This window comes from Streptomyces sp. NPDC004266 (assembly GCF_042874095.1).
GTDB lineage: Bacteria > Actinomycetota > Actinomycetes > Streptomycetales > Streptomycetaceae > Streptomyces.
Window position 1 is genome coordinate 114,569 of the sequence record NZ_JBIAMM010000001.1, and the last position, 115,343, is coordinate 229,911.

The 115,343-nt window shown below is 72.0% G+C and carries 96 protein-coding genes and 5 tRNA genes (2 of these 101 running past the window's edge); 77 read left to right on the plus strand and 24 right to left on the minus strand.

Annotated features, from left to right (window positions below; translation table 11 throughout):
* The 3 genes from ACFYUZ_RS00460 to alc form a co-directional block, all read left to right on the plus strand.
* Window positions 1-140, plus strand: the end of a protein-coding gene (locus ACFYUZ_RS00460) for a DMT family transporter (RefSeq protein WP_389304981.1). It extends 802 nt beyond the left edge of the window; the window shows 140 of its 942 coding nt (coding positions 803-942); the start codon falls outside the window, past its left edge; the stop codon is at window positions 138-140.
* A 66-nt stretch (window positions 141-206) separates the two neighbouring features.
* Window positions 207-1,127: a LysR family transcriptional regulator gene (locus tag ACFYUZ_RS00465; RefSeq protein WP_389304983.1), complete on the plus strand. Its 921-nt coding sequence runs from the start codon at window positions 207-209 to the stop codon at window positions 1,125-1,127.
* A gap of 116 nt (window positions 1,128-1,243) precedes the next feature.
* A complete protein-coding gene (alc, locus tag ACFYUZ_RS00470; protein WP_389304985.1) occupies window positions 1,244-2,368 on the plus strand; it encodes an allantoicase in 1,125 nt (374 codons plus the stop codon).
* Window positions 2,369-2,499: 131 nt separating this feature from the next.
* Here alc and pepN (ACFYUZ_RS00475) read toward each other — a convergent pair whose 3' ends face one another.
* The 5 genes from pepN (ACFYUZ_RS00475) to ACFYUZ_RS00495 all read right to left on the minus strand — a co-directional run bounded on the left by pepN (ACFYUZ_RS00475) (window position 2,500) and on the right by ACFYUZ_RS00495 (window position 11,652).
* Window positions 2,500-5,085, minus strand: a complete 2,586-nt coding sequence (pepN, locus tag ACFYUZ_RS00475; protein ID WP_389304987.1) for an aminopeptidase N — start codon at window positions 5,083-5,085, stop codon at window positions 2,500-2,502.
* A 52-nt stretch (window positions 5,086-5,137) separates the two neighbouring features.
* Window positions 5,138-6,322, minus strand: a complete 1,185-nt coding sequence (locus ACFYUZ_RS00480) for a TerD family protein (RefSeq protein WP_389304988.1) — start codon at window positions 6,320-6,322, stop codon at window positions 5,138-5,140.
* A gap of 85 nt (window positions 6,323-6,407) precedes the next feature.
* The gene (locus ACFYUZ_RS00485; RefSeq protein WP_389304990.1) at window positions 6,408-7,424 is read right to left on the minus strand and encodes an aspartate-semialdehyde dehydrogenase; all 1,017 of its coding nucleotides are present in this window, start codon (window positions 7,422-7,424) and stop codon (window positions 6,408-6,410) included.
* A 170-nt stretch (window positions 7,425-7,594) separates the two neighbouring features.
* Entirely contained in the window at window positions 7,595-10,915 is a 3,321-nt protein-coding gene (locus ACFYUZ_RS00490; protein WP_389304992.1) for a S8 family serine peptidase, read from the minus strand.
* A gap of 194 nt (window positions 10,916-11,109) precedes the next feature.
* Window positions 11,110-11,652 (minus strand): CGNR zinc finger domain-containing protein, encoded by a 543-nt coding sequence (locus tag ACFYUZ_RS00495; protein ID WP_389304993.1) that lies wholly within the window; start codon window positions 11,650-11,652, stop codon window positions 11,110-11,112.
* A 130-nt stretch (window positions 11,653-11,782) separates the two neighbouring features.
* On the opposite strand from ACFYUZ_RS00495, the gene ACFYUZ_RS00500 reads away from it, so the two are divergent.
* The 5 genes from ACFYUZ_RS00500 to ACFYUZ_RS00520 all read left to right on the plus strand — a co-directional run bounded on the left by ACFYUZ_RS00500 (window position 11,783) and on the right by ACFYUZ_RS00520 (window position 15,419).
* Window positions 11,783-12,238 carry a VOC family protein gene (locus tag ACFYUZ_RS00500; protein ID WP_389304995.1) on the plus strand — a complete coding sequence of 152 codons (456 nt, stop codon included), beginning with the start codon at window positions 11,783-11,785 and terminating at the stop codon, window positions 12,236-12,238.
* A gap of 42 nt (window positions 12,239-12,280) precedes the next feature.
* Complete coding sequence (locus tag ACFYUZ_RS00505) at window positions 12,281-13,135, plus strand: pyridoxamine 5'-phosphate oxidase family protein (RefSeq protein ID WP_389304997.1); 855 nt, start codon at window positions 12,281-12,283, stop codon at window positions 13,133-13,135.
* A 14-nt stretch (window positions 13,136-13,149) separates the two neighbouring features.
* On the plus strand, window positions 13,150-13,653 hold the full coding sequence (locus tag ACFYUZ_RS00510; RefSeq protein ID WP_389304998.1) for an HPP family protein: 504 nt from the start codon (window positions 13,150-13,152) through the stop codon (window positions 13,651-13,653).
* Between the two features lie 9 nt (window positions 13,654-13,662).
* Window positions 13,663-14,130, plus strand: a complete 468-nt coding sequence (locus ACFYUZ_RS00515; protein WP_389305000.1) for an NUDIX hydrolase — start codon at window positions 13,663-13,665, stop codon at window positions 14,128-14,130.
* Window positions 14,131-14,252: 122 nt separating this feature from the next.
* A complete protein-coding gene (locus ACFYUZ_RS00520; RefSeq protein WP_389305002.1) occupies window positions 14,253-15,419 on the plus strand; it encodes a serine hydrolase domain-containing protein in 1,167 nt (388 codons plus the stop codon).
* Between the two features lie 3 nt (window positions 15,420-15,422).
* Here ACFYUZ_RS00520 and ACFYUZ_RS00525 read toward each other — a convergent pair whose 3' ends face one another.
* Window positions 15,423-16,433: a hypothetical protein gene (locus tag ACFYUZ_RS00525; protein WP_389305004.1), complete on the minus strand. Its 1,011-nt coding sequence runs from the start codon at window positions 16,431-16,433 to the stop codon at window positions 15,423-15,425.
* Window positions 16,434-16,578: 145 nt separating this feature from the next.
* On the minus strand, window positions 16,579-19,128 hold the full coding sequence (pepN, locus tag ACFYUZ_RS00530) for an aminopeptidase N (RefSeq protein ID WP_389305005.1): 2,550 nt from the start codon (window positions 19,126-19,128) through the stop codon (window positions 16,579-16,581).
* Window positions 19,129-19,276: 148 nt separating this feature from the next.
* On the opposite strand from pepN (ACFYUZ_RS00530), the gene ACFYUZ_RS00535 reads away from it, so the two are divergent.
* Entirely contained in the window at window positions 19,277-19,912 is a 636-nt protein-coding gene (locus ACFYUZ_RS00535; RefSeq protein WP_389305007.1) for a DsbA family protein, read from the plus strand.
* A 105-nt stretch (window positions 19,913-20,017) separates the two neighbouring features.
* Here ACFYUZ_RS00535 and ACFYUZ_RS00540 read toward each other — a convergent pair whose 3' ends face one another.
* The 3 genes from ACFYUZ_RS00540 to ACFYUZ_RS00550 form a co-directional block, all read right to left on the minus strand.
* A complete protein-coding gene (locus tag ACFYUZ_RS00540; RefSeq protein ID WP_389305009.1) occupies window positions 20,018-20,662 on the minus strand; it encodes a superoxide dismutase in 645 nt (214 codons plus the stop codon).
* Between the two features lie 162 nt (window positions 20,663-20,824).
* Window positions 20,825-22,237 (minus strand): amino acid permease, encoded by a 1,413-nt coding sequence (locus ACFYUZ_RS00545; protein ID WP_389305010.1) that lies wholly within the window; start codon window positions 22,235-22,237, stop codon window positions 20,825-20,827.
* A 116-nt stretch (window positions 22,238-22,353) separates the two neighbouring features.
* Window positions 22,354-23,742 (minus strand): amino acid permease, encoded by a 1,389-nt coding sequence (locus tag ACFYUZ_RS00550; RefSeq protein WP_389305011.1) that lies wholly within the window; start codon window positions 23,740-23,742, stop codon window positions 22,354-22,356.
* 254 nt (window positions 23,743-23,996) lie between these two features.
* Here ACFYUZ_RS00550 and ACFYUZ_RS00555 point away from each other — a divergent pair, with 254 nt between their 5' ends.
* Complete coding sequence (locus ACFYUZ_RS00555) at window positions 23,997-24,590, plus strand: biotin transporter BioY (protein ID WP_389305013.1); 594 nt, start codon at window positions 23,997-23,999, stop codon at window positions 24,588-24,590.
* A gap of 81 nt (window positions 24,591-24,671) precedes the next feature.
* Here the strand turns inward: ACFYUZ_RS00555 and ACFYUZ_RS00560 are convergent, their stop codons facing one another.
* Window positions 24,672-26,123 (minus strand): amino acid permease, encoded by a 1,452-nt coding sequence (locus tag ACFYUZ_RS00560; protein WP_389305014.1) that lies wholly within the window; start codon window positions 26,121-26,123, stop codon window positions 24,672-24,674.
* 196 nt (window positions 26,124-26,319) lie between these two features.
* On the opposite strand from ACFYUZ_RS00560, the gene ACFYUZ_RS00565 reads away from it, so the two are divergent.
* A complete protein-coding gene (locus tag ACFYUZ_RS00565; RefSeq protein WP_389305015.1) occupies window positions 26,320-26,814 on the plus strand; it encodes a ribose-5-phosphate isomerase in 495 nt (164 codons plus the stop codon).
* Window positions 26,814-27,623, plus strand: a complete 810-nt coding sequence (locus ACFYUZ_RS00570) for an Fpg/Nei family DNA glycosylase (protein WP_389305017.1) — start codon at window positions 26,814-26,816, stop codon at window positions 27,621-27,623. The genes ACFYUZ_RS00565 and ACFYUZ_RS00570 overlap by 1 nt, the downstream gene beginning before the upstream one ends.
* A gap of 8 nt (window positions 27,624-27,631) precedes the next feature.
* Here ACFYUZ_RS00570 and ACFYUZ_RS00575 read toward each other — a convergent pair whose 3' ends face one another.
* Window positions 27,632-28,861 (minus strand): GNAT family N-acetyltransferase, encoded by a 1,230-nt coding sequence (locus tag ACFYUZ_RS00575; protein ID WP_389305019.1) that lies wholly within the window; start codon window positions 28,859-28,861, stop codon window positions 27,632-27,634.
* 106 nt (window positions 28,862-28,967) lie between these two features.
* Here ACFYUZ_RS00575 and ACFYUZ_RS00580 point away from each other — a divergent pair, with 106 nt between their 5' ends.
* Both ACFYUZ_RS00580 and ACFYUZ_RS00585 read left to right on the plus strand, forming a co-directional pair.
* Window positions 28,968-30,113 (plus strand): PP2C family protein-serine/threonine phosphatase, encoded by a 1,146-nt coding sequence (locus ACFYUZ_RS00580; RefSeq protein ID WP_389305021.1) that lies wholly within the window; start codon window positions 28,968-28,970, stop codon window positions 30,111-30,113.
* A 155-nt stretch (window positions 30,114-30,268) separates the two neighbouring features.
* Window positions 30,269-30,463, plus strand: a complete 195-nt coding sequence (locus tag ACFYUZ_RS00585; protein WP_015033610.1) for a hypothetical protein — start codon at window positions 30,269-30,271, stop codon at window positions 30,461-30,463.
* A 62-nt stretch (window positions 30,464-30,525) separates the two neighbouring features.
* Here the strand turns inward: ACFYUZ_RS00585 and ACFYUZ_RS00590 are convergent.
* Window positions 30,526-30,599 (minus strand) — tRNA-Gly (locus tag ACFYUZ_RS00590).
* 132 nt (window positions 30,600-30,731) lie between these two features.
* Here ACFYUZ_RS00590 and ACFYUZ_RS00595 point away from each other — a divergent pair.
* The 5 genes from ACFYUZ_RS00595 to clpX all read left to right on the plus strand — a co-directional run bounded on the left by ACFYUZ_RS00595 (window position 30,732) and on the right by clpX (window position 35,410).
* Window positions 30,732-30,808, plus strand: a tRNA-Pro gene (locus tag ACFYUZ_RS00595).
* Window positions 30,809-30,979: 171 nt separating this feature from the next.
* Window positions 30,980-32,365: a trigger factor gene (gene tig / locus ACFYUZ_RS00600; RefSeq protein ID WP_389305022.1), complete on the plus strand. Its 1,386-nt coding sequence runs from the start codon at window positions 30,980-30,982 to the stop codon at window positions 32,363-32,365.
* A gap of 241 nt (window positions 32,366-32,606) precedes the next feature.
* A complete protein-coding gene (locus tag ACFYUZ_RS00605) occupies window positions 32,607-33,224 on the plus strand; it encodes an ATP-dependent Clp protease proteolytic subunit (RefSeq protein ID WP_043221565.1) in 618 nt (205 codons plus the stop codon).
* Between the two features lie 65 nt (window positions 33,225-33,289).
* Complete coding sequence (locus ACFYUZ_RS00610) at window positions 33,290-33,952, plus strand: ATP-dependent Clp protease proteolytic subunit (RefSeq protein ID WP_352017587.1); 663 nt, start codon at window positions 33,290-33,292, stop codon at window positions 33,950-33,952.
* A 174-nt stretch (window positions 33,953-34,126) separates the two neighbouring features.
* Window positions 34,127-35,410, plus strand: a complete 1,284-nt coding sequence (gene clpX / locus ACFYUZ_RS00615; RefSeq protein ID WP_015033605.1) for an ATP-dependent Clp protease ATP-binding subunit ClpX — start codon at window positions 34,127-34,129, stop codon at window positions 35,408-35,410.
* Window positions 35,411-35,479: 69 nt separating this feature from the next.
* Here the strand turns inward: clpX and ACFYUZ_RS00620 are convergent, their stop codons facing one another.
* On the minus strand, window positions 35,480-36,424 hold the full coding sequence (locus tag ACFYUZ_RS00620; protein WP_389305023.1) for a hypothetical protein: 945 nt from the start codon (window positions 36,422-36,424) through the stop codon (window positions 35,480-35,482).
* A gap of 138 nt (window positions 36,425-36,562) precedes the next feature.
* On the opposite strand from ACFYUZ_RS00620, the gene ACFYUZ_RS00625 reads away from it, so the two are divergent.
* The 22 genes from ACFYUZ_RS00625 to galE all read left to right on the plus strand — a co-directional run bounded on the left by ACFYUZ_RS00625 (window position 36,563) and on the right by galE (window position 68,223).
* Window positions 36,563-39,184: a valine--tRNA ligase gene (locus ACFYUZ_RS00625; RefSeq protein ID WP_389305024.1), complete on the plus strand. Its 2,622-nt coding sequence runs from the start codon at window positions 36,563-36,565 to the stop codon at window positions 39,182-39,184.
* Between the two features lie 135 nt (window positions 39,185-39,319).
* The gene (locus ACFYUZ_RS00630) at window positions 39,320-40,459 is read left to right on the plus strand and encodes a sensor histidine kinase (RefSeq protein WP_389305026.1); all 1,140 of its coding nucleotides are present in this window, start codon (window positions 39,320-39,322) and stop codon (window positions 40,457-40,459) included.
* A gap of 127 nt (window positions 40,460-40,586) precedes the next feature.
* Complete coding sequence (locus ACFYUZ_RS00635) at window positions 40,587-42,086, plus strand: bifunctional folylpolyglutamate synthase/dihydrofolate synthase (protein ID WP_389305027.1); 1,500 nt, start codon at window positions 40,587-40,589, stop codon at window positions 42,084-42,086.
* A 5-nt stretch (window positions 42,087-42,091) separates the two neighbouring features.
* Complete coding sequence (locus tag ACFYUZ_RS00640; RefSeq protein ID WP_389305028.1) at window positions 42,092-42,448, plus strand: DUF4233 domain-containing protein; 357 nt, start codon at window positions 42,092-42,094, stop codon at window positions 42,446-42,448.
* 66 nt (window positions 42,449-42,514) lie between these two features.
* Window positions 42,515-42,928 carry a nucleoside-diphosphate kinase gene (gene ndk, locus ACFYUZ_RS00645; RefSeq protein ID WP_093876112.1) on the plus strand — a complete coding sequence of 138 codons (414 nt, stop codon included), beginning with the start codon at window positions 42,515-42,517 and terminating at the stop codon, window positions 42,926-42,928.
* A gap of 223 nt (window positions 42,929-43,151) precedes the next feature.
* Window positions 43,152-44,171 carry a rod shape-determining protein gene (locus ACFYUZ_RS00650; protein ID WP_017239313.1) on the plus strand — a complete coding sequence of 340 codons (1,020 nt, stop codon included), beginning with the start codon at window positions 43,152-43,154 and terminating at the stop codon, window positions 44,169-44,171.
* A gap of 62 nt (window positions 44,172-44,233) precedes the next feature.
* Window positions 44,234-45,223 (plus strand): rod shape-determining protein MreC, encoded by a 990-nt coding sequence (gene mreC / locus ACFYUZ_RS00655; protein WP_389305030.1) that lies wholly within the window; start codon window positions 44,234-44,236, stop codon window positions 45,221-45,223.
* On the plus strand, window positions 45,220-45,888 hold the full coding sequence (gene mreD / locus ACFYUZ_RS00660) for a rod shape-determining protein MreD (RefSeq protein WP_389305032.1): 669 nt from the start codon (window positions 45,220-45,222) through the stop codon (window positions 45,886-45,888). Before mreC ends, mreD begins: the two co-directional genes overlap by 4 nt.
* A 19-nt stretch (window positions 45,889-45,907) precedes the next feature.
* The gene (gene mrdA / locus ACFYUZ_RS00665) at window positions 45,908-48,166 is read left to right on the plus strand and encodes a penicillin-binding protein 2 (RefSeq protein WP_389305034.1); all 2,259 of its coding nucleotides are present in this window, start codon (window positions 45,908-45,910) and stop codon (window positions 48,164-48,166) included.
* 4 nt (window positions 48,167-48,170) lie between these two features.
* Entirely contained in the window at window positions 48,171-49,370 is a 1,200-nt protein-coding gene (gene rodA / locus ACFYUZ_RS00670) for a rod shape-determining protein RodA (RefSeq protein ID WP_389305036.1), read from the plus strand.
* A gap of 29 nt (window positions 49,371-49,399) precedes the next feature.
* The gene (locus ACFYUZ_RS00675; protein ID WP_389305038.1) at window positions 49,400-50,914 is read left to right on the plus strand and encodes a CHAD domain-containing protein; all 1,515 of its coding nucleotides are present in this window, start codon (window positions 49,400-49,402) and stop codon (window positions 50,912-50,914) included.
* A gap of 52 nt (window positions 50,915-50,966) precedes the next feature.
* Complete coding sequence (locus ACFYUZ_RS00680) at window positions 50,967-52,898, plus strand: TIGR03960 family B12-binding radical SAM protein (RefSeq protein WP_389305040.1); 1,932 nt, start codon at window positions 50,967-50,969, stop codon at window positions 52,896-52,898.
* A gap of 61 nt (window positions 52,899-52,959) precedes the next feature.
* Window positions 52,960-53,622, plus strand: coding sequence for a hypothetical protein (locus ACFYUZ_RS00685; RefSeq protein ID WP_389305041.1), 663 nt, complete (start codon window positions 52,960-52,962; stop codon window positions 53,620-53,622).
* A gap of 289 nt (window positions 53,623-53,911) precedes the next feature.
* Window positions 53,912-54,703 carry a TIGR03936 family radical SAM-associated protein gene (locus ACFYUZ_RS00690; RefSeq protein WP_389305043.1) on the plus strand — a complete coding sequence of 264 codons (792 nt, stop codon included), beginning with the start codon at window positions 53,912-53,914 and terminating at the stop codon, window positions 54,701-54,703.
* 234 nt (window positions 54,704-54,937) lie between these two features.
* Entirely contained in the window at window positions 54,938-58,768 is a 3,831-nt protein-coding gene (locus ACFYUZ_RS00695) for an Rne/Rng family ribonuclease (protein WP_389305045.1), read from the plus strand.
* A 245-nt stretch (window positions 58,769-59,013) separates the two neighbouring features.
* Window positions 59,014-59,334 (plus strand): 50S ribosomal protein L21, encoded by a 321-nt coding sequence (rplU, locus tag ACFYUZ_RS00700; protein WP_030211179.1) that lies wholly within the window; start codon window positions 59,014-59,016, stop codon window positions 59,332-59,334.
* Window positions 59,335-59,348: 14 nt separating this feature from the next.
* Window positions 59,349-59,603: a 50S ribosomal protein L27 gene (gene rpmA, locus ACFYUZ_RS00705; RefSeq protein ID WP_010041940.1), complete on the plus strand. Its 255-nt coding sequence runs from the start codon at window positions 59,349-59,351 to the stop codon at window positions 59,601-59,603.
* Between the two features lie 109 nt (window positions 59,604-59,712).
* Window positions 59,713-61,152, plus strand: coding sequence for a GTPase ObgE (gene obgE / locus ACFYUZ_RS00710; protein WP_389305046.1), 1,440 nt, complete (start codon window positions 59,713-59,715; stop codon window positions 61,150-61,152).
* Window positions 61,153-61,332: 180 nt separating this feature from the next.
* Entirely contained in the window at window positions 61,333-62,970 is a 1,638-nt protein-coding gene (locus ACFYUZ_RS00715; RefSeq protein ID WP_389305048.1) for a glycosyltransferase, read from the plus strand.
* A 211-nt stretch (window positions 62,971-63,181) separates the two neighbouring features.
* Entirely contained in the window at window positions 63,182-65,968 is a 2,787-nt protein-coding gene (locus ACFYUZ_RS00720) for a CDP-glycerol glycerophosphotransferase family protein (protein WP_389305050.1), read from the plus strand.
* On the plus strand, window positions 65,961-67,115 hold the full coding sequence (locus ACFYUZ_RS00725) for a glycosyltransferase (protein WP_389305052.1): 1,155 nt from the start codon (window positions 65,961-65,963) through the stop codon (window positions 67,113-67,115). Before ACFYUZ_RS00720 ends, ACFYUZ_RS00725 begins: the two co-directional genes overlap by 8 nt.
* A gap of 115 nt (window positions 67,116-67,230) precedes the next feature.
* Window positions 67,231-68,223 (plus strand): UDP-glucose 4-epimerase GalE, encoded by a 993-nt coding sequence (galE, locus tag ACFYUZ_RS00730; RefSeq protein ID WP_389305054.1) that lies wholly within the window; start codon window positions 67,231-67,233, stop codon window positions 68,221-68,223.
* Between the two features lie 113 nt (window positions 68,224-68,336).
* Here the strand turns inward: galE and ACFYUZ_RS00735 are convergent, their stop codons facing one another.
* Window positions 68,337-70,061, minus strand: a complete 1,725-nt coding sequence (locus ACFYUZ_RS00735; RefSeq protein ID WP_389305056.1) for a hypothetical protein — start codon at window positions 70,059-70,061, stop codon at window positions 68,337-68,339.
* Window positions 70,062-70,321: 260 nt separating this feature from the next.
* Here ACFYUZ_RS00735 and ACFYUZ_RS00740 point away from each other — a divergent pair, with 260 nt between their 5' ends.
* From ACFYUZ_RS00740 to ACFYUZ_RS00770, 7 genes are all read left to right on the plus strand, one after another.
* On the plus strand, window positions 70,322-71,317 hold the full coding sequence (locus ACFYUZ_RS00740) for a glycosyltransferase family 2 protein (RefSeq protein ID WP_389305057.1): 996 nt from the start codon (window positions 70,322-70,324) through the stop codon (window positions 71,315-71,317).
* Window positions 71,317-71,796, plus strand: a complete 480-nt coding sequence (locus ACFYUZ_RS00745; RefSeq protein WP_389305058.1) for a GtrA family protein — start codon at window positions 71,317-71,319, stop codon at window positions 71,794-71,796. The genes ACFYUZ_RS00740 and ACFYUZ_RS00745 overlap by 1 nt, the downstream gene beginning before the upstream one ends.
* A gap of 108 nt (window positions 71,797-71,904) precedes the next feature.
* Window positions 71,905-73,008 (plus strand): glutamate 5-kinase, encoded by a 1,104-nt coding sequence (gene proB, locus ACFYUZ_RS00750; RefSeq protein ID WP_389306235.1) that lies wholly within the window; start codon window positions 71,905-71,907, stop codon window positions 73,006-73,008.
* Between the two features lie 151 nt (window positions 73,009-73,159).
* Complete coding sequence (locus ACFYUZ_RS00755; protein WP_093876131.1) at window positions 73,160-73,651, plus strand: hypothetical protein; 492 nt, start codon at window positions 73,160-73,162, stop codon at window positions 73,649-73,651.
* A 118-nt stretch (window positions 73,652-73,769) separates the two neighbouring features.
* A complete protein-coding gene (locus ACFYUZ_RS00760) occupies window positions 73,770-75,053 on the plus strand; it encodes a glutamate-5-semialdehyde dehydrogenase (RefSeq protein WP_389305060.1) in 1,284 nt (427 codons plus the stop codon).
* 86 nt (window positions 75,054-75,139) lie between these two features.
* Window positions 75,140-75,706 carry a hypothetical protein gene (locus ACFYUZ_RS00765; RefSeq protein WP_389305062.1) on the plus strand — a complete coding sequence of 189 codons (567 nt, stop codon included), beginning with the start codon at window positions 75,140-75,142 and terminating at the stop codon, window positions 75,704-75,706.
* A 94-nt stretch (window positions 75,707-75,800) separates the two neighbouring features.
* Window positions 75,801-76,883, plus strand: coding sequence for a hypothetical protein (locus tag ACFYUZ_RS00770; RefSeq protein WP_389305063.1), 1,083 nt, complete (start codon window positions 75,801-75,803; stop codon window positions 76,881-76,883).
* Here ACFYUZ_RS00770 and ACFYUZ_RS00775 read toward each other — a convergent pair.
* Window positions 76,868-78,001 carry a M48 family metallopeptidase gene (locus ACFYUZ_RS00775; protein WP_389305065.1) on the minus strand — a complete coding sequence of 378 codons (1,134 nt, stop codon included), beginning with the start codon at window positions 77,999-78,001 and terminating at the stop codon, window positions 76,868-76,870. The genes ACFYUZ_RS00770 and ACFYUZ_RS00775 overlap by 16 nt on opposite strands.
* Window positions 78,002-78,129: 128 nt before the next feature.
* Between ACFYUZ_RS00775 and ACFYUZ_RS00780 the strand changes: the two genes are divergently transcribed.
* The 7 genes from ACFYUZ_RS00780 (at window position 78,130) to ACFYUZ_RS00810 (ending at window position 82,347) form a co-directional block, all read left to right on the plus strand.
* Window positions 78,130-78,330 carry a hypothetical protein gene (locus ACFYUZ_RS00780; RefSeq protein WP_389305067.1) on the plus strand — a complete coding sequence of 67 codons (201 nt, stop codon included), beginning with the start codon at window positions 78,130-78,132 and terminating at the stop codon, window positions 78,328-78,330.
* 83 nt (window positions 78,331-78,413) lie between these two features.
* Complete coding sequence (locus ACFYUZ_RS00785; RefSeq protein WP_389305069.1) at window positions 78,414-78,575, plus strand: hypothetical protein; 162 nt, start codon at window positions 78,414-78,416, stop codon at window positions 78,573-78,575.
* A 52-nt stretch (window positions 78,576-78,627) separates the two neighbouring features.
* The gene (gene nadD / locus ACFYUZ_RS00790) at window positions 78,628-79,248 is read left to right on the plus strand and encodes a nicotinate-nucleotide adenylyltransferase (RefSeq protein ID WP_123452238.1); all 621 of its coding nucleotides are present in this window, start codon (window positions 78,628-78,630) and stop codon (window positions 79,246-79,248) included.
* A gap of 19 nt (window positions 79,249-79,267) precedes the next feature.
* Window positions 79,268-80,974 carry an LCP family protein gene (locus ACFYUZ_RS00795; protein ID WP_389305070.1) on the plus strand — a complete coding sequence of 569 codons (1,707 nt, stop codon included), beginning with the start codon at window positions 79,268-79,270 and terminating at the stop codon, window positions 80,972-80,974.
* Window positions 80,975-81,056: 82 nt separating this feature from the next.
* Window positions 81,057-81,521: a ribosome silencing factor gene (gene rsfS, locus ACFYUZ_RS00800; RefSeq protein ID WP_030684910.1), complete on the plus strand. Its 465-nt coding sequence runs from the start codon at window positions 81,057-81,059 to the stop codon at window positions 81,519-81,521.
* Window positions 81,518-82,171 carry a histidine phosphatase family protein gene (locus ACFYUZ_RS00805; protein WP_389306237.1) on the plus strand — a complete coding sequence of 218 codons (654 nt, stop codon included), beginning with the start codon at window positions 81,518-81,520 and terminating at the stop codon, window positions 82,169-82,171. Before rsfS ends, ACFYUZ_RS00805 begins: the two co-directional genes overlap by 4 nt.
* 103 nt (window positions 82,172-82,274) lie before the next feature.
* Window positions 82,275-82,347, plus strand: a tRNA-Ala gene (locus ACFYUZ_RS00810).
* Between the two features lie 47 nt (window positions 82,348-82,394).
* Here the strand turns inward: ACFYUZ_RS00810 and ACFYUZ_RS00815 are convergent.
* Window positions 82,395-83,294, minus strand: a complete 900-nt coding sequence (locus tag ACFYUZ_RS00815) for a helix-turn-helix transcriptional regulator (protein WP_389305072.1) — start codon at window positions 83,292-83,294, stop codon at window positions 82,395-82,397.
* A gap of 101 nt (window positions 83,295-83,395) precedes the next feature.
* Here ACFYUZ_RS00815 and ACFYUZ_RS00820 point away from each other — a divergent pair, with 101 nt between their 5' ends.
* Together ACFYUZ_RS00820 and ACFYUZ_RS00825 are read left to right on the plus strand one after the other, a co-directional pair.
* Entirely contained in the window at window positions 83,396-84,829 is a 1,434-nt protein-coding gene (locus ACFYUZ_RS00820; RefSeq protein WP_389305074.1) for an MFS transporter, read from the plus strand.
* A 138-nt stretch (window positions 84,830-84,967) separates the two neighbouring features.
* Window positions 84,968-85,201, plus strand: coding sequence for a hypothetical protein (locus ACFYUZ_RS00825; protein WP_005317760.1), 234 nt, complete (start codon window positions 84,968-84,970; stop codon window positions 85,199-85,201).
* On the opposite strand, the gene ACFYUZ_RS00830 is transcribed toward ACFYUZ_RS00825, so the two are convergent.
* Window positions 85,180-86,400: a glycosyltransferase 87 family protein gene (locus ACFYUZ_RS00830; protein WP_389305076.1), complete on the minus strand. Its 1,221-nt coding sequence runs from the start codon at window positions 86,398-86,400 to the stop codon at window positions 85,180-85,182. The genes ACFYUZ_RS00825 and ACFYUZ_RS00830 overlap by 22 nt on opposite strands.
* Before the next feature lie 122 nt (window positions 86,401-86,522).
* Here ACFYUZ_RS00830 and ACFYUZ_RS00835 point away from each other — a divergent pair.
* The 11 genes from ACFYUZ_RS00835 (at window position 86,523) to ACFYUZ_RS00885 (ending at window position 99,297) form a co-directional block, all read left to right on the plus strand.
* Window positions 86,523-86,595: transfer RNA gene (locus tag ACFYUZ_RS00835), tRNA-Ala, on the plus strand.
* Window positions 86,596-86,666: 71 nt separating this feature from the next.
* Window positions 86,667-86,739, plus strand: a tRNA-Ala gene (locus tag ACFYUZ_RS00840).
* 295 nt (window positions 86,740-87,034) lie between these two features.
* Complete coding sequence (gene leuS, locus ACFYUZ_RS00845) at window positions 87,035-89,908, plus strand: leucine--tRNA ligase (protein WP_389305078.1); 2,874 nt, start codon at window positions 87,035-87,037, stop codon at window positions 89,906-89,908.
* 123 nt (window positions 89,909-90,031) lie between these two features.
* On the plus strand, window positions 90,032-90,781 hold the full coding sequence (locus ACFYUZ_RS00850) for a hypothetical protein (protein WP_389305079.1): 750 nt from the start codon (window positions 90,032-90,034) through the stop codon (window positions 90,779-90,781).
* 152 nt (window positions 90,782-90,933) lie between these two features.
* Complete coding sequence (locus tag ACFYUZ_RS00855; protein ID WP_389305081.1) at window positions 90,934-91,779, plus strand: DegV family protein; 846 nt, start codon at window positions 90,934-90,936, stop codon at window positions 91,777-91,779.
* 463 nt (window positions 91,780-92,242) lie between these two features.
* The gene (locus tag ACFYUZ_RS00860) at window positions 92,243-92,971 is read left to right on the plus strand and encodes a helix-hairpin-helix domain-containing protein (RefSeq protein WP_389305083.1); all 729 of its coding nucleotides are present in this window, start codon (window positions 92,243-92,245) and stop codon (window positions 92,969-92,971) included.
* Entirely contained in the window at window positions 92,968-95,499 is a 2,532-nt protein-coding gene (locus ACFYUZ_RS00865; RefSeq protein ID WP_389305085.1) for a ComEC/Rec2 family competence protein, read from the plus strand. The genes ACFYUZ_RS00860 and ACFYUZ_RS00865 overlap by 4 nt, the downstream gene beginning before the upstream one ends.
* A 63-nt stretch (window positions 95,500-95,562) precedes the next feature.
* Window positions 95,563-96,180 carry a winged helix-turn-helix domain-containing protein gene (locus tag ACFYUZ_RS00870; RefSeq protein ID WP_389305087.1) on the plus strand — a complete coding sequence of 206 codons (618 nt, stop codon included), beginning with the start codon at window positions 95,563-95,565 and terminating at the stop codon, window positions 96,178-96,180.
* A complete protein-coding gene (locus ACFYUZ_RS00875) occupies window positions 96,177-97,448 on the plus strand; it encodes an MFS transporter (RefSeq protein WP_389305089.1) in 1,272 nt (423 codons plus the stop codon). Before ACFYUZ_RS00870 ends, ACFYUZ_RS00875 begins: the two co-directional genes overlap by 4 nt.
* Before the next feature lie 45 nt (window positions 97,449-97,493).
* Window positions 97,494-98,303: an arylamine N-acetyltransferase gene (locus tag ACFYUZ_RS00880; protein ID WP_389305091.1), complete on the plus strand. Its 810-nt coding sequence runs from the start codon at window positions 97,494-97,496 to the stop codon at window positions 98,301-98,303.
* Window positions 98,304-98,412: 109 nt separating this feature from the next.
* A complete protein-coding gene (locus ACFYUZ_RS00885) occupies window positions 98,413-99,297 on the plus strand; it encodes a YceI family protein (protein WP_389305093.1) in 885 nt (294 codons plus the stop codon).
* Between the two features lie 18 nt (window positions 99,298-99,315).
* Here ACFYUZ_RS00885 and ACFYUZ_RS00890 read toward each other — a convergent pair whose 3' ends face one another.
* A complete protein-coding gene (locus ACFYUZ_RS00890; RefSeq protein WP_030684879.1) occupies window positions 99,316-99,558 on the minus strand; it encodes a hypothetical protein in 243 nt (80 codons plus the stop codon).
* Window positions 99,559-99,620: 62 nt separating this feature from the next.
* On the opposite strand from ACFYUZ_RS00890, the gene holA reads away from it, so the two are divergent.
* Window positions 99,621-100,610 carry a DNA polymerase III subunit delta gene (holA, locus tag ACFYUZ_RS00895; RefSeq protein ID WP_389305095.1) on the plus strand — a complete coding sequence of 330 codons (990 nt, stop codon included), beginning with the start codon at window positions 99,621-99,623 and terminating at the stop codon, window positions 100,608-100,610.
* 1,047 nt (window positions 100,611-101,657) lie between these two features.
* On the opposite strand, the gene rpsT is transcribed toward holA, so the two are convergent.
* Window positions 101,658-101,924, minus strand: coding sequence for a 30S ribosomal protein S20 (gene rpsT / locus ACFYUZ_RS00900; protein WP_225799819.1), 267 nt, complete (start codon window positions 101,922-101,924; stop codon window positions 101,658-101,660).
* A 185-nt stretch (window positions 101,925-102,109) separates the two neighbouring features.
* Here rpsT and lepA point away from each other — a divergent pair, with 185 nt between their 5' ends.
* From lepA to hemW, 3 genes are all read left to right on the plus strand, one after another.
* The gene (gene lepA, locus ACFYUZ_RS00905) at window positions 102,110-103,975 is read left to right on the plus strand and encodes a translation elongation factor 4 (protein WP_389305097.1); all 1,866 of its coding nucleotides are present in this window, start codon (window positions 102,110-102,112) and stop codon (window positions 103,973-103,975) included.
* A 221-nt stretch (window positions 103,976-104,196) separates the two neighbouring features.
* On the plus strand, window positions 104,197-106,074 hold the full coding sequence (locus tag ACFYUZ_RS00910) for an AMP-dependent synthetase/ligase (protein WP_389305098.1): 1,878 nt from the start codon (window positions 104,197-104,199) through the stop codon (window positions 106,072-106,074).
* A gap of 47 nt (window positions 106,075-106,121) precedes the next feature.
* The gene (hemW, locus tag ACFYUZ_RS00915; RefSeq protein WP_389305100.1) at window positions 106,122-107,354 is read left to right on the plus strand and encodes a radical SAM family heme chaperone HemW; all 1,233 of its coding nucleotides are present in this window, start codon (window positions 106,122-106,124) and stop codon (window positions 107,352-107,354) included.
* Between the two features lie 198 nt (window positions 107,355-107,552).
* Here hemW and ACFYUZ_RS00920 read toward each other — a convergent pair whose 3' ends face one another.
* From ACFYUZ_RS00920 to ACFYUZ_RS00930, 3 genes are all read right to left on the minus strand, one after another.
* A complete protein-coding gene (locus tag ACFYUZ_RS00920) occupies window positions 107,553-107,888 on the minus strand; it encodes a peptidoglycan-binding protein (protein ID WP_389305102.1) in 336 nt (111 codons plus the stop codon).
* A gap of 250 nt (window positions 107,889-108,138) precedes the next feature.
* A complete protein-coding gene (locus ACFYUZ_RS00925) occupies window positions 108,139-108,945 on the minus strand; it encodes a DUF3097 domain-containing protein (RefSeq protein ID WP_389305103.1) in 807 nt (268 codons plus the stop codon).
* A 79-nt stretch (window positions 108,946-109,024) separates the two neighbouring features.
* Window positions 109,025-109,753 (minus strand): MBL fold metallo-hydrolase, encoded by a 729-nt coding sequence (locus ACFYUZ_RS00930; RefSeq protein WP_389305105.1) that lies wholly within the window; start codon window positions 109,751-109,753, stop codon window positions 109,025-109,027.
* A 149-nt stretch (window positions 109,754-109,902) separates the two neighbouring features.
* On the opposite strand from ACFYUZ_RS00930, the gene hrcA reads away from it, so the two are divergent.
* From hrcA to ACFYUZ_RS00950, 4 genes are all read left to right on the plus strand, one after another.
* Window positions 109,903-110,922: a heat-inducible transcriptional repressor HrcA gene (gene hrcA, locus ACFYUZ_RS00935; RefSeq protein ID WP_389305107.1), complete on the plus strand. Its 1,020-nt coding sequence runs from the start codon at window positions 109,903-109,905 to the stop codon at window positions 110,920-110,922.
* Window positions 110,923-112,062 carry a molecular chaperone DnaJ gene (gene dnaJ, locus ACFYUZ_RS00940; RefSeq protein WP_189801871.1) on the plus strand — a complete coding sequence of 380 codons (1,140 nt, stop codon included), beginning with the start codon at window positions 110,923-110,925 and terminating at the stop codon, window positions 112,060-112,062.
* 279 nt (window positions 112,063-112,341) lie between these two features.
* Complete coding sequence (locus ACFYUZ_RS00945) at window positions 112,342-113,433, plus strand: nitronate monooxygenase (RefSeq protein WP_389305109.1); 1,092 nt, start codon at window positions 112,342-112,344, stop codon at window positions 113,431-113,433.
* Window positions 113,430-114,173, plus strand: a complete 744-nt coding sequence (locus tag ACFYUZ_RS00950; RefSeq protein WP_389305111.1) for a 16S rRNA (uracil(1498)-N(3))-methyltransferase — start codon at window positions 113,430-113,432, stop codon at window positions 114,171-114,173. Before ACFYUZ_RS00945 ends, ACFYUZ_RS00950 begins: the two co-directional genes overlap by 4 nt.
* On the opposite strand, the gene ACFYUZ_RS00955 is transcribed toward ACFYUZ_RS00950, so the two are convergent.
* Window positions 114,170-114,520 carry a hypothetical protein gene (locus tag ACFYUZ_RS00955; RefSeq protein ID WP_389305113.1) on the minus strand — a complete coding sequence of 117 codons (351 nt, stop codon included), beginning with the start codon at window positions 114,518-114,520 and terminating at the stop codon, window positions 114,170-114,172. The genes ACFYUZ_RS00950 and ACFYUZ_RS00955 overlap by 4 nt on opposite strands.
* A 68-nt stretch (window positions 114,521-114,588) precedes the next feature.
* On the opposite strand from ACFYUZ_RS00955, the gene ACFYUZ_RS00960 reads away from it, so the two are divergent.
* Window positions 114,589-115,343, plus strand: partial view of an ATP-binding protein gene (locus tag ACFYUZ_RS00960; RefSeq protein WP_389305115.1) — the 5' portion only. 541 nt of this gene lie beyond the right edge of the window; the window shows 755 of its 1,296 coding nt (coding positions 1-755); it begins with the start codon at window positions 114,589-114,591; the stop codon falls past the right edge of the window.

The window sequence follows — 115,343 nt, forward strand, 5'->3', positions numbered from 1 at the left end:
GCGCCGGGATCGTCTACTACCTCCAGCCGGTCTGCGTCGCCCTCCTCTCGTACGTCCTCCTCGGCGAACGGCTCGGCCTCCTCGGCGGCGCGAGCATGGTCCTCATCCTCGGCGGAGTGGCCCTGAGCTCCGCCCCCTAGGGCCTGTCTTTCGGATCAGGCCGGGCGGAGGCACCCGGGCGGACAGGGCCCGCTATGTTGCGCCCCATGACCGAGTGGGACATCAAGAAGCTCCAGATCCTCCGCACCCTCCGCGACCGCGGCACCGTCACCGCGACCGCGGAGGCGCTGCTCATGACCCCCTCGGCCGTCTCCCAGCAGCTCACCAACCTCGCCAAGCAGCTCGGCGTGCGGCTCCTGGAGGCCCAGGGCCGCCGGGTCCGCCTCACCGACGCCGCCCATCTGGTGCTGCGCCACGCGGAGGTGGTCTTCGCCCAGCTGGAGCGCGCCGACGCCGAACTCGACGGCTACCTGCGGGGCGAGGCCGGCCAGGTGCGGGTCGCGGCCTTCCCGACGTCCGTGCCCGCGCTCCTCGTCCCCGCCGTGCGCCAGCTGCGGGCCGCCCACCCCGGGCTCGACGTCCGGATCCGGGAGGCCGAGGCCGCGGAGGCGTACGAGCTGCTCACGGCCGGCGAGGTCGACCTCGCGCTCTCGCTCGCCGCGCACGCGCCCTCCGCGCGCGACCCCAAGTACAGCCGCTTCCCGCTGCTCGCCGACCCCCTCGACGTCGCGCTGCCCGCCGACCACCCGCTCGCCGACGCCCCCGGCCTGCGGCTCGCCGACCTCGCCGCCGAGCCCTGGATCTTCGGCGGCTCGGGACCCTGGTCCGAGATCACCACCGCCGCCTGCGAGGCCGCCGGCTTCGTGCCCGAGCAGGCCCACAGCGCCTCCGGCTGGACCGCGATCCTCGCCATGGTCGAGGCCGGGATGGGGATCGCGCTCGTGCCGCGGATGGCCTCCGCGGACCGCCGGAGCGGGACCGGGGTCGTCATGCGGGTCCTCTCCGCCGACCAGCCGCGCCGCCACGTGGTCGCGGCGGTGCGGAGCGGGGCGGAGGAGGGCCCGGCGGTGGCCCGGGTCCTCGCCGCGCTCCGACAGGCGGCGGCGGCCCGCGAGACCGTGCAGTAGAACCGCCCCCGCGACCGCCCAGCGGAGCCGCCCCTGCAATCGTTCAGCGAAACTGAAATACATCGTCGAAAACATTCGATGGACCGGAGGGCGGGCCGCGCGGGAGAGTCGAAGCCATGAGCAGCCTCGACGCGAACCAGGACCCGCACGCCAACGACGCCGCCCCCTACTCCGGCGGGGACCCCTACGCCGACTACCGCGCCGGTGACTTCCCCTTCACCGAGCTCGTCGACCTCGCCGACCGCCGCCTCGGCGCCGGCGTCGTCGCCGCCAACGACGAGTTCTTCGCCGAGCGGGAGAACCTCCTCGTCCGCGAGCGCGCCGTCTTCGACCCGGAGCACTTCGGCCACAAGGGCAAGATCATGGACGGCTGGGAGACCCGCCGCCGCCGTGGTGCCGACGCCGAGAACGTCTTCCCGGCCCCCGAGGACCACGACTGGGCGATCGTCCGTCTCGGCGCCCCCGGCGTCATCCGCGGGATCATCGTCGACACCGCCCACTTCCGCGGCAACTACCCGCAGAAGGTCAGCATCCAGGCCGCCGCCGTCGAGGGTTCGCCCAGCCCCGCCGAGCTGCTCGACGCGAAGTGGGAGGAGCTCGTCCCGCCCACCCCCGTCCGCGGCCACGCCGCCAACGGCTTCACCATCGACGCCGAGCGCCGCTTCACCCACGTACGGCTCTGCCAGCACCCCGACGGGGGCGTCGCCCGGCTCCGCGTCCACGGCGAGGTCGTGCCCGACCCCGAGTGGCTGGAGCTCCTCGGCACCCTCGACCTGATCGCCGTGCTCAACGGCGGCTCCTACGAGGACGCCTCGGACAGGTTCTACTCCTCGCCGACCCAGATCATCCTGCCCGGCACCTCCCGCAAGATGGACGACGGCTGGGAGAACCGCCGCCGCCGGGTCCGCGGCACCAACGACTGGGTCCGCTTCAAGCTCGTCGCCCAGGGCGCCGTCCGCGCCGTCGAGATCGACACCGCCTACCTCAAGGGCAACTCGGCCGGCTGGATCGCGCTCCAGGGCCGCAACGGCGAGCCGGGCGAGTGGTTCGAGATCATCCCGCGCACCCGCCTCCAGCCCGACACCCTGCACCGCTTCAAGCTGCCCGCGCAGGCCGTCGTCACCCACGTCCGCCTCGACGCCTTCCCCGACGGCGGCGTCGCCCGGATGCGGCTCCACGGGGCGCTCACGGAGCAGGGCGCGGCCGACCTGCGCGCCCGGTACGCGGCGCTCGGCGGCTGAGCGGCGAGCCCACACGCTTCCGCCCGGCGGCGCGGCCGCGCGCCGACGCCCGTCCGCCGGGCGGACTCCAAGCACGGCGAAGGGGCGCCTCCGTGGGGGAGGGCGCCCCTTCGTCGTTCGAACGGTGCGGACTACTTCGCGGCCGCCGCGTCGGCCGCCCGCGCCCTCAGCGCGCGCTCGACGCCCGCGCGGGACTCCGTCACCATGCGCCGCAGCGCCGGGACCGGGTCGTTCGCGGCGATCCACGCGTCCGTCGCGTCCAGCGTCTCCTGCGAGACCTGGAGCGTCGGGTAGAGGCCGACCACGATCTGCTGGATCATCTCGTGGCTGCGGGTCTCCGAGACGTGCTTGATCGACGCGAAGTACTTCTCCGCGTACGGGGCGAGCAGCTCGCGCTGGTCGGCCTGGACGAAGCCGCCGATGACGGCCTCCTGCACGGCGTTCGCCAGCTTCTCGGACTCGACGACCGAGGCCCAGGCCTCCGCCTTCGCCGCCTCCGTCGGACGGGCCGCGCGCGCGGTCGCCGCGTGCCGCTCGCCCGCCGCCGTGGGGTCGCGCTCCAGCTCGGCCGCGATCTCCGGCTCGTCGTAGACGCCGGTGGCCGCGAGGCGCTGCACGAACGCCCAGCGCAGCTCGGTGTCCACCGCCAGGCCCTCGATCGACTCGCGTCCCTCCAGGAGGGCCGCCAGCAGGTCCAGCTGCTGCGGGGTGCGGGCGGTCGCCGCGAAGGCGCGCGCCCACGCCAGCTGGTGGTCGCCGGCGGGCTCGGCCGCGCGCAGGTGCGTGAGCGTCGCGTCCGTCCAGAGGGCCAGGCCGGCCTCGCGCCACTCCGGCGCCGCGTACAGGTCGAGCGCGGCCTTCACCTGGCCGTGGAGCGACTGCACCACGCCGATGTCGGACTCCTTGGTGATGTTCGAGAGCACCAGGTCCAGGTAGTCGCGGGTGGCCAGCTCGCCGTCGCGGGTCATGTCCCAGATCGAGGCCCAGCAGAGGGCGCGCGGCAGGGACTCGGCGATGTCGCCGAGGTGCGCGGTGACGTTCGCCAGGGACTCCGCGTCGAAGCGGACCTTGGCGTACGACAGGTCGTCGTCGTTGAGGAGGACGACCGCCGGGCGGGCCTTGCCGACCAGCTGCTCCACGGCGGTCAGCTCGGCCGCCGCGATGTCCAGCTCCAGGCGGTCGGTGCGGACCAGCTTGCCGGACCCGTCCAGGTCGTAGAAGCCGATCGCGATGCGGTGCGGGCGGAGCACGGCCTCGCCCTTGGCACCGGCGGGCAGCGCGGGGGCCTCCTGGCGGACGGCGAAGGCGGTGATGGCGCCGTTCCCGTCGGTCTCGATCTCCGGGCGGAGGACGTTGATGCCGGCCGTCTCCAGCCACGCCTTCGACCAGGTCTTCAGGTCACGGCCGGAGGTCTCCTCCAGGGCGCCGAGGAGGTCGGACAGGCGGGTGTTGCCGAAGGCGTGCGCCTGGAAGTAGGCCTGCACGCCCTTGAAGAACTCGTCCTGGCCGACGTAGGCCACGAGCTGCTTCAGGACCGAGGCGCCCTTGGCGTACGTGATGCCGTCGAAGTTGACGAGCACGTCCTCCAGGTCGTTGATCTCGGCCATGATCGGGTGCGTCGACGGCAGCTGGTCCTGGCGGTAGGCCCAGGTCTTCTCCGCGTTGGCGAAGGTGGTCCAGGCGTGCGGCCAGCGGGTGCCCGGCACCGCGGCCTGGCAGGCGACCGAGGTGTAGGTGGCGAACGACTCGTTCAGCCACAGGTCGTTCCACCACTCCATGGTGACGAGGTCGCCGAACCACATGTGGGCGAGCTCGTGCAGGATGGTCTCGGCGCGCCGCTCGTACGCCGCGTCCGTCACCTTCGAGCGGAAGACGTACTGGTCGCGGATGGTGACCGCGCCGGCGTTCTCCATCGCGCCCGCGTTGAACTCCGGCACGAACAGCTGGTCGTACTTGGCGAAGGGGTAGTCGTACGCGAACTTCTCCTGGAACCAGTCGAAGCCCTGGCGGGTCACGTCGAAGATGTGGTCCGCGTCGAGGAACTCGGCCAGCGAGGGACGGCAGTAGATGCCCAGCGGGACGACCTGTCCGTCCTTCTCGTACGTCGAGTGCACCGAGTGGTACGGGCCGACGATCAGGGCCGTGATGTACGTGGAGATGCGCGGGGTCGGCTCGAAGCGCCATACGGTCGAATCGGGGCCCTCGGGCTTCGGCGTCGGCGAGTTCGAGATCACCGACCAGCCGCTCGGCGCCTTCACGGTGAACTGGAAGGTCGCCTTCAGGTCGGGCTGCTCGAACGAGGCGAAGACCCGCCGCGCGTCCGGCACCTCGAACTGGGTGTACAGATAGGCCTGGTCGTCGACCGGGTCGACGAAGCGGTGCAGGCCCTCACCGGTGTTGGTGTACGCGCAGTCGGCGACGACCTTCAGCTCGTTGCGGCCCAGGGCGAGGCGGTCGAGCGCGATCCGCGAGTCGCGGAAGACGGCGGCGACGTCGAGCGCGCGGCCGTTGAGCACGACCTCGTGGACGGCGGGGGCGACGAGGTCGATGAAGGTCTCGGCGCCGTCCTCGGCGGAATCGAAGCGGACGGTGGTGACGGACCGGTAGGTGCCGCCCTCCTGCGCACCGGTGAGGTCGAGTTCGACCTCGTACGCGTCCACGGTCAGCAGCGCCGCCCGCTGCTGAGCCTCTTCACGGGTCAGGTTGGTCCCAGGCACCCGGTCAACTCCTCGGTTTCGTGACGTTTGGGCCATCCTTCCACGCGCCGGCTCAGCGGCGCACGGAACATTTCCACGGCCCGTCACCGCTGATCCGCAGCAGCCCCGGCCCCGGCACCGGGGCGCTCACCCGGACCTCGCCGATCTCGTTCACCAGCAGGTCCTGCTCCTCGTCGTCGTAGAGCGGGTCCAGCGGCGGGGTGTGCTGGTGGACCGTGAAGTCGGACTCCCCGTGGTGCGCGAAGTCGAGCACCCCGGCCGGCCCCTCGTAGATCACCAGATCGTGTGCGAGGCCCTCCACCCGGCTGTCGAAACGGCGGGCGTGGGAGAGCGGCAGCACCCGCAGCGTCCACGGTGTGTCGGCCTCCACCCGCAGGGACAGCGGGCGGGCGCGCGGGACGAGGGCGACGGTACGCGCGCGTACGTCGTCCTCGTACGCCGTGAGCAGGTACTCCTCGGCCCGCCCGTACGCGTCGCAGGACTCGATCGTGGTGGACAGCGAGTGGTACGACTCGATCTCCAGGAGCACCCAGTGCCCCGCCGGGAGGCCCGGGTCGCAGTGCACGGTCTTCTTGCCGCGTCCCTGGTACACGGAGGGCCGGAACTCCCCGCCGTACGGATCGGCCACCGGCACGGGCGGGGCGGCGGGCGCCGGGGGAGGGGGCGGCGGGACGTAGCCGGGGCCCGGGATCGGCGGCGGCGGGTGCTCCACCACGATGCCGAAGTCCGTCGCGAGCCCGGCGAGCCCCGAGGCGTACCCCTGACCGACCGCGCGGAACCGCCAGCCGCCGTCCCGCCGGTAGAACTCGCCGAAGACGAAGGCGGTCTCCGTCGTCGCGTCCCCGATCGCGCAGTACGCCACGGGGTTCCCGGCCCCGTCGGTGACCCGCACGTCGAGGCCGGGCACCTCCCCGAAGGAGCCCCCGTCGGCGGAGGCGGCGATCACCAGGCGCCCCACGTCGGGCTCCACGCGCGCGAGGTCCAGCCACAGCCAGTCCGCGGCCGGGCTGCCGGGAGCGCCCGGGGCCGACTTCCCCAGGTGCCGGACGGCCCCCGAGGGGTGCTCGGCGTGGTTGTAGAAGACCAGATCGGCGTCGCCCCGCACCCGCTCCCCGGCGCCGAGGAGCAGCGCGGAGACGTCCACGTCGGGCACCCCGTGCCCGGTGCGCCAGCTGACCGCGACGTGAAGGGCCTGCGGGGGCACCGGGAGGTCGGCCCCCTTGGGTATCTGGGTCATGGGGGAACTCTGGCACGGGCGGGCACGCCGGAGGGGCGGCTCCCCGCAACGGGAAGCCGCCCCTCCGGTCGGGGGCCGACCGGTGTCAGCCCTTGAGCTCGGCCGCGACGAGCTCCGCGATCTGCACGGCGTTCAGCGCCGCGCCCTTGCGCAGGTTGTCGTTGGAGAGGAAGAGCGCCAGGCCGTTCTCGACGGTCTCGTCCACGCGGATGCGGCCCACGTAGGAGGCGTCCTTGCCGGCCGCCTGGAGCGGGGTGGGGATCTCGGAGAGCTCGACGCCCTCGGCGTCCTCGAGCAGCTCGTAGGCGCGCTCGACGCTGATCGGACGCTCGAAGCGCGCGTTCACCTGGAGGGAGTGACCGGAGAAGACCGGGACGCGGACACAGGTGCCCGAGACCTTGAGCTCCGGGATCTCCAGGATCTTGCGGGACTCGTTGCGGAGCTTCTGCTCCTCGTCGGTCTCGAAGGAGCCGTCGTCGACGATCGAGCCGGCGAGCGGGAGCACGTTGAAGGCGATCGGGCGCTTGTAGACGCCGGGTTCCGGGTACTCCACGGCCTCGCCGTCGTGGGTCAGCTCGGTGGCGCGCTCGGCGACGGCCTTGACCTGCCCGTCCAGCTCCGCGACACCGGCCACGCCCGAGCCGGAGACGGCCTGGTAGGTGGTGGCGACGAGCGCGGTGAGGCCGGCCTCCTGGTGGAGCGGCTTGAGGACCGGCATGGCGGCCATCGTGGTGCAGTTCGGGTTGGCGATGATGCCCTTGGGGCGGTCCTTGATCGCGTGCGGGTTGACCTCGGAGACCACCAGGGGCACCTCGGGGTCGCGGCGCCAGGCGGAGGAGTTGTCGATCACGACGGCGCCCTGCGAGGCGACCTTCTCGGCGAGGGCCTTGGAGGTGGCGCCGCCGGCGGAGAAGAGCACGATGTCCAGGCCGGTGTAGTCGGCGGTGGAGGCGTCCTCGACCGTGATGCCGTCGACGACCGTGCCGGCGGAGCGGGCGGACGCGAAGAGCCGCAGCTCGTCGACCGGGAAGTTCCGCTCGGCCAGGATCTTCCGCATGACTGTGCCGACCTGACCGGTGGCTCCGACGATTCCGACCTTCACGGGGACTCCTCCGTACGCGTGTGCAGGGTGCTGCCGGTCCATGATGCGTATGTCCCCGCCCGCCTTGTCCAATCCATTGTCCAAGGGGCGGGACGCGTCGTGGACGACGATCTTCCGGACGCGGAAGGGGCGGGCACCGGTTCCGGTGCCCGCCCCTCGCTCCGGCGCTGTTACGGGGTGACCGCGCCGATCAGGACGCTGCCGGTGCCCGCGACGGTGCCGCGCGCGTTGAGCAGCTGGACCTCGCCGAAGAACTGGCGTCCCTCGGGGGCCGCGCCGGCGACGACGACCTCGGCCGCCACCGGGGCGGTGGCGCCGTTGGCCAGGGTGACCGGCTTCGACTCGTCGACCTTCACGGTGCCGAGCGCGGACGAGTAGTACACGTCCTTGTAGTCGTACGTGGTGCCGCCCGCGGCCTGGACCGAGTAACCGTCGATGACGACGGTGTACGTGCCCGCGGCCGGCTTCAGGAGGGAGACGGACTCCTCCGAGTCGCCGTCCGCCGACTGGCCGACGGTCTTGCCGTTCAGCGTGACCGTGAGGTCGAGGTCGGCGGCCTTGTCGGACGTGTTGCCGATGGCGATGTCGAGCCGCTCCACGCCCTCACCGATGGTGACGGTCTTCGTGTGCTTCTCGTGGTGCTGGATGGTCGGCGTCTCGCTCTTCTGCGAGCCGAGCGAGCCGCCCTTGAGCGTGCCCGCGATGCCCGCGAAGCGGTTGGTGACCGTCCACTGGACCGCGGCCGGGGTGCCGATCTTCGCCTCGGCGACCGTCTGCACGGCCGGGTCGAAGTCGACGCCGAGGGCGGTGACGTTCAGTGTGTACGGGTTGTCCAGGTCCGGCGACGTGCGGCGGGACTCGACCTCGATCTCCCAGACGCCCGGCGTCGGGTCCTGGTAGGACCGCAGGTCCGGGCGGCAGGTGTTGGCCGGGTTGTAGTGCGGGTAGCACTGCGTGGTGGCGCTGTCCTCGATGCCCACGCCGACCGGGTGGATCGAGATGAACCGGGTCTGGCTCTTCTCCTTCAGACCGCCCAGCGCGACCTCCAGCGTCTTGGCGCCCTCGGGCACGGTGACGAAGTAGGACTTGCTGCTGTTGCGCTGCACCGAGCCGGTGGCGGAGAAGCCGTAGCCCGGGGCGACCAGGTCGTTCGCGACGACCGTGGTGGCGAGGATCTGCTTGTCGACGCCCTCGGTGAAGAAGTCGTCGGCCTCCAGGATGACGCTGTGCGCGCCCGCGGTGGTCGGGCGGGCCTGGAGCTTGACGGTGACCGGCTTGTTCAGCGGCAGCGCGACGAGGTCGTCGCCGAGGATGCGGAAGGTGCCGTCGTTGTACTTCAGGCTCAGCTCGTGCCAGACCGGCCGGTTCGGGCCGCTGGTACGGGTGATCGTGACGTCGTAGACCTTCTTCTGGCCGACCTTGAGGCCGCCCTCGCGGTCGTACACACCGGTGCCGGTGTGCGGGGCCGGGAAGATCACGGTGTCGACCGGGGCCTGGACCTTGTAGTCGTGGGCGGTGGCGCCGTCCTTGATCGACTCCCAGGCCTCGCCGATGTCGATGAGGCCCGAGCCCTGCTCGTGCGCGGCGACACCGGGGATGCGCTTCGCGGTGGAGGTCAGCGCGGTCCGCAGGGTGAGCGGGGAGAGCGCGATGCCCTTCTGCTTCGCGGCGGAGATCAGCAGCGCGCTCGCGCCCGCCGCCTGCGGCGAGGACATCGAGGTGCCGTTGAGCATGCCGTAGCCGGCGGGCAGGGTGTAGCCCGACTCGGCGACGCCGGCGCCCGGCTGCCAGGTCGGGATGGTGTTCACGGCCGAGCCGGGGGCGGTGATGGTCGGGGTGAAGCCGCCGTCCTCACGCGGGCCGCGCGAGGAGAAGGGGAACATGGCGTACTTCTTCTCGACGGCCGAGCCGTAGTTGGCGGCCCAGGTCGTCTGGGAGACGGCCGCGCCGACCGAGAGGACCTTGTCGGCCAGGCCGGGGTCGCCGATCGTGTTGATGCCGGGGCCCTCGTTGCCGGCCGAGATGACCAGCTGGACGCCGTACTGGTCGATCAGGCGGGTGTAGAGGCGCGAGCGGACGTTGTCGCCGTCGTTCTGCTGCGGCAGGCCGCCGATCGACATGTTGACGATGTCGACGCCGCGGTTGACGACGAGGTCCGTCATGCCCTCGGTGAGGGCGGTGTTGGTGCAGCCGCCGGACCAGGTGCACGCGCGCGAGGAGACGATCTTCGCGCCGGGCGCGGCGCCGTTCATCTTCCCGCCGAAGAGGCTGTGGGCGGCGGTGATGCCGGCGACGTGGGTGCCGTGCGAGGACTCGACGAGACCGATGTTGACGAAGTCGCGCTTCTGGCCGACCCAGGTCCCGCCCAGCGGGTCCATCGGGACGTCCTTGCGGATCTCGACGACGAACGGGGTGCGCTCGGCGACCTCGGTGGCCGGGTTGTCGGTACCGAAGTATCCGATCTGGTACCCGTCCTTGTACGGCTTCATCGGCGCGTTGTCCGTGAAGTCGTTGTTCTGGTCGGTGTCCACGCGGACGGTTCCGGCGGCCGGGTCGTACAGCATGCCGAAGACGTCGGTGGTGTCGCCGTCCCGGTTGATGTCGCCCTTCGGGTCGCCGCCCGCGGTGGCCGCCTCGGAGAAGCGGCTGAACTGGTAGGAGCCCGCCGGGGCCGTCCAGCTCTGCGTGGCGGCGGTGAAGACCGGGCCGGTGACCGGGGTGACCTGGGCGCGCCAGGTGGCGTCGCCCTCGGTCAGAGGGTCGGTGGCGGTCACCCAGTCGACGATCTTGCGCTCGCCGGTGGTGGTCGTCTGCAGGGCCGGGTGGCCGAGGTCGACGCCGGAGTCCAGGATGCCGATGGTCACGCCGCGGCCGTCGGCCCTGGGGTGCTCCTTGACGAAGTCGACCGCGCCCGTCTCGTACGAGGGGTTGTACGGGTTCTTCGCCGGGGTGTCCTTGCCCGGGGCGGGGTACGTCGTGGTGACGGTGGTGCCGGAGACGGCACCCGTCGCGGCACCCGCGTCCGGCGTCGGGTCGTCCAGCGCGATCTCGGCCTGGAGGTCGACGGACTGGACGGAGGACAGCTGGGTGGCGGCCTTGATGGCGGCCGCGGCCTTGGCGGTCGGCAGGGTCGCGCGGACGTAGCCGAGCGCGTCCTGCTGCTTGCCGACCGAGGCGCCGGAGACGGCGTCGAGCTGGGCGGCGACCTGCTCGGTGGCGCCGGGGACGGTGGCGACGAGGACGGTGACGTTCTTCTCGCCGCTCGCCTGGGCCTCGGTGAGCCGCTGGGCGTCGATGGCGCCGAGCTTGTCGGCGGGGTCCGAGGACTTGACCGGGGGAGTGGTGGCCGGGTCTTCGGCGGCGAGCACGGGCGCGGCGCCGGTCGCGACGAGCGCGGCGACGAGTCCGGCGGCGGCCGCGATGCGGGCCACGCGTCTGGGCCCGTGCGTCGAGCTTCCGGGTATGGAGCTCTGGGTTTCGGGGGTGGTCATTTACATCCCTGTTGGTGAAAGGAGGGCGTCCGGATTCCGATACCGGATGACCGCTCAGCCTTTCGCAAGAGACAGGGTTTTGGGGAGAGTTGCCCCGCGCCGGATTGCCGCCGCGGCACAAACCCGCCAGCGCCGTGGACGCGCCACGCGGGACGAACTCGCCCGTACGGGGGCGAGTCGCCTCGGCGCGGCGGTCAGCCCTCCTTGGTCCGGGCGTAGTGGCGGGAGGCCTTGGCGCGGTTGCCGCAGACCGCCATCGAGCACCAGCGGCGGGTGCCGTTCCGCGAGGTGTCGAAGAAGTGCAGGACGCAGGCCTCGTGGGCGCAGGCCCGGATCCGGTCGGGCGCCGTGCGCAGCAGGTCGAGGTAGTCGCGGGCGGCGGTCCAGCCGGGCCCCCAGGCGGGGTCCGCGAACTCCGCCTCCTCGCCGGGGCCCTCGGCGGTGAGCGTGGCCCGGATGCGGCCGTGGTCGAGGACGGCGTCGACCCGCGCGGTGGCGGCGGGGTCGCCCGGGCGGTCGACGAGCGCGGCGAGCGCGTCCCGGGCGGCGAGGGTGTGCCGCAGGGTGGTCGCGTCGGCGGCGAACCGCTCGGCCAGGCCGTTGGCCGCGAGCCAGACGGCGAGGCCCTCGGTCTCCGACAGCAGGTCCCGGCGGACGCCTTCCTCGTTCCAGCGGGTGTTGAGCAGGTCGAGGGAGACGGGCTCGCCGGTGAGCGGCCGGGGGTCGATGGCGGTCATGGCGGACACCCTCCTCGATGGGGCTAACCCCTCAAGGGTACGTGAGCGGTTGACTCTCTCCCTGTCTAACCCCTAAAGTCGAAGTGAGAGGTTAGCCCGAGGGGGCGGCCGCACCGGAGAGGGAACCCTCATGTCCACGATCGGCACACTCGCCACCCACCACGTCGGCCTCAACGTCACCGACCTCGGACGCTCGCTCGCCTTCTACGGCGACGTCCTCGGCTTCGAGCTCCTCGGCGAGGGCGAGGAGAAGGACAGCCGCTACGCCTTCCTCGGTCAGGACGGCCGCCTGGTCCTCACCCTCTGGCAGCAGGCCGACGGCGCCTACGACCCGGGCCGGCCCGGCCTCCACCACCTCGCCTTCGAGGCCGAGTCCATCGAGCACGTCCGCGCCGCCGAGGCCGCGCTCACCGCGCGCGGCGCCTCCTTCGCGTACGAGGGCGTCGTCGCCCACCGCGAGGGCGCGGCCTCCGGCGGCATCTTCTTCCACGACCCCGACGGCACCCGCCTGGAGATCTCGGTCCCGAAGGGGGCGGAGGGCGCCGAAGCCCCCAGCGAAACGGCCCCGACCTGCGGCTTCTTCTAGTCGCGCACCCAGCACCCCGACCCCCACCACCCGGAGGCCCCCGTGAACACCGCCTACCACCCCGGCTCCCTGGCCGTACAGGCGCGCGAGGGCGTCCAGGACCTCGCCGCACATGTGGGCCGCTCCATAGGGAACGGCATCCGCCCCGTCGCCGCCGCCTTCCTCGAAGCCCAGCCGATGCTGATGCTCGGCGCGGCGGACGCCGAGGGCCGCGTCTGGGCCCGCCTGCTCACCGGCGCGCCCGGCTTCGTCCGGGCCACCGGTCCCCACACGGTCTCCGTGGCCGCGGCGCTCCCCGAGGGCACGCCCGACGGAGCCCCCGTCGGCACCCTCGCCCTCGACCCCCGCACCCGCCGCCGCATGCGCCTCAACGGCACCGCGAGGACCAGCCCGCGCGGCTTCACGATCGAGGCCGAACAGGTCTTCTCCAACTGCCCGAAGTACCTCCAGAAGCGCGAGTGGTACGGCTCCGAGCCCGCCGGTCCCGAGGCGGGCGCCGCGCGGCACGGCGAGGAGCTCACCCCCGACCAGGCGCGCGGGATCAGGGCCGCCGACACCTTCTTCATCGCGACCGCCGCCCCGGACGGCCTCGACGTCAGCCACCGCGGCGGCAACCCCGGCTTCGTGCGGGTCGACTCGCCCCGGGAGCTCAGCTGGCGCGACTACCCGGGCAACGCGATGTTCCTGACCCTCGGCAACCTGGAGTCGGACGGCCGCGCGGGGCTGCTCTTCCTGGACTGGGAGACGGGGCGGACGCTCCGGCTCACCGGCCTCGCGCACACCGAGTACGGCCCCGAGGGCCGTGTGACCCGCTTCCGCGTCGACCGCACGGTCGAGCTCCCGGCCGGCAGCCCCCTGCGCTGGTCGCCCCCGGAGTACTCCCCGGCCAACCCGTAGATCCGGAGAACCCGTTGACGACCCTCACCCCCGCCCCGGCCCGCCCCGCCGCCCCGCCCCGCCCCCGCCCCGCGATCGTGCTCGCCTCCACGGCCGCCGCCGTCACCGCGCTCCTCCTCCTCGTCGCGGTCGGCACGGTCCTCCGCCAGCCCCTGCTCATCCCGCCCCTCGCCGCCAGCATGGCGCTCGTGGCGGGCGCCCCCGACCTGCCGCTCTCCCAGCCGCGCTCGGTCGTCGGCGGTCAGCTGCTCTCCGCCCTCACGGGCTTCGCGGTCCTCGCCCTGGCCGGGCCGGGCCCGTGGAGCGCCGCCGTCGCGGGCGGCCTCGCGCTCGGCGTGATGCAGCTCGCCCGCACCCCGCACTCGCCCGCCGCGGCCACGGCCGTGATCGTCGCCCTCCAGGCACCGGCCTTCTGGTCGTTTCTCGGCCTTCTCGCCCTCGCCTCCCTCCTCCTGGTCGCCGTCGGACTCGCGGCCGCCCGTGTCACGGGGCGGACGTATCCCGCGTACTGGCTCTAATCTCGGTCCATGCAGCAGGAGTTGAGGGTGGCGGCCTACGCCGTGTGCGTCCGGGGCGACGAGATCCTCCTCGCCCGCTGGGTCGCGAGGGACGGCGTCAAGCGGTGGACCCTGCCGGGCGGCGGCATGGACCACGGCGAGGATCCCGTCCGCACCGTCGTCCGCGAGGTCGAGGAGGAGACCGGCTACCTGACCGAGCCGACCGCGCTCCTCGGCATCGACTCCATCCGGCGCTCATGGCTCCGCCGGCTCGGCGGGCCCGGCGACTGGCAGGGACTGCGGATCATCTACGAGGCCCAGGTCACCGGAGGTGCCCTGCGCAACGAGACCGGCGGCTCCACCGACCTCGCCGCCTGGCACCCGCTCGGCTCCGTGCCCTCCCTCACCCGTGTCGAACTCGTCGACATCGGCCTCGACCTGTGGCGCGAGAGGCCCCCCGTCGGCCGCTCCCGCCTCACCGATCCGGCGAACGGCTGACCCCCCTCTCGCAACGGCCGAAAACGGCTCAACCACCAAGATCGCTCTCAACCCGTCCCCGGGCTCCCGAGGTCCCCTCCCGTGACCGATCACGTTCACGTCCGTACGCCAGGGGAGCCCGCATGTCAGCCGCACGCACCGCCCGCACCGTCCTCGCCACCACCCTCGTCGCGGGCCTCACGGCCACCGTCCTCGCCACCCCCGCCCTCGCGGCCACGGCGGCCCCCGCGAAGACGCGCCACGCGGCCACCCAGCAGGCCCTGGACGCGGCCGTCGCCGACGGCGTGCCCGGCGCCGTCGCCCAGGCCCGCGACGGACGCGACCACTGGACCGGCACCGCCGGTGAGCGCAAGGGCCACGACCGCTACCGGGTCGGCTCCATCACCAAGACGTTCACCGCCACCGTCCTCCTCCAGCTCCAGGCGGAGGGCCGCATCGACCTCGACGACCCGGTCGAGAAGTGGCTCCCCGGCGTCGTCCGGGGCAACGGCCACGACGGCCGGAAGATCACCGTCCGCCAGCTCCTCAACCACACCAGCGGCATCTACAGCTACACCGAGGACCCCGCCTTCCAGGAGAAGGTCTTCGGCCCCGGCTTCCTGCGGCACCGCTACGACACCTGGACCCCGCGACAGCTCGTCTCCGTCGCCATGGCCCACAGGCCCGACTTCGTCCCCGGCGCCTCCTGGAACTACTCCAACACCAACTTCGTCCTCGCCGGCATGGTGATCGAGAAGGTCACCGGCCGCCCGTACGGCAAGGCCGTCGAGAACCGGATCATCAAGCCGCTCAAGCTCCGCGCCACCACCGTCCCCGGGACCCGCTCGGCCATGCCGGAGCCCAGCAGCCCGGCGTACTCCAAGCTCTCCCGGGACGTGAACGCCCCCGTGCACGACGTCTCCGACCTCAACCCGAGCATCGCGGGCGCGGCGGGCGAGATGATCTCCGACTCCCGCGACCTGCAGACCTTCTACCGGGCCCTGCTCAAGGGCCGGCTCCTCACGAAGGACGGCCTGAAGGAGATGACCACCACGGTCCCGATCTCCCCCGAGTACCCGAACGTGGGCTACGGCCTCGGTCTGATGAAGGACAGGCTGAGCTGCGGGGTGGAGGTCTGGGGCCACGGCGGCGGCATCCACGGCTCGTCGTCCCTCGCCCAGGTGACCCGCGACGGCGAACACTCGCTCGCAGGCAACTTCAACGCCGACTGGGCGGGCGACAGCCAGAAGGTCATCGAGGCCGAGTTCTGCGGGACGACCGCCACGACCGGCACCGCCCCGAAGGAGTAGCGCTCACCGGGGCAGGACGACGACGTACGCCGCGGGCTGCCGGTCCGCCGCGGCCATCAGGGCCGTGCGGACCACGGTGGCCTGCTGGTCCATCGCCTCGCGCAGCTTGCGCGGGGTGAGGTGGACGACCGTGATGCCGAGCCGCTCCAGGTGCTCCCGCTTGCGGGTGTACTCGGTCCACAGCTCGTCGTCGTCCTGCCGCGGCGCCCGGGTGTCCAGCTCCACGGCGACCGCCTGGTCCGGCCAGTAGGCGTCCACCCCGCCCAGGTGCGGGCCGCCCGGCAGCCGCAGGTCCACGTTCCACAGCGGGTCCGGCAGCGCGAACTCGCGCACCATCTCGTAGAGCCGCTGCTCGGAGAGCGAGCGCCCCTCGGCGAGCAGCGAGTCCACCGCGTCCACCACGTGCGGCCGGGAGAGCAGCCGGGCCCGGCTCAACTCCCTTACCACCACGCCCGGTTCGCAGTGGCCGCCGCGGACGGCCTCGGTGAGCAGCCGGCGTACCGCCTCCGCGTCCGCGAGGCCCGAGACCGCGTCGGCGACGGCGCGGGCGACCGGGGCGACGGGGAGGCCCGTGAGCTCCACCGGCTCCGGCGACTCGGGGGCGCGCACCACCCGCACCCAGCCGGTCGAGCGCAGCCGCCGGGTGCGCGGGACCAGGACGTCGATCCGGTCCAGGGCGGTGAGCGGGGGAGCGGAGGAGAAGCGGTGCAGGGCCAGCGCGGCGAGTCCGGTGATCATCGCGTCGGGCCCCTGCGCCTGCGGGGGCACGGCCCCGGTCCTGCGGGCGTAGAGCAGCGCGGCCTTCAGCCGGTCCTCGCTGGTGGGCGGCCCGGGCTGGAGCAGGAAGACGCCGGGGAGCAGCTGCTGCCAGCCGCCGGGCCGACAGTGCGCGGCGACCTCGGCGGCGGGGATGCCCTGTGCCCTCAACTGGTCTGCGGACGCGAGGCGTTGCGCACCACCGGTGCGGGAGGAGAGGGGGAGGGGGCGGGGGGTGATGGGGGTGTTGTGGTTCATGCCGGGGGTCTTCCGCTTCCGAAGGCTCCCCTAACCCCTGTTACACGTTCGTCGACATTCCGGGACAACCTCGCCCTAAAGTACGCACGTTCGAGTGCCGATGGGGGCGGCACCCGCACGGGCGCCGCCCCCATCGCCGTACCGGCTAGACCGCCGCGCGGCCGTCACACGCCTGCGCCCGCAGCGCCCGCGCCAGGTCGTCCCGCGCCTCCAGGACGAGGCGGCGCAGCGCCGCCGGGGCCGACTCGTGCTCCGACAGCCACGCGTCCGTCGCGGCGAGCGTCGTCTCGTCGTCCTGGAGCCCCGGGAACAGGCCCCGGACCACGTCGATGCCGATCTGGATCGACCGCTCCTCCCACAGCCGCTCGATCGCCGCGAAGTACTTCTCCGCGTACGGCGCGATCAGTTCGCGCTGCGAGGGCTGGACGAAGCCCGCGATGGTCGCCTCGACCAGCGCGTTCGACAGGGCGTCCGACTCGACGACCTGCGCCCAGGCCTGCGCCTTGACCGCCGCCGAGGGCCGCGAGGCGAGCAGCCGCGTCTGGTGGCGCTTGCCCGTGGCCGTGTCGTCCCGGGCCAGCTCCTCGCCGATCCGGGCCTCGTCCGCGCGGCCGTGGACGGCCAGCGGGGAGAGCAGCGCCCAGCGCAGCTCCTGGTCGACGTCGAGGCCGTCGATCTTCGCCGTGCCGCCGAGCAGCCCCTCCAGGAGCTGGAAGTCGGCGTCGGCGGAGGCGGTCGCCGCGAAGAACCGCGCCCAGGTCAGCTGGTGCTCGCTGCCCGGCTCGGCCGCCCGCAGCTCGCGCAGCCCGCCCTCGGCGAGCAGCCGCCCGCCCTCCTCGCGCCACTCCGGCGCCGCGTAGAGGGTGACGGCCGACTTCGTCCAGCCGTGCACCATCTGCAGGACGCCGATGTCGGTCTCGCGGCCCGCGAAGGCGAGCGCGACGGAGACGAAGTCCCGGGCGGGCATGAGCCCGTCGCGGGTCAGGTTCCACAGCGCCGACCAGCACAGGGCGCGGGCCAGGGGGTCGGTGATGTCGCCGAGGTGCGCCCGGAGGGTCGCGAGCGAGCCCTCGTCGAAGCGGATCTTGCAGTAGGTCAGGTCGTCGTCGTTGACGAGCACCAGGTCGGGCCTCTCCTCGCCCGCGAGCTCGGCGACGACGGTCCGGTCGCCGGTGATGTCGGCCTCGGCCCGGGCGTACCGCACGAGCTCCCCGCCGGAGAGCCGGTAGAGGCCGACGGCGGCGCGGTGCGGACGCAGCTCGTCGCCCTCCTGGACGACGGCGAGCTCGGTGATCCGGCCCTCCGCGTCGTAGGTGACGGCCGGGGTCAGGCTGTTGACGCCGGAGGTCTGGAGCCAGGACTTCGCCCAGGCCCTCATGTCCCGCCCGGAGGTCTCCTCCAGGATCGACAGGAGGTCCGCCAGACGCGTGTTGCCGTAGGCGTGGCGCTTGAAGTAGCGGCGCGCGCCCTCCAGGAACGCGTCCCGCCCGGCGTACGCGACGAGCTGCTTGAGCACCGAGGCGCCCTTGGCGTACGTGATGCCGTCGAAGTTGAGCTTGGCGTCCTCCAGGTCACGGATGTCGGCCGTGATCGGGTGCGTGGACGGCAGCTGGTCGGCGCGGTACGCCCAGGACTTGCGGTTGTTGGCGAAGGTCACCCAGCTGTTGGTGAAGCGGGTCGCCTCGGCGTTCACGAAGGAGCCCATGAAGTCCGCGAAGGACTCCTTCAGCCACAGGTCGTCCCACCACACCATGGTGACCAGGTCGCCGAACCACATGTGCGCCATCTCGTGCAGGATGACGTTGGCCCGGCTCTCGTACGCGGCCTGGGTGACCTTGCCCCGGTAGATGTACTCCTCGCGGAAGGTCACCATGCCCGGGTTCTCCATCGCGCCGAGGTTGTACTCGGGAACGAAGGCCTGGTCGTACTTCCCGAAGGGGTACGGGTAGTCGAAGTTGTCGTGGAAGAAGTCGAAGCCCTGCTTGGTGATCAGGAAGACGTCGTCGGCGTCGAAGTGCTTCGCGAGCGACTTGCGGCACATCGCGCCGAGCGGGATCTCCAGGTCGCCGCGCGTGTAGCTGTCGGTCACGTAGTGGTAGGGGCCCGCCACGACGCACGTGATGTACGTGGAGATCGGCGCCGTCTCCGCGAACCGCCACACGCCCTCGGCGTCCTGCTCGCCCGCGCCGTTCGACCAGACCGTCCAGCCCTCCGGCGCGGTCACCGCGAAGCGGTACGGCGCCTTGAGGTCGGGCTGCTCGAAGTTGGCGTACACCCGGCGGGCGTCGGCCGGCTCGTACTGCGTGTAGAGGTAGACCTCGCCGTCCTCCGGGTCGACGAAGCGGTGCATGCCCTCGCCGGTGCGGCTGTAGGCGCACTGCGCGTCCACCACGAGCGTGTTCTCGTCGGCGAGGCCGTCGAGCGCGATCCGCGCGCCGTCGAAGACCACCGCCGGGTCGAGGGAGCGGCCGTTGAGCGTGACCGCGTTCACCGAGGGGGCGATCAGGTCGACGAACGTGCTCGTGCCCTCGCCGGTGCGGCGGAACCGGATCGTCGTCCGCGAGCGGAAGGTGCGCACCGCCTCGGCGGACTCGCCGACCGCCGACCGCAGGTCGAGGTCGACCTCGTACCCGTCGACGGACAGCAGCGCGGCCCGCTCGTGGGCCTCGTCGCGGGACAGATTCTCACCGGGCACGGTCACTCCTTCGTGGCGCGTTCGAAACAGCACCGATCCTCCCATGTGCCACTGTCGCCCGGGACCCGGGGAATGCCTCAGCGCGTCCGCGGGTTCCCTTCTTTCGGCGCACCACCTTCTTCTTTCCGAGGCCTCACCGAGGAGTGACATGTCCGAGAGCAGGACCACCGCCGACTTCTACTTCGACCCGCTGTGCCCGTGGGCCTGGATGACCTCCCGCTGGATGCTGGAGGTGGAGCAGGTCCGCCCGATCGACGTGCGCTGGAAGGTCATGAGCCTGGCCGTGCTCAACGAGAACCGGCTCGACGAGGTGCCCGCCGAGTACCGCGAGATGCTGGAGACCCAGGCCTGGGGCCCGGTCCGCGTGGTGATCGCCGCCCAGCAGCTGCACGGCGACGAGGTCGTCGGCAAGCTCTACACGGCGCTCGGCACCCGCTTCCACAACAACGAGGAGGGCCCGACCCGCGAGGCGATCGTCGGCGCCCTGAAGGACGTCGGCCTGCCCGAGGACCTGGCGGACTACGCCGACAAGGACACGTACGACACCGAGCTCCGCGCCTCCCACAAGGAGGGCATCGACAAGGTCGGCCAGGACGTCGGCACCCCCGTCATCTCGGTGCCGGGCCCCACGGGCGACGAGGTCGCCTTCTTCGGCCCCGTCGTCACCCCGACCCCGCGCGGCGAGGCGGCGGCCCGGCTGTGGGACGGCACGCTGCTCGTGGCGTCGACGCCGGGCTTCTACGAGATCAAGCGCACGCGGACGGCGGCGCCCAGCTTCGAGTAGTCCGCACGGCAGACGGCCCCCGCGATTCACGTCATCGCGGGGGCCGTCCTCTTTTCCGCCCGCCCGGTGAAGGTGGAGAAGACGATCACGAGCGGGAGCCGGGGGTCAGAAGGAGATCAGCGGCACCGAGGCCTTCGCCGACAGGTAGCGCCTGTTCACGTCCTGCCAGTTGACGACCTGCCACATGGCCTCGATGAAGTCGACCTTCTGGTTCTTGTACTGCAGGTAGAAGGCGTGCTCCCAGGCGTCGAAGACCAGGATCGGGACCGAGCCCTGGCCGACGTTGCCCTGGTGGTCGTAGACCTGCTCGACGATGAGCCGGCCGCTGATCGGCTCGTACGCGAGGACGCCCCAGCCGGAGCCCTGGGTGGTCGCGGAGGCCTTGGTCAGCTGGGCCTTGAACTTGGCGAAGGAGCCGAAGGACTCGGTGATCGCGTCCGCGAGCTCGCCCACGCCGTCGGCGGCGAGCGGCTCGCCGCCGCCCCCGTCCTTGGGGCTGTTCATGTTGTTCCAGTAGATGGAGTGGAGGATGTGCCCGGAGAGGTGGAACGCGAGGTTCTTCTCCAGGCCGTTGACCGCACCCCACTGGTCCTTGTCGCGCGCCTCTTCCAGCTGCTCCAGGGTGTCGTTCGCCCCCTTCACGTACGCGGCGTGGTGCTTGTCGTGGTGCAGCTCGATGATCTGCGGATTGATCACCGGCTCCAGCGCCGCGTAGTCGTACGGCAGCTCCGGAAGTGTGTAGATCGCCATGTGCCCGAGCCCTTCGACGGCTTATTGCAACCTCTATGCAAGTGCAGGCTATCAGCAGGTGTCGGAGAAGTTGATCAGCCCTTCGTCCTGGGTCCCGTGTCCGGAGACGGGAGAACCCCCGGACCGAGAGCGGTCCGGGGGTTCCGGGGAAGCGGGAGGAGCTCAGGAGGCGCGGCTCGACGCCGTCCTCTGCCGCACGAAGCCGATGACGGCGAGCGCCAGCGTCAGGCCGCCCGTCGAGTACAGCTGGACGCGGGTGCCCTCCTCGCGCGCCATCAGGACGAAGACCACCGCCATGCCGGCCAGCGCCACCCACGTCAGCACCGGGAAGGCCCACATCCGCACGACCAGCTTCTCGGGCGCCTCGCGCTCGGTGCGGCGGCGCAGCACCAGCTGGGAGGCGGCGATGAAGAACCAGACGACCAGGATGATCGCGCCGATGGTGTTGAGCAGCCAGATGAAGGCCTTGTCCGGCGACCAGTAGCTCAGCAGCACGCAGCCGAAGCCGACGACGCAGGAGACGAGCACGGCCGGGCGGGGCACCCCGCCGTACAGCCTGCCCAGCGCCTTCGGGCCCTGACCGCGCGCGACCAGCGAGCCGGCCATGCGGGAGGCGCCGTAGATGTTGGCGTTCATCGCCGAGAGCAGGGCGACGAGCACGACCACGTTCATGATCTGGCCGGCCGCCGGGATGCCCAGGTGGTCGAGGGCGGCGACGTACGGGCCCTTCTCGACGACCGCCTCGTCGTCCCAGGGGACGAGGGTGACGATGACCGCCATGGAGCCGATGTAGAAGAGCGCGATCCGCCACATCGCCGTACGGACGGCCTTGGCGACGCCCTGCACCGGGTGCTCCGACTCGGCCGCCGCGATGGTGACCGTCTCCAGTCCGCCGTACGCGAAGACGGAGGCCAGCAGACCCACGATCAGGCCCTCGGAGCCGTGCGGGAAGAAGCCGCCGTCGCCGCTGAGGTTCGCGGTGCCGGGGGCGTCCGTGCCGGGCAGGACGCCGACGATGGCGAGGACGCCGATGCCGAGGAAGAGGACGATGGCGCCGACCTTGAGCGCCGCGAACCAGAACTCGAACTCGCCGAAGTTCTTCACGGCCGCCAGGTTGGTGACGCAGAAGACCACCATGAAGAGCGCGACCCAGGCCCACTCGGGGCTGCCCGGGAACCAGCCCGTCATGATCTTCGCCGCGCCGATGCCCTCCAGGCCGACGGCGACGCAGAGCAGGAACCAGAAGGCCCAGCCCGAGGTGAAGCCCGCCCAGGAGCCGAAGGCGCGCTCGGCGTGGACGGAGAAGGAGCCGGAGGCCGGGTTCGCGGCCGACATCTCACCGAGCATCCGCATGACGAGCATGACGAGCACGCCCGAGATCGCGTAGGCGATGACGATCGAGGGCCCGGCGGCGGCGATGCCCGCGCCGGAGCCGACGAAGAGTCCGGCGCCGATGACCCCGCCGAGGGCGATCATCGAGAGATGGCGCTGCTTGAGGCCGTGCGAGAGGCCGTCGGCAGGTGCGGTCGCGCCGTCCTTGCGGTCGGCCGGCGCGGGCGCGGTGGTCCGAGACATGGGCGAACCCTGTTCAGTAGCTGAGACGGGGAGGAAGCCCACAGTGTGGGTGGGCGCGCCGCTCAGAGGGAACCGGAGTCCGCTATACGGGCACGACCTTCACACAAGGTGAAGATTCAGTTCCCGTTCGTGCGCGACTCCCGGACCCACGCCACCAGCAGGACGGCCCCGGTCGCCCCCGCCGACCACAGCACCTGCGGGCGCGCCCCGTCGTCGAACAGCATCAGGACGACCACCGCGCCCATCGCGGCGAGCGCCACCCACGTCAGCCACGGGAAGCCCCACATCCGCAGGCTCAGCGTCTCCGGCGCCTCCCGCTCGATCCGGCGCCGCAGCCGCAGCTCCGAGACCGCGATGAGCGCCCAGACGAAGAGCAGCACCGCGCCGACCGCGTTCAGCATGTAGAGGAACACGGAATCCGGCCACTTCAGATTGAGCAGCACGGAGACGAAACCGAAGGCCACCGACGCGAGCACCGCCCGGCGCGGCACCCCTCCGCCCCTCGCCCCGTCGCCCGAGACCTTGAGCAGCCCCTTGGGGGCCTCCCCGCGCTCCGCCAGCGAGAACACCATCCGGGACGAGCCGTACAGGTTCGCGTTGAGCGCCGAGAGCAGCGCCACGAACACCACCACGTTCATGATCTGACCCGCCGCCGGCACCCCGATCGCGTCCAGGACCGCCACGTACGGCGACTCGCCCGGCTTCATCGAGGTCCACGGCAGCAGCGTCACGATGACCAGCATCGAGCCCACGTAGAAGAGCAGGATCCGCCAGACCGCGCTGCGCACCGCCCGCGCCACGTTCCGCGCCGGGTCGTCGGACTCGGCCGCCGCGATGGTGACGACCTCCAGGCCGCCGAAGGCGAAGACGACCGCCAGGACCCCGGAGACCACCCCCGACCAGCCGTTCGGCAGGAACCCGCCCTGCCCGGTCAGGTTCGTGAGCCCCACCGGATCGGTGTCGGGCAGCCAGCCCACGATCGCGAGCACCCCGAGCACCAGGAAGAGGACGATGGCGCCGACCTTGAGCGCCGCGAACCAGAACTCGAACTCGCCGAAGTTCTTCACCGCCGCCAGGTTGGCCAGGGTGAAGACGACCATGAAGACCAGCACCCAGCCCCACTGCGGCACCCCCGGCACCCAGCCGTGCGCGATCCGCGCCGCGCCCGTCGCCTCCACGGCGAGGACGACGACCAGCAGGAACCAGTAGAGCCAGCCCACCGAGAAGCCCGCCCAGCGGCCGAGCGCCCGCTCCGCGTGCACCGAGAACGCGCCCGAGGCGGGCATCGCCGCCGACATCTCGCCGAGCATCCGCATGACCAGCATCGCGAGCGCGCCGGCGATCAGGTACGAGACCACGATGCCGGGCCCGGCGACGGCGATTCCGGCACCCGAGCCGACGAAGAGCCCGGCGCCGATCACGCCGCCGAGCCCCAGCATCGTCAGGTGACGCTGCTTCAGACCGTGGGAGAGGGGCTCCGGTTCGGGAGTGAGGGGGGCATGCATGTGGGGGCTCGTGCTCTCTGACGGTTTATGGAGACCCCACAGTCTCTCCAGTGGACATCCCTTGGCGCAAAAGGGACCTCCGAGGAGGAGTACCCAGTGACAAGCGTCACGTGGCGCGAGGTGTGATCGGCGGGCTTTGTTCGATCTCCACGAAGCGCTCGACCGTCGCTTTGTCGGCGGCTGACGGTGATCGGCCGCTCACACCTGGCATACCGTCAACCTGTCCCTCCCACCCTCACCCCCGCGGAGTACCGATGAGCACCGCCGCCGCCCCCGCCCGCACCCTCCGGGCGGGCACCGTCCTCGCCGACCTCATCCCGTCGAGCCGCGCCCGCGACATCGCCCTGGTCGTCGGCGGCGCCGCCCTCACCGGCCTCGCCGCGCAGATCTCGGTCCCGGTCCCCGGCTCCCCGGTCCCGGTCTCCGGCCAGACCTTCGCCGCCCTGCTCGTCGGCACCGCGCTCGGCGCCCGCCGCGGCTTCCTCGCCCTCGCCCTGTACGCGGTCGCGGGCATGGCGGGCGTCCCGTGGTTCGCGCAGGCCACCTCCGGCTACGGCATGCCGTCCTTCGGCTACATCCTCGGCATGCTCCTCGCCGCGACCGTCGTCGGCGCCCTCGCCCGCCGCGGCGCCGACCGCTCCGTGCTCCGCACGGCCGGCGCCATGGTGCTGGGCTCCGCGATCATCTACGCGGTCGGCGTGCCGTACCTGGCCCTCGCCACCGGCATGACCCTCGGCCAGGCCGTCGCCGCCGGTCTGACCCCGTTCCTCGTCGGCGACGCCCTCAAGGCCGCGCTCGCCATGGGCGCCCTGCCGGCCGCCTGGAAGCTCGTCGGCCGCAAGGGCTGAACACGGCCCGCGGACGCGAAGGGCCCTGCCGCTCGGGGGGAGCGGCAGGGCCCTTCCGTGTGCCCGGGAGAGCTGCTGGGGCTACACGCGCTCCAGCTCCTCGGCGCCGGTGTTCTTGCCGAGCCGCTGGCGGACCAGCGCGATCGCGATCACGAGCGCGGCCACGAGCAGGGACAGCACGACCTGCTCACGGTTGCTGCCGCCGTCGACGACCATGTAGCCGAGGACGCCGACGATCATGGCGATGGTCGCCCAGGTCAGGTACGGGAAGAGCCACATCCTCACGATCAGCTTCTCCGGCGACTCCCGCAGGATGATGCCGCGCATCCGCAGCTGGGTCACGCAGATGACCAGCCAGACGAAGAGCGCGACCGCGCCGGAGGAGTTCAGCAGGAAGGCGAAGACGGTGTCGGGCCACTTGTAGTTGAAGAAGACCGCGACGAAGCCGAAGACGACCGAGCCGAGGATCGCGGCCGTCGGCACGCCCCGCTTGTTGGTCTTCGCGAAGGCCTTGGGCGCGTCACCGCGCTGACCGAGCGAGAAGGCCATGCGGGAGGCCGTGTAGAGGCCCGAGTTGAGGCAGGACAGGACGGCCGTCAGGACGATCACGTTCATGATCTGGCCGGCGTGCGGGATGCCGATGGAGTCGAGGGCGGCGACGTACGAGCCCTTGTCGACGATCGACTTGTCGTTCCACGGCAGCAGCGTCAGGACGACGAAGATCGAGCCCAGGTAGAAGACGCCGATCCGCCAGATCACGCTGTTGGTGGCCTTGGTGACGGCCTTCTGCGGGTTCTCCGACTCGCCGGCGGCGAGCGTGACGATCTCGCTGCCCATGAACGAGAAGACGACCATCAGCACACCGGTGAGGACCGCGCCCGCGCCCATCGGGAAGAAGCCCCCGCTGTCGGTGAGGTGCGCGAATCCGGCGCCCGGGTTGTCCGAGCCGGGCAGCACGCCGAAGACGGCGAGCAGACCGATGACGACGAAGCCGGCGATGGCGACGACCTTGATGCCGGCGAACCAGAACTCGAACTCGCCGTACGAGGCGACGGAGCCCAGGTTGGTCGCGGTCAGCACCACCATCACGATGAGCGCCCAGCCCCACTGCGGCACGGCCGGGACCCAGCTCTCCAGGATCTTGGCGCCCGCGGTCGCCTCGACGGCGAGCACGACGACCCAGAAGAACCAGTACAGCCAGCCGATGCTGAAACCGGCCCAACGGCCCAGGGCCTGGTCCGCGTAGGCGGAGAAGGAGCCGGAGGAGGGCCGGGCGGCGGCCATCTCTCCCAGCATCCGCATCACGAAGACGACCATGGCGCCGACGAGTGCGTACGAGAGGAGGATCGCGGGGCCGGCGGCGGCGATGCCGGAGCCGGAGCCGACGAAGAGGCCGGCGCCGATGACGCCGCCGATCGCGATCATCGACAGATGGCGGTTCTTGAGCCCGGCCTTGAGGCCGTCGGAGGACTGCGCGGGACCGGTGGTGCCGGTCTCCTGGCCGTCCTTCGTCAGGGTCGGTTGCGTGTTCATCGACGCTTCCTTGTGTGTGGGGGCTGCTCGGGTCGCGAGCCCGAGCATTGAACACTGCGGACGGGGGTGATCGGAAGACCTCATTCCGGATCGTTGTACAGGCGACCTCGCGAGAGTCGAAGGTCCGTACCGGGTCGGGTGAAGGTCCCGACCCCGCTGCCTGCTACCCGGGCCCTGACGTGCCACACTCGGCATCATGCGCGTCTATATCGGTTCCGACCACGCCGGCTTTGAACTAAAGAACCACCTCGTCGAGTGGCTCAAGGCCCACGGCCACGAGCCCGTCGACTGCGGTCCCCACATCTACGACGCCCTCGACGACTACCCGCCGTTCTGCCTGCGTGCCGCCGAGAAGACGGCCGCGGACCCGGACAGCCTGGGCATCGTCATCGGCGGCTCCGGCAACGGCGAGCAGATCGCCGCGAACAAGGTGAAGGGGGTGCGCGCCGCCCTCGCCTGGAGCGAGCAGACCGCCGCCCTCGGCCGCGAGCACAACAACGCCAACGTGATCTCCGTCGGCGGCCGGATGCACACCCGGGAAGAGGCGACCAAGTTCGTCGAGATCTTCCTGACCACGCCGTACTCCGGTGACGAGCGTCACACCCGCCGGATCGACATGCTCACGGCGTACGAGAACACCGGCGAGCTCCCCCCGATCCCGGCGCACCACCCGCAGGAGCCGACCGCCTGATGCCCGAGGGGCACACCATCCACCGGCTGGCCGCCGACCACCGCGAGCGGTTCGGCGGCCGGCCCGTGCGCGTCTCCAGCCCCCAGGGCAAGTTCGCCGACTCGGCTGCCCTGCTCGACGGCACCGTCCTGGAGACCGCCGAAGCCCACGGCAAGCACCTCTTCCTCGCCTTCGCGGGCGGGGAATGGATCCACATCCACCTGGGCCTCTTCGGCAAGGTGAACTTCGGCGACGCCCCGGCCCCGCCGCCCGCGGACACCGTCCGGCTGCGGCTCGCCGACCCGGAGGGGTACGTCGACCTGCGCGGCCCCACCACCTGCGCCCTCGTCACGGACGCCGAGAAGCAGGCGATACACGACCGGCTCGGCCCGGACCCGCTCCGCGCGGAGGACGGCCCGGAGAAGGCGTGGCGCCGCGTCTCCAGGTCCCGGACGACGATCGCCGCCCTCCTCATGGACCAGAAGGTCATCGCGGGCGTCGGCAACGTCTACCGCGCCGAGGTCCTCTTCCGGCACGGCATCGACCCGTACCGCGCGGGCAGGGACCTCACCGCGGGGGAGTGGGACGCGATCTGGGAGGACCTGGTGCTCCTCATGCGCGAAGGCGTCCGCCTCAACCGCATCGACACCGTCCGCCCCGAGCACACCCCCGAGGCCATGGGCCGCCCGCCGCGCGTGGACGACCACGGCGGCGAGGTCTACGTCTACCGCCGCGCGAACCTGCCGTGCCACATCTGCGGCGGCGAGATCCGCACGGCGGACCTGGCCGCCCGCAACCTCTTCTGGTGCCCGAACTGCCAGACGCGCTGACGGCCCCTTCAGAACCCGTGCGGCAGCCACGGCGCCACAGGTGACCCGAAGGCGACGGACGCCTCCACGAGCGCCCCCTCCCGCAGCTCACGCACCCGCCCCGCCGCGGCCAACGACACCAACGAGGTCCCGCCCAGGTAAGCGGCTCCCAGTTCCCGGACCGACAGCGAGAGATCGGCGGGATCGGAGGTCCGGGAGCAAACGGCCCCCTTCGCGTCCCCCGTCAACCGCCACCGTCCCTCGTTCCAGGGACAGAACGCGTCCTCCACCTCGAACACCACGTCCACCGGCGCCTGGTACGTCCGCGCCTCCAGGGCCGCGCCCACCTCGACGAGCCGCAGGAACAGCACCTCTCGCAGCGTCGGCTCGCAGCGCCGGACGTCCGTCACCAGGTGCTGCCAGGCGTCGTCCACCGGCCGGCTGTGGATCTTCACCTTCGCGGTCAGGTCCACCGAGCACAGGAAGCGCCACAGCGCCGCCTCCGCGACCGGGTCGAGACCGGCCACCTGGTGCACCACGACGGAACCGTCGGCCCCCGCGAACGACCAGTCCGGCTTGATCGCGTAATGCGCGTACCCGACGACCTCGCCGCCCCGGTCGGCGAGCACGCAGAGCCGCGGCGAGGCGCCCTCCCGGTCGCCCGGCGGGTCGAGCAGCGCCTGCCGCTCCCAGCCGGGCCGCCGCGCCAGCATCCCCGGCCGGCCCGCGACCGTCTTCGCGTACACCGCCTCGGTCGCCTCCAGGGCGTCCGCCGGGGACGTCACCCGCAGCGTCACGTCGTCCGTGCCCTCCGGCACCGTCAGCCGCACCCGTGTCCTGTCGATGGTGGCGTGCGCCGCGTACGTCGCCGCGCCGTAACCGAACCGCCCGTAGATCTCCGGCTCCGAGGCCGTCAGCACGGCCAGGCACTCGCCCGCCGCCCGCAGGTCGTCCAGCTGCCGCCGCATCATCGAGGTCAGGATCCCGCGCCGCCGGTGCGTCCCCGCCACGCTCACCATCGTCACCCCGCCCGCCGGGACCGACGCCCCGCCCGGCACCGTGAGCAGGAAGCTGAACGCCCCCGCCGTGCCCACGCACACCTCACCGTCCCAGACGCCCAGGGAACGGTCGAACTCGGTCAGGTCACGCCACAGCCGCCGCTCCTCCGGTGCCTCCGGCACACCGCCGAAGGCAAGCTCCAGCACCCCGTACCAGCGGTCCCACTCCGACGGGTCCAGGACCCGCAGTTCAGTCGTCATATGCCATCGATATCAGCGCCGCAGGTCCGGGGCGACCCGATTTCAGGCACCTTGTCACAGGGGTGCCCCTGCACGATGTCCGACGGGATGGATAGGGTCCAGGCCAATGGGACAGCGCGCCGGAGTGAACACGTACGCGGCCCGGACACGCAGGCGCGTGCGCCGGGCCCGTACCGCGCTGCGCAGATCCGCCGTCGACTACTTCCGCGGCGACGGCGCGGACTGGCTCGCCTTCGCCGGACTCCTCCTGATGATCCCCGCCATCGCCTGGGGAACCCTCGTCGACCCCGTCTGGTGCGCGCCCGCCGCGCTCGCCCTCCCCATCGTGGCCGGCGGCCTGCTGCTGCGCCCCGCCAGCCTGCTCGCCCTGTACGCCGCGGCCGCCGGCGCCCTCATCGTCGAGTCCGTCGTCCTCGGCCCCTACACCCAGGGCCCGGCCCGGGTCACCCCCGGCACCGTCCTGGTCGTCGCCGCCTGCGGACTCTTCGGGCTGCTCATCGCCCAGTTCCGCGCCCGGGTCGGCGTGCCCTGGCGGCGCGGCGGCACCATGCTCTTCGACCTGCGCGAACGCATCCGCGTCCAGAGCGCGCTGCCCCGGCTCCCCCAGGGCTGGCACCGCGAGATGGCGCTGCGCCCGGCCGGCGGCCAGTCCTTCTCGGGCGACTTCGTCGTCGCCGCCCGCACCCACGGCGGGCGCATCCTGGAGGTCGTCCTCACCGACGTCTCCGGCAAGGGCATGGACGCGGCCTCGCGCTCCCTGCTGCTCTCCGGCGCCTTCGGCGGACTCCTCGGCTCGCTGCCGCCGCACGGCTTCCTCCCGGCCGCCAACGGCTACCTGCTCCGGCAGAACTGGGACGAGGGCTTCGCCACCTCGATCCACCTCGTCCTCGACCTGGACTCCGGCGACTACGAGCTCTTCTCCGCCGGCCACCTGCCCGCCCTCCAGCTCCACGCCGGCAGCGGCCGCTGGGAGGAGAAGGCCGCCGACGGCCCCCTCCTCGGCGTCTACGACGGGGCCGAGTTCCACCCCGTCAAGGGCTCGCTGCGCCCCGGCGACGTCCTCATGCTCTTCACCGACGGCCTGGTCGAGGCCGCCGACCGGGACATCGCCGAGGGCATCGACCGCCTCACCGGCGAGGCCGACCGCTGCGTCGCCGAGGGCTTCGAGGGCGTCGCCTGGCACCTGATCGAGGCCGTCGCCAAGGACGTCAACGACGACCGGGCCCTGCTGCTCCTCTCCCGCCCCGCCTGACCGGCCGCCCGCGCGCGACGTGATCTTCTGCACGACGATTCGTCACCGGGCAGCGAGGGCAAGGGGGTTGATGGCACGATGGAGGCAGCGGGGGGTGTTCCGAGACAGGGGCTCCCTGGTGGGCAAGGCGGGACCGACCGAGGGTGTGATCAGTTGTGGCCATTTCACTGTCTGTGGTGTTGCTGTTGGCAATCATCCTGGTGGTGCTGATCCGAGGGGGAAACCTCAAGGGCGGCCCGGCCGTGGTCGCGGTCCTCTTCGGCTTCTTCCTCGCCTCCACCGGCATGGCCGACGACATCCAGCGCTTCCTGGACTCGATAACGCAGACGGTGGCCTCCATCAAGTTCTGACCACCCGGGGAAACGATTCAGGGCCGGTCCGGAGAAGCTCTCCGGACCGGCCCTGACCTGCGTGGAGCGGGTGACGGGAATCGAACCCGCGTAGCTAGTTTGGAAGACTAGTGCTCTACCATTGAGCTACACCCGCACAGCATCGCGCCGCAGGTCACGGGGACCGCGGCACGAGGAGCATGGTAGCCGGTCGGGGGGCTTTCGCGCACACCCGGAAAACGAGGGGCGCCGCACAGTCCCCGTCCATGTACCCTACGTGTCGCACCGACGGGGTGTGGCGCAGCTTGGTAGCGCGTCCGCTTTGGGAGCGGAAGGCCGTGGGTTCAAATCCCGCCACCCCGACCATGACGATCACGCGCCCACCTCGCGCGTCCTTGATCACGTTGTGGGCGTCATCCCGCTTGCGGTTACTATGCAAGCTGCGTGCCCGTGTGTCTTTCTGACCGGGCCGACCCGCCGGTACCGCTGCACGCGGCCCCGACGGATTCCAGGAATCAGCCACAAGGAGACCGAACCGTGAAGAGCGCCGTGGAGACCCTGAACCCGACCCGGGTTCGGCTCACTGTCGAGGTGCCCTTCGAGGAGCTCAAGGACAGCCTCGACGCGGCGTACAAGAAGATCAACCAGCAGGTCACGGTCAAGGGCTTCCGCAAGGGCAAGATCCCGGCTCGCGTGATCGACCAGCGGTTCGGCCGCGGCGCCGTGCTGGAGGAGGCCGTCAACGACGCGCTCCCGAAGTTCTACACCGAGGCCGTCAACGAGGCCGAGGTCAACCCGCTCGGCCAGCCCGAGGTCGACATCACCGAGCTGAAGGACGGCGAGCTGCTGGCCTTCACCGCCGAGGTCGACGTCCGCCCGACGATCGAGATCCCGGACTACTCCGGCATCGAGGTCACCGTCGACGCGGTCGAGGTCACCGACGAGGACGTCGAGAAGTCCGTGGAGCAGCTCCGCGAGCGCTTCGCCTCGACCTCCCCGGTCGAGCGCGCCGCCCAGGACGGCGACGTCGTCACCATCGACCTGGAGGCCAAGGTCGACGGCGAGGTCCTGCCCGACGGTGTCGCCAGCGACGTCTCGTACACCATCGGCTCCGGCGAGCTGCTCGACGGCATCGACGAGGCCGTCAAGGGCCTGGAGGCCGGCGGCGAGGCCACCTTCACCTCGCAGCTGAAGGGCGGCTCCGCCGAGGGCAAGGACGCGGAGGTCACCGTCAAGGTCACCACCGTCGCCGCCCGTGAGCTCCCCGAGCTCGACGACGAGTTCGCGCAGATGGCGTCGGAGTTCGACACCCTCGACGAGCTCAAGGCCGACAGCCGCAAGCGCCTCGAGAACATGAAGCAGTTCGACCAGGCCACCCAGGCCCAGGAGCGCGTCCTCGACGAGCTCCTCAAGCTGGTCGAGGTCCCGATGCCCGAGAAGCTTCTCGAGGACGAGATCAACACCCGCAAGCACAACCTGGAGCACCACCAGCTCGGCCAGATGGGCCTCGACCTCGCGAAGTACCTGGAGATCCAGGGCAAGACCGAGGAGGAGTTCCTGGCCGAGACCAAGGAGCAGGCCGAGAAGGGCATCAAGACGCAGTTCATCCTCGATGAGCTCGTCAACAGGGAGAAGCTCGACGTCTCCCGCGAGGAGCTCACCGAGCACCTGTTCCGCCGTGCCGCCTCCTCCGGCATGAGCCCCGACCAGTTCGCCCAGGCCGTGGCCCAGGGCGGCCAGGTGCCGATGCTCGTCGGCGAGGTCGCCCGCGGCAAGGCCCTCGCGGTCGTCGTCGAGGCCGCCAAGGTCGTCGACACCAACGGCGAGGTCGTCGACCTCTCCGACGACGAGGACGAGGTCGAGGCCGCCGCCGAGGCCGTCGAGGCCGTCACCGGCGAGGCCGAGGTCTCCGAGGACAAGTAAGGGCCCCCGCCCCCCGGCGGACCCCGTTCCACGGGCCCGTGCGCACAGCAGTGCGCACGGGCCCGTGGACGTACCGGGACCCGCTTACACGCCTCCAACTACCTTGCGCTCCCAGCGAACAGTTCGGGAACCGGGATGGCGTTGTCCGACCTGCGCGTTAGGGTCCATGAATACGAGGGCACTGCCCTCAGAACAAGACGCTGAGACGGCTTGGGGCCGTCGGAGACGAGCAGGTGGATACGTGACGAATCTGAAGCCTTACGCCGCGGGTGAGCCGTCCATCGGTGGCGGCCTCGGCGACCATGTCTACAACCGGCTGCTCGGCGAGCGGATCATCTTCCTCGGCCAGCAGGTCGACGACGAGATCGCCAACAAGATCACCGCACAGATGCTCCTCCTGGCCGCCGACCCGGAGAAGGACATCTTCCTCTACATCAACAGCCCCGGTGGCTCCGTGACGGCCGGCATGGCCGTCTACGACACCATGCAGTACATCCCGAACGACGTCGTCACCATCGGTATGGGCATGGCGGCCTCCATGGGCCAGTTCCTGCTCACCGGCGGCACCCCCGGCAAGCGCTTCGCGCTGCCGAACACCGACATCCTGATGCACCAGGGCTCCGCCGGCATCGGTGGCACCGCCTCCGACATCAAGATCCAGGCCGAGTACCTGCTGCGCACGAAGAAGCGCATGGCCGAGATCACCGCGCACCACTCGGGCCAGACCGTCGAGGCGATCATCCGCGACGGCGACCGCGACCGCTGGTTCACCGCGGAGGAGGCCAAGGACTACGGCCTCATCGACGACATCATCACGCACGCCGCGGGTGTTCCGGGCGGCGGCGGCACGGGCGCCTGAGCGCCGGCAGCCCGCCGAAGAGCCCAAGACCTCCGCCGAACGCCACCAGGACGGTGAACACCCAGATGCAGAACAACCTCTCCCCGAGCGGCCTCTACACCGGCGCGCCGATGGACAACCGCTACGTCGTGCCGCGCTTCGTCGAGCGCACCTCGCAGGGCGTGCGCGAGTACGACCCGTACGCGAAGCTCTTCGAGGAGCGCGTGATCTTCCTCGGCGTGCAGATCGACGACGCCTCCGCCAACGACGTCATGGCGCAGCTCCTGTGCCTGGAGTCGATGGACCCGGACCGCGACATCTCGATCTACATCAACAGCCCGGGCGGCTCCTTCACCGCCCTCACGGCCATCTACGACACGATGCAGTTCGTGAAGCCCGACATCCAGACGGTCTGCATGGGCCAGGCGGCCTCCGCCGCGGCCGTGCTGCTCGCCGCCGGCACCCCCGGCAAGCGGATGGCCCTGCCGAACGCCCGCGTGCTGATCCACCAGCCCTCCGGCGGCACCGGCCGTGAGCAGCTCTCCGACCTGGAGATCGCGGCCAACGAGATCCTGCGGATGCGCAGCCAGCTGGAGGAGATGCTGGCCAAGCACTCCTCGACGCCGATCGAGAAGATCCGCGACGACATCGAGCGCGACAAGATCCTGACGGCCGAGGACGCCCTGGCGTACGGGCTCGTCGACCAGATCGTCTCGACCCGTAAGAGCACGGCCTCCGCCGAGCGCTGACGCCCGACCTTCCCCTGGCACGGTTCACGAGGCCCTGACGGCCCGTGTGGCCGAATCGCGACCATGTGAACCGTGCCAAGGGGGGCCCGAACGGGGGGCCCGGCAAGGTACCGTCGAATATGAGGCACCAGGAGTCGCTGAACCAAGCGCTCCCAGGCGAAGGGGAAGCACCTCGTGGCACGCATCGGTGATGGCGGCGATCTGCTCAAGTGCTCGTTCTGCGGAAAGAGCCAGAAGCAGGTGAAGAAGCTCATCGCGGGACCCGGTGTGTACATCTGCGACGAGTGCATCGACCTCTGCAACGAGATCATCGAGGAAGAACTCGCGGAGACGAGCGAGGTGCGCTGGGAGGAACTCCCCAAGCCCCGCGAGATCTACGAGTTCCTCGAGGGGTACGTCGTCGGGCAGGAGCCCGCGAAGAAGGCCCTCTCGGTCGCGGTGTACAACCACTACAAGCGCGTCCAGGCCGGCGAGAACGGCGGCGCGCAGGGCCGTGACGACGCCATCGAGCTGGCGAAGTCCAACATTCTGCTGCTGGGTCCCACGGGTTCGGGCAAGACGCTCCTGGCCCAGACCCTGGCCCGCATGCTCAACGTCCCGTTCGCCATCGCCGACGCGACGGCGCTGACGGAGGCCGGCTACGTCGGCGAGGACGTCGAGAACATCCTGCTCAAGCTGATCCAGGCGGCCGACTACGACGTCAAGAAGGCCGAGACCGGGATCATCTACATCGACGAGATCGACAAGGTCGCCCGTAAGAGCGAAAACCCGTCGATCACGCGTGACGTGAGCGGCGAGGGCGTGCAGCAGGCCCTCCTCAAGATCCTGGAGGGCACCACGGCCTCCGTCCCGCCGCAGGGCGGCCGGAAGCACCCGCACCAGGAGTTCATCCAGATCGACACGACGAACGTGCTCTTCATCGTGGGCGGCGCCTTCGCCGGCCTGGAGAAGATCATCGAGTCGCGGGCGGGCGCCAAGGGCATCGGCTTCGGGGCGACCATCCGCTCCAAGCGCGAGATCGAGGCGAGCGACCAGTTCCAGGAGGTCATGCCGGAGGACCTGGTGAAGTTCGGGATGATCCCCGAGTTCATCGGCCGTCTCCCCGTCCTCACCTCCGTCCACAACCTGGACCGCGAGGCGCTCCTCCAGATCCTGGTCGAGCCGCGCAACGCGCTGGTGAAGCAGTACCAGCGCCTCTTCGAACTCGACGGCGTGGAGCTGGACTTCGACCGCCCGGCCCTGGAGGCCATCGCCGACCAGGCGATCCTCCGCGGCACCGGCGCGCGCGGCCTGCGCGCCATCATGGAGGAGGTCCTCCAGTCGGTGATGTACGAGGTCCCGTCCCGCAAGGACGTGGCCCGCGTGGTCATCACGGCCGACGTCGTCCGCAACAACGTCAACCCGACGCTGGTCCCGCGGATCGTGAAGAACGACGGCAGGCACGAGAAGTCGGCCTGAGCCGTACGGACATGGAAGGGGCGCCCCACCGACCGGTGGGGCGCCCCTTCTCCGTGCGCGGGCCGCGGATCAGGACTTGACGCGGACCTCCTTGCGGAGCTTGGCGGTGATGGAGGCGGCGTCCTCGAGGGAGCCGCCCTTGCCCGCCATCATCGAAGCCATGTCGACCGGGACGACGAAGCCCACGGTGCTGTGGTCGGCCCACACGCACATCGGGATGGTGAACGCGGGCGCGCCGGTGGACGCGTCGGCCTTCGTCTTGGCCTGCTGGCACTTCAGGACCGCGCCGTCGAGGTCGGCGGGCGTGTACGCCTGGGGGCTGCCCTCCAGCTGCGGCGCGTCGCCCTTGCCGGCGTCCTTGTCGGCCTCGGTCTTGGCGCTGGTGAAGATGGCGTCGACGACCTTCTCGGGGTCCTCGATCTCGCCGTACAGACCGTTGAAGGAGAGCATCTTGGCCGCGAGCGGGTTGGCCTTGTTCTCCACCTGGTAGGAGGCCTTGACCTGCTGGGCGTTCTTGACGCCGTTCTGCTCGGCCTCCTTGAGGGAGTCGTCGCCGCTCGACTTGCCCTTGTCAGGGCCCTTCTTGTACTCGCCCAGCACCGTCTCCGGCGTGATCAGCTTGTGGGGGCCGTCGTCCGCGACCGAGGCGCCGCCGCCCCCGCCCAGCACGAAGTACGCGCCCACGCCGATCGCCGCGACCACCGCGACCGCGCCGATGATCCAGCCGGCCTTGGACTTCTTCGGGGCCGGGGGGTGGGGCATGTAGCCGCCGGGGCCCTGCGGCGCGCCGTACTGGGGCTGCTGGCCGTAGGGGGCGGGCTGCTGCGGGTAGCCGTAGGGGGGCTGCTGCGGCGGGACGCCCTGCGGGGCCTGCTGGGGGTATCCGTAACCCGGCTGCGGAGCCTGCGGCTGGCCGTACGGGCCCGGCTGCTGCGGCGGCTGGCCGTACGGGCCCGGCTGGCCGTAGGGACCGGGCTGCTGGCCGCCGTACGGGCCCGGCTGGTTGTAGCTCATCGACAGGTTCCCCTCACAGGATGTTTATGCCTGGCGAACATCCTGGCGGAACCGTCGGCCGGCCAGTGCGGCGGGGGCCACACCGTTACCGAACCAAAGCGTTTCAGGACAGGACCGCGACACCTCTAAACTGGCCCCGTGACCGAGAACACTCAGCAGCAGACAGCGCCCACCACCGAACTGCCGACCACCTACGCGCCGGCCGAGGTAGAGGGGCCGCTGTACGAGCGCTGGGTAGAGCGCGGGTACTTCGAGGCGGACGCGAAGAGCGAGAAGCCGCCGTACACCATCGTCATCCCGCCGCCGAACGTCACCGGTTCGCTCCACCTGGGCCACGCCTTCGAGCACACGCTGATCGACGCCCTCACCCGCCGCAAGCGCATGCAGGGCTTCGAGACGCTGTGGCAGCCCGGCATGGACCACGCCGGCATCGCCACCCAGAACGTCGTCGAGCGCGAGCTCGCCAAGGAGGGCAAGTCCCGCCACGACCTGGGCCGCGAGGCGTTCGTCGAGCGCGTCTGGCAGTGGAAGGCGGAGTCCGGTGGCCAGATCTCCGGCCAGATGAAGCGCCTGGGTGACGGCGTCGCCTGGTCCCGTGAGCGCTTCACCATGGACGAGGGCCTGTCCCAGGCCGTCCAGACCATCTTCAAGAAGCTCTACGACGACGAGCTGATCTACCGCGCCGAGCGCATCATCAACTGGTGCCCGCGCTGTCTGACGGCCATTTCGGACATCGAGGTCGAGTACCAGGACGACGAGGGCGAGCTCGTCTCCATCCGCTACGGCGAGGGCGACGACTCCCTGGTCGTCGCCACCACCCGCGCCGAGACGATGCTCGGCGACACGGCCGTCGCCGTCCACCCCGACGACGAGCGCTACAAGCACCTGGTCGGCAAGCAGATCAAGCTGCCGCTGACGGACCGTACGATCCCGGTCGTCGCCGACACGCACGTCGACCCCGAGTTCGGCACCGGTGCCGTCAAGGTGACCCCGGCGCACGACCCGAACGACTTCGAGATCGGCCAGCGCCACGGCCTGCCGAACCTCGCCGTCATGGACGAGCGCGCGGTCATCACCGTCCACGGCCCCTTCCAGGGCCTGGACCGCCTGGAGGCCCGTTCCGCCATCGTCGCCGCCCTGCGCGCCGAGGGCCGGATCGTCGCCGAGAAGCGTCCGTACGTCCACTCCGTCGGCCACTGCTCGCGCTGCAAGACCACCATCGAGCCGCGCCTGTCGATGCAGTGGTGGGTCAAGGTCGGCCCGCTCGCGAAGGCCGCCGGTGACGCGGTCCGCGACGGCAAGGTCAAGATCCACCCGCAGGAGATGGAGAAGCGGTACTTCGACTGGGTCGACAACCTGCACGACTGGTGCATCTCGCGCCAGCTGTGGTGGGGCCACCGCATCCCGGTCTGGTACGGCCCGAACGGCGAGGTCGTCTGCGTCGGACCGGACGAGCAGCCGCCGACGGGCGAGGGCTGGCACCAGGACACGGACGTCCTGGACACCTGGTTCTCGTCCGGCCTGTGGCCCTTCTCCACGCTGGGCTGGCCCGAGCGGACCGAGAGCCTCGAGAAGTTCTACCCGAACTCCGTCCTGGTCACCGGCTACGACATCCTCTTCTTCTGGGTCGCCCGGATGATGATGTTCGGTCTGTACGCGATGGACGGCACCCCGCCGTTCCACACCATCGCCCTGCACGGCATGGTCCGTGACCAGAACGGCAAGAAGATGTCGAAGTCCTTCGGCAACGTGGTCAACCCGCTGGACTGGATGGACCAGTACGGCTCCGACGCCGTCCGCTTCACCCTGGCCAACGGCGCCAACCCGGGCGTCGACGTCCCGATCGGCGAGGACTGGGTCAAGGCCTCCCGGAACTTCGCCAACAAGATCTGGAACGCCACCCGCTTCGCGCTGATGAACGGCGCGACGATCGAGGGCGACCTGCCCCCGGTCGAGCAGCTGTCGGCGACCGACCGCTGGATCCTGTCCCGTCTCAACAAGACGGTCGCCCAGGTCGACGCGCTCTACGAGGACTACCAGTTCGCGAAGCTCAGCGACGCGCTCTACCACTTCGCGTGGGACGAGGTCTTCGACTGGTACGTCGAGCTGTCGAAGACGACGTTCTTCGCCGGCGGCGAGCAGGCCAAGGTCTCCGGCCGGGTCCTCGGCGAGGTCCTGGACGTCATGCTGCGCCTGCTGCACCCGATCGTCCCGTTCGTCACCGAGGCGCTGTGGACCACGCTCACCGGGCGTGAGTCCCTGGTCGTCGCCGAGTGGCCGAAGGACAGCGGCTTCCGCGACGACGCCGCCGAGGCCGAGATCGAGAACCTGCAGCAGGTCGTCACCGAGGTGCGCCGCTTCCGCGCCGACCAGGGCCTCCAGCCCGGTCAGAAGGTCCCGGCCCGCCTGGAGCTGGACGGCACCCCGCTCGCGGCGCACGAGGCCGCCATCCGCCAGCTGCTGCGCCTCCAGCCGGAGGGCGAGGGCTTCTCCGCCACCGCCTCCCTGCCGGTCGCCGGTGCCACCGTCGCGCTCGACCTCTCGGGCACGATCGACGTCGCCGCCGAGCGCAAGCGCCTCGCGAAGGACCTCGCGGCGGCCGAGAAGGAGAAGGCCCAGGCCGAGGGCAAGCTCGGCAACGAGGCCTTCCTCGCCAAGGCCCCGGACAACGTGGTCGACAAGATCCGTACCCGCCTCGCCAAGGCGGACGAGGACATCGCCCGCATCCAGGCCCAGCTGGCGAACCTGCCGCAGGCCTAGTACGCGACGAAGGGGCCCGGAACCGCGCGACGCGGTTCCGGGCCCTTTCGCGTTTTGTCCGTTTGTGGGTGACATCACGCGACTTGTGACCGAAGTCCAGGAGGTCGGGACGAAAGACCCGGGATGATGGAGGACATGCTCCGCCTCCCCACCCTCCCCGCGCTCCGCTGCCGCGTGGAGCGGTGGGCCGCCTCGCCCCGCGCCCTCGACGTCGTCGCCGCGCTCTTCGCCTTCGGCCTGATGGTCCTGGACGTGCCGGGGCTCGCCCGCGCCGACAACTCCCTCACCGGCATCACCGCGACCCTCGTCCTCGCGGGCGGGGCGGCCACGCTGGTGCTCCGGAGGCGGCTGCCGTGGCTCCCGTACGCCGTGGCGCTCGGCCTGATGGGCTGGCTGCACGAACTGACCATGATCCAGTTCGCGCTGTACTCGATCGGCCGCTACCGGGGACGGCGTGCCGCCGTCCTCGCGACCCTGTCGTACGTCGCCGTGGCGTACGGCTACTTCCTGACGCCCGGCTGGCCCGCCGAGCACGGCGCGACCGTCAGCGACTTCCTCAGCCTGGTCGTCCCGATCGGCGTCCTCGCGGCCGGCGTCGGCATCGCCGCCTACCGGCAGGACCTCGTCCGCGCCCTGGAGGTCCAGCGCCGCGAGGCAGCCGCCCGTCAGGCCGTGCAGGAGGAGCGGATCTCCGTCGGCCGGGACGTCCACGACCTGGTCGGCCGCGAGCTCACCGTCCTCGCGGTGCGGGCCGAGGTCCTCGCCGTACGGGCCAGGGGAGAGGTCCACCAGAAGGACTTCGAGGAGCTCGCGGACACCGCCCGGCGCGCCCACCTCATGCTCAACGAGACGATCGTGCGCCGCGCCGGCCGGGACGCCGCGACGCCCGGTCTCGAAGGACTCCCCGAACTCGCCGGGGAGAGCGAGCGCATGGGCAGCCCCGTCGACCTCGCGGTCGCCGGGGAGGCCAAGGCGCTGTCCCCGCTCCGGCAGGCCGCCGTCCACCGCGTCGTCCGGGAGTGCCTGACGAACGCCGCCAAGCACGCGCCGGGGCTCCCGGTGGCGGTCGTGATCACGGTCGAGGGACCCGATCTGCGGATCGAGGTGCGCAACCCGCTGCCGAAGACCCCGCCGGACCCGGCGCCCGTCTCCACCGGCACCGGCCTGTTCTCGATGGAGGAGCGGGTCGCCAGCATGGGCGGCACGCTGCGGGCCCGCCGGGAGGACGGCGCCTACGTGGTGACGGCGCTGCTGCCGACGGGGCTGCCCCGATAGCCCGCCGCCCCGATGGCCCGCCGCCCCGATGGCCCGCCGCCCCGGCGGCTCCCCGGCCGCCCGGGGTCGAAAGTCCCGAAAGGGGTGGGTCCACGGTCCTGTCGGCACCGCTCCGTAGACTGGGCCCGTGAGCGAGCCGAGCGACCCGAATGACCAGTTCGACGACATCGTCGACACCGAGACAGACCGCGACCCCGACCTGGCGGTGATCGAGGCCGGCAGCCGCACCCTGCGCACGCAGGGTGGACCGCCCCAGGGCGACCCCGTGCCCAGCCGCCCGGAGGACCCCGAGCTGGACAAGGCGCTGCGCGAGGTCGAGACCGAGCTGTCCACCCGCTGGGGCGAGACCAAGCTGGAGCCCTCCGTCAAGCGGATCGCGGCCCTGATGGACGTCCTCGGCGAGCCGCAGCGCGCGTACCCCTCGATCCACATCACCGGCACCAACGGCAAGACGTCGACGGCCCGCATGATCGAGGCCCTGCTCGGCGCCTTCGAGCTGCGCACCGGGCGCTACACCTCGCCGCACGTGCAGACCATCACCGAGCGGATCAGCCTGGACGGCGCCCCGATCTCCGCCGAGCGGTTCATCGAGACGTACCAGGACGTCAAGCCGTACGTGGAGCTGGTCGACGCCCGCGAGGAGTACCGGCTCTCCTTCTTCGAGGTCCTCACCGGCATGGCGTACGCCGCCTTCGCGGACGCCCCGGTCGACGTGGCGGTCGTCGAGGTCGGCATGGGCGGCACCTGGGACGCGACGAACGTCATCGACGCCTCCGTCGCCGTCGTCACCCCCATCGACCTCGACCACACCGACCGGCTCGGCGGGACGACCGCCGAGATCGCGACCGAGAAGTCCGGGATCATCAAGCAGGGCGCGACCGTCATCCTGGCCCAGCAGCCGGTCGACGCGGCCCAGGTCCTGCTGAAGAAGGCCGTCGAGGCGGACGCGACCGTGGCCCGCGAGGGCATGGAGTTCGGCGTCGCCTCCCGCGAGGTCGCGGTCGGCGGCCAGCTCCTCACCCTGCGGGGCCTGGGCGGCGAGTACGACGAGATCTTCCTGCCGCTGCACGGCGCCTACCAGGCGCACAACGCGGCGGTGGCGCTCGCGGCCGTCGAGGCCTTCTTCGGCATCGGCGCCGAGCACGCCAGGACCCTGGACGTGGACACCGTCCGCCGGGCCTTCGCCCAGGTGGCCTCGCCGGGCCGTCTGGAGATCGTCCGCTCCTCGCCGACCGTCATCCTGGACGCCGCGCACAATCCGCACGGCGCGCGGGCGACGGCGGAGGGCATCAGCGAGGCCTTCGGCTTCTCCCGGCTCATCGGCGTGGTCTCCACGAGCGGCGACAAGGACGCCAAGGGGCTCCTGGAGGCCTTCGAGCCGATCTTCGCGGAGGTCGTGATCACCGCGAACTCCAACCCGCGGGCCACCGACGTGGACGCGCTCGCCGCGATCGCGGTCGAGGTCTTCGGCGAGGAGCGGGTCGTCGTCGAGCCGCGGCTGCCCGACGCCATCGAGGCGGCCATCACCCTCGCGGAGGAAGAGGCCGAGTACGGCGGCGCGGGCGTCCTCGTGACCGGTTCGATCTTCACGGTCGGCGACGCCCGGCTGCTGCTGCGAAGGGGCTGAACCCGATGCGTGTGCTCTGTTCCTCGACCCTCATCGGCGAGTTCTTCGTGATCGGCTTCGCCGGGCTCGTCGCCATGAAGGACGACGGCCTCACGACGTCCACCGTCTGGTGGGTCTGCGGCGTGGCCATGGCCGTCTCGGTGCTGCTGTGCGGGATGATCACCCGGCCGGGCGGGGTGCAGCTCGGCTGGGCCCTGCAGGTCGGGCTGATCCTCAGCGGCTTCGTCGTCCCCACCATGTTCTTCCTCGGGGCCGTCTTCGCCGGTCTGTGGTGGGCCTCGGTGCACTACGGGCGGCGGATCGACAAGGTCAAGGCCGACTGGGCCGCGGCACATGCCTCGGCAGGGCCTGACGCTGCGTAATCGCGGGACGGGCGGGCCCTGTAGCCTCGGAGGTCCCGCACACCGCTTTTCCGAAGGAGTTCCCCCGTGAGCCAGCGATCGCTCGTCCTGCTCAAGCCCGACGCCGTCCGCCGTGGCCTGATCGGCGAGATCATCGGCCGCATCGAGCGCAAGGCCGGATGGGCCATCACCGCTCTGGAGCTGCGCGAGCTGGACCAGGACACGCTGGAGCAGCACTACGGCGAGCACAAGGGCAAGCCCTTCTACGAGCCGCTGATGGGGTTCATGCAGTCCGGTCCGGTCGTCGCGCTCGTCGTCGAGGGCGAGCGGGTCATCGAGGGCCTGCGCACGCTCGCCGGCCCGACCGACCCGATCGCCGCCGCGCCGGGCTCGATCCGTGGCGATTTCGGCACCATCGTCCGGGAGAACCTGATCCACGCCTCGGACTCGGAGGAGTCCGCGGCCCGCGAGCTGAAGATCTTCTTCCCGGGGCTCGTCTGAGCCGTTCGCTGACCCGGTGTCAGTCGATCGGCACAACCCTGTGGGGCGACCGAAGGAATTCGGTCGCCCCCAGGCATATGAACGTCAATCCCGGGAACGGATCGCCGCGTCCTGCCGTCACCAGTACTGAGGTGGACCAACGCGCGCCATTCGCGCGGGCGGCACTACGATGGAAAACTCCACGCCGCACCACTCTCAGCCATGGGAAATCAAGGGGAACTTCATGTCGTTCATCGGCCGTGACATGGCTGTCGACCTCGGGACCGCCAACACGCTGGTGTACGTCAGGGGTCGAGGCATCGTTCTGAACGAGCCGTCAGTCGTCGCCATCAACACCAACACCGGGGGCATCCTCGCGGTCGGCGCCGAGGCGAAGAAGATGATCGGCCGGACCCCCGGCAACATCGTCGCCGTGCGCCCTCTCAAGGACGGCGTGATCGCCGACTTCGAGATCACCGAGCGGATGCTCCGCTACTTCATCCTCAAGATCCACAAGCGCCGCTACCTGGCCCGCCCCCGCGTCGTCGTCTGCGTGCCCTCCGGCATCACCGGAGTGGAGCGCCGCGCCGTCATCGAGGCGTCGACCCAGGCCGGCGCCCGCCAGGTGCACATCATCGAGGAGCCCATGGCGGCGGCCATCGGCTCGGGTCTCCCCGTCCACGAGGCCACCGGCAACATGGTCGTCGACATCGGCGGCGGCACCACCGAGGTCGCCGTCATCTCCCTCGGCGGAATCGTCACGGCACAGTCCATCCGGGTCGCCGGCGACGAGCTGGACAACGCGATCATCCAGCACATCAAGAAGGAGTACTCCCTCCTCCTCGGTGAGCGCACCGCCGAGCAGATCAAGATCACCATCGGTTCCGCGTACGACCTCGACAAGGACGAGCACACCGAGATCCGGGGCCGCGACCTCGTCTCCGGCCTGCCGAAGACCGTGGTCATCTCCGCGGCCGAGGTCCGCAAGGCCATCGAGGAGCCGGTCAACGCGATCGTCGACGCCGTGAAGACCACCCTCGACAAGTGCCCGCCGGAGCTCTCCGGTGACGTCATGGACCGCGGCATCGTTCTCACGGGTGGCGGCGCCCTGCTCCGCGGCCTCGACGAGCGCCTCCGGCGCGAGACCGGCATGCCGATCCACATCGCCGAGGACCCGCTGGACTCGGTGGCGCTCGGCTCCGGCAAGTGCGTGGAGGAGTTCGAGGCCCTCCAGCAGGTCCTGGACGCCCAGCCGCGCCGCTAGCGACGACAGTTCGACCGAACAGCCCGACAACCGAACCACGAGGAAAGGCACGGCCGCCGCACGTGAGGGACACACGAGAGAGCCGGCTGCTCCTGGTGCTGCTGATCGCCATCGCGTTCGCACTGATCACGGTGGACATCCGCGGCGGTCAGGAGTCACCCGTCGACGGTGCCCGACAGGCCGCAGCGGCGGTCTTCGGGCCGGTCGAGAACGGTGTGGCGGCCGCCGTCGATCCCGTCGGGAACGCCATAGGCGCGGTACGGGACTCCGGGGAGCGGCACACCCGGATCGCCGCCCTGGAGAAGGAGAACGCCGAACTCAAGGCGAAGCTCGGCAGCGACGACCGCAACCGCAACCGGCTGCGCGAACTCGACGCCATGCTCAAGACCGCCGGCGCCGGGCAGTACGGCATCAAGGGCGCCCAGGTCATCGCCATAGGAGCGGCCCAGGGCTTCTCCTGGACCGTCACCATCGACATCGGCGCCCGCGACGGCATCGAGCGCGACATGACCGTGCTCAACGGCTCCGGGCTCGTCGGCCGCGTCACCACCGTCGGACCCTCCACCTCCACGGTGCTCCTCGCCAACGACCCCGACTTCACCGTCGGCACCCGCATGGAGAAGAGCGACGAACTCGGCTTCGCCACCGGCCAGGGCGACAGTCCGCTCCTGGTCCAGCTCCTCAACGGCAAGGCCAAGGTCAGGCCCGGCGACCGGCTCGTCACCTTCGGCTCGCGCGCCGACAAGCCCTTCGTGCCCGGCGTCCCGGTCGGCGAGGTCGTCCGCGTCGACCCGTCGGGCGGCGGCCTGACCCGCAACGTCTACGTCCGCCCGTACGTCGGCTTCACCAAGCTCGACATCGTCGGCGTCGTCGTCCAGGCCCCGCACTCCGACCCGCGCGACACGGTGCTCCCGCAGAAGCCCAAGCCCGCCCCGACCGTCACCGTCACGGTCACACCACCGCCACCGGACGGACAGCGGACGGACCGGCAGAAGCCGAACGACGGTCAGAACCAGCAGGCGCAGCAGGACCAGGGGGACGCGACACCGTGAAGCTCAACCGCATCCTCCTCTCCGCCGCCCTGATCGTGGTGGCCCTGGTCGTCCAGGTCTCCGTCCTCGCCCGCCTCCAGCTCCCCGGCGCCGTCCCCGACCTCGTCCTCCTCACCGTCGTCGGCCTGGCGCTGGTGTACGGACCCGTCAGCGGCTCCCTCATCGGCTTCACCGCCGGTCTCCTCTCCGACCTCGCCCCGCCCGCCGACCACGCCGCCGGCCGCTACGCCCTCGTGCTCTGCGTCATCGGCTACCTCGTCGGCCTCGCGAAGCCGGACAACGGCCGGCTCACCTCGGCGACCGGCCCCATGGCCGTCGTCGTCGCCGCGGCCGTCGGCTCCACGCTCCTCTACGCGGGCGTGGGCGCCCTCGTCGGCGACACCGCCGCCCGCCATGTCGGCCTCGGGTTCCTGCTGTTCACCGCGGCCGTGTACGACCTGCTCCTGGCGCCCTTCACGGTGCCGCTCATCATGGCCCTCGCCCGCCGCGCCGAGAACGACCCGCTCGCCGACACCGGCGGCGGCAACGGCGCCGACGTCGCCTCCGGCTGGCTCTCCTCCGGCACCGGCCTGAGGATCGGCACCCAGCGCGGCGGCCTGCGGGTGAAGGCCGCACGGAGCCGCGCCTCACGCGCCGGACGCATCAAGGGAGTCAAGCGACTGTGACCGAGGGGGCAACGGCAGCATGAGCAACATCCCCGAGACCGGGCGGACCCCCCGGGTCCAGATCCGGCTCGTCGTCATCCAGATCCTCGTCTTCTCCCTGCTCCTCACCCTGGGGGGCCGGCTCTGGTACCTCCAGATCCGCAACGGCAAGGAGTACACGGACGAGGCGAAGAACAACCACGTCCAGCAGGTCGTCCAGCCCGCCGTCCGCGGCTCGCTCCTCGACGCCCGGGGCGTCCCGCTCGCCGACAACGAGACCCGGCTCGTGGTCTCCGCGTCCCGCACCGACCTGATGAAGATGAAGGACGACGGCAAGGCCGTCCTCTCCCGGCTCGCCGACGTCCTCGACATGAAGCCGCAGGACGTCATCAACAAGATCCGGCTCTGCGACTCCAAGACGCCCAAGCCCTGCTGGAACGGTTCGCCCTACCAGCCGATCCCCGTCACCGACGAGGCCACCACCCAGCAGGCCCTCCAGATCCGCGAGCGCGCCGAGGACTTCCCCGGCATCACCGCCGAACCCACCGCCGTCCGCCGCTACCCGGCCCCCGGCAAGTCCCGCACCTCCCAGGTCCTCGGCTACCTCTCGCCCGTCACCGACGAGGAGATCGAGAAGGCCAAGGACACCGACTCGCCGTACCTGCGCTCCGACATGGTGGGCCGCTCCGGCCTGGAACGCACGTACGACAAGGAGCTGCGCGGCAAGGCCGGCGTCACCCGCTACGAGGTCGACAACCTCGGCCGCGTCATCGGCCAGGCCAAGAACGACCCCCCCGTGCCCGGCTCCAACGTCGTCACCTCCATCGACGCCCGCGTCCAGGCGGTCGCCGAATGGGAGCTGCACAACGCGATGGTCGAGGCCCGCAAGACCCACGACAGGAACACCAACGAGAACTACAAGGCCGACGCCGGCGCCGTCGTCGTCATGGAGGCCAAGACCGGCCGCATCGTCGCCATGGCCTCGCAGCCCGACTACGACCCCAACGCCTGGGTCGGCGGCATCTCCGCCAAGGACTACGCCGCCCTCACCGGCAAGGACTCCAACTTCCCGCTGCTGAACCGGGCCATCCAGGGCCAGGCCGCCCCCGGCTCCATCTTCAAGGTCGTCTCGACCGCCGCCGCCGTCAACGCGGGCTACGACTTCGACGGCCGCTACCCGTGCACCAGCTCGTACTCCATCGGCAGCCAGGTCTTCAAGAACTTCGAATCGCAGAACCACGGCCCCATCAGCCTCGGCCGCGCCCTCGAAGTCTCCTGCGACACCGTCTTCTACGCCCTCGCCCACCAGCAGTGGATCAAGGACGGCGGGATGAAGCCGAAGAAGAACCCGGGCGACTGGTTCTACAAGACCGCCCACCAGTTCGGCCTCGGCGCCGAGACCGGCATCGACCTCCCCAACGAGGTCACCGGCCGCGTCCCCGACCGCCAGTGGAAGCAGAAGTTCTGGGAGGCCAACAAGGACTGGTGGTGCAAGTACGGCAAGAAGGGCGGCACGTACGTCCAGCAGCTCTCGTACGAGAACTGCCTCGAAGGCAACCTGATGCGCGCCGGTGACTCCGTCAACTACTCCATCGGACAGGGCGACACCCTCGTCACCCCCATCCAGATGGCCACCATCTACGCCGCCATCTCCAACGGCGGCACCCTGTGGAACCCCACCGTCGGCAAGGCCGTCATCAGCCCCGACGGCAAGAAGGTGAAGGAGATCGCGCCCAAGTCGCACGGCAGGCTCCCCTTCGACGCCGACACCCGCAACTTGATAGACGAAGCCCTCGCGGGAGTCGCCACCCGCGGTACCGCCGCCTGGCGTTTCGCCCAGGTCGGCTGGCCGCAGGACAAGATCCCGATGCACGCCAAGACGGGTACCGCCGAGGTCTACGGCAAGCAGACGACCTCCTGGTTCGCCACGTACACCAAGGACTACGCGATCGTCATGACGATCTCCCAGGGTGGTACCGGCTCCGGCGCCTCCGGCCCCGCCGTGCGCAACATCTACGACGCGCTCTACGGACTCGACGACGCCGGCAACCAGGACCTCCGGCGGGCCCTGCTGCCGCAGCCGCAGAAGGACCTGCCGAGGATCGAGGCCGACGGCTCCATCGACGCGCCGAAGATCAAGCCGTACGACCCGGAGGCGCAGAAGGTCGACGAGACGAAGCAGCAGGTCGACGGCGCCCAGCCGCCGACCCCGCCGGCCGACCCCACGGCGCCCCCCACCCGGAAGCCGGACGACGACCAGCAGCTGGCGGGCCCGCCCGCCGCCCGCGGGAGGCTCTGAACAGATGACGGCACCCCACGGCTTCTCCGTCTCCCGGTACGCACCCGAGCGCGGCACCCTGGCCAAGCTGGCCGCCCGCGACTCGGTGCTCCGCCGGCTCGACTGGCCCATACTGCTCTCGGCTCTCGCCCTCTCCGGCATCGGCTCGCTGCTCGTCTGGTCCGCCACCCGCGGCCGCACCGAGCTCAACCAGGGCGACCCGTACTACTTCCTCTTCCGGCACGTGCTCAACACCGGCATCGGCCTCGCCCTGATGATCGGCACGATCTGGCTCGGCCACCGCACCCTGCGCGGCGCGGTGCCGATGCTCTACGGCCTCTCGATCCTGCTGATCCTCGCCGTCCTCACCCCGCTCGGCGCCACCATCAACGGCGCCCACGCGTGGATCGTCATCGGCGGCGGCTTCTCCCTCCAGCCCAGCGAGTTCGTGAAGATCACGATCATCCTGGTCATGGCGGTGCTCCTCGCCGCCAAGGTCGACGCCGGGGACCAGCTCCACCCCGACCACCGCACCGTCGCCAAGGCCCTCGCCCTGGCCGCCCTCCCCATGGGCATCGTCATGCTGATGCCCGACCTCGGCTCGGTCATGGTCATGGCGGTCATCGTGCTCGGCGTGCTGCTCGCCTCCGGCGCCTCCAACCGCTGGGTCCTCGGCCTCATCGGCGCCGGCGTCGTCGGCGCGGTCCTCGTCACCGCCCTCGGCATGCTCGACGAGTACCAGATCAACCGCTTCGCGGCCTTCGCCAACCCCGACCTCGACCCCGCCGGCGTCGGCTACAACACCAACCAGGCCCGCATCGCCATCGGTTCCGGCGGCCTCCTCGGCGCGGGCCTCTTCAAGGGCTCGCAGACCACCGGCCAGTTCGTCCCCGAACAGCAGACCGACTTCGTCTTCACGGTGGCCGGCGAGGAACTCGGCTTCGTCGGCGCCGGCCTGATCCTCGTCCTGCTCGGCGTCATCCTCTGGCGCTCCTGCCGGATCGCCCGCGAGACCACCGAGCTCTACGGGACGATCGTCGCGGCCGGCATCATCGCCTGGTTCGCCTTCCAGTCCTTCGAGAACATCGGCATGACGCTCGGCATCATGCCGGTCGCCGGCCTCCCGCTGCCGTTCGTCTCCTACGGCGGCTCGTCGATGTTCGCCGTGTGGGTGGCCATCGGACTGCTCCAGTCGATCCGGGTACAACGCCCGATGACCGCATGAGGGTGGCGGGAGGCGGTTAGATTCGGGGTATGGCCGAGACGAAGCGCGAGATCGAGCGGAAGTACGAAGCCACCGGGGAGACTCCGCCACCCGACCTCACCCGCGTCCCCGGAGTCTCCGAGGTCGTGGACCGGGGCGTCATGGAACTCGACGCCGTCTACTACGACACCCCGGACCTCCGGCTGGCGGCCGACGGGGTCACCCTCCGCCGCCGCACCGGCGGCAGCGACGCCGGCTGGCACGTGAAGTTCCCCGTCGCCGCCGGGGTCCGCGACGAGATCAGGGCCCCGCTGAGCGACGGCCTGCCGGACGAGCTCGCGGGGCTCCTGCGCTCCCGCGTCCGCGACGCCGAGGTCGTCCCGGCCGTCCGCCTCCGCTCGGCCCGTGACGTCCGCCACCTCCTCGACGCCGACGGCGCCCTCCTCGCCGAACTCTCCGTCGACACCGTCCACGCCGAACGCCTGCCCGAGGGCGAGACGGCCACCTGGACCGAGATCGAGGTCGAACTCGCGGACGGCATCGGCCCCGCCCTCCTCGACGCCGTCGAGAAACGCCTCCGCAAGGCCGGCATCCGCCCCTCCGCGTCCCCGTCCAAGCTCGCCCGGGCCCTCGCGGAGACCGGCTCGGAGCCCCAGACGGTCCCCGCCCCGGAGAAACCCGGCACCGCGGGCGCCGCCGTCCTCGCCTACGTACGCGAGCAGGCCGACGCGATCGTCGCGCTCGACCCCGCCGTCCGCCGCGACCTGCCCGACTCCGTCCACCGGCTGAGGGTCGCCTGCCGCCGGATGCGCAGCGCCCTCAAGACCTACCGCAAGGTCCTCGACCGGCACGTCACCGACCCCGTCGGCGACGAGCTGAAATGGCTCGCCGGAGAGCTCGGCGTCGCCCGCGACCAGGAGGTCCTCGACGCACGGCTGCGCGCCCGCATCGCCGACCTGCCCCCCACCCTCACCCTCGGCCCCGTCGAGGCCCGGCTGCGCCGCCGGGACGCCGCCCTCGCCAGGAACGCCCGGCACCAGGCCCTCGCCGCCCTCGACTCCGCCCGCTACCTCACCCTCCTCGACACCCTCGACGCGCTCCTCGCCGACCCGCCGCTGCGCAAGGCCGCCCGCCGCGACGCCCGCCCGGTCCTCGCCCGCGCCGTGCGCAAGGACCACGACCGCCTCGGCCGCCGGATCGAGCACGCCCTCTCCCTCGCCCCCGGCCACGAGCGGGACCTCGCCCTCCACGAGGCCCGCAAGGCCGCCAAACGCGCCCGCTACGCCGCCGACGCGGCCCGCCCCACCCTCGGCAAACCCGCCAAGCGGCTCTCGAAACGCGTCAAGGCCGTCCAGTCCCTCCTCGGCGAGCACCAGGACGCCGTCGTCGCCCGCGTCGCCCTCCGGGAGTTCGGGATCATGGCCCACGGCGTCGGCGAATCGGCCTTCACCTGGGGACTTCTCTACGGCCGGGAGGAGGCGGCGGCCGCCGCGGCCGAGCGGGAACTGCCCGGGGTCTGGGCCCGCGCCTCGGCCCCGAAGCTCACGGCGGCTCTGACCCGCTGAGCACCGGGGTACGCTTGAGAGTCGCCCCCCTGCCAGCTCACGAAGGTTCGAGATGTCTGCTGCCGAGTCTGTCTTCCCGCAGCTCGAAGCTCTGCTCCCGCACGTGCAGAAGCCGATTCAGTACGTCGGTGGAGAGCTGAACTCCACGGTCAAGCCGTGGGAGTCCGCCGACGTCCGCTGGGCGCTGATGTACCCGGACGCGTACGAGGTCGGCCTGCCCAACCAGGGCGTCATGATCCTCTACGAGGTGCTCAACGAGCGCGAGGGCGTCCTCGCCGAGCGCACGTACAGCGTGTGGCCGGACCTCGAGGAGCTGATGCGCGAGCACGACGTGCCGCAGTTCACCGTGGACAGCCACCGCCCCGTCGGCGCGTTCGACGTCTTCGGCCTGAGCTTCTCCACCGAGCTCGGCTACACCAACATGCTCACGGCCCTCGACCTGGCGGGCATCCCGCTGGAGTCGAAGGACCGGACGGTCGACCACCCGATCGTGCTCGCCGGCGGCCACGCGGCCTTCAACCCCGAGCCGATCGCGGACTTCATCGACGCGGCGATCATCGGCGACGGCGAGCAGGCCGTCCTCGACATGACCGAGATCATCCGGCAGTGGAAGGCGGAGGGCAGGCCGGGCGGCCGCGAGGAGGTCCTCTTCCGCCTCGCCAAGACCGGCTCGGTGTACATCCCGGCGTTCTACGACGTCGAGTACCTGCCGGACGGGCGCATCGGCCGCGTCGTCCCGAACAAGTCCGGTGTGCCGTGGCGCGTGTCCAAGCACACCGTCATGGACCTCGACGAGTGGCCCTACCCCAAGCAGCCGCTCGTCCCGCTCGCGGAGACCGTCCACGAGCGCATGTCCGTCGAGATCTTCCGCGGCTGCACCCGCGGCTGCCGCTTCTGCCAGGCCGGCATGATCACGCGCCCCGTGCGGGAGCGAAGCATCACCGGCATCGGCGAGATGGTCGAGAAGGGCCTCAAGGCGACGGGCTTCGAGGAGGTCGGCCTCCTCTCCCTCTCCTCCGCGGACCACTCCGAGATCGCCGACATCGCCAAGGGCCTGGCGGACCGGTACGAGGAGGACAAGGTCGGTCTGTCCCTCCCCTCGACCCGCGTCGACGCGTTCAACGTCGACCTGGCGAACGAGCTCACGAGGAACGGCCGCCGCTCCGGCCTCACCTTCGCCCCCGAGGGCGGTTCCGAGCGCATGCGCAAGGTCATCAACAAGATGGTCTCGGAAGAGGACCTCATCCGTACCGTCTCGACGGCCTACGGCAACGGCTGGCGCCAGGTGAAGCTGTACTTCATGTGCGGCCTGCCGACGGAGACCGACGAGGACGTCCTGCAGATCGCCGACATGGCGATGAACGTGATCGCCGAGGGCCGCAAGGTCTCCGGCCAGAACGACATCCGCTGCACCGTCTCCATCGGCGGTTTCGTCCCCAAGCCGCACACCCCCTTCCAGTGGGCCCCGCAGCTGTCGGCCGAGGAGACGGACGAGCGCCTGCGCAAGCTCCGCGACAAGATCCGCGGCGACAAGAAGTACGGCCGCTCGATCGGCTTCCGCTACCACGACGGCAAGCCCGGCATCGTCGAGGGCCTGCTCTCCCGCGGCGACCGCCGCATCGGCGCGGTCATCCGCGCGGTGTACGAGGACGGCGGCCGCTTCGACGGCTGGCGCGAGCACTTCTCGTACGACCGCTGGATGGCCTGCGCCGAGAAGACGCTCCCCGACTTCGGCGTGGACGTCGCCTGGTACACCACCCGCGAGCGCACCTACGAGGAGGTCCTGCCCTGGGACCACCTGGACTCGGGCCTCGACAAGGACTGGCTCTGGGAGGACTGGCAGGACGCCCTCGACGAGACCGAGGTCGAGGACTGCCGCTGGACCCCGTGCTTCGACTGCGGCGTCTGCCCGCAGATGGACACGCACATCCAGATCGGCCCGACCGGCAAGAAGCTGCTGCCGTTGACGGTCGTGAATCAGTAACGCTTGGGTGACGGCCCGGCGAAGGGGAAACCCTTCGCCGGGCCGTCGCGTCATTTCCGGCATGAACACGGAGAACACCAGGTCGCAGCCCCCGAACGAGCCCTCGGGCTGTCTCACGGGGGTGGCGCGCGCCATCGCCCTGGTGATCGTCCTGCCCGTCCGGCTGGTCTGGGACGCCCTCGCCTACTGCCTCGGGCAGCTGTGGCGCTGGGTCCTCGCCCCGCTCGGACGGGCCCTCGTCTGGCTGATCCACCACCTCGTCGTCATCCCGCTCCGGTTCCTGTGGGAGTGGGTCCTCGCGCCGGTCGGCCGGGCCCTCTGGTGGGTGGTCGACCTGCTGGTCGTCACGCCCCTGAAGTGGCTCGGGCGCTGGGTCCTCCTCCCCGTCGCCAAAGCCGTCTGGTGGGTGATCGACCTGCTCCTCGTCACCCCGCTGACCTGGCTCTGGCGGTACGTCCTCGCCCCCGTCGGCCGGGCGGTCGGCGCCGCCGTCGCCTGGGCCTGGCGGATCGGGGGCCGGATCTCCCGGGCCCTCGGGCGCGCCCTCGGCTGGGTGCTGTGGAACGCGATCGGCCGCCCCCTCGCCTGGACGTACCGGGTGGTCCTCACGCCCGTCGGCCACTGGCTGCGCACCTGGGTGTGGGCGCCCCTCGCCTCCGTCGGCCGGGCCGTCCGCGCCGCCGCCCGCGAGGTGCGCCTCGCCCTCTTCGGCGGGCCCCGCTGACAGCGGGCCCGCCTTCCGGATCACGCCGGGCTCGCGGGCCTGATCCGGAAGACGGGCTCTGGTCAGGGGAACCGGAGGTGGCTCGGGCGCGTACTCTGGGCAGTACGACGAACGTCCCCGGCGCGGCGCCCGCCCCGAGATCTCCCCGCAGGACGCGGGGGTGATCCGGGCGGGCCCCCAGGGGGCGTCCCCCGAGCTTCCGGGCGGAGCGCCACCCGCGCCCGCCCCGCACCGAGGAGAAGAACCACTGGGCAAGCGACAGCCCGAAGGCCCGCCGCCCGCACCGGCGGTGCAGCGCATCCGACTGCGCTACACCAAGCGCGGCCGCCTCCGGTTCACCAGCCACCGTGACTTCCAGCGCGCCTTCGAGCGTGCGCTGCGCCGTGCCGAGGTGCCCATGGCGTACTCGGCGGGCTTCACCCCGCACCCCAAGGTGTCGTACGCCAACGCCGCCCCGACCGGAACGGGCTCCGAGGCCGAGTACCTGGAGATCGCGCTCACCCAGACGCGCGACCCGGAGACCCTGCGGGCCCTGCTCGACGAGTCCCTCCCGGCCGGCCTCGACATCACCGACGCCGTCGAGGCCCGGACCTCGGGTCTCGCCGACCGGCTCACCGCCTCCGTGTGGGAGCTGCGCCTGGAGGGCGTCGCCGTCGAGGACGCCGAGAAGGCCGTCGAGGCGTTTCTCGCCGCCGAGACCGTGGAAGTACAGCGCAAGACCAAGAACGGAGTCCGCACCTTCGACGCCCGTTCCGCCGTCACCGAGCTGACGGCGGTCCGTCACCAGGGCGATCCCCAGGGTGATAGGCCGCTGGACAGCGCCTGTGCGATACTGCGCCTGGTTGTTCGGCACGTGACACCTGCCGTACGACCCGACGACGTCCTGTCCGGTCTCCGAGCTGTGGCCGACCTGGCGCCGCCGGTCCCCGCTGCGGTGACCAGGCTGGCGCAGGGGCTCTTCGACGAGGAGTCCGGCACGGTGACCGACCCGCTCGCGCCCGACCGCGAGGCAGTCACGGCCGCTTCACCCACGGCCGCCGCGACCGCCCCGGCGACGGCGCCGGGTGCCGGTACCGCGTAGGGAGCGGTCGTCGTAGCGCCGCCCTGGCACTCGGGAGCCACCTGGGTCGGGCAGCGCACTGACCAGGAGACTTTCGCCAGGCCGTCCGCACAGGGCGTACGGAACCGGCGAGCCAGACACATAAGCTCCCGTGCGGCGCCCGCGCCCCGGACGGCGGCACCGCGCCACAGGCGCGATCGTGCCGCCGGACCGGAACCAGGCGCGACGCCCGGGAGCGTGACGGGAGAACCCCGCATGCTCGAGTCCAACGAAGACACCAACGCCCCCGGTGACAAGCTGCCGCCGCGCCGCAGGCGCCGCGCCGCTTCCCGCCCCGCCGGTCCGCCGGTGACGGGCGCCACCGCCGACGCGGCCGAGACCACGGCGACCGCCGAGGCCCCGGCCGCCGTGGAGGCCGCCCCCGCCGAGGCCGAGGCCGCCCCCGCGCCGCGCACCCGCCGCCGGGCCACCCGCAAGGCCACCGCGCCCGCCGCGGAGACCGCGCCCGAGCCGGTCGCCGAGCCGGTCGTGGAGACCCCCGCGGCCGAGGCCGCCGAGGAGGCCCCCGAGGCCGCCCCCGCCCGCCCGCGCCGCCGTGCCACCCGCAAGGCCACCTCGCCGGTGACCTCCCCGGCCGCCGCCGAGGAGACCGTGGCGCCCGCCGCCGAGACCGCCGCCGCTCCGGCCGCCGAGGCCGTGGAGGCCGTGGAGGAGGCCGCGCCGCCGGCCCGTACGCGCCGCCGCGCCACCCGCAAGGCCACCTCGCCGGTGACCTCCCCGGCCGCCGCCGAGGAGACCGTGGTCGCGACCCCGGCCGCCGAGCCGGTCGCCGAGGCCGCCGTGGCCGAGGCCGTCGAGGAGGCCCCCGAGGCCGCCCCCGCCCGCACCCGCCGCCGCGCCACCCGCAAGGCCGCCTCGCCCGAGCCGACCGCGGCCCCGGCCGCCGAGCCGGCCGTCACCGGCGAGTCGCTGCCCCAGGCCACCGTCGAGCAGATCGCCGCCGACGAGGCCGAGGTCGCCGCCGCCGAGACCGCCGCCACCCGCGGTCGCGGCCGCCGCCGCGCCACCTCGCCGCAGTTCACCTCCGAGCCGGCCCCGGCCCGCGAGCCGCGCCGCGCCGCGCGCCCCGCCGTCGCCGTCTTCCAGGCCCCGGTCTTCACCGAGCCCATGTTCCAGACCCCGGAGACCGCCGCCATGGCCGCCGCCGCCGTGGTCGAGGAGCCGGAGGAGGACGAGACCGTCGAGACGGCCGAGGCCGTGGAGGCCGTCGAGCCCGCCGAGACCGAGACCGCCGAGCGCGCCGAGACCGGCTCCCGCCGTCGCCGTCGCCGCCGTGGCGAGCCCGTCGCCGTCGAGCCCGTCCCGGCCACCGTCGCCGACGAGCCCGAGGTCGAGGCCGCCGCCGACGAGGTCGAGGAGGCCGAAGAGGCCGAGGAGACGGACGAGTACGAGGACCGCCCGTCCCGCCGTCGCCGCCGTGGCGGCCGCCGCCGTCGTCGCGGCGAGCTCACCGAGGTCGAGGAGACCGAGGAGGGCGAGGAGCCGCACGCCGAGGACGAGACCGAGGAGACCGACGAGACCGAGGAGGAGTCGGAGGAGGCCGAGGCCTACGCCGGCGGCTCCAGCAGCTCCCGTCGCCGTCGCCGTCGCCGCCGTCGCAGCGGGGACGCCTCCGTCGACGTCGAGGCGGGCGAAGAGGACGGCGTCCGCACGGTCGTCAAGGTCCGCGAGCCCCGCCCGGCCCGCGAGAAGGCCGAGCCGTCCGACGAGGTCCAGTCCATCAAGGGCTCGACCCGTCTGGAGGCCAAGAAGCAGCGCCGCCGCGAAGGCCGCGAGCAGGGCCGCCGTCGCGTCCCGATCATCACCGAGGCCGAGTTCCTCGCCCGCCGCGAGGCCGTCGAGCGCGTCATGGTCGTCCGCCAGAACGGCGAGCGCACCCAGATCGGCGTCCTGGAAGACAACGTGCTCGTCGAGCACTACGTCAACAAGGAGCAGGCCACCTCCTACGTCGGCAACGTCTACCTGGGCAAGGTCCAGAACGTGCTGCCGTCCATGGAGGCCGCCTTCGTCGACATCGGCAAGGGCCGCAACGCGGTCCTGTACGCCGGCGAGGTCAACTTCGAGGCGCTCGGCATGGCCAACGGGCCGCGCCGCATCGAGTCCGCCCTCAAGTCCGGCCAGTCGGTCCTCGTGCAGGTCACGAAGGACCCGATCGGCCACAAGGGCGCGCGTCTGACCAGCCAGGTCTCCCTCCCGGGCCGCTACCTCGTGTACGTCCCCGAGGGCTCGATGACCGGCATCAGCCGCAAGCTCCCGGACACCGAGCGCGCCCGTCTGAAGACCATCCTCAAGAAGATCGTCCCCGAGGACGCGGGCGTCATCGTGCGCACCGCCGCCGAGGGCGCGAGCGAGGACGAGCTGCGCCGTGACGTCGAGCGCCTGCAGGCGCAGTGGGCCGACATCCAGAAGAAGGCCAACCAGATCTCGACGTCCGCGCCGAGCCTGCTCTACGGCGAGCCGGACATGACCGTCCGGGTCGTCCGCGACATCTTCAACGAGGACTTCTCGAAGGTCATCGTCAGCGGCGACGACGCGTGGGAGACCATCCACGGGTACGTCTCGCACGTCGCGCCCGACCTGGCCGACCGACTGTCCAAGTGGACCAGCGAGGTCGACGTCTTCGCAACGTACCGGATCGACGAGCAGCTGATGAAGGCGCTCGACCGCAAGGTCTGGCTGCCGAGCGGCGGCTCGCTGGTGATCGACAAGACCGAGGCGATGGTCGTCGTCGACGTCAACACCGGCAAGTTCACCGGCCAGGGCGGCAACCTCGAGGAGACCGTCACCAGGAACAACCTGGAGGCGGCCGAGGAGATCGTGCGCCAGCTCCGCCTGCGCGACCTGGGCGGCATCGTCGTCATCGACTTCATCGACATGGTCCTGGAGTCCAACCGCGACCTGGTGCTGCGCCGCCTCCTGGAGTGCCTGGGCCGGGACCGGACCAAGCACCAGGTGGCCGAGGTCACCTCGCTCGGCCTGGTCCAGATGACCCGCAAGCGGGTCGGCCAGGGCCTCCTGGAGTCCTTCTCCGAGACCTGCGTCCACTGCAACGGCCGCGGTGTCATCGTGCACATGGAGCAGCCGGCCACCGCCGGCGGCGGTGGCGGCGGCAAGCGCTCGAAGAAGCGCGGTCGCGGCGGCGCCGAGCACGTCCACGAGCACGAGCACGCCGAGGCGGTGGAGACGGCGGAGGCCGAGGTCGAGACCGAGGCCGAGGTCGCCGCGGAGCTGGCCGCCCCGGTGGCCGTGCCGGTGCCGATCGCCGCGGACGAGGAGCTGTACGGCTCCGCCGCCGAGGCGGAGGCTGCCGCCACGCGCGGTCGTGGCCGCCGTCGCGCCACCCGCCGGGTGTCCGCCCCGGTCGTCTCGACGCCGGTCGCCCCGGCGCCGGTCGTGGAGACCGAGGCCGTGGACTTCGAGCCGGCGCCCGCCGCCGAGCCCGTCGTCCCGGTCGCAGAGCCCGAGCCGGTCGTGGAGTCCGAGCCGGTGGTCGAGGAGACCGCCGCCCCGGCCCCGCGCGGCCGTCGCCGTGCCACCCGCCGGGTGACGTCCCCGGTCGTCTCGACCACGGACACGGCCGCCGAGGTCGTCACCGAGCCGGTCGCCGAGCCCGCTCCGGAGCCGGAGCCCGTCGTGGCGCCGGAGCCGGTGGCCGAGCCCGTCGCCGAGGCCGTCGAGCCCGTCGTCGAGGAGGCCCCCGTGGCCGCCCCGCCGCGTGCCCGCCGCCGGGTGGTCCGCAAGGCCACCGCCCCCGCCGGTTCGCCCGCGGGTGCCGAGGAGGCGGCCGTCGTCGTGGTGCCCACGGCTCAGGCCGAGGGCACCGAGGCCGCCGAGGCTCCGGCCGAGGCGGAGGCCGCGCCGGCCAAGAAGACGGCCGCGCGCAAGACCGCGAAGAAGGCCACGGCCAAGAAGGCCGCCACCAAGAAGACGGCGGCGACCAAGAAGACCGCGGCGAAGAAGACCACCGCCAAGAAGACCACGGCCAAGAAGGCGGCGGAGAAGACCGCCGCCCCGGCCCAGGACTGACCGGCCGGTGCGGGCCGCCCCTCCGTCCGGGGAGGCGGCCCGCACCGCACGGGCGAATTTGACCCTCCGAGGCGGCCGCCCGTAACCTAGACCGTCGGCGTGTCTGACGACACGCCGCGCCTCTGAGCACCTCCCTCCCGCTCGCCGGGAGAGGCCGCTCGTCCGATTCCGGAACGCCACGGGCCCCCGGGCCCGTGTGAGTGGCTGGCGTCAGAGGTTTCATCCCGAGTGAGAGAGAGATCCGCGTGTACGCCATCGTGCGCAGCGGTGGTCGCCAGCACAAGGTTGCTGTCGGCGACATCGTTGAGGTTGACAAGATTTCCACTGCCAAGGTTGGCGACACGGTCGAGCTCTCGACCCTGCTCGTTGTCGACGGCGACGCCGTGACCAGCGACCCGTGGGTCCTGGCCGGCATCAAGGTCGAGGCCGAGGTCGTGGATCACCACAAGGGCGCCAAGATCGACATCCTGCGCTACAAGAACAAGACCGGCTACCGCCGTCGCCAGGGTCACCGTCAGCAGTACACGGCGATCAAGGTCACCGCGATCCCGACGGCCGCGAAGTAAAGAGGGACTGAGCAATGGCACACAAGAAGGGCGCATCGTCCACCCGGAACGGTCGCGATTCCAACGCCCAGCGGCTCGGCGTGAAGCGCTTCGGCGGTCAGGTCGTCAACGCGGGTGAGATCCTGGTCCGCCAGCGCGGCACCCACTTCCACCCGGGCGCGGGCGTCGGCCGTGGCGGCGACGACACGCTGTTCGCCCTGCAGGCCGGTTCGGTGCAGTTCGGCACCCACCGTGGCCGCAAGGTCGTGAACATCGTTCCGGTCGCCTGATCGGAACTCTTTGCGGAGGCGGACCTCACTTCCCGGAAGGGAAGAGGGTCCGCCTTTCGCGTGTTACTAGATAGACATTCCACCCGTAATTCTCTGGAGGCACAGAACCATGACCACCTTCGTGGACCGCGTCGAGCTGCACGTCGCCGCGGGTAACGGGGGCCACGGCTGCGCCTCCGTACACCGGGAGAAGTTCAAGCCGCTCGGCGGCCCCGACGGCGGCAACGGCGGCCGTGGCGGCGATGTGATCCTGGTCGTCGACCAGTCGGTCACCACCCTCCTCGAGTACCACCACTCCCCGCACCGCAAGGCCACCAACGGGCAGCCCGGCGCCGGCGACAACCGCTCCGGCAAGGACGGCCAGGACCTGGTCCTGACCGTGCCCGACGGCACCGTCGTCCTCGACAAGAAGGGCAACGTCCTCGCCGACCTGGTCGGTCAGGGCACCACCTTCATCGCCGGTCAGGGCGGTCGCGGCGGCCTCGGCAACGCCGCGCTGGCCTCGGCCCGCCGCAAGGCCCCCGGCTTCGCCCTCCTCGGCGAGCCCGGCGAGGCCCGGGACATCGTCCTGGAGCTCAAGACCGTCGCCGACGTGGCGCTCGTGGGCTACCCGAGCGCCGGCAAGTCCTCGCTCATCTCCGTCCTGTCGGCCGCCAAGCCGAAGATCGCGGACTACCCCTTCACCACGCTCGTCCCGAACCTCGGCGTGGTCACGGCCGGCTCGACCGTCTACACGATCGCCGACGTGCCGGGTCTGATCCCGGGCGCCAGCCAGGGCCGCGGCCTCGGCCTGGAGTTCCTCCGCCACGTCGAGCGCTGCTCGGTCCTCGTCCACGTCCTCGACACGGCGACGCTGGAGTCGGAGCGCGACCCGGTCAGCGACCTCGACGTCATCGAGGAGGAGCTCAAGCAGTACGGCGGCCTGGAGGACCGGCCCCGGATCGTCGTCCTCAACAAGATCGACATCCCGGACGGCCAGGACCTCGCGGACATGATCCGCCCGGACCTGGAGGAGCGCGGCTACCAGGTCTTCGAGGTCTCCGCCGTCGCCCGTACGGGTCTGAAGGAGCTCTCCTTCGCCCTCGCCGGCATCGTCGCCGAGGCGCGCGCGGCCAAGCCGAAGGAGGAGGCGACCCGGATCGTCATCCGTCCGAAGGCGGTCGACGACGCCGGCTTCACCGTCACGTACGACGAGCACGAAGAGGTCTACCGGGTGCGCGGCGAGAAGCCGGAGCGCTGGGTCCGCCAGACCGACTTCAACAACGACGAGGCCGTGGGCTACCTGGCCGACCGCCTCAACCGCCTCGGCGTCGAGGAGGAGCTGATGAAGGCCGGTGCCCGCGCGGGCGACGGCGTCGCGATCGGCTCCGAGGACAACGCGGTCGTCTTCGACTGGGAGCCCACCATGATGGCCGGCGCCGAGATGCTCGGCCGCCGCGGTGAGGACCACCGTCTGGAGGCCCCGCGTCCGGCCGCGCAGCGCCGTCGCGACAAGCAGGCGGAGCGCGACGACGCGCAGCGCGAGTACGACGAGTTCGACCCGTTCTAGGCGGGTCCGCCCCGTTCCGGTGGGCGGGGCGGCGCGGGATCTCCCGGGCCGCCCCCCGGGGGGGGGCGCATGCCGGCCCTCCGCCGGCGGTCATCGGCCGGGCGCCCTTGGGGTGCCCGGCCGGTTCCGTACGGGAGCGGGCCGCCCGGGGGCCGTCCGGGGGCCACGTAGGATTCACGGGTGAGTGAGACCCCCCGGCCGCAGGCCGCCGCGCGCGTCAGTGTCGTCGTCATCGCGTACAACGACGCGGCGCACGTCGGCGACGCCGTCCGCTCCGCGCTCGCGCAGGGCGAGGCGGTCGGCGAGGTCGTCGTCGTCGACGACGCCTCCGGGGACGACACGCCCGAGGTCCTCGCCGGCTTCGCCGACGACCCGCGGGTGCGCCCGCTGATCCGGCGGGAGAACAGCGGCGGCTGCGGCACCCCCCGCAACGACGGCATCGCCGCCGCCGTCCACCCGTACGTCCTGTTCCTCGACAGCGACGACCTGCTGCTGCCCGGCGCCGTCGACGGCCTGCTCGCCGTCGCCTCCGAGCGGAGCGCCGACGTCGTCGCGGGGATCTGCGTGCGGCGCGAGCTCCCCGAGGGCCGTGAGACCGTCTGGGCCCCCTCGCTGTACGACGTCTCCCAGGGCGCCACGCTCCCCGGCACCGTCCTCGACGGCGTCGAGGGCCACCCGGAGTTCGTCCTCGACACCCTCTCCGTCAACAAGCTCTACCGCCGGGACTTCCTCGACCGGCACGCCATCCGCTTCCCCGACGGCGCCTTCCACTACGAGGACTTCGTCTTCAGCGCCCGGGTGCAGGCCGCCGCCCCCCGGCTCGCCGTCACCGACGTGCCCGTGTACGTGTGGCACGTGCGGCGGCGGGCCGCGACCCTCTCCATCTCGCTGCGCCGCGCCTCCCTGGCCAACTGGGAGCACCGGATCGCCGCGCACGCCGCCGTCGTCGAGGTCTTCCGCGCGGCGGGACGGCCCGCGCTGGCCCGCGCAGCGCAGACGAAGTTCCTCGACTACGACCTCCCCATGTACCTGCGCGAGCTGCCGCAGCGGACCCCCGCCTACCGGGCCGACTGGTGGACGGCCACCCGCGCGCACCTGGCCGGCTTCGAGGCCGCCGCGGTCCTGGACGCCCAGGCTCCGGGCCGTTGGCTGCACGCCGGGCTCGCGGCCCTCCCCGCCGTGCCCGAGGGACGGGAGCTGACCCGCTTCGTCGAGCTGGCCGCGCCCCTGCCCCGGCTCGTGCCGCCGTACCCGCGCGGCGAGGACGGCGCCCCGGTGCTGTCCGCCGCGCCCGCCGACGTACCCCTGGAAGGTCTCGCGGAGCTCGCGCCCGCGCGGCTGCCCGTGGCCGTGGACGGTTCCGTGACCGTCGGGGCGTCGACCCGGCTGACCCTGACCGTCCACGATCTCTACGGGCGTGTCGCCGAACTGGGGCCCACCGCCGTCCGCGTGGTGTTCACGGAGCGGGTCTCGGCGGCGGAGCTGTCGCTCGACGCGCCGCTGCTCCCCGCGGAGGAGGGCTGGACGGCCACCGTCTCGCTGCCGACCGCGAAGCTGCTCCGCGCGGGCCGGCTCGCCGCCTGGTCGCTCCGTGCCGAACTGCGGTACGCGGACGGCTCGACCGGGGACGCCGAGGTCAGGACCCCGCAGGGGTTCGTGGGACGGCGCGGAATGGTCCTCGGGCGACTGGGCCGGGTGCTGCTCGTCCAGGTCGTGGCCTCGGCGCGCCGGGGGCTCGTCCTCCGCTTCGCGGGCGGCGCGGTCGGCGCGCGGCAGGTGGTCTCCGGCCGCTTCAAGAGGCTGTTCGCGATGCGGTGAACATCACCGGAGGCCCGGGTGGGCAGGTATGAAACAATTCCTCCCGCCGGGTAGTCTTTCCGGTCGCCGGGTGGCGCTCGTCGAACATGTGGGGGCGGCACCCTTCACCACTGAAGGCGGTAGCGCGTCATCGACCATGGCGCAGGCAGCGCCGCGCCTGGCCGGAACGCGTGCCAGATCTCGCCGGCCGCACTTGTTTGAGAGGACTTGGATGCCGACCAGCGACATCCCTGATGTGAGCGTCGTCATCATCGTTTACAACGATGAGGAGCGGCTCCCGCGAGCGGTCCGGTCCGTGCTCGACCAGACCCTGAACAACCTCGAAGTGATCATCGCCGACGACTGTTCGACCGATGGGACCGAGGGGGTCGCGCGTTCTCTGGAGGCCTCCGACCCGCGCGTGCGCTACGTGCGGCTGGAGCAGAACAGCGGTGGCTGCAGCGCGCCCCGCAACCGCGGCATCGCGGTCGCCCGCGCCCCGCACATCATGTTCCTGGACAGCGACGACGAGCTGCCCCGCCACGCCTGCAAGAGCCTGCTCCTCGTCGCCGAGGAGACCGGGGTCGACTTCGTCACCGGTGAGGTGACCCGCCTCTTCGAGGAGTCGAACACCACCGGCCTCTGGTACCCGCACCTCTTCACCGAGAAGCGGGTCGTCAACGGCATCGCCGAGGCGCCGGAGTACTTCTTCGACCACCTGTCGACGAACAAGCTCTACCGGACCGCCTTCATCCGGGACAACGCCCTCACCTTCCCCGAGGGCATCCACTACGAGGACCAGCTGTTCTCCGCGCAGGCCTTCTCGCTCGCGGAGTCCTTCGCCGTCGTCCCGTGGTCGGTCTACACCTGGCGCCTCGCGCCGGAGAGCGTCTCCATCTCCTCCAGCCGGCACAAGATCCAGAACGTCGCGGACCGCATCGGCGTGGCCCGGCTCATCGACACCTGGTTCGAGGAGAACGGCCGCGGGGAGCTGCGCGCGGAGAAGGACTACAAGTTCCTCCGCCACGACTTCCGCCTGTACCTGGGCGACCTGCCGTTCCGTGACCTCGAATGGGTCGCCGAGTTCGCCGACGTGGTGAACCCGTACCTGGACGAGATCTCCGACGAGACCTACGCCCGGCTCTCCCGCGAGGAGCGCATCTGCATCCACCTGCTGCGCACCGGCCGCCTGGAGGAACTCCACGTCGCCGCACGCCAGCTGGGCCGGCCGCAGCTCGCCCCGCGTTTCGTGACGGAGGAGGACGGCGTCACCTACTGGGGCGCCGTCGCCCCCGCCGACGACGCGAGCCGCGACGCGCTGGACATCAGCGAGTGGTACATGCGCGAGCAGGTGCTCGCCACCGGCCGCATCCGGCACGAGCTGACGTCCGTGTCGATGCGGGGCCCGGTCCTGCACCTGGAGATCCACACGTACGACCCGGCCGGTCTGGTCACCGAGGACACCAAGGCCTCGGTCAAGCTCGCCGCGCACAAGACGCCGCTCACGGTGCCGCTGGACCTCCGCCCGCAGGGCGAGGGGCAGTACGTCTCCAAGGTCGCGCTCGACTTCCGCAAGGTGCCCGTCGGCAAGGTCGGCGTGGCGACCCGCCGCCACCCGGTGGTCGCCCTGGAGCGCGACGGCGCCCGTCGCACGGACATCCTGCTGGCCGCGCACGACCAGCCGGACTTCCGCGCCACCGTCACGTACCACCGGTTCGGCATCCACCACCTCCGCATCAGGGCGGAGCAGAAGGGCGCCGGACGCCTCGAGGTCACCTGGCAGCGGTCCGGCGTCCTGAAGTCGCTCGAACCGCTCGGCCCCGTCGCCCGCAAGGCCAAGGGGAAGGTCGGCAAGGTCAGGAAGATCCTCGTCGGCAACGAGGGCAAGGCCACCGCGTACGACGCCGTGTCCAAGCTCCCGCGCCGCAAGCGCCAGCTCGCCGTGTTCGAGGCCCTCGAGGGCCGCGGCTACGCGGACAGCCCGCGCTACATCTACGAGGAGCTCAAGCGCCGCAACCTCCCGATCGACGTGGTCTGGTCGTACTCCGGCGACCGCTCCTCCTTCCCGGAGGACGTCACCCTCGTCAGGCGCGGCAGCTTCGCGTACGGACGCGCGCTGGCCCGTGCCAGCTACTGGGTCGACTCGCACAACCTGCCGTACCTGTACCCGAAGCCGAAGGGCACCCGGTACCTCCAGACCTGGCACGGCCAGACCTTCAAGGCGATGGGCTTCGACGTGCCCTCGCTGCGCGCCGCGTCGGAGATCGAGAAGGGGCGCTTCCGCGCCGCCGTCGGCCGCTGGGACGCCCTCGTCTGCCCGAGCGCCGAGTTCGAGCGGACCTTCGTCCCGGCCTTCGAGGTCTCGGCCGACCTGATCCGCTCCGGCTACCCGCGCAACGACGTGCTGGTGCGCTGGGCCGAGCCCGAGCAGCAGGCCAGGGCCAACGCCGTCCGCGAGGCCCTGGACATCCCGGCCGACAAGAAGGTCCTGCTGTACGCCCCGACGTTCCGTGACGCGGCCCGCCGCACCGGACAGTCGGTGCGGGTGGACCTGGAGGAGCTGGCCCCGCACCTGTCCGACCAGTGGATCATCGTCGTGCGGACCCACCCGTACGACCGGTTCAAGATCGCTCCGGAGCTGGGCCACTTCCTGCGCGACGGCTCCTCCTACGCCGACATCAACGACGTGATGCTGGCCTCGGACGCGGTCCTCACGGACTACTCGTCGCTGATGTTCGACTACGCCAACACCGGCCGTCCGATCATCCTCTACACGGACGACTACGAGGCGTACAAGGGCGGCGACCGCGGCACGTACTACGACCTCGAGGAGATCGCGCCCGGCCCGATGGTGACGACCACCGAGGACCTCGCCGCCGCCGTGCGGGACCTGGAGGGCACCCAGGAGCGCCACGCCGAGCGGTACGCGCGCTTCCAGGAAATGTTCTGCTCGTACGAGACCGGCCACGCCAGCAAGATGGTGGTCGATGCTTTTTTCGAAGGCGGCACCCATGACTGAGGCCTCCCCTGTCCGCAACGTGTTCTTCGTCGGCATCGACGTCGACTCGATGGGTGGATCCCAGCGGGTGCTGCACACCCTCGCCCAGGGCATGGGGGAGCGCGGCCACCGCGTCGAGCTGATCGGCATCCGGCCGAGCCCCGAGCCGTTCCCGTACAACGCCACGCGCACGTACGGACACTCGACGCTCTACCCGGCCCCCTCCGAGCCCAAGCCGCCCGTGCGCACGGTCGGCGACCGGATCAGCCTGGCGCGGCGCGCCGAGGCCCGACGCGCCCGGGCCGACCGCGACAACGCGCGGGCGGAGTTCGAGCGGAAGCTGGCCGAGGTGAAGGACGGCTACATCGTCTTCGGCTCGCCGTGGGCGGTCGACTGGGTCATGCCGCTGAAGTGGCGTCACCTCAAGGGAATCGGCCAGTACCACGAGTCCTTCGCGCAGGCGAAGCGGAGCGCCAACCTGGGCCTGATCCGCCGTCACTACCCGGAGCTCGAGCAGACCCTGGTGCTCTCCGAGGGCGACGCCGTCGAGTTCGTCAACCAGCGCGTGCCCAACGTGCGCGTCATGCCGAACCCGCTGCCGTTCTTCCCGGACGAGCTCGCCCCGCTCGACACCCGCAAGATCGGCGCGGTCGGCCGGCTCGACCCGATCAAGCGGTACGACCGCATGATCGAGGCCTTCGCGCAGGCCCACCAGGGCCGCGACGGCTGGGAGCTGCACCTCTTCGGCGAGGGCCCGCTGGAGGGCGAGCTCCGGATGCGCGCCGAGGACCTCGGCGTCGCCGACCAGGTCGTCTTCCGCGGCACGGCGCAGGACATGGCCGCCGCCTACCGCGAGCTGTCCGTCGTCGCGATCAGCAGTGAGCGCGAGGGCCGCCCGATGGCGCTGGCCGAGGCCGCCGCCTGCGGCGTGCCGTGCGTCAGCTTCGACGTCTCCGGCGGAGTCCGGGAGCTCGTCGCGGACGGCGTCTCGGGCACCCTGGTGCCGCCGGCCGACGTGCCGGGGCTCGCCGCCGCGCTCGGTGAGCTGATGGACGACGACGCGATGCGCCGGCGGTACGGCAAGGCGGGCCGTGAGCACGTCGCGCACCTGGCGCTGCCGCACGTCCTCGACCAGTGGGAGGCGGCGTTCGAGGAGATCGAGCGCTAGTCCCCCGGAACGCCGGAAGCCCCGCCCGACCCTGTGTCCGGGCGGGGCTTCCGGCGTGTCCGGGGCCACTTCCGGAGCCTCCGGGAGGCCCTGAGGCTGTGGCTACACTGTCGGAATGACCTGGCTCATCACCGGCGGCGCCGGTTACATCGGTTCCCACGTCGTCAAAGCAATGACCGAGGGCGGCGAGCACGTCGTCGTGGTCGACGACCTCAGCACCGGCAACCCGGCGCGGGTCCCCGAGGGCATCGTCCTGGAGGAGGGCACGGTCCTGGACCGCGCGTTCCTCGACCGGGTGCTGCGCGAGCACCGGATCACGGGCATCGTCCACCTGGCCGGCAAGAAGCAGGTCGGCGAGTCGGTCGAGAAGCCGCTGTTCTACTACCACGAGAACGTGACGGGTCTGCAGACGATCCTCGACGCGGCGGCCTCGGCCGGTGTGAAGAGCTTCCTCTTCTCCTCCTCCGCCTCCGTCTACGGCATGCCCGACGTGGACCTCGTCACCGAGGACACCGAGTGCCTGCCGCTCAGCCCGTACGGCGAGACGAAGCTCGTCGGCGAGTGGATGGCCCGCGCCGTCGGCCAGGCCCACGGCCTGTCCACGGCCTGCCTGCGGTACTTCAACGTGGCGGGCGCGGCGGCCCCGGAGCTCGCCGACACCGGCGTCTTCAACCTGGTGCCGATGGTCTTCGAGCGCCTCGACGCCGGCGAGTCCCCCCGCATCTTCGGCGACGACTACCCGACGCCGGACGGCACCTGCATCCGTGACTACATCCACGTCGCCGACATCGCGAGCGCCCACCTCGCCGCGGCCCGCTCGCTCGCCGCGGCGGCCGAGCGCGGCGAGACGGCCACGCTGACCCTGAACATCGGGCGCGGCGAGGGCGTGTCGGTGCGCGAGATGGTGAACCTCATCAACGAGGTCACCGGTCACAGCGTCGAGCCCGTCGTCACCCCGCGCCGCCCGGGCGACCCGGCCCGCGTGGTCGCCTCGGCCGAGCGCATCGAGTCGGAGCTCGGCTGGAAGGCGCAGCACGACGTCCGCTCCATGATCAGCTCCGCCTGGGAGGGCTGGGGCGTCAACCGCGCGGCCCGCGTGGCCGTCTGACACCCGCGTCGCACGCAGGAGGGGTGCCCCGGTCCGGGGCACCCCTCCCGCGCGTGCCCGGGCCTCCCGCCGGGAGACATGCCGGGGCGGGGCGGGGCGGGGCGGGCCCGGTCTCAGGGCCGGTGGATGCGGTCCACGCCGTAGTACGTGGCCGTGCACTGAGCCGCCCAGTCCCGCTCGTACGTGGACGCGAAGAGGGGCTCGGTGAGGCCGCCGATGAGGAGCGGCCTGTACGCGACCTCACGGGCTCCCGCCGCCACCTCGCCCCGGATGCGGGAGTTCTGACGGTCCCAGGCGACGGAGCGCACCACCGTGCTCGTGGTCAGCGCGTGCACCGGCTGCACCAGGGCGGCCGTGCTGCCGACGGCGACCGTGCCGACCGCCACGAGGAGGGCGGCGCGTCCGGCGGGGCGCGGGGTCGCCGACAGGCGCCGCCCCAGGAGCAGGCCGCCCCACGCCCCGTAGGCGCAGAGGGCGATCAGCAGCGGAAGCAGGAAGCTCGTCCAGGTGCGGCCGTAGGTCCAGCCGGTGTCCCCGTAGCCGCTGCGCAGCCCGAAGACCACTCCCAGCGCGGCGAGGCCGATCAGCGGCAGCGGCAGGAGCACCGCCACGCGGAACAGCGCGCGCGGGGGGAGTGACGGGGCGTCCCGGCGGGCGCCGTCGCTCTTCTGCCGGGCGGGGCCGTTCTCCTGCCGGGCGGGGCCGTTCTCCTGCCGGGAGGCTCCCCCTGGGCGGGTGGCTCCCTCGGGCCGGGAGGCGAGCGCCAGGCCGAGCAGCGCGCCGACGGCGAGGGCGCCCAGATACGCCCACTGGCCGCCGATCGTCTGCCAGAGGCGCCACCAGTCGTGGAAGGTCTCCCCGACGGTCGCGGCCGACAGCGGCTCCGGCGGGTGCTGGGACCGCCGCCAGCGCGCTCCGGGCGAGGTGTAGAGAAGGACGAGGCCGGTGAGGAGCCCGAGGCAGGCCGCCGCGCACCAGGTGGACACGTACCGGTCCCGGGCCCAGCCGAACCGGGGCAGGCAGAGGACCCCCACGGTGACCGAGAACACCCCGGCCACCAGGGCGAACGGTTCGCTCAGCATGCCGAGCGCCGCCCCGATCAGGAGCGCCGACCCCACCGCCGCGCCCCTGGCCCACCGCGCGCCGCCGCGCGCCGCGCGGACCGCGCCGAGCACGGTCCAGACGCCGATCACGCTCGGCAGGGTGTGGGAGATCGTCGCAGGCGCCCAGAGCAGCACCTGGTACGAGCGGGTGCCGGCGAAGAACAGCAGCGCGGTGATGAGCGCCGTCGCGGCCACGAGCGGCACCGTGGACGGATCGGCGGGCCGTCGCGCGGGGGCCGGTGCGGCGGACCCGGCGCCCGCGTCCGCGCCCGTGGCCCGGCGCAGCGAGCGCAGGGCGGTGCGGGCGAGGAGGAACAGTCCCGTGCCCAGCGCGAGGATCAGGAAGGCGGGCAGCAGCTTGGGGCCCCGCATGCCGTCGGAGTAGAGGAGACCGGTGAGGAAGGCGTTGGTGACGCGTCCGTTCTGGGTGCGGTAGAAGTCCGAGGTGATCCCCAGGACCCCCATGTCGCGGGCCTTCCACAGGGCGCACCAGTCGTCCGACGTGGGACGTACGTAGACGCCGAGGAAGGCGCCGACCGAGAGCAGCACCCCGGCCCCGGCGGCGACGACGAGCGCGATCCAGGGCAGTACCTGCAGCAGCCCCTCCCGGCGTCCGGCGGCGTCCCCCGTCCCCTCGGTGCCACCGGTGTCCTGTCCGTCGTCTCCGTCGTTGCCGTTCTGCTCGTCGTTCGGCATCCGCGCGTCACCGTGCTCCGAGATGGTGGTCCTGCTCAACGGTCATCGCTCCAGCCGGCCAAGGTCCGTGGCATGTCGCCCCTATGAGTGACGATCGGGTGAAAATGCCACGTATACCAATATCTTCCCCACATGCTTTGCTTCATGGACGACATGCCGACCGAGGGCGGTCACTCCGGCGCCGCCGGGCGGTCACCGCCCAGCCGTACCGTGGCCGCGCTGCTCGAAGGAGAGTCCGGTGGCGGTCCTTCCAGTCCTTCAGGACGTACTCTCGCCCATCCCTCTGGAGTGACCGTTCCATGACCAGGCTTTCCGTCGTCGTCCCCTGCTTCAACGAGGAGGACGTCATCGAGCGCTTCGACACGCGGATGCGACACGTGCTCGACGCACTCCCGGTCGGATACGAGATCTGCTACGTCGACGACGGAAGCTCCGACGGAACGCTGGGGAAGCTGCGCGAGATCGCCGCCCGCCACCCGCAGCACACCCAGTACGCCTCCTTCAGCCGCAACTTCGGCAAGGAGGCCGCCATGCTCGCCGGCCTGCGCAAATCCACCGGTGACGCCGTCGTCATCATGGACGCCGACCTCCAGCACCCGCCCGAGCTGCTCGGACGCATGCTCGACCTCTACCACCAGGGCCACGACCAGGTGATGGCGCGGCGCACCCGCGAGGGCGACAAGAAGGTCCGTACGGCGCTCAGCCGTGTGTACTACCGTGCCGTGAACCGTTGGGTGGACGTCGAACTCGCCGACGGCGTCGGCGACTTCCGTCTCCTCTCCCGGCCCGCCGTCGACGCCCTGCTGTCGCTGCCCGAGTACAACCGCTTCTCCAAGGGCCTCTTCTCCTGGATCGGCTTCGACACCGTCACCTTCGACTACCGGAACGCCGCGCGCGAGGGCGGCGAGACGAAGTGGAAGTTCAGCTCCCTGCTCAACTACGGCATGGACGGGCTGATCTCCTTCAACAACCGTCCGCTGCGCATCGCCCTCTGGCTCGGCATGATGCTCACCGGCCTCGCCGCCCTCTACGCCGTCTGGGTGACCGTCGCCGCGATCACCCAGGGCGTCACCGCTCCCGGCTACGTCACCCTGGTCGCGATCATCGTGGGGCTCGGGGGCGTGCAGATGGTGATGCTGGGACTGATCGGCGAGTACATCGGCCGCATCTACTACGAGACGAAGCGCCGGCCGCACTTCCTCGTGAAGGAGACCCACCGCTCCTTCGGCCGCGCCGCCGCCGAGCGTGCCGCCGCCGAACGGATCCGCGTCGTGACCGCCGAGCGGGAGCGCTGATGGGGCCGACGCGCCCCGGTGGTGCGCGGGACGCGCGACGGGCCCGGCTCGCGGAGATCCTCCGCTTCGCCCTGGTCGGCGGCGTCAACACCGGGACGTTCTTCGGCTGTTACCTGCTCCTGCACCCCTGGATGCCGTACTTCGCCGCGTACTCCCTCGCCTTCCTCCTCAGCATGGTCGGCTCCTTCTTCCTCAACACCTACTTCACCTACCGCACCCGGCCGACATGGAAGAAGTTCGCCCTCTTCCCGCTCACCAACGTCACCAACTACCTCGTCCAGAGCGTCGGTCTCTACGCCCTCGTCACATGGGCCGGAATGGACGACAGGATCGCGCCACTCGTCGCGGCCGTCGTCGCGATCCCGTTCACCTACCTGATATCCCAGCGGATCCTGGTGCCCCGCGGAACCGCCGGACCCGCCGCCGACTCCGGTCCAGGAAGCGAAACGGACGAGCGGCAGACCTCCCGGCTCGCGTAGATTGCCTGGCAGCCGCGGCGGGGAGCGCGCGGCGCGTGGGACAGCCGAGTGAGGACGACGCAGGTGGCGACGCAGGTGACGGGACAGACGGACGTGGCAAGGCAGTACGTGACGGAGGCCCGCAGGATCGTCGTCAAGGTCGGCTCCTCCTCGCTCACCACCGCCTCCGGAGGCCTCGACGCCGACCGCGTCGACGCCCTCGTCGACGTCCTCGCCAAGGTCCGCAGCGGTGGCGAGAAGGAGATCGTCCTCGTGTCCTCCGGCGCCATCGCCGCGGGACTCGCACCGCTCGGCCTCACCCGCCGCCCCAAGGACCTCGCCCGCCAGCAGGCCGCCGCCAGCGTCGGCCAGGGCCTCCTCGTCGCCCGCTACACCGCCTCCTTCGCCCGCTACGGCGTCCGCGTCGGCCAGGTCCTCCTCACCACCGACGACACCAGCCGGCGCGCCCACTACCGCAACGCGTACCGGACCCTGGACCAGCTCCTCGCCATGGGCGCGCTCCCCGTCGTCAACGAGAACGACACCGTCGCCACCGACGAGATCCGCTTCGGCGACAACGACCGGCTCGCCGCCCTCGTCGCCCACCTCGTCCGCGCCGACCTGCTCGTGCTGCTCTCCGACGTCGACGGACTGTACGACGGCGACCCCTCCAAGCCCGGCACCTCGCGGATCACGCAGGTCACCGGCCCCTCGGACATCGCCCACGTCGAGATCGGCTCGGCCGGCAAGGCGGGCGTCGGCACCGGCGGCATGGTCACCAAGGTCGAGGCCGCCCGGATCGCCGCCGCCGCCGGCATCCCGGTGGTCCTCACCTCCGCGAGCCGCGCCGCCGACGCCCTCGCCGGACGGGACACCGGCACGTACTTCCACCGCACCGGCCGCCGCTCCGCCGACCGGTTGCTCTGGCTCGCCCACGCCTCCACCCCGCAGGGCTCCCTCAGCCTCGACGACGGAGCCGTACGGGCCGTCGTCGAGGGCAAGAAGTCCCTGCTCGCGGCCGGTGTCGCGGCCGTCGAGGGCGACTTCGTGGCCGGTGACCCCGTCGAGCTCCGCGACTCCTCCGGCCGGGCCGTCGCCCGCGGCCTCGTCAACTTCGACGCCAAGGAGCTGCCCCGGATGCTCGGCCGCTCCACCCACGAACTCGCCAAGGACCTCGGACCCGAGTACGAACGCGAGGTCGTCCACCGCGACGACCTGGTCGTCATCCGCTGACGGGGCCGACGCCGAAACGGCTGAAAGTCTGGCCATCCGGAAGGGACGTTCACCAAAACCGCCCCAAGTGCCGCCTCGGACTGGTCAACTTTGTCTCGGGGGTAAGACAAGGCGGGGTACAGCACCACACGCATCACACAGGAGGCCGCCGGTGAGACGAGCGCGCCCAGGGGCACCGCCCCGCGGGACTGCCGAACGCGCCCTGACCAGTGTCGAGGCCGGAGCCGACTTCGACGAGGCACGGCACAGGTCCACGGACAGGAAGACCGAGACCACCACCGAGACACGTGAGGAACGGCCGGTGTCCAAGCTCTGGCACATCACTCTCAGTGTGTCGGGCGTGGAGTCACCGCTGAAGGAGGTGCGCCGCGGGCTCGAACAGCTGGCCCACGACCACCCCTTCCTGCTGACCAGCCGCTACGCCAACGACCACGCCGAGATCCGGTACTGGGAGGAGGCCCGCGACCTGCACGACGCGGCGGCCGTCGCCCTGCGCCTGTGGGGCGAGCACCGGCAGACCGCCAAGCTGCCGCCCTGGGAGATCGTGGGGCTGGAGGTCATCGACCGCGAGACCTACCACCAGCGGATCGCGGAGGGCTACGGCCCGCCGCCCGCCGCCCCGGTCGGCGTCCACCCCTACTGACGGGCGGGCCCCCGCCGACAGGCGGAGACGCGCCATCGTGGCGGGGACACGTCTCGGAGTGCGGGATACGGGCGCGATACGTGAGGGATGTCCGCAGCGGTGCCAGTACCCTGCGGACATGACCTCGCTCACGCCCCTCGACAACCTCTCCCCGGTCACCCGGGCCGCCTACCGGGCCCGTGGCGCCGCCGCCGAAATCGCGCCACTCCCGCGCGCGGCCAAGGACGACGCGCTCCTCGCGATCGCGGACGCCCTCGAAGTCCGTACCGCCGAGATCGTCGAAGCCAACGCCGTGGACATCGCCAAGGCCCGCGAAGCCGGGACCAGCGAGGCCATCATCGACCGCCTGACCCTCACCCCGGAGCGCGTCCGGGCCATCGCCGCCGACGTCCGTGACGTCGCCGCGCTGCCCGACCCCGTCGGCGAGGTCGTCCGCGGCTCGACCCTCCCCAACGGCATCGACCTCCGCCAGATCCGCGTCCCGCTCGGCGTCGTCGGCATCATCTACGAGGCCCGCCCCAACGTCACCGTCGACGCCGCCGCCCTCTGCCTGAAGTCCGGCAACGCCGTCCTGCTCCGCGGCTCCTCCTCCGCGTACGCCTCCAACACCGCCCTGGTGACCGTCCTGCGCGACGCCATCGGCGGCGCCGGACTCCCCGCCGACGCGATCCAGCTCGTCCCCGGCGAGTCCCGCGAGTCGGTCCACGAGCTGATGCGCGCCCGGGGCCTCGTCGACGTCCTCATCCCGCGCGGCGGAGCCTCCCTCATCCGCACCGTCGTCGAGGAGTCCACCGTCCCGGTCATCGAGACCGGCACCGGAAACTGCCACGTCTACGTCGACGCCCAGACCGACCTCGACATGGCCGTCGACATCCTGATCAACTCCAAGGCCCAGCGGGTCAGCGTCTGCAACTCCGCCGAGACCCTCCTCGTCCACCAGGACGTCGCCGAGGCCTTCGTGCCCAAGGCCCTCGCGGCCCTCGCCGAGGCCGGCGTCACCGTCCACGCCGACGAGCGGGTCCTCGCCCTCGCCGAGGGCTCCAAGGCCACCGTCGTCCCGGCCACGCCCGAGGACTGGGAGACCGAGTACCTCTCGTACGACATCTCCGCCGCCGTCGTCGACTCCCTCGACAAGGCCGTCGAGCACATCCGGATGTGGTCCTCCGGCCACACCGAGGCCATCGTCACCACCTCGCAGGCCGCGGCCCGCCGCTTCACCCAGCTGGTCGACTCCACCACGGTCGCCGTGAACGCCTCCACCCGCTTCACGGACGGCGGCCAGTTCGGCTTCGGCGCCGAGATCGGCATCTCCACCCAGAAGCTGCACGCCCGGGGCCCCATGGGCCTTCCGGAGCTGACCTCGACCAAGTACATCGTCACCGGTGACGGTCACGTGCGGTAACACCTCCTTTCGGTACGGGGAGGGACGGGCAGGGAGGCTTCGCGCTCTCCCTGCCCAAAAGCCCCTTCCGGGTCTACTCTGAATCCGTGCCGGACGACGTGGGGGGCAGGCCGTTCCAGGACGGCGGAGACCCCGAGGACGCTGTCGACCGCGGAGGCGCCGACGAGGTCTGGGCCGACGTGGTCTTCGACGAGGCCTTCGTCAGGGCCGCCACCCTCCACGAGCCCACCGCGGTCGAGCGGCTCCTCGCCGCCGCCCAGGCCCGTGCCGAGGCGGAGGCGGCCCGCGCCCGCGCCGGCGGCGGATCCGTCGAGGACGACCCCTACGAGGACGGCCACGACCCCGCCGGCCTCACCTACGAGCCCGACGACATCGGCGACGACGCCAGCCCCTACGGCCGCCACGGCGGGGCCCTGCGCCCCTACCGGGGCCGCGCCCGCTGGCTCCGGCCCGTCGCCTGGGTCCTCGCCCTCGTCATGGGCGTCGGCATGGTGGCCCTCGCCTTCAGCGCCGTCTACCGGGGTGCCGCCGCCAACCGCGAGGACCAGGTCCCGCCGCCGGCCACCACCGGCGTCGACACGCCGAACCCGAACCCGGCCCCACCGGCCGCCCACGCCTCCGCCCCCGCCGCCCGGTCGGCCTCGACCCGCTAGACGCCCCGCGGCCCCGGGCGCCCCCTGACGGCGGAATTCCTCCGAACCCGTCCCTGGGCGTTTACCGAAGCCCGTGCGGACCTACCCTGAAGGTATGGCAGGGCGTGGCGACCCGCCTGAGGGGACACCCGAGGGGCTCCCCGGCGGTGAGGACGAGTACCGATCCGTCGTCTTCGACGAGGCGTTCATCCGTGCTGCCCACCTCCAGGAGTTCTCCGCGAAGGAGCGGATGGGCGAGTACGCCCAGGCCGTCCGGAGCCGCTCCTCCTGGGAGAGCCGGAGCGGCTCCCGCCAGGCGGTCCTGCTCGTCCTGCTGATCCTCCTCGCCTTCGGCACCGCCATCTATCTGGGCGTCCGCAACCCCTACCAGCCCCCCGTCGACCAGCGGGCCGAGCCCCTGCGGACCACCGTGGTCCCGCTCGCCCCCCAGGGCCCCGTCCCGGGCGGCACGCCCGCCCAGCTCTTCGCCCACAGCCCGGCCGCCGAATACCGCATCGGGGCCGCAGGCATCAACCTGCCCGTCGCCGGGCGCACCTCCCACTTCGCCGAGAGCCAGGTCGTCACCGGCCTCAGCATCGCCAAGGACTACCTGGTGGCCTCCGCCCTGGAGCCGGACGTCCTGTCCGGGGCGACCGTCCGGCCCGCGCGCCTGCTGCTCGACCCGGACCAGCTGGAACAGTTCGACCGGAGCGTCGAGTCCCCCGCCGACGACGGGCGGCACGCCCTCGCGGCCTGGCTGATCCGCTTCGATCCCCGGCAGGTGGCCCTCGCGGAGCCCGCCGCCCGCGTGCAGGGCGTCCTCCGCTTCGAGGAGACCGGCCCCGACACGCTGGACGTCACCGCCGACCACACGTACACCTACGCGCTCCGTCCGGCCGCCCAGGGGGTGGGGCCGGTCGCCGCGGCGTCCCTCTTCACGGTCCACCGCGTGGTGCACTTCCGCTTCGACCGCGAGGACCTGCGGATGCACCGCGCCGAGCTGCTGACCAGCACGGTCGAGGCCGGTCCGCAGGCCTGCGGCGCCGACACCACGGGCTCCCTGAAGCCGCTCCTGGCGGGAGAGCGGGCCTCGGACGCGGGCGGCGGCCCGGCGGTCACCGATCCGTACGCCACCGCCCGGCCCGCCGCCCCCGCGCTGTGCGGAGCCCTGGCGCCGAGCGCTCAGCCCTCGCTCTGACCGTCCCCGGCCCCGTCGCCCGGCGTGCCGTTCCCGGCCACGCCTCCGGCGCCCTTGGCGCCGCCGCCGTCCGCCTTCTGGGTGCCCTGGCCGCCGAACCGGTTGCGCAGCAGTCCGCCCAGATCGCCCGCGAGGTCACCGGCGCCGCCGGCTATGTCCCCGACCAGCTTCATCAGGGGATCCTTGCTGGTCCGCACCGTGTCGGCGTAGTGCCCGGCCGACTCGCGGAAGGAGTCCGTGACCGAGGTGTCCTTGTCCTCCGAGCGCTTCGGGTAGTGCCCGTCCATGATCCGCTGGAAGTCGCGGCTCTCCGACCACTTCTTCAGCTCCGCCGCGCGGACGGTGGTGAAGGGGTGCGAGCGCGGCAGCACGTTGAGGATCTTCAGGACCGAGTCCCGCAGGTCCCCGGCCTTCTCGTACTCGTCGGCCTGGGCGAGGAACGCGTCCACGTTCATCTCGTGCAGGTGGTTGCCACCGGCGATCTTCATCAGGCCGCGCATCGAGGCCCGCACGTCCTGACCGACGAGGAGGCCGGCCCGGTCGGCGGAGAGCTCCGACTTGCGGAACCACTCCCGCAGCGCCGTGACGATGGCCGTGATCGCGACCGTGCCCAGCGGGATCCAGGCGATCTTGAGCGCGAGGTTGGTGAGGAAGAGCAGGACCGTGCGGTACACGGCGTGCCCGGAGAGCGCGTGCCCGACCTCGTGGCCGACGACCGCCCGCATCTCCTCCTCGTCGAGGAGCTCCACCAGACCGGTGGTGACCACGATGATCGGCTCGTCCAGACCGATGCACATCGCGTTGGGCTTCGGGTCCTGGACCACGTACATCGGCGGGACCTTCTCCAGGTCCAGGATGTAACAGGCGTCCCTCAGCATGTCGTTGAGGTGGCTGAACTGCGCGTCGCTCACCCGTACGGAGTCCGAGAGGTAGAGGAGTCGCAGGCTGCGCTCCGGCAGCAGTCCGCTGAGCGCCTTGAAGGCCGTGTCGAAGCCGCTGAGCTTCCGCAGCGCCACGAGGGCCGAGCGGTCGGCCGGATGCTCGTAGGCCCGCGAGGAGATGCCGGGGAAGCGCTTCCGCTGCCTGCTCGGCACGTTCCCCTGGTCGTTCTCGGTCATGGATGCCCCCTGTTCGTACGAGTCGGTGCTCGTCCCCCTGACTGAACCCAGCGTAGGCGTTGGCGCTACCGTGTGCCGGAGCCTGTGGATAACCAGGACACCGAGGACGACCGAAGGGCACGACCGACATGCCGGACACCGCAGACGCCACGGCCGCCCTGCTCGCGGCCGCCGCACAGCAGGGGCTGGGCGACACGCTCCGGATCGTGCTGCTCGTCTCGCTCGTGGGCGGAGTCCTGCTCGCCTGGTTCCTGCTGCGCGGGTATCGCACCGACGACACCACCGGCACCGGCGGCGACGACAACACGGACCGCGACGCCAACGCCTGAGTCGGCGTGAGCACGTCGCGACCGCCCGCATACGATGTGCGCGAAGTCTCCGCTCCCATCCCCGATCGATAGGTCTGCCGAAGATGAGCCTCCACAGCACCGCCGCCCACCTGGTCACCCTCGCCGAGGGTGCCGAGCACGGCGGCAACCACGAAAGCCTCAGCCCCTACCTCACCGGCTTCGGTGCCCTCGGCGCCCTGCTTCTGCTGCTGTGGATCACCACCCGCTTCAACCGCGACCGCTGAACCGGAGACCGCTGATCCGGCGCCCGCCGCCGTGCCAGTAGGCTCTGCACGCATGGGAGAGCAGGAAGTGCCTACTGGCGGGCGCGGCAAGCGCCGACTCGGCGTGATGGGCGGAACCTTCGACCCGATCCACCACGGACACCTGGTGGCGGCCAGCGAGGTCGCCGCCCTATTCCATCTGGACGAGGTGGTGTTCGTACCGACCGGGGAGCCGTGGCAGAAGAGCCACAAAGTCGTCTCCGCGGCCGAGGACCGCTATCTGATGACGGTCATCGCCACGGCCTCCAACCCGCAGTTCTCCGTGAGCCGAATCGACATCGACCGCGGCGGTGCGACCTACACCATCGACACCCTGCGGGACCTGCGGTCCCTCAACAGCGACTCGGACCTGTTCTTCATCACCGGGGCCGACGCGCTGTCGCAGATCCTCACCTGGCGCGACGCCGAGGAGCTCTTCTCGCTCGCCCACTTCATCGGCGTCACCCGACCGGGTCACGACCTCACCGACGACGGACTGCCCAAGGGCGGGGTCTCGCTCGTCGAGATCCCCGCGCTCGCCATCTCCTCCACCGACTGCCGGGCGAGGGTCGCGCAGGGCGATCCCGTCTGGTACCTGGTCCCGGACGGCGTGGTGCGCTACATCGACAAGCGCCAGCTGTACCGCGGCGAGTGAGCTTCGGGGAGGGCCACCGGTGAACGATCAGCAGCACCCGTACGACCCGTACTATCCGCAGCCGCAGATCATCGGCTACGACGAGTACGGGCAGCCGGTGTACCAGCAGCCGCAGGCGCAGCAGCAGCCCGCGCAGCACTACGACCCGTACGCCGGGCAGCAGCAGCCGCAGCAGGCGTACGGCTACGACCCGTACGCCCAGCAGCCGCCTGCCCAGGAGCCGGGCCCGCCCCCGCAGTACGACCCCTACGGGCAGCAGGGCTACGCCTACCCGTCCTACGACACCGGACAGCAGTGGGCCGCCCAGCCCGAGCCCGCCCCCGCGCCCGTCCAGGCTCCCGTCCAGGCGGCGCCCGCGGCCCCCGCGGCGCCCGCCGCCCCCGTCGCGGCCCCGGCCGGAGTCCCCGGCCAGCGCCCCGCCTCCGAGCGGTCCGCCCCGCCGCGGCAGGACGAGGACGACCGCGCGTACCGCACGGAACAGTTCTCGTTCATCGAGGAGCCCGACGAGGACTCCGAGGACGTCATCGACTGGCTCAAGTTCACCGAGAGCCGCTCGGAGCGGCGCGAGGAGGCCAGGCGGCGCGGCCGCAACCGGATCGTCGCGCTCGTCGTCGTCCTCGTCCTCGCCGTCGCCGGCGGCGTCGGCTACCTCTGGTCGGCGGGCCTGCTCCCCGGTTCGTCCGACCCGGAGGGCAAGACCGGGAACGCCGCGACCGGCCCGCAGCAGCGCGACACGATCGTCGTCCACCTCCACGACCTCAAGCACAGCACCACCTCCACCGCCCTGCTCGTCGACAACGCCACCACCCGCCAGGGCACCACGATCCTCCTCCCCAACTCCGTCGTCGTCGCCGACGCCGAGGGCGCCGGGACCACTCTCGGGAACTCCGTGGAGGAGGACGGATCCGGCGGCACCCGGGAGGCGATCGGCAACCTGCTCGGGACGAAGATCACCGGCACCTGGCGGCTGGACACCCCCTACCTGGAGAACCTCGTCGAGTCCGTCAGCGGCATCGAGATCGACACCGACACGGACGTCCCCGACCCCAAGAAGGGGGCCGAGCCGCTGGTCCGGAAGGGCGAGAAGCAGACGCTCAACGGCCGTGCCGCCGTCGCCTACGCCACCTACCGGGCGCCCGGCGAGGCCGAGGCCAAGCAGCTCCAGCGCTTCGGCGGGGTCATGTACGGGGTGCTGCGCAAGTTCTCCAGCGACCCCGAGGCGGCCACAGTCACCATCGAGACCCTCCAGCAGATCCTCGACCCCTCGCTCCCGGAGAAGGACCTCGCCGCCTCCCTGGCCAAGCTCGCCGAGCACGCCAAGATCGGCGACTACAAGACGGCCCTGCTCCCGGTGGGACAGGACGGCGCGCTGACCGAGGGCGCGAGCGACAGCGTGGTGAAGGACATCCTGGGCGGCAAGGTCACCGCTCCCGAGGCGGGCGAGGTGCCCCGGGTCTCGGTGCGGGACGGTTCCGGCAAGAAGGCGGCCGAGGCGGCCCGGATCGTCCTGATCAACGGCGGCTTCACCTTCGTGGGCGGCGCCGACGCGGAGACCCGGGAGAAATCGCAGGTCCTCTACGGCGACGACGCGCAGAAGGGGACGGCCGCCGAGGTGGCCAAGACCCTGGGGCTGCCCGCCTCCTCCGTCGAGAAGGGCAAGCCCTCGGGAACGATCGCGGTCACCGTGATCCTGGGCCAGGACTACAAGGTCCCGGGGCCCCGGTAGGGCGCCCCGGAAAACGCCGACGGGGTCGTCGGCGGTCCGTGAGACCCTGGAGGGGTACTGGACCGCCGACGAAAGCCTGCTTGTGACCGCCACGGACCGTTCCATCGAGCTCGTCAAGACCGCCGCCCAGGCGGCCGCCGACCGGCTCGCGCACGACATCATCGCCTACGACGTCAGCGACGTGCTGTCGATCACCGACGCCTTCCTGCTCGCCTCCGCGCCCAACGACCGCCAGGTCAAGTCGATCGTCGACGAGATCGAGGAGCGGCTGCTCAAGGAGCTCGGCGCCAAGCCGGTCCGCCGTGAGGGCGACCGCGACGCGCGCTGGATCCTCCTGGACTACGTCGACATCGTCGTCCACGTCCAGCACAGCGAGGAGCGGGTCTTCTACGCCCTCGAGCGGCTGTGGAAGGACTGCCCGGAGCTCGACCTGCCCGAGGACGCCGTGAACACCCGCGGCAAGGCCGCCGAGCACGCCGCCCTGACCGGCGCCGACATCGAGGCCGGCTCCGGCCTTCCCGAGGGACCGGACGGTGAGCTGAGCTGAGCGCCACCAAGGGCGGCAGCGGCCGCCGCATCGTCCTCTGGCGTCACGGCCAGACCTCCTGGAACCTGGAGCGGCGCTTCCAGGGCTCGACCGACATCGAGCTGACGGAGACCGGCGTCGCCCAGGCGCGCCGGGCCGCACGGCTGCTCGCCGCGCTCAAGCCGGACGCCATCGTGGCCTCCGACCTGAAGCGGGCGGCGGCCACCGCCGCGGAGCTCGCGTCGATCACCGGCCACGCCGTCGCCCACGACTCCGCCCTGCGCGAGACGTACGCGGGGGAGTGGCAGGGGCTGACCCACGACGAGATCGTCGCGCGGTACGGCGAGCAGTACGCCGCCTGGAAGCGGGGCGAGCCCGTGCGCCGGGGCGGCGGCGAGCTCGAGACCGAGGTGGCCGACCGGGCCGCCCCGGTGGTCCTGGAGCACGCCGACAAGCTCCCCGAGAGCGGCACGCTCGTCGTGGTCAGCCACGGCGGCACCATCCGCACCACCATCGGCCGGCTCCTGGGCCTGGAGGCCCGGCACTGGGAGGGCCTGGGCGGGCTCTCCAACTGCTGCTGGTCGGTCCTCGGCGAGGGCGCGCGCGGCTGGCGCCTGCTGGAGCACAACGCCGGCACGCTGCCCGAGCCGGTCCTCGGCGACGACGACTGAGCCCACGACCGGCCTGCCGGACCCGGATTTCACTTTCCGGCAGGTCACAGGCTAGAGTTCTTCTTGTTCGGAGCGCGCGGCGCGAAGAACACGAAGAACACAAGGGGCTATAGCTCAGTTGGTAGAGCGCCTGCATGGCATGCAGGAGGTCAGGAGTTCAATTCTCCTTAGCTCCACAGTCACCGGATCCCGTCCCCGCCAGGGGGCGGGATTCGTCGTTCCGTCACATGGTTCGCGCTCCGTTCACGACCCCCGTTCCGCCCATGGTCCGCAGGGTCTCGATCCCCCGACGGCTCTCCTCGTCGCTCGGCGTGTACGTCACGATCCGGCACTCCGGCACCCCGTTGACCGAGAGGGAGACCGAGGTCAGCCGGACCTCGCCCACCAGCTCGTGCCGGAAGGTCTTCACCCTCGTCCCCGGCGGGACCACGTCGCCGCTGCGCCAGAGCCGGGCGAACTCCGGGCTGGCCTCCGCCAGACGCCGTACGAACTCCTCCCAGTCGGGCTCGCCCACGTGGCGGCCGTACGCGCCCCGCAGCTGGGCCACCATCAGCGGCAGCTCCCGCTTCCGGTCGACCACCGGGCAGTTGGGCGCCGGCACGCTGAACAGCGCCCAGAGCACATTGCGTATGCCGAACGGGCCGGTGTCCAGGCCCTCTCCGTTCTGCATCAGGAGCCGCTCGTACAGGACGTTGGTCGCCAGCACGTCGTACCGCGCGTTGTAGAGCACCGCCGGGAGCGGGTCGAGGGCGTCGAGGATCCCCTGGATCTCCGGACTCACCTCCGGGATGTCAGGGGTCGGCCGGTCCGGGGCGTACGGCACTTCGGCGAGGTGGTAGAGGTGCTCGCGCTCCGGCCGGTCGAGCCGGAGGGTGCGGGCCACCGCGTCGAGGACCTGCGCGGAGGCGTTGATCGGCCGGCCCTGCTCCAGCCAGGTGTACCAGGTGACGCCGACGCCGGAGAGCTGGGCGACCTCCTCGCGGCGCAGCCCCGGTGTGCGCCGGCGGAGTCCCGGCGGCATGCCCACGTCCTCCGGGGTCACCCTGGCCCGGCGGCTGCGCAGGAAGGCGGCCAGTTCCGGTCGTCGCCGGCGCTGCGTCGGTAGCGTTGCCACAATCGTCACACCCCCATGGTCGAGTCCCCGTGCCGCCGCTGCCAGGTGGTGTCGGTACCAGCATCGGCGGGCTCTCGTTACCCGTATCGGATCACGGTCACGCTCTTCGCATGACCTCGACCGCGATACGTCCCGCACCCAGTAAAGACCGCGCCACCGACAACCGCCCCGGCCTGTTGCTCGGAGTGGTGCTCGCCGCCCAGTTCATGGCGCTCCTCGACGTCTTCATCGTCAACGTCGCCGCCCCCACCATCCGGGCCGAACTCTCCGCCTCCGGAGGCGCGCTCCAGCTCGTCATCGCCGGATACACCATCACCTACGCGGTGTTGCTGATCACCGGAGCCCGCCTCGGAGACCTGATCGGCCACCGACGCGCGTACCTCGGCGGCCTCGCCCTGTTCACCGCGGCCTCGCTCGCCTGCGGACTCGCCGCGGACGCCGGTCAGTTGATCGCCTTCCGGCTGGCGCAGGGCGCGGGGTCGGCCCTGATGATCCCTCAGGTGCTGAGCCTCGTCCAGCGCAACTTCACGGGCGAGCGCCGGGTCCGGGCCCTCAGCGCCTACTCCGCGGTCCTGGCCACCGGCGCGGCCGCCGGGCAGGTCGTCGGCGGCGTCCTGGTCAGCGCCGACCTCTTCGGCACCGGCTGGCGGCCGGTCTTCCTGGTCAACGTTCCCCTCGGGATCGCCCTGCTCGTCCTCGGCGTCCGGGTGCTGCCCCGCGACGCCCACGCCGGATCCACGCGTGCGCGTGCCCTCGATCTGCCGGGTCTGCTCCTGCTCGCCGCCGCCGTGTCCCTGCTGACCGTCCCCCTGGTCCTCGGCCAGGAGCAGGACTGGCCGCTGTGGTCCTGGCTGTCCCTCGGCGGCTCGCTGCTGCTCGCCGTCGTCCTCGGTGCCCACGAAGCCCGGCTCGCCCGACGCGGCGGCACCCCGCTGATCGCCCCGCGCGTGCTGCGCATCCCCGGGATGGGGAGGGCCGTCCTCTGGATCTCCGTGGCGATGGGCGTCAACGCCGGCTTCCTGTTCACCCTGACCCTGCACCTGCAGGGCGGCCTCGGTCACAGCGCCCTGCGCGCCGGGCTCACCTTCGGACCCGCCGCCGCCGTCTTCGGTGCCGTCGGCCTGACCTGGCGGCGCCGGCCGGCCCGGCTGCACCGCGCGCTGGTCCCGGCCGGATTCCTGCTCGCGGCCGCGGCGCTGCTCGCCGTCGGAGGGCTGCTCGCGGACGGCGGCACCGGCGGCTGGGGGCTCTACCCGGCCCTGGGCGCGTTCGGCGCGGGGATCTCGCTGGCCTTCAGCCCGGCCCTGACCGGGGCGCTGGCCACCGTGCGGCCCGAGGACGCGGCCGACGCCAGCGGGCTGCTCGCCACCGTCACCCAGCTCGGGCAGCTCGTGGGGGTCGCCACGTTCGGCACCCTCTTCCTCGGCCGGTACGCGGGTGCCGGGGCTCAGGACTCCGCCGACGCGCTGTGGGCGACCGCCCTCGCCCTGGCCGCCGCCTCCGTCGTGGGCGCGGTCGTGGGACTGCCGCGACGATCACGCTGACCCTCTTGCGAGGCCATGGCAGAATCGGACGGCCGGAGGGGGAACGAGGATCCGGACGGGAGGGTGACCCAAGTGCTCGGCAACAACGGCGGGGTGTCCTATGGGTGCACGGCCTGCGGCCACAGCTGGAGCTGAGTGATGGGTGCACACAGGCGGAAGTGCGACTGGTGCGGCAGCGGTACGCCCATCGTGCGCGACATGGACCCGGTCAACCCCGAGTTCCAGTACTGGTGCGAGGAGTGCGCGCGGGCGCTGATCATAAAAGGCGACCCCATCGAGACCTACCGCGAGCTGGAGGGGGAGCCGATCTACGGCCGGCTCCTCGACGAGCACTGCACCCTCAAGCGGTTCTACTCCTTCGCGACGGCCTGACGCCGCAGCGTCAGCGCGTATCCCACGAGCAGCGCCGTCGCCGTCAGCGGATAGATCGCCGACAGCAGCATCTGCCCCGCGTTCTGGTCCAGTTCGGGGCGGCCCGGGTCGTGCGGGACCCACCACAGCGCGAACGAGGCGAAGGCCAGGGCCACCGCCCCCGTCACCGGCCACGCGCGCGTGGCGCGGTCCGCCAGCAGGATCAGCAGGGGCACGCACCAGACCCAGTGGTGGGACCACGAGATCGGGCTGATCATCAGGGCCGTGAACGCGCAGACGACCACCGCCACCGCCTTGTCGCCGCGCACCGCCGCCCGTACCGCGAGCACCATCGCCGCACCGCCCAGGACGGCAGCCGTGACCGCCCACCACATGCCCGGGTCGTCCGTGTGCATCAGCCGGGCCAGGACCCCGCGGATCGACTGGTTGGCGGTCTCCTCCGCGAAGCCGACCCGGCCGGTCTCGAACAGGGTCTCCGTCCAGAACCGCTTCGAGTCCGCGGGCAGGACGAGCGCCACGGCCAGCGTCGTCCCGAGGAACACCCCCGTCGCCGTCAGCGCCGTGCGCAACCACTGGTTCATGCCCCGGTCCCGGCGCCACAGCAGCAGACCCGCGACGAGCAGGAGGACCACGAAGAGCCCCGGGGTGAGCTTCACCGCGGTCGCCAGGCCGATGCCCAGGCCGGCCAGGCGGCTGCCCTCCCGGCGGGTGAGGTCCCACAGCACCGCCACCGCTATGAGCAGGTTGATCTGGCCGTACCGCAGGGTCGTCCACACCGGCTCGCACCAGACCACGACGGCGGCGACCCACAGCGTGGTGCGCCACAGGTCCGTACGCGACAGCGAGGGACGGGCCAGCTGGAGGGACAGCTGCACCAGGGCGACCACCAGGAGCAGGTTCCCCGCCGTCGTGAGCGTCCGCATCAGCGGGACGCCCACCAGGGTGAGCGGGACGAACAGGAGCGCCGCGAAGGGCGGGTAGGTCATGCCGAGATTCGCCGAGGTCGCGCGCATCGCGTACAGGTCGCCGCCGGCCCGGACCGTCTCGCCCTCGGCCCGGTAGACCATCACGTCGAGCATGTTCACGTGGGCGAGGCGTTGCGCCACCCAGAAGGCCGTGAACGAGAGCAGGCAGACCGCCGCGGCGGTGGCCAGGGGCCACGGCCGGGCGCGGGTTCGGGAGAGCACGGAGACGGACACAGTCGGCGACCCTACCCGGGCCCCCGGAGAGGCCGGAGAAACGGATTTGGCGATCTGCCGGGCGGGCCGTTAATGTTCTGTCCGTCGCCGCGAGGAACGTGGAAGCGCGGACGGCGGAACAAGGGGCTATAGCTCAGTTGGTAGAGCGCCTGCATGGCATGCAGGAGGTCAGGAGTTCAATTCTCCTTAGCTCCACAGAACGGAAGCTGGCCATCCGGATCGGATGGCCAGAACCGGTTCTGCGGTAATCTGAAATTCCCGCACGCGGGGCTATAGCTCAGTTGGTAGAGCGCCTGCATGGCATGCAGGAGGTCAGGAGTTCAATTCTCCTTAGCTCCACAGATGAGAGAAGCGGGCCACCCGGATCGGGTGGCCCGCTTCTTCGTGAGCGGCGTGCCCGCCGCGCCCCCTCGCCGCCGCTCCGTGGAACGTCGGTGCGGCCCGCTCGGGCCCTGCGGTACCCTGGCGCCATGCGTGCCGTACGCCTCCTGCTTACCGAGCCGCGCTGACCAGTCCCGACGGGTGACAGACATCCCGTCGGAGTCGGCGCGGCATCCCCTCCTGTGCGAGGGGATTTTTCATTTCGGGCAGTTCGTGGCAGTGGGCAGAGACGATCGATGGAGCATCAAGGACCATGACCGAGATCACTACGGCCGCCGAGACGGCGGCCCCTCATCGCTACACGGCGGCCATGGCCGCCGACATCGAGGCACGCTGGCAGGACTTCTGGGACGCCGAGGGAACCTACGAGGCGCCGAACCCCACCGGTGACCTGGCGGGCGACCCCGCCGTCGCGTCCCTGCCCAAGAAGTTCATCATGGACATGTTCCCGTACCCCTCGGGTGCGGGCCTGCACGTCGGCCACCCGCTGGGCTACATCGCCACGGACGTCTTCGCCCGCCACGCGCGCATGACCGGCCACAACGTGCTGCACACCCTGGGCTTCGACGCCTTCGGCCTGCCGGCCGAGCAGTACGCCGTGCAGACGGGCACGCACCCGCGTGTGTCCACCGAGGCCAACATGGAGAACATGAAGGTCCAGCTGCGCCGGCTGGGCCTGGGCCACGACAAGCGCCGGTCGTTCGCCACGATCGACCCGGAATACTACAAGTGGACCCAGTGGATCTTCCTGCAGATCTTCAACTCCTGGTACGACGACGAGGCCAAGAAGGCCCGGCCGATCGCCGAACTGATCGAGCAGTTCGAGAACGGCACGCGTGAGGTCCCCGGCACGCGCGCGTGGAGCGAGCTGAGCGCCGCCGAGCGCTCCGACGTCCTGGGCGAGTACCGCCTGGCGTACGCCTCCGACGCCCCGGTCAACTGGTGTCCCGGCCTGGGCACCGTCCTGGCCAACGAGGAGGTCACCGCCGACGGCCGCTCCGAGCGCGGCAACTTCCCCGTCTTCAAGGCCAAGCTGCGCCAGTGGAACATGCGGATCACCGCCTACGCGGACCGCCTGCTGGACGACCTGGACGCGCTGGACTGGCCCGAGGCCATCAAGCTGCAGCAGCGGAACTGGATCGGCCGCTCCGAGGGCGCCCGCGTCGACTTCCAGGTCGGCGACACCGGTGCCATCACCGTCTTCACCACCCGCCAGGACACCCTGTTCGGCGCCACCTACATGGTCCTGGCGCCCGAGCACGACCTGGTCGAGAAGATCGTCCCGGCCGCCTGGCCCGAGGGCACCCACGAGGTGTGGACGGGCGGTCACGCCACCCCCTCCGAGGCCGTCGACGCCTACCGCAAGCAGGCCGCCTCCAAGTCCGACGTCGAGCGCCAGGCGGAGGCCAAGGACAAGACCGGCGTCTTCACCGGCGCGTACGCGACCAACCCGGTCAGCGGCGCGCAGGTCCCGGTCTTCATCGCCGACTACGTCCTGATGGGCTACGGCACCGGCGCGATCATGGCCGTCCCCGCGCACGACAGCCGCGACTTCGCCTTCGCGCGCGCCTTCGAGCTGCCGATGCGCTGCGTCGTGGAGCCGAGCGACGACCGCGGCACCGACCCCGCCACCTGGGACGACGCCTTCTCCTCCTACGAGGCGAAGCTGGTCAACTCCGCCAACGACGAGATCTCCCTGGACGGCCTGGGCGTCGTCGAGGCCAAGGCGAAGATCACCGCCTGGCTGGCCGACCGCGGCATCGGCGAGGGCACCGTCAACTTCCGGCTGCGCGACTGGCTGTTCAGCCGCCAGCGCTACTGGGGCGAGCCCTTCCCGATCGTCTACGACGAGGACGGCGTCGCCCACTCGCTGCCCGAGTCGATGCTGCCCCTGGAGCTCCCGGAGGTCGAGGACTACTCGCCGCGCACCTTCGACCCCGACGACGCGGACACCCAGCCGGAGACCCCGCTGTCCCGCAACGAGGACTGGGTCAACGTCACCCTGGACCTGGGCGACGGCCGCGGCCCGCGCCGCTACCGGCGCGAGACCAACACCATGCCCAACTGGGCCGGCTCCTGCTGGTACGAGCTGCGCTACCTGGACCCCCACAACTCCGAGAAGCTGGTCGACCCCGCCGTCGAGCAGTACTGGATGGGCCCGCGCGAGGGCATGCCGACCGGCGGCGTCGACCTGTACGTCGGCGGTGCCGAGCACGCCGTGCTGCACCTGCTGTACGCGCGCTTCTGGTCCAAGATCCTGTTCGACCTGGGGCACGTCTCCTCGGCCGAGCCGTTCCACAAGCTCTACAACCAGGGCATGATCCAGGCCTTCGTCTACCGGGACGCGCGCGGGATCGCCGTGCCGGCGGCCGAGGTCGAGGAGCGCGACGGCGCGTTCTACTACCAGGGCGAGAAGGTCAGCCGCGTCCTGGGCAAGATGGGCAAGTCCCTGAAGAACGCCGTCACGCCGGACGAGATCTGCTCCGAGTACGGCGCCGACACCCTGCGCCTGTACGAGATGGCGATGGGCCCGCTGGACGTGTCGCGCCCCTGGGACACGCGCGCGGTGGTCGGCCAGTACCGGCTGCTGCAGCGGCTGTGGCGCAACATCGTCGACGAGGCGACCGGCGAGGTCACGGTCGTCGACACCGCGCCCGACGAGGACACGCTGCGCGCCCTGCACAAGGCGATCGACGGCGTCTCGCAGGACATGGCCGCGATGCGCTTCAACACCGCCATCGCCAAGATCACCGAGCTGAACAACCACCTGACCAAGTCCGGTGGCGCGGTCTCCCGGCAGGTCGCCGAGCAGCTGGTCCTGCTGGTCGCCCCGCTGGCCCCGCACATCGCCGAGGAGCTGTGGCGCAAGCTGGGCCACACCGACTCGGTCGTCCACCAGGACTTCCCGGTCGCCGACCCGGCGTACGTCGTGGACGAGACCGTGACCTGCGTCGTGCAGATCAAGGGCAAGGTCAAGGCCCGCCTGGAGGTCTCCCCGTCGATCACGGACGCGGAGCTGGAGACGCTGGCCCTGGCCGACCCGCACGTGGTCGCGGCGCTGGGCGGCGCCCAGATCCGCAAGGTGATCGTGCGCGCGCCGAAGCTGGTCAACATCGTCGTCGGCTAGCGGCACATAGGGGTTTCCCCTACGGGCAGGTTGGGGGTTCCGAGGGAACCCCCAACCTGCCCGTTCCGTTTAACGTGGAGGAACCACAGCCGTGGGGAACCGACGGACGCCGGAGGGGCGCACATGGAAGCCACGATTATCACGATCATGGCGCTGCTCTTCTTGTCCTTCGTGGCGCTCGGGGTGTACGTCACCGTGAAGGTCGCGAAGGCCGCCAAGCGCGGGGTCGACCGCACCATCGACCAGGCCCGGCGCACGGTCGAGGACACCACGCTGCGCGCCAAGAGCTTCGGCCAGGCCGGGACCGCGGGCGAGCTCGCCCGGCTCCGGCTCTCGCTGCGCACCTCGATGCGCGCCACCCAGGAGGCGCTGCAGGCGGGGGTCGGCGAGGACGCCTCGCTGAAGGAGTCGCTCGACCTGTTCCACCGCCTCAGCGCCCATGGACTCGAGCTGGACGCGGACCTCAAGCGCCTTGAGCGGGAGCCCGACCGGTCGTGGGTGGCCGGACAGCTGCCCGAGCTCGTCGCGCGGACCGAGCGGATCACGGGCTCGGCCGACGCGCTGCGCCGCGCCGCCCGGGAGCGTGCGCTGAAGTTCGCCGAGGACGACCTGTCGTCGCTCAGCGACCAGATCGACGTCGAGGCGGGCGCCCTGCGCCACTGGACGGGACCGGACACCACGCCGGGGGCGGCCAGGGCCGCCGGTTCCGGCGCGGCGGACGCGGCGACGGCCGGCGGATGGGGGCAGCCCTCCCGGCCCGCTCACGAGACGGGCCCGGCGACCGGCGGAGAACCGTCCGCGATCACGGCGCCCGATCCCCGCCGGGCCGCCTACCCCTGGGAGAAGTCGGCCCGCCCGGAGACCACCACCTGACGGCACGGCCCTGTGCGGTGCCGTGTCGCTGAGAAACCGGACGCCGGGCGAGGGGCCGAGCGGTCCGGTCGGCGCCGTGCCGGGCGGGGGCGGGCGATCGGTGAGGGGGGCCGGGCTGCCGTGCGGGAGCCTCGGCGGGTAACCTCCCGCTCATGTCCCGGCATGTCGCGATCGTTACCGATTCCACGGCCTACCTGCCACGCCAGACGAGGGAGCGGCACGCCATCACCACGGTCCCGCTGACCGTCGTCATCGGCGACCGCGCCCTCGAGGAGGGCACCGAGATCTCGGCGAAGGCGCTGACCGAGGCCTTGCAGAAGCGCCGGTCCGTCACCACCTCGCGACCGAGCCCCGAGGTCTTCGCCGAGGCCTACCGCGAGGCCGCCGAGGCGGGTGCGAAGGGCGTCGTCTCGCTCCATCTGTCCGCCGAGGTCTCCGGGACCTACGACGCCGCCGTGCTCGCGGCCAAGAACGCCCCCGTGCCCGTACGGGTGGTGGACACCCGCATGGTCGGCATGGCGCTGGGCTTCTGCGCCCTCGCGGCGGCGCAGGTCGCGGAGGCCGGAGGTTCCCTCGACGAGGCCGTCGCGGCGGCCGAGAAGCGTGCCGCGGGAACGTCCGCCTACTTCTACGTCGACACCCTGGACTATCTGCGCAGGGGCGGGCGCATCGGCACCGCGCAGGCCCTGCTGGGTTCGGCGCTCGCCGTGAAGCCGCTCCTCGAACTCGACGGTGGGCGGATCGAACTGCGGGAGAAGGTGCGGACGGCCTCGAAGGCCATCGCGCGCCTGGAGGAGATCGCCGTGGAGCGGGCCGGCTCCGGCGCCGTCGACATCGCCGTGCACCACCTCTCCGCACCGGAGCGAGCCACCGCGCTCGCGGACCGGCTCGAAGAGCGCGTACCGGGAATCGAGGAACTGCAGGTCAGCGAGGTGGGAGCGGTCATCGGCGCCCACACCGGCCCCGGTCTCCTCGCGGTCGTCGTCTCGCCGCGCTGAGGCCGTCCGCCTCGGCGCGTGGACGTCGGCCGCCCCGGCGGCCGGGGCCCGTTCGTCCCCCGCAAGGGTGACGGAGTTCTCCACAGCGAAGCGCCTGTCCACGGAAGACGGCCGGTCTCCGCAGGGACCGGCCGTGATCTCTACCGTCACGGACATGACTCTTCGTACACGCATCGCATCGACCACTTCCAGGACGCCGGGCTCGGCGGGCGCTCCGACGAGCGGGCCCGGACGGGCGCCCGGTTCGGACGGGCGCAGTCGCCCCGGAGGGCGCGGCTCGCCTGCAGGGCGGGCCCGGAGGCGCGCCAGGGTCGGGCAGGCCCCCGCGGTTCCCGGGGGAGCCGTGCGGCGGCGGGCAGACGCCCTGTTCCCGCCGGTGACACCGCCGGCGCCGACGGCTTGGGAGGCACCGGAGGCGCCGGAAGCACCGGAGCGTGGCTCCCCGCCAGGGGTACGGGAGCGGATGGTCGCGCTGCTCCGTGACCGGACCCCGGTGTGGGTGCAGACCAGGTGCGGGCTCGAACCGAGGGCGCTGGCCGCGCTGACGGTGGTTCTGATCGTGGCCGCCGGTCTCGCGGGCGGGTACTTCTGGACCGGGCGACCGGAGCCTGTGCGCGCTCCCGAACTCGTCCACGCCGCTGCTCCCGTGACCGCCGTGCCCGCGCCGAGGGACGGGCCGGGGGCGGGTTCGAGGCCGGGACCGGGGCCGGGGACGGGACCCGTGCAAGGGGCCGGGGCTTCCGGGGCGCGGGTCGTCGTCGACATCGGCGGCAAGGTGCGCAGGCCCGGGGTGCTGACCCTGCCGGCCGGCTCGCGTGTGGCGGACGCCCTGCGGGCCGCGGGCGGGGCGGAGCCCGGCGCGGATCTCACCGGGGTCAACCGGGCTCGCGTCCTGTTCGACGGCGAGCAGATCCTGGTCGGTCTGCCGGGGACGTCGGCGGCCGGCCCCGGTCCGGGCGGCTCCGGTCCGGGCGGTGGCGCCGGGGGCGGTGCGCCGGGCGCGCCGTTGAGCCTCAACACGGCCACGGCGGAACAACTCGACGGCCTCCCGGGCGTGGGACCCGTACTCGCCCGGCACATCGTCGACCACCGGACGGAGCACGGCGGCTTCCGGTCGGTCGCGGAGCTGCGGGAGGTCAACGGCATCGGCGAGCGGCGGTTCGCCGACCTCGAGCCGCTGGTCCGGCCATGAAGCCGGACGGGGAGATCGGTGAGGAGCGCGGCGAGGGGCAGCCGTCGTGGCGGGAGGGCCCGACCGATCTCCGCCTCGTTCCCCTCGCGGCGGCGGCGTGGGCGGCGGCGGCCTGGGCCGTGGGCGCCACCGGCTGGTGGACGGTGGCCGGTGTCACGGCCTGCCTGGTGGGCGCCCTGATCCTGCTGGTGCGGGGACGGGCCCGACGGGGCGGGGCCCCGGGTGGTGGTCGTGGGGCCGCCGTGCCGGGGGCCGTGCCGGGCCGGCGATCACGGGCGACCGCGTGGGCGGGGGTGTTGCTCTGCGCGGCGGCCGGAGCCGCCTCGGCGGGGCTGCACGCGGCGGATCTGCGGCGGGGCCCCGTGCCGGAGCTGGCGCGGGAGTACGCGCGGGCGCGGCTGGAGGTGGCGGTGACCTCCGACCCACGGCTCACCCGGCCCAAGGTCCGGGGCAACGCGATGGCGCCGGTCTCGATCGTCCTGGACGGCGAGGTGACCCGGGTCGAGAGGTCGGACGGCTCGGTCCACCGGACCCGGACTCCGGTCCTGCTGATCGTGCCGTCGGGGGAGGGACGGGAGGAGTGGCTGCGCCTCCTTCCCACCACCCGGCTGCGGGTCGGCGCCCGGATCGCGCCGCCGCTGCGACCCGGAGAGCCCTTCGCGGCGGTGCTCAAGGCCGACGGGGCCGGTCCCCCGCGGATCGTCGGCCCGCCGAGCGCCCTGCAGCGGACGGCGGGGGACCTGCGCGCCGGGCTGCGGGAGGCGACCGAGAAGCTCGACCCGGACGCGAGGGCCCTGCTGCCCGGGCTCGTCGTGGGGGACACCTCCAGGGTCGGTCCCGAGCTGAGGGACGCGTTCGAGGCGACCGACCTCACCCATCTCCTGGCGGTCTCAGGCAGCAACCTCACGGTGGTGCTGCTCCTGCTCGTCGGGCGGCCCGGGCGGGCGCAGCAGGTGGAGCGGGGTGGGCTCGCGCCACGGATCGGACTGTCGCTGAGGGTCACGGCGCTGGCCGGGGGAGGGCTGACGCTCGCGTTCGTGGTCGTCTGCCGGCCGGACCCGAGCGTGCTGCGGGCCGCGGCCTGCGGTCTGGTCGCGTTGCTCGCGATCGGTACCGGACGCCGGAGATCGCTGATCCCCGCGCTGGCCGCCGCCGTCCTCGTCCTGGTGCTGTACGACCCCTGGCTGGCCCGGAGCTACGGCTTCCTGCTCTCGGTCCTGGCGACCGGGGCGCTGCTGACGATCGCCCCGCGCTGGAGCGAGGCGCTGCGGCGGCGCGGGGTGCCCGGGCGGGCGGCGGAGGCGCTGGGCGCGGCCCTGGCGGCGCAGGCGGTGTGCGCGCCGGTCGTGGCGGTGTTCGCCGCCCGGGTGAGTCTGGTCGCCGTACCGGCGAACCTCTTCGCCGAGCTCGCGGTGGCGCCGGCGACGGTGTGCGGGTTCGCCACGCTCGCCCTGGCGGCGGTCTGGATGCCTGCTGCGGAGGCGCTGGCCTGGGTGGCGGCATGGCCGGCCGGGTGGCTCGCGGCGGTGGCCCGTACGGGCGCCGCGCTGCCGGGGGCCGAGCTGGCCTGGCCCGGCGGGTGGTGGGGCGGTCTCGCGCTGGCGCTGCTCACGGGGCTGGTGGTGCTCGGCGTGCGGAGGCTGCCGTACCGGGGTGCGGTCGGCGCGCTCGTCGCCGGGCTGCTCCTGCTCGTGGTGGTGCGGCCGGCGCCGCTGGCCCGGTGGGTCACGGGGTGGCCGCCGCCGGGTTGGGTGTTCGCCATGTGCCAGGTGGGGCAGGGGGACGCGACGGTGCTCGCGGCGGGCGGGGGCTCCGCCGTCGTGGTGGACGCGGGCCCCGACCCGGTGCCGGTGGACCGCTGCCTGCGCGAACTCGGGGTGCGGAGGGTGCCGTTGGTCGTGCTCACCCACTTCCACGCCGACCATGTGGCCGGGCTTCCCGGTGTGCTGCGGGGGAGGACGGTGGGCGCGATCCAGACCACGGGGCTCGAAGAGCCGCCCGGGCAGGTGGCGTTCGTGCGGCGGACCGCGGCCGCGGCGGGGGTGCCGCTGATCCGTGCGGGGCCGGGCGAGCGGCGGAGGATCGGGGCCCTGGAGTGGCGGGTGCTCTGGCCGCGGGCCGGTGCCGGGGGGAGCGATGCCGCCGAGTCGTCCGTCGAGGGGCCCAACGACGCCAGTGTCGTGTTGTCGGTCCGTACCGCCGGAGGGCTGAACCTGCTGCTGCTCGGGGATCTCGAACCGCCGGCCCAGCGGGCGTTGATGAGGGCGCATCCGGGGCTGGGGCCGGTGGACGTGCTCAAGGTCGCCCATCACGGTTCCGCGCACCAGGACCCCGGTCTGATGCGGGCGGTGCGGCCGAGACTCGCGCTCGTGTCGGCGGGGCGCGACAACCCGTACGGCCATCCTTCGCCCCGGACGCTGGAGGCGCTGGGTGCGGGCGGTGCGCGGGTGCTGCGGACCGACCGGGACGGGGCCGTCGCGGTGGTGGGGGCGGGACGCGGCCTCGTGGCCGTGCCGGGAGGGGGATGAGGCCTCGGAGGGGCTTGCGAGGAAAGACTTGTAAAGAAATCTTTCTAAAGATATCTTTTCATCATGCCGGAGAACAGCGAAGCCCAGTCCGGGGGCGAGCAGCCCCGCAGCATCCGACTCACGGACCCGCGCGCCCTGCGGGCCTACGCCCATCCGCTGCGGATGTCGCTGGTGGGGCTGCTGCGCAGCAGCGGGCCCTTCACCGCCACCCGGGCGGCCGAGCTGACCGGCGAGTCCGTGGCCAGCTGCTCCTACCACCTGCGGATACTCGCCAAGTACGGGCTGGTGGAGGAGGCTCCCGGCGGGCGGGGGAGGGAGAAGCCCTGGCGGGCCACGGCCCGGTACACGGAGTGGCCGGACCACAGTGAGGACGCGACGGTCGCCGAGGCGGCCGACGCGCTGAGCGCCGCCGTCACCGAGCGCTACTTCGAGCGGGTCACCCGCGCCCTGGAGAACCGGCACCGGCTGCCGAAGGAGTGGCGGGAGGCGGAGGAGTTCGGCGACTCGCTGCTCCACCTCACCCCCGAGGAGCTGACCGAACTCGGCGAGCGGATGGACGAGCTGCTCCGGCCCTACGAGGCCCGCACCTCCGACCCCTCCCTCAGGCCCGCGGGCGCCCGGGCCGTCAGCGTCCTGCGGATCGCCTACCTGGACCAGGAAATCCCCGACGAGGAGGAGTGAACGAGATGGCCCTCGTGGAACGCGTACCGGCGCTGCTGCGCGAGCGGGCCTTCCGCCGCTACTGGACCGGGCAGACCGTCTCCCTCGTCGGGGACCAGATCTCGCTCATCGCGATCCCGCTCGCGGCCGTCCTGGTCCTCGGTGCCGACGCCACGGCGATGGGCCTGCTCAAGACCGCCGAACTCCTGCCCGCCCTCCTGCTCAACCTGCCGTTCGGCGCCTGGGCCGACCGGCGGGCCGGTCGCCGGCGCGTCATGATCGCGGCCGACCTCGGACGGGCGGCGCTCATCCTGACCCTGCCCGTCGCCTACGCGCTGGACGCGCTGACGCTCGGCCAGTTGTACGCGGTGGCCTTCGGGATCGGCGCCCTCACCGTGCTCTTCGAGGTCTGCAACGTCACGTTGTTCGTCGCACTCGTCCCCGCCGAGCGCTACGTCCAGGCGAACTCGCTGGTGAACGGGAGCCGTTCGACGGCGTGGCTCGCCGGGCCCGGGGTGGGGGGACTGCTCGTGCAGTTCCTCACCGCGCCCTTCGCGCTCGTCGCGGACGCGCTCACCTATCTGGTGTCGGCCGGGTACCTGGCCCGGATCGAGCCGGCCGAACCCGCGCCGGCGCCCGTGGTCAAGGGGCACTTCACCGAGGGGCTGCGCTGGGTGGTGCGGGAGCGTTCGATGCGCGCGCTGTTCGCGGCCTCCGGCACGATCCAGTTCTTCAACTACATGTTCGGCACCGTCTTCGTGCTCTACGCGACCACCGAACTCGGCATCGGCGCGGGCCTGCTCGGTCTCGTGCTCGCGGCCGGGGCCGTGGGCGGCCTCCTCGGGGCGGTGTGGAGCGGGGCGGTCGTCCGGCGGATCGGCGTCGGCGCCTCGCTCGTCGCCGGCTTCCTCGGATTCACCCTCCCCCTGCTCCTGGTGCCCCTCGCGGACGGGCCGCTTCCGTTGGTGGCGGGGGTGCTGTTCGTCGCGGAGTTCCTCTCCTGCCTCGGGGTGATGCTCGCCGACATCGCCGCGGGATCGTTCCAGATGGCGCTGATACCCGACGCCGTACGGGCCAGGGTCATGGGCGCGTACCGGACGCTCAACCACGGCTTCCGTCCGCTCGGCGCACTCGTCGGAGGCCTGCTCGGCGCCGCGATCGGACTGCGCCCCACGCTGTGGATCGCCACCGCCGGGGCCGTCCTCGCCGTGCTCTGGCTGCTGCCCTCCCCGCTGCCCCGGATGCGGGAACTGCCCGTGAGGGAAGGGGAGTCCGTGCCCGTCGGATAGGGAATCGGGGTGGGACGTGGATCATCGAGGAGGCAGACTGCCGACATGACCACACACGAGCCTGCCACCATCGACGCCTACCTCCGTCGCATCGGCGCGGAGCGGCCGGTGCGCGCGGACGCCGCCGCGCTGCGCGAGCTGCATCTGCTGCACCTGCGGACCGTGCCCTTCGAAAACCTCTCCATCCACCTCGGCGAGCCCGTCGTCCTGGACGAGAAGGCGCTCCTCGACAAGGTGGTCGGGGCCCGGAGGGGCGGGTTCTGCTACGAGGTCAACACGGCGTTCGCCGTGCTGCTGCGGGGGCTCGGGTACGAGGTCGAGCTGCTGCAGGGGCGGGTGTTCGGGCCGGACGGGACGCCGGGCATCCCGTACGACCACATGGCGCTGCTCGTGGAGACGGCGGAGGGGGAGCGGTGGCTGGCCGACGTCGGGTTCGGCGACCACAGCCACCATCCGCTGGCCTTCGACGCGCGCGACGACCAGACGGACCCGGGCGGGGTCTTCCGGATCGTGGAGACCGGGGAAGGCGATCTGGACGTGCTGCGGGACGGGAAGCCGCAGTACCGGCTGGAGCGGCGGCCGAGGCGGCTCGCCGACTTCACGGCGGGCGCCTGGTACCACCAGACCTCGCCCGACTCGCACTTCCCGAAATCCCTGATCTGCTCCCGGCTCACCGAGGACGGCCGGGTCACGCTCAGCGCGCCGAAGCTGATCACCCGTGCCGGGGGCGAGCGCGAGGAGCGGATCCTCGACGGCGAGGACGAGGTGAGGAACGCGTACCGGGAGCTGTTCGGCATCGAGCTCGACGTGCTGCCGACCGTGCGAAGCGGAATGACCGATTCGAACCCTCGGTAACGCTTGACGGCACTTGCCTCCACTCAGCCCCGTTTGCCTCGAACGCCCCAACGGTGATCGAATGCGACTTCGTTGCATAGTGAATGAGTCGCACGGGGGTGCGTGAAGAATGTTCGATCGTCTCTTCGGGAAGCGGGCGGCGGGGGCCTCGCGCGGCGGCCCGCTCGCCGGCCTCTCCGTCCCCTCCTCGGCAGGCGTGCTCAGCTGCCGGGTGCTCGACCCCGTGCACGAACCGGTCCGGCAGGCCGAGTTCGTCGTCAGCGACACGGCGGGCCGCAAGGTCCTGGCAGGCGAGACCGACCCGTACGGCACGGTCCTCGCGACCGTACCGGCGGGCGAGTACCGGGTCGCCGTCACCTCCGAGGGCTACACGCCCTACCACGGCAGCGCCCTCGTCGCCGAGGGCGAGCACCGGGGCCTCGGCGACGTCCTGCTCCAGGTCGCGCCCCAGCCCCAGCTCCCGGAGCCCGGCGACTGGGAGATCGACCCCGCGCACTCGCAGATCGGCTTCACGGCGCGCCACATCGGCCTCGCCCGGATCCACGGACGGTTCAACGACTTCGCGGGCGCGGTCCGGATCGCCGAACGCATGGAGCACTCCGCGATGCACGTCGTCATCGACGCGGCCTCCATCGACACCGGGGTGCGGATGCGCGACGACCACCTGCGCTCCGGCGACTTCCTCGACGTCGGCGCCTATCCGACGCTGGAGTTCTTCAGCGAGCGCTTCGTCCACCGGGGCGGCAGCCGCTGGGCCGTCACCGGAGCGCTCACCCTCCACGGAGTGAGCCGCACGGTGACCCTGGACACCCAGTACCTCGGCCTCGGGAACGGCCTGGAGGGCGAGACCCGGGGCGCCTGCCGGGCCACCACCGAACTGCACCGGGAGGACTTCACCCTCACCTGGCAGACGCTGCTCGCGCGGGGCATCGCGGCGGTCGGGTCCAGCATCAGTATCGAGCTCGACGTCCAGATCGTCCCCAAGAAGGGCTGACGGGCGGACCCGGCGGTCCTACGGGGCCTCCAGCCAGCCCTCGTACTCGGCGGCCAGCGCGTCCAGCGCCGCCGGGTCGAGGCGGGCGTCCGGGTCCTCGACGACCACCAGCCACTGCGCGTCCTCGGCGTCGTCCTCCCCGGCCAGGGCGTCCCGTACGAGCTGCGGTTCCTCGGCCACGCCGAAACGGTCGGGGAGTTCCCCGGCGACCTCCTCGGCGGCGTCGCGGTCGGGCAGTACCAGTACGTGTCGTTCACTCACCCCGTCATTCTCGTCCCCTTCCCGGGCACCGGTGTCAGCGGCCCGTGGGATGCTGGATCGCGATGGCCACCAGAAAGACTTCCCCCGACGACCTCCTCGGCCCCGTGACGCTCGCCGTGGGACAGGAGGACCTGCTCCTCGACCGCGCCGTCCAGGAGGTGGTGGCGGCCGCGCGGACCGCCGACGCCGACACGGACGTGCGCGACCTCGCCCCCGACCAGCTCCAGCCCGGGGCGCTGGCCGAGCTCACCAGCCCCTCGCTCTTCGCCGAGCGCAAGGTGCTGATCGTGCGGAACGCGCAGGACCTCTCCGCCGACACGATCAAGGACGTCAAGGCGTACCTGGACGACCCCGTCGAGGACATCTCGCTCGTCCTGCTCCACGCCGGCGGCGCCAAGGGCAAGGGACTGCTCGACGCGGCGCGCAAGGCGGGGGCCCGGGAGGTCGCCTGCCCGAAGACGACGAAGCCGGCGGAGCGGCTGACCTTCGTACGGCAGGAGTTCCGGGCGCTGGGCCGTTCCGCCACGCCCGAGGCCTGCCAGGCGCTCGTGGACTCGATCGGCAGCGATCTGCGGGAGCTCGCGTCCGCCGTCTCGCAGCTCACGTCCGACGTGGACGGGACGATCGACGAGGCCGTCGTCGGGCGCTACTACACGGGCCGCGCCGAGGCCTCCTCCTTCAACGTCGCGGACCGTGCCGTCGAGGGGCGGGCGGCCGAGGCCCTGGAGGCCCTGCGCTGGTCGCTCTCGACCGGGGTCGCGCCCGTGCTCATCACCAGCGCGCTGGCGCAGGGCGTACGGGCGATCGGCAAGCTCTCCTCGGCGCGGGGCGGGCGGCCGGCCGACCTGGCGCGGGAGCTGGGCATGCCGCCCTGGAAGATCGACCGCGTGCGGCAGCAGATGCGCGGCTGGACCCCGGACGGGGTGTCGCTGGCCCTGCGGGCGATCGCCGAGGCGGACGCGGGGGTGAAGGGCGGGGGCGACGACCCGGAGTACGCCCTGGAGAAGGCGGTGGTCGCGGTGGCGCGGGCGGCGAGGATGCGGCGGGGCTGAGGCGGGGCGGGTCCGTGGGGCCCGGGGTGAGTGGTGCGGGGCGGTTCGTGGCGGGTGCGCGAGCGGTTCCCCCACCCCGCCCCTTCCCGAAACCCTGCCGGGGGCCGGTGGGGCGTGAGGTCCTGTCTTCCGGGGGCTCCGCCCCCGACCCCGCCGGACCCCACGGCCGGACGGCAGCTTCGCGCCGCCGCCCCCGGCCCTTGACGGCCGCGCCGCGGCAGCTTGGCACCGCCGGCTCCGGACCCCGCCGGCTCGTACCGCTCGGCGCCACGGCCGTTCCGCGCCGCCGACTCAGGGCCTGACGGTGGCGGCCGCGCTTCGCGCCACCGGTTCCGGCTCCCGCCGGGCGCGCGGCGTCCGGTAGTCCCGCGGTGGCTTGGCGCCACCGGTTCCGGGTCCCGCCGGATGCACAGGGGCTGGTAGCCCTGCGTCGGCTTCGCGCCGTGGGCTCCGGGGCCCGTGGGGTAGGCGGGGCCTGGCAGCCGGGTGGTGGCTCTGCGCCGCAGACCTCGTGCTGCCGGGGGCGCTGCGGCTGGTTTCGTGGCGCTGCCCTCGGGGCCCGCCGAGTACACAGGGGCGGGCAGCCCTGTAGTGGCTTCGCGCCACCGGTTCCGGCTCCCGCCGGGCGCGCGGTACCCGGTAGTCCCGCGGTGGCTTCGCGGTGCCGGTTCCGACCCTGCCGGGCACGCGGTACCCGGTAGCCCTGCGGTGGCTTCGTGCCACCGGTCCCGGGTGTCGCCGGGCGCGCGGTGCCTGGCGCTCCTGCGGTGGCTTCGCGCCACCGGTCGTGGGTTCCGCCGGGCGCGCGGTGCCTGGCGGTCCTGTGGTGGCTTCGGGCTCGTGGGGTCTTCGTGGTGGCTCGTTCGGGGTCGGCCGGGTACGGCGAAGGCCCCGGCGCTCCTGGGGAAGGAGGCGGCGGGGCCTTCGGCGTTGGTGCGGGTGGGCTCGCACACGCGTGGCGAACGCGTCCGCGTGCGAGTCCTGGGTGGCCGGGCGGGAGCGGGGTAGAGGGCCCGCTGGTTCCCGTACGGCCGATCACATCAGAGCTCAGCCCTGGAGGGAGGCAACCTTGAGCGCCAGAGCCGACTTCTTGTTGGCGGCGGCGTTCTTGTGGATGACACCCTTCGAGACAGCCTTGTCGAGCTGACGCGAGGCGGCGCGAGTGGCAACGGTGGCCTTCTCGAGGTCGCCGGCGGCGACAGCCTCACGGGCCTTGCGGATCGCGGTCTTGAGCGAGGACTTGACGGCCTTGTTGCGCAGGCGCGCCTTCTCGTTCGTCTTGTTCCGCTTGATCTGGGACTTGATGTTCGCCACGAAAAGAGCCTTTACAGGTTCGATGTTCCTTCTGGACGCGCCCCGCAGCTGAGAGGGCATGCGAGACACGGCTGTCCACACTATCAGCCACCCTCGGGGCCGCCCAAACCGGGCGCCGGGCGCCGGGCATGGGACCATGGTCTCTACGTATCCGTTCTGAACATCGCCCGAGACGAGATCCCTGCGTGCCCGCGACTCCTACCAACGTGCCCGAGCCGAGCCGTACCGACCCGGCTCTGATCCGCAACTTCTGCATCATCGCGCACATCGACCACGGCAAGTCCACGCTTGCCGACCGGATGCTCCAGCTGACCGGTGTGGTCGACCAGCGGCAGATGCGTGCCCAGTATCTCGACCGCATGGACATCGAGCGGGAGCGGGGCATCACGATCAAGTCCCAGGCGGTCCGGCTGCCGTGGGCGCCGACCGAGGGGCCGGCCCAGGGCAACACGCACATCCTGAACATGATCGACACCCCCGGGCACGTCGACTTCACCTATGAGGTCTCGCGCTCGCTGGCCGCCTGCGAGGGCACGATCCTGCTCGTGGACGCGGCACAGGGCATCGAGGCGCAGACCCTCGCGAACCTGTACCTCGCGATGGAGAACGACCTCACGATCGTCCCGGTCCTCAACAAGATCGACCTGCCGGCCGCCCAGCCCGAGAAGTTCGCCGACGAGCTGGCCAACCTCATCGGCTGCCAGCCGGAGGACGTCCTCAAGGTCTCCGCGAAGACGGGCATGGGCGTCGAGGCGCTGCTCGACCGCGTCGTGCAGGACATCCCGGCCCCGGTCGGCGTCGCCGACGCGCCCGCCCGCGCGATGATCTTCGACTCCGTGTACGACTCGTACCGGGGCGTCGTGACCTATGTGCGTGTCGTCGACGGACAGCTCAACAAGCGCGAGCGCATCCGGATGATGTCGACCGGCGCCACCCACGAGCTCCTGGAGATCGGCGTCTCCTCGCCCGAGATGACCTCGTCCGACGGTCTCGGCGTCGGCGAGGTGGGCTACCTCATCACCGGTGTGAAGGACGTCCGCCAGTCCAAGGTCGGTGACACGATCACCTCCCTGAACCAGGGTGCCACCGAACCCCTCGGCGGTTACAAGGACCCGAAGCCGATGGTCTTCTCGGGCCTCTACCCGCTGGACGGCTCGGAGTACCCGGACCTCCGCGAGGCCCTCGACAAGCTCCAGCTCAACGACGCCGCGCTGGTCTACGAGCCGGAGACCTCCGCCGCCCTCGGCTTCGGCTTCCGCGTCGGCTTCCTCGGCCTCCTCCACCTCGACGTGATCCGTGAGCGGCTGGAGCGCGAGTTCGGGCTCGACCTGATCGCCACCGCCCCCAACGTGGTCTACCGCGTGGTCATGGAGGACGGCAGCGAGCACACGGTCACGAACCCGAGCGAGTTCCCCGAGGGCAAGATCAGCGACGTGTTCGAGCCCGTCGTGCGCGCCACGATCCTCGCCCCGAGCGAGTTCATCGGCGCGATCATGGAGCTCTGCCAGACCCGTCGCGGCACCCTGATCGGCATGGACTACCTCTCCGAGGACCGGGTCGAGATCCGCTACACCCTGCCCCTCGCCGAGATCGTCTTCGACTTCTTCGACCAGCTGAAGTCCAAGACGCGCGGTTACGCCTCCCTCGACTACGAGCCCACCGGCGAGCAGGCCTCCAGCCTGGTCAAGGTCGACATCCTGCTGCACGGCGACAAGGTGGACGCCTTCTCGGCCGTCACCCACAAGGACGCCGCGTACGCCTACGGTGTCCGGCTCGTCGCGAAGCTGCGCGAGCTCATCCCCCGGCAGGCCTTCGAGGTGCCGATCCAGGCCGCCATCGGCTCCCGGGTCATCGCCCGCGAGACCATCCGCGCCATCCGGAAGGACGTCCTCGCCAAGTGCTACGGCGGTGACATCTCCCGTAAGCGGAAGCTGCTGGAGAAGCAGAAGGAAGGCAAGAAGCGCATGAAGATGGTCGGCTCGGTGGAGGTGCCGCAGGAGGCCTTCATCGCCGTCCTGTCGAGCGACGAGTCCTCCGGCAAGAAGAAGTAGTCGGGGCGTCCGCAGTAGCTGCCCCGTGCAACGAACGGGCCCACGCGCCAGGTGCGCGTGGGCCCGTTCGCCGTAGCCCGGGTGGGCCCGTTCGTTATGAAGCGACGCCCTGCAGGGCCTTACGCGCCGGTCCTCGGGCCTTTACTCTGATCCCGGCTCGAAGGTTACTCGCCAGTTAGTTACGAACCACCAGCAGGCACCGCCGCCGCCCGGAGGACGTCGTGAGCGACACACAGACCCAGATCGAGAACCGGCCGCCCTCCGTGGCGACCCTCTTCCTTGAGCGCGTCGAGCGGACCCCGGACGCGGAGGCCTACCGCTACCCGGTCCCCGCCGCCTCCGGCGCCGGCCCGGACGACTGGAAGTCGCTCAGCTGGGGGCAGGCCGCCGAGCGGGTCTACGCGATCGCCGCCGGCCTCGTCGACCTCGGCGTCCAGGCCGAGGAGCGCGTCGCCCTCGCCTCCTCCACCCGGGTGGAGTGGATCCTCTCCGACCTCGGCGTGATGTGCGCGGGCGCCGCGACCACCACGGTCTACCCGCAGACCAACGCCGAGGAGTCGGCGTTCATCCTCTCCGACTCCGAGTCGAGGGTCCTCATCGCCGAGGACGCGGCCCAGCTGGCCAAGGCCGTCGAGCGCCGCGCCGAGCTGCCGAACCTCCACCACGTGGTCGTCATCGACGCCACCGGCGTGGAGAGCGACGGCGAGTTCGTCCTCACGCTCGCCGAGCTCGAGGCGCGGGGCAAGGCCCATCTGGTGGAGCACCCCGAGGCGGTCAAGGAGCGGGTCGCGGCGATCACCTCCACGCAGCTCGCCACCCTCATCTACACCTCCGGCACCACCGGCCGCCCCAAGGGCGTCCGCCTCCCGCACGACAACTGGTCGTACATGGCCAAGGCCATCGCCGCCACCGGCCTCGTCACCCAGGACGACGTCCAGTACCTGTGGCTGCCGCTCGCCCACGTCTTCGGCAAGGTCCTCACCTCGGGCCAGATCGAGGTCGGTCACGTCACCGCCGTCGACGGCCGCGTCGACAAGATCATCGAGAACCTGCCGGTCGTCCAGCCGACCTACATGGCGGCCGTGCCCCGCATCTTCGAGAAGGTCTACAACGGGGTCGCGGCCAAGGCCCGCGCGGGCGGCGGCGCCAAGTACAAGATCTTCCAGTGGGCGGCCGACGTCGCCCGCGAGTACGCCAAGGCCACCCAGGACAACTTCCGCCGCACCGGCACCGCCTCCGCGCCCTTCGGCCTCTCCGCGAAGCACAAGGTCGCCGACGCGCTCGTCTACGCCAAGATCCGCGAGGCCTTCGGCGGCAACCTGCGCGCCTGCGTCTCCGGCTCGGCCGCCCTCGCCCCCGAGATCGGCTACTTCTTCGCCGGCGCCGGCATCCACATCCTGGAGGGCTACGGCCTCACCGAGTCCTCCGCCGCCTCCTTCGTCAACCCGGGCGAGGCCTACCGCACCGGCACCGTCGGCAAGCCGCTCCCCGGCACCGAGGTCCGGATCGCCGACGACGGCGAGATCCTGCTGCGCGGCCCCGGCATCATGGAGGGCTACCACGGCCTGCCGGAGAAGACCTCCGAGGTCCTGGAGTCCGACGGCTGGTTCCACACCGGCGACATCGGCGAGCTGTCCGCCGACGGCTACCTCCGGATCACCGACCGGAAGAAGGACCTGATCAAGACGTCCGGCGGCAAGTACATCGCGCCGGCCGAGGTCGAGGGCCAGTTCAAGGCCGTCTGCCCGTTCGTCTCGAACATCCTCGTCCACGGCGCCGACCGGAACTTCTGCACCGCCCTCATCGCCCTCGACGAGCCCTCCCTCCTCGGCTGGGCCGCCGAGCACGACCTCGGTGGCAAGTCGTACGCGGAGGTCGTCGCCGACCCGCGGACCGAGAAGCTGATCCAGGGCTACGTCGACCGGCTCAACGAGGGCCTCCAGCGCTGGCAGACGATCAAGAAGTTCCGTCTGCTGCCGCGCGACCTCGACATCGAGCACGGCGAGCTCACCCCGTCCCTGAAGCTGAAGCGGCCGGTCGTCGAGCGGGAGTACAAGGACCTCATCGAGGAGATGTACGCGGGGTCGCGGGAGGCCTGAGCGACGACGCGGGACCTTCACCCGGGCAGTACGGGACAATGGGGCTCATGCCTTCCGTACTGCCCGATGGTGAGTCCGTTCCCGACGACGGGGCGCTGCCCCCGCACGCCCTCGAAGGGGCCGGGGAGCGGCCGCTCGGGTTCTACCTGCACGTGCCGTACTGCGCGACCCGCTGCGGCTACTGCGACTTCAACACGTACACGGCGAGCGAGCTGCGCGGTACGGGCGGGGTGCTCGCCTCCCGCGACAACTACGCCGACCAGGTCGTCGAGGAGATCCGCCTCGCCCGGAAGGTCCTCGGCGACGACCCCCGGCCCGTGCGGACCGTCTTCGTCGGCGGCGGCACCCCGACGCTCCTCGCCGCCGGGGACCTCGTGCGGATGCTCGGCGCCGTCCGGGACGAGTTCGGGCTCGCGGACGACGCCGAGGTGACGACGGAGGCGAATCCGGAGTCCGTGGACCCCGCCTATCTCGCCGAGCTGCGGGAGGGGGGTTTCAACCGGATCTCCTTCGGCATGCAGAGCGCCCGGCAGCACGTCCTGAAGATCCTCGACCGCACGCACACCCCGGGGCGGCCCGAGGCGTGCGTCGGCGAGGCGCGGGCCGCCGGGTTCGAGCACGTCAACCTCGACCTCATCTACGGCACGCCCGGCGAGTCCGACGACGACTGGCGGGCCTCGCTGGAAGCGGCGATCGGCGCCGGCCCCGACCACGTGAGCGCCTACGCCCTGATCGTCGAGGAGGGCACGCAGCTCGCCCGGCGCATCCGGCGCGGCGAGGTGCCCATGACCGACGACGACGTCCACGCCGACCGCTACCTGATCGCGGACGCGGCCTTCGAGGAGGCGGGCTTCTCCTGGTACGAGGTGTCCAACTGGGCCACCTCCGAGGCCGGACGCTGCCTCCACAACGAGCTGTACTGGCGCGGCGCCGACTGGTGGGGGGCCGGCCCGGGGGCGCACTCGCACGTGGGCGGCGTCCGCTGGTGGAACGTGAAGCACCCCGGCGCGTACGCGGCGGCGCTGGCGGAGGGCCGGTCGCCCGGCGCCGGCCGGGAGATCCTCGCGGAGGAGGACCGGCGGGTGGAGCGGATCCTCCTGGAGCTGCGGCTGCGGGAGGGCGTCGAGCTGTCGATCCTCAAGCCGGCGGGACTCGCGGCGTCGCGGAAGGCGCTGGGGGAGGAGCTGCTCGACCCCGCGTCGTACGAGGCGGGGCGGGCGGTCCTGACGCTGCGGGGACGGCTGCTGGCGGACGCGGTGGTGCGGGACCTGGTGGATTAGGACGCCAGGACCAGGACCAGGACCAGGGCCAGGGCCACGGCCTGTCCGGCGGATCAGGGCCCGGACAGGGCCCAGGGGGCGAAGAGAGCCTCGCGGAGGTGGGCCCGGCGTGCCCCGGGGCCCCTGCCCGGCGTGCCCCGGGCGCCGGGCGTGCCCCCGCCCGGCGTGCCCCCGGGGCGGTGGGCACGCCCGGGGGTGTCAGTGGCTCGGCAGGTAGCGGTAGCAGTAGTTCGCCGTCTCCGGGTTGTACGCCCGCAGGGTCTCCAGCATCTTGTCGCCGGTGTTGGGCCCGACGATGCCGTCCGCCTGGGAGTCACCCAGCTTCCAGCGCTGGAAGGCGACCACGCCCCACTGCGTCCGCTCGCCCCAGATGCCGTCCTCGGCCAGGGTGACGGGGTAGGCGTTGGCCCAGTTCACCGCGATCTGGACGCACTTCACGCCCTCGCCCTGGCTGCCGTACGAGAGGTAGGGGGCGCCCGGGCGGGCACTGGCGGTGCCCGCCAGGCCCGTCACGGCGACAGCGGTGGCGGACACGAGCAGTGCGGCCCTCGTGAATGCGGGGTGGGAGAACACGGATTCCTCCGGATGACGTGACGGTGGCGGCGCGGCGGAAGGGCGGCGCCGGTGAGGACTCCGCCACGCTCGCACGGCCCCGTCCGGCGTGGCGCGGATCCGTAGTCCCGAGACGCCGGGACACCCCTGTCCCGGGACGTCGGTCCGCGTGCGGGTCGAGGGCCCGGGGCCCGGGGAGGCTGCTCCCCGGGGCCGCGCACCGCCGCCCGCGCTACGGTGCCGTCACGAAGTCGATCAGTTCCTCCACCCGGCCCAGCAGCTCCGGCTCCAGGTCCTTGTAGGAGTGGACGCGCTTGAGGATCGCCTGCCAGACCGCGCCCGTGTTGTCCGAGGGCCAGCCGAGGGCGCGGCAGACGCCCGTCTTCCAGTCCTGGCCGCGGGGGACCGCCGGCCAGGCCGGGATGCCCAGGGAGGACGGTTTCACCGCCTCCCAGACGTCGATGTACGGGTGGCCGACGACCAGGACGTCCGGTGAGGTCACCTGCGCGGCGATCCTCGACTCCTTCGAGCCCGGGACCAGGTGGTCCACCAGGACGCCGAGCCGGGCGTCCGGCCCCGGGGCGAACTCCGCGACGATCGCCGGCAGGTCGTCGACGCCCTCCAGGTACTCCACGACCACGCCCTCGATCCGCAGGTCGTCGCCCCAGACCCGCTCCACGAGCTCCGCGTCGTGGCGGCCTTCGACGTAGATCCGGCCCGCACGTGCCACGCGCGCGCGTGCGCCCGGGACCGCGATCGAGCCGGAGGCCGTGCGGGTGGGGCGCACCGGTCCGCCCGACGCCGGGCGGACCAGGGTCACGACCTTGCCCTCCAGGAGGAAGCCGCGCGGTTCCAGCGGGAAGACCCGGTGCTTGCCGAAGCGGTCCTCCAGGGTCACGGTGCCCGCCTCGCAGCGGATCACCGCCCCGCAGAAGCCCGTGGCGACCTCCTCGACGACCAGGTCGCGCTCCGCCGGGATCTCCGGGACGGGCGCCGACTTCTTCCAGGGCGGCGTCAGGTCCGGGTTGTAGCTACGCATGGGCTCAGTTCCGTCTCCTCCGTGGACGCGCGGCCGAGGCGGCGTCAGATCCTGGACGCGGCCACGCATTCGGGCGACGTTATGCCACGCCGAAGCGGCGTGCCAGTTCATCGCGCTGCGCCCGGACGAACGCGGCGTCCACCACCGCCCCGTGCCCCGGCACGTACGCCGCCTCCTCGCCGCCCAGGGCGAGCAGCCGGTCCAGGGCGTCGGGCCAGCGGGACGGGATCGCGTCCGGGCCGGCCTGCGGCTCGCCCGACTCCTCCACCAGGTCGCCGCAGAAGACGATCTCGCGCGGGCCCGGGACGCAGAGCGCCAGGTCGTGGCCCGTGTGGCCGGGGCCCACGTTCGCCAGGAGGACCTGGCGGCCGCCCAGGTCGAGCGTCCACTCGCCCGTGACCAGGTGCCGGGGGGCCACCAGGACGTCCGCCGCCTCCCTCGCCGCCCGCGGATCGACCCCCTGCCGTACCGCGTCCCCGTACAGCTCCTCCCGGGCCCTGGCGCCGTTCATGAGGTCGTCCGAGCCCACCGCGCCGAAGACCTCCGCCCCGGCGAAGGCCGCCGTGCCGAGGACGTGGTCGAAGTGGGGGTGGCTGAGTGCGATGTGCGTCACCTTTCGGCCGCCCGTGAGCGCCGCCACCTGTGCGCGCAGCTCGGCGCCCTCCGCGAGCGTGGACCCCGTGTCGTACAGCAGGACCGCCCGTGTGCCCAGGACCAGCCCCACCGTGGCGTCCCAGCCGGGCAGCCGTCGCCGGCCCACCCCGTCCTCGAGACGCTCCCATCCGTACGCTTCCCAATCCGTCTCCATGAGGCGACGCTAACCGGTGCGGGCGCCGCCTCCTTGCCAGGAGCGATGCCCGCCGCCGTACACTGACCGGGGGATCGCTGGCACTCGGACAGGGCGAGTGCCAAAAGCGGAGCAACCGGAACGACGTCGACAGCTGGAGGTGCGCCACGATGCTCAGCGAACGCAGGCTCGAGGTCCTGCGTGCCATCGTCCAGGACTACGTCGGGACGGAGGAGCCGGTCGGCTCCAAGGCGCTCACCGAGCGCCACAAGCTCGGCGTGTCGCCCGCCACCGTGCGCAACGACATGGCCGTCCTGGAGGACGAGGGGTACATCGCCCAGCCCCACACGAGCGCCGGGCGCATCCCCACCGACAAGGGCTACCGGCTCTTCGTCGACCGGCTCGCCGGCGTCAAGCCGCTGTCGACGCCCGAGCGGCGGGCCATCCACAACTTCCTCGACGGAGCCGTCGACCTCGACGACGTCGTCGGGCGTACGGTACGACTGCTCGCCCAGCTGACCCGCCAGGTCGCCGTCGTCCAGTACCCCTCGCTGACCCGCTCGACCGTCCGGCACGTGGAGCTGCTCTCGCTGGCCCCCGCCCGCCTGATGCTCGTCCTCATCACGGACACCGGCCGGGTCGAGCAGCGCGTCGTCGACTGCCCCGCGCCCTTCGGCGAGACCTCGCTCGCCGACCTGCGGGCCCGGCTCAACAGCCGGGTCGTCGGCCGCCGGTTCGCCGACGTGCCGCAGCTGGTGCAGGACCTCCCCGAGTCCTTCGAGGAGGCCGAGGACCGCGCCACGGTCTCCACCGTGCTCGCGACCCTCCTCGAAACCCTCGTCGAGGAGCACGAGGAGCGGCTGATGATCGGCGGCACCGCCAATCTCGCCCGCTTCGGACACGACTTCCCCCTGATGATCAGGCCCGTCCTGGAAGCCCTGGAGGAGCAGGTCGTGCTCCTCAAGCTGCTCGGCGAGGCCAAGGAATCGGGCATGACCGTACGCATCGGGCACGAGAACGCCCACGAGGGGCTGAGCTCCACGTCCGTCGTCTCGGTCGGCTACGGTTCGGGCGGCGAGGCAGTCGCCAAACTCGGCGTGGTCGGACCGACCCGCATGGACTACCCCGGAACGATGGGAGCGGTACGCGCAGTGGCACGTTACGTCGGACAGATCCTGGCGGAGTCGTAAGTGGCCACGGACTACTACGCCGTACTCGGCGTGCGCCGCGACGCGTCCCAGGACGAGATCAAGAAGGCCTTCCGGAGGCTCGCGCGCGAGCTGCACCCGGACGTCAATCCCGATCCGAAGACGCAAGAGCGCTTCAAGGAGATCAACGCCGCCTACGAGGTCCTCTCGGACCCGCAGAAGAAGCAGGTCTACGACCTCGGCGGCGACCCGCTCTCGGCCTCCGGCGGCGCCGGTGCGGGCGGCGGCTTCGGAGCGGGTGGCTTCGGCAACTTCTCCGACATCATGGACGCCTTCTTCGGCACGGCCTCGCAGCGCGGCCCGCGCTCGCGCACCCGCCGCGGCCAGGACGCCATGATCCGCCTGGAGATCGACCTCAACGAGGCGGCCTTCGGCACCACCAAGGACATCCAGGTCGACACGGCCGTCGTCTGCACCACCTGTTCGGGTGAGGGCGCCGCGCCCGGCACCTCCGCGCAGACCTGTGACATGTGCCGCGGCCGCGGCGAGGTCTCCCAGGTCACGCGGTCCTTCCTCGGCCAGGTCATGACCTCCCGCCCCTGCCCGCAGTGCCAGGGCTTCGGCACGGTCGTGCCCACCCCGTGCCCCGAGTGCGCCGGCGACGGGCGGGTGCGGTCCCGCCGCACGCTCACGGTCAAGATCCCGGCCGGTGTCGACAACGGCACCCGCATCCAGCTCGCGGGCGAGGGCGAGGTCGGCCCCGGCGGCGGTCCCGCCGGCGACCTGTACGTCGAGATCCACGAGACCCCGCACGAGGTCTTCCAGCGGCGCGGCGACGACCTGCACTGCACGGTCACCATCCCGATGACGGCGGGCGCGCTCGGCACCAAGGTGCCGCTGCAGACCCTCGACGGCGTCGAGGAGATCGACATCCGGCCGGGCACGCAGTCCGGCCAGTCGATCCCGCTGCACGGGCGCGGCGTCACGCACCTGCGGGGCAACGGCCGCGGCGACCTGATCGTGCACGTCGAGGTGACGACCCCGAGCAAGCTCGACGCGGAGCAGGAGCGCCTCCTGCGCGAACTGGCCAAGCTGCGCGGCGAGGAGCGGCCCACGGGGCAGTTCCAGCCGGGGCAGCAGGGGTTGTTCTCGCGGCTCAAGGACGCGTTCAACGGGCGGTAGGCGCTCGGCCGGGGGTTCCGGGGGTCGTCCCCCGGGTCGGCACGGTCAGCCGGGGCAGCAGGGGTTGTTCTCGCGGCTCAAGGACGCGTTCAACGGGCGGTAGGCGCTCGGCCGGGGGTTCCGGGGGTCGTCCCCCGGGTCGGCACGGTCAGCCGGGGCAGCAGGGGTTGTTCTCGCGGCTCAAGGACGCGTTCGACGGGCGGTAGGCCTGAGGAAGGGGCGGCACTCCGGTGCCGCCCCTTTTCCTACCGCTCCGTACGGGCATGACACGATGCCCGTATGTCCACCACCGCACTGAACGATCTCTCTCGGTTCCCGATCGTGCAGGCCCCCATGGCGGGTGGCGCCTCCTGTCCCGAGCTCGTCGGAGCCGTCTGCGAGGCCGGGGCGCTCGGCTTCCTCGCCGCCGGGTACAAGACGGCCGGAGGCCTGTACCAGGAGATCAAGCGGGTGCGCGGGCTCACCGCGCGCCCCTTCGGGGTCAACCTCTTCATGCCGCAGGACGGGCGGCCCGCCGACCCCGCCGCCGTCGAGGTCTACCGCCACCAGCTCGCGGGCGAGGCCACCTGGTACGACACCCCCCTCGGCGAGACCGACGACTCCCGCGACGACGCCTACGACGCCAAGCTGGCCATCCTCCTGGAGGACCCGGTCCCCGTCGTCTCCTTCACCTTCGGCTGTCCGGCGAAGGAGACCTTCCACGCCTTCGACCGCGTCGGCACGTACACGATCGTCACCGTCACCTCCGCCGACGAGGCCCTCGCCGCGCAGCGGGCCGGCGCCGACGCCGTCTGCGTCCAGGGCGTCGAGGCCGGCGGACACCAGGGCACGTACCGCGACGACCCGTCCGACGAGGGCGCTCCCGGGACCGGGCTCCTCACCCTCGTCACCCAGGTCCGGGAGGCCGTCGCGCTGCCGATCGTCGCCGCCGGCGGCATCATGCGCGGTGCGCAGATCGCGGCCGTCCTCGCCGCCGGGGCCGACGCCGCCCAGCTCGGCACCGCCTTCCTCCCCTGCCCCGAGTCGGGCGCCCACCCGCTGCACAAGCAGGCCCTGACGGACCCGCTCTTCACCCGGACCGCCCTCACCCGGGCCTTCTCGGGGCGCCCGGCACGCGGCCTCGTCAACCGCTTCATGCGCGAGCACGGGCCGTACGCCCCCGCCGCCTACCCCGAGATCCACCACCTCACCGCCCCGCTCCGCAAGGCCGCCGCTGCCGCCGGCGACGCCCAGGGCATGGCCCTGTGGGCCGGCCAGGGCCACCGCCTCGCCCGGGAGCTCCCCGCCGGGCAGCTGGTCGAGGTGCTGGCCGCCGAACTCGACACCGCCCTCTCCGACCTTTCCGGGCTCGCCCCCAGGAGCGCCTCATGACCGCACCCGTCTTCGTCGTCGACACCGTCCCCGGTGCCGGGAGTTTCCTCCTGGACGGGCCCGAGGGGCGGCACGCCGTCTCCGTGAAGCGGCTGCGCGCCGGGGAGGAGCTGGTCCTCGCCGACGGGCGGGGCCGCTGGGCCGAGTGCGTGGTGGTCTCCGCCGAGGGCAGGGACGAGCTCACCGTGCGGGTCGACGAGGTCCACGAGGACCCCGAGGAGGAGCCGCGCGTCACCGTCGTCCAGGCCCTTCCCAAGGGGGACCGGGGCGAACTCGCCGTCGAGACCATGACGGAGACCGGCGTGGACGGGATCGTGCCCTGGGCCGCCTCCCGCTGCATCACGCAGTGGAAGGGGGACCGGGGCCTCAAGGCGCTCGGCAAGTGGCGGTCCACCGCGCGCGAGGCCGGCAAGCAGTCGCGCCGGACCCGCTTCCCCGAGGTCGCCGACCTCATGACGACCAAGCAGGTCGCCGCCCTCCTCGCGGACGCCGACTTCGCGGCCGTCCTGCACGAGGACCGCGACCACCCCAGCGGGACGCTCGCCACCGCCGAACTCCCGGCCAAGGGCTCGATCGTGCTCGTCGTCGGCCCCGAGGGCGGGGTCTCCCCGGACGAGCTCGCCGCCTTCGAGGCCGCCGGGGCGAAGCCCTACCGCCTCGGCCGCAGCGTCCTGCGCACCTCCACGGCCGGCACGGCGGCGACGGCCCTGGTCCTGGGGCGCACGGGCCGCTGGAGCTAGTCCGAACCCGTCAAGGCGTCGAAGAGCGGCCAGGCGTCCACTTCCCGTACGCCGTTCTCGTACGGGAGGAGGCCGCGGGCCGCCGCCAGGTCGAGGAGCCGGCGGACCACGCCCGGCTCGTTCAGGTTGAGGTGCCCGCCGGCGGCGGCCACCTCGCCCGCGCCGTACGGGAAACCCGCCGTGACGCGGCCCGGACCGCTCTCGAACACCAGCCTGAGCAGGGCGTTGCGGGATTCGGCCCGGCGCAGCGTGACATAGGTGCGGCAACCGGGATGGGTGTGGCCGACGTTCCACAGCCAGACCCGGCCGTCCACCGTCAGCCGGCGCGGTGCGCGGGCACGTCTCATGGACCGCAGCCTACGAGGGCGGGCCACCCGCTGGACGGGGGACGGGGTGACTTTTCTAGGCTGGCCCCATGGCCGACGAGTCCCCCCTCATCCGCAGTCTGCGCGCCGCCGTGGCCGCCGCCCCCGGTGACGTTCCCCTGCGCCTCCACTTCGCCGAGCTCCTCCTCGCGGAGGGCCGCAACGACGAGGCCGTCGCGGAGGCGGCCGTCGCGCTCCAGCACGCGCCCGGCGACGCGGACGCCCGCGCGCTGATGGTCCGGGCGATGGGGATGCCGACGGCGCCCGCACCCGAGGTGCCGGTCGCGCCCGCGCCCGAGGTGTCGGTCGCGCCCGTACGCGAAGAGCCCGCGCAGCCCCCGGCCGTCCCCTCCTTCGACTGGGACGCCGCCGAGCAGCAGGTCCAGGACCTCGTCGGTCCCCGGTTCCTGGACGACCCGCAGGCAGACGGCGCCGGCGGGACCGCCGGGGACGCCGCCGCATGGGACGTCGACGCCCCCGGCGCCGTGCGCCTCGCCGACGTCGGCGGCATGGACGAGGTCAAGGAGCGACTGGAGGCCGCCTTCCTCGCGCCCCTGCGCAACCCCGAACTGCGCAGGCTGTACGGCAAGTCGCTCCGCGGCGGCCTCCTCCTCTACGGCCCGCCCGGCTGCGGCAAGACCTTCGTCGCGCGGGCCGTCGCGGGCGAGCTCGGCGCGAACTTCCTCACCGTCTCGCTCTCCGACGTCCTCGACATGTGGATCGGGGCCTCCGAGAAGAACATCCACGACATCTTCGAGACCGCCCGCCGCCAGGCGCCCTGCGTCGTCTTCCTCGACGAGCTGGA

Excerpts from the sequence above, each read along its gene's own strand:
- ACFYUZ_RS00770 (WP_389305063.1), top strand. The coding sequence starts at position 75,801 with ATGGCAGGGCGTGGCGACCCGCCTGAGGGGACACCCGAGGGGCTCCCC.
- ACFYUZ_RS00535 (WP_389305007.1), top strand. The coding sequence starts at position 19,277 with ATGTCCGAGAGCAGGACCACCGCCGACTTCTACTTCGACCCGCTGTGC.
- ACFYUZ_RS00495 (WP_389304993.1), bottom strand. The coding sequence starts at position 11,652 with ATGACCGCCATCGACCCCCGGCCGCTCACCGGCGAGCCCGTCTCCCTC.
- ACFYUZ_RS00630 (WP_389305026.1), top strand. The coding sequence starts at position 39,320 with ATGCTCCGCCTCCCCACCCTCCCCGCGCTCCGCTGCCGCGTGGAGCGG.
- ACFYUZ_RS00680 (WP_389305040.1), top strand. The coding sequence starts at position 50,967 with ATGTCTGCTGCCGAGTCTGTCTTCCCGCAGCTCGAAGCTCTGCTCCCG.
- ACFYUZ_RS00930 (WP_389305105.1), bottom strand. The coding sequence starts at position 109,753 with ATGGAGACGGATTGGGAAGCGTACGGATGGGAGCGTCTCGAGGACGGG.
- ACFYUZ_RS00695 (WP_389305045.1), top strand. The coding sequence starts at position 54,938 with ATGCTCGAGTCCAACGAAGACACCAACGCCCCCGGTGACAAGCTGCCG.
- ACFYUZ_RS00820 (WP_389305074.1), top strand. The coding sequence starts at position 83,396 with ATGACCTCGACCGCGATACGTCCCGCACCCAGTAAAGACCGCGCCACC.
- galE (WP_389305054.1), top strand. The coding sequence starts at position 67,231 with ATGACCTGGCTCATCACCGGCGGCGCCGGTTACATCGGTTCCCACGTC.
- ACFYUZ_RS00650 (WP_017239313.1), top strand. The coding sequence starts at position 43,152 with ATGTCGTTCATCGGCCGTGACATGGCTGTCGACCTCGGGACCGCCAAC.
- ACFYUZ_RS00955 (WP_389305113.1), bottom strand. The coding sequence starts at position 114,520 with ATGAGACGTGCCCGCGCACCGCGCCGGCTGACGGTGGACGGCCGGGTC.
- ACFYUZ_RS00950 (WP_389305111.1), top strand. The coding sequence starts at position 113,430 with ATGACCGCACCCGTCTTCGTCGTCGACACCGTCCCCGGTGCCGGGAGT.
- hemW (WP_389305100.1), top strand. The coding sequence starts at position 106,122 with ATGCCTTCCGTACTGCCCGATGGTGAGTCCGTTCCCGACGACGGGGCG.
- ACFYUZ_RS00565 (WP_389305015.1), top strand. The coding sequence starts at position 26,320 with ATGCGCGTCTATATCGGTTCCGACCACGCCGGCTTTGAACTAAAGAAC.
- ACFYUZ_RS00465 (WP_389304983.1), top strand. The coding sequence starts at position 207 with ATGACCGAGTGGGACATCAAGAAGCTCCAGATCCTCCGCACCCTCCGC.
- ACFYUZ_RS00885 (WP_389305093.1), top strand. The coding sequence starts at position 98,413 with ATGTTCGATCGTCTCTTCGGGAAGCGGGCGGCGGGGGCCTCGCGCGGC.
- ACFYUZ_RS00780 (WP_389305067.1), top strand. The coding sequence starts at position 78,130 with ATGCCGGACACCGCAGACGCCACGGCCGCCCTGCTCGCGGCCGCCGCA.
- ACFYUZ_RS00580 (WP_389305021.1), top strand. The coding sequence starts at position 28,968 with ATGGGACAGCGCGCCGGAGTGAACACGTACGCGGCCCGGACACGCAGG.
- ACFYUZ_RS00550 (WP_389305011.1), bottom strand. The coding sequence starts at position 23,742 with ATGCATGCCCCCCTCACTCCCGAACCGGAGCCCCTCTCCCACGGTCTG.
- ACFYUZ_RS00925 (WP_389305103.1), bottom strand. The coding sequence starts at position 108,945 with ATGCGTAGCTACAACCCGGACCTGACGCCGCCCTGGAAGAAGTCGGCG.
- ACFYUZ_RS00570 (WP_389305017.1), top strand. The coding sequence starts at position 26,814 with ATGCCCGAGGGGCACACCATCCACCGGCTGGCCGCCGACCACCGCGAG.
- rpmA (WP_010041940.1), top strand. The coding sequence starts at position 59,349 with ATGGCACACAAGAAGGGCGCATCGTCCACCCGGAACGGTCGCGATTCC.
- ACFYUZ_RS00855 (WP_389305081.1), top strand. The coding sequence starts at position 90,934 with ATGTCCCGGCATGTCGCGATCGTTACCGATTCCACGGCCTACCTGCCA.
- ACFYUZ_RS00545 (WP_389305010.1), bottom strand. The coding sequence starts at position 22,237 with ATGTCTCGGACCACCGCGCCCGCGCCGGCCGACCGCAAGGACGGCGCG.
- ACFYUZ_RS00500 (WP_389304995.1), top strand. The coding sequence starts at position 11,783 with ATGTCCACGATCGGCACACTCGCCACCCACCACGTCGGCCTCAACGTC.
- ACFYUZ_RS00490 (WP_389304992.1), bottom strand. The coding sequence starts at position 10,915 with ATGACCACCCCCGAAACCCAGAGCTCCATACCCGGAAGCTCGACGCAC.
- ACFYUZ_RS00610 (WP_352017587.1), top strand. The coding sequence starts at position 33,290 with ATGCAGAACAACCTCTCCCCGAGCGGCCTCTACACCGGCGCGCCGATG.
- ACFYUZ_RS00560 (WP_389305014.1), bottom strand. The coding sequence starts at position 26,123 with ATGAACACGCAACCGACCCTGACGAAGGACGGCCAGGAGACCGGCACC.
- ACFYUZ_RS00865 (WP_389305085.1), top strand. The coding sequence starts at position 92,968 with ATGAAGCCGGACGGGGAGATCGGTGAGGAGCGCGGCGAGGGGCAGCCG.
- ACFYUZ_RS00870 (WP_389305087.1), top strand. The coding sequence starts at position 95,563 with ATGCCGGAGAACAGCGAAGCCCAGTCCGGGGGCGAGCAGCCCCGCAGC.
- ACFYUZ_RS00760 (WP_389305060.1), top strand. The coding sequence starts at position 73,770 with ATGACCTCGCTCACGCCCCTCGACAACCTCTCCCCGGTCACCCGGGCC.
- ACFYUZ_RS00785 (WP_389305069.1), top strand. The coding sequence starts at position 78,414 with ATGAGCCTCCACAGCACCGCCGCCCACCTGGTCACCCTCGCCGAGGGT.
- ACFYUZ_RS00745 (WP_389305058.1), top strand. The coding sequence starts at position 71,317 with ATGGGGCCGACGCGCCCCGGTGGTGCGCGGGACGCGCGACGGGCCCGG.
- alc (WP_389304985.1), top strand. The coding sequence starts at position 1,244 with ATGAGCAGCCTCGACGCGAACCAGGACCCGCACGCCAACGACGCCGCC.
- mrdA (WP_389305034.1), top strand. The coding sequence starts at position 45,908 with ATGAGCAACATCCCCGAGACCGGGCGGACCCCCCGGGTCCAGATCCGG.
- ACFYUZ_RS00520 (WP_389305002.1), top strand. The coding sequence starts at position 14,253 with ATGTCAGCCGCACGCACCGCCCGCACCGTCCTCGCCACCACCCTCGTC.
- ACFYUZ_RS00515 (WP_389305000.1), top strand. The coding sequence starts at position 13,663 with ATGCAGCAGGAGTTGAGGGTGGCGGCCTACGCCGTGTGCGTCCGGGGC.
- obgE (WP_389305046.1), top strand. The coding sequence starts at position 59,713 with ATGACCACCTTCGTGGACCGCGTCGAGCTGCACGTCGCCGCGGGTAAC.
- leuS (WP_389305078.1), top strand. The coding sequence starts at position 87,035 with ATGACCGAGATCACTACGGCCGCCGAGACGGCGGCCCCTCATCGCTAC.
- ACFYUZ_RS00555 (WP_389305013.1), top strand. The coding sequence starts at position 23,997 with ATGAGCACCGCCGCCGCCCCCGCCCGCACCCTCCGGGCGGGCACCGTC.
- ACFYUZ_RS00675 (WP_389305038.1), top strand. The coding sequence starts at position 49,400 with ATGGCCGAGACGAAGCGCGAGATCGAGCGGAAGTACGAAGCCACCGGG.
- ACFYUZ_RS00945 (WP_389305109.1), top strand. The coding sequence starts at position 112,342 with ATGTCCACCACCGCACTGAACGATCTCTCTCGGTTCCCGATCGTGCAG.
- ACFYUZ_RS00740 (WP_389305057.1), top strand. The coding sequence starts at position 70,322 with ATGACCAGGCTTTCCGTCGTCGTCCCCTGCTTCAACGAGGAGGACGTC.
- ACFYUZ_RS00620 (WP_389305023.1), bottom strand. The coding sequence starts at position 36,424 with ATGAGCTACAACCAGCCGGGCCCGTACGGCGGCCAGCAGCCCGGTCCC.
- hrcA (WP_389305107.1), top strand. The coding sequence starts at position 109,903 with ATGCTCAGCGAACGCAGGCTCGAGGTCCTGCGTGCCATCGTCCAGGAC.
- rodA (WP_389305036.1), top strand. The coding sequence starts at position 48,171 with ATGACGGCACCCCACGGCTTCTCCGTCTCCCGGTACGCACCCGAGCGC.
- ACFYUZ_RS00540 (WP_389305009.1), bottom strand. The coding sequence starts at position 20,662 with ATGGCGATCTACACACTTCCGGAGCTGCCGTACGACTACGCGGCGCTG.
- ACFYUZ_RS00775 (WP_389305065.1), bottom strand. The coding sequence starts at position 78,001 with ATGACCGAGAACGACCAGGGGAACGTGCCGAGCAGGCAGCGGAAGCGC.
- ACFYUZ_RS00640 (WP_389305028.1), top strand. The coding sequence starts at position 42,092 with ATGCGTGTGCTCTGTTCCTCGACCCTCATCGGCGAGTTCTTCGTGATC.
- ACFYUZ_RS00685 (WP_389305041.1), top strand. The coding sequence starts at position 52,960 with ATGAACACGGAGAACACCAGGTCGCAGCCCCCGAACGAGCCCTCGGGC.
- ACFYUZ_RS00860 (WP_389305083.1), top strand. The coding sequence starts at position 92,243 with ATGGTCGCGCTGCTCCGTGACCGGACCCCGGTGTGGGTGCAGACCAGG.
- ACFYUZ_RS00480 (WP_389304988.1), bottom strand. The coding sequence starts at position 6,322 with ATGACCCAGATACCCAAGGGGGCCGACCTCCCGGTGCCCCCGCAGGCC.
- ACFYUZ_RS00850 (WP_389305079.1), top strand. The coding sequence starts at position 90,032 with ATGGAAGCCACGATTATCACGATCATGGCGCTGCTCTTCTTGTCCTTC.
- holA (WP_389305095.1), top strand. The coding sequence starts at position 99,621 with ATGGCCACCAGAAAGACTTCCCCCGACGACCTCCTCGGCCCCGTGACG.
- ACFYUZ_RS00725 (WP_389305052.1), top strand. The coding sequence starts at position 65,961 with ATGACTGAGGCCTCCCCTGTCCGCAACGTGTTCTTCGTCGGCATCGAC.
- ACFYUZ_RS00825 (WP_005317760.1), top strand. The coding sequence starts at position 84,968 with ATGGGTGCACACAGGCGGAAGTGCGACTGGTGCGGCAGCGGTACGCCC.
- nadD (WP_123452238.1), top strand. The coding sequence starts at position 78,628 with ATGGGAGAGCAGGAAGTGCCTACTGGCGGGCGCGGCAAGCGCCGACTC.
- ACFYUZ_RS00575 (WP_389305019.1), bottom strand. The coding sequence starts at position 28,861 with ATGACGACTGAACTGCGGGTCCTGGACCCGTCGGAGTGGGACCGCTGG.
- ACFYUZ_RS00880 (WP_389305091.1), top strand. The coding sequence starts at position 97,494 with ATGACCACACACGAGCCTGCCACCATCGACGCCTACCTCCGTCGCATC.
- ACFYUZ_RS00525 (WP_389305004.1), bottom strand. The coding sequence starts at position 16,433 with ATGAACCACAACACCCCCATCACCCCCCGCCCCCTCCCCCTCTCCTCC.
- ACFYUZ_RS00720 (WP_389305050.1), top strand. The coding sequence starts at position 63,182 with ATGCCGACCAGCGACATCCCTGATGTGAGCGTCGTCATCATCGTTTAC.